General features: G+C 71.9%; 102 protein-coding genes and 2 pseudogenes (2 of these 104 running past the window's edge). 31 read left to right on the top strand and 73 right to left on the bottom strand.

All coding sequences use genetic code 11. From position 1 onward, the window contains the following. Positions 1–585, top strand: partial view of a helix-turn-helix domain-containing protein gene (locus ACZ3ZD_RS04965; RefSeq protein WP_467393615.1) — the 3' portion only. 159 nt of this gene lie to the left of the window's left edge; 585 of the gene's 744 nt are visible here — the last part of the coding sequence; its start codon lies beyond the left edge, outside the window; the stop codon is at positions 583–585. 165 nt (positions 586–750) lie between these two features. Here the strand turns inward: ACZ3ZD_RS04965 and ACZ3ZD_RS04960 are convergent, their stop codons facing one another. From ACZ3ZD_RS04960 to ACZ3ZD_RS04950, 3 genes are all read right to left on the bottom strand, one after another. Further along, positions 751–2,718 carry a S53 family peptidase gene (locus ACZ3ZD_RS04960; protein WP_467393613.1) on the bottom strand — a complete coding sequence of 656 codons (1,968 nt, stop codon included), beginning with the start codon at positions 2,716–2,718 and terminating at the stop codon, positions 751–753. A 210-nt stretch (positions 2,719–2,928) separates the two neighbouring features. Then, entirely contained in the window at positions 2,929–3,561 is a 633-nt protein-coding gene (locus ACZ3ZD_RS04955; protein ID WP_467393611.1) for a DUF305 domain-containing protein, read from the bottom strand. Continuing rightward, positions 3,558–4,241 (bottom strand): DUF3105 domain-containing protein, encoded by a 684-nt coding sequence (locus ACZ3ZD_RS04950; RefSeq protein WP_467393609.1) that lies wholly within the window; start codon positions 4,239–4,241, stop codon positions 3,558–3,560. Before ACZ3ZD_RS04950 ends, ACZ3ZD_RS04955 begins: the two co-directional genes overlap by 4 nt. Before the next feature lie 420 nt (positions 4,242–4,661). On the opposite strand from ACZ3ZD_RS04950, the gene glnA (ACZ3ZD_RS04945) reads away from it, so the two are divergent. Continuing rightward, positions 4,662–6,023, top strand: coding sequence for a type I glutamate--ammonia ligase (gene glnA, locus ACZ3ZD_RS04945; RefSeq protein ID WP_467393607.1), 1,362 nt, complete (start codon positions 4,662–4,664; stop codon positions 6,021–6,023). An 881-nt stretch (positions 6,024–6,904) separates the two neighbouring features. On the opposite strand, the gene ACZ3ZD_RS04940 is transcribed toward glnA (ACZ3ZD_RS04945), so the two are convergent. The 19 genes and pseudogenes from ACZ3ZD_RS04940 to ACZ3ZD_RS04850 all read right to left on the bottom strand — a co-directional run bounded on the left by ACZ3ZD_RS04940 (position 6,905) and on the right by ACZ3ZD_RS04850 (position 20,480). Continuing rightward, positions 6,905–7,291: a hypothetical protein gene (locus ACZ3ZD_RS04940; protein WP_467393605.1), complete on the bottom strand. Its 387-nt coding sequence runs from the start codon at positions 7,289–7,291 to the stop codon at positions 6,905–6,907. A gap of 512 nt (positions 7,292–7,803) precedes the next feature. Next, positions 7,804–9,072, bottom strand: coding sequence for a tyrosine-type recombinase/integrase (locus ACZ3ZD_RS04935; RefSeq protein WP_467393603.1), 1,269 nt, complete (start codon positions 9,070–9,072; stop codon positions 7,804–7,806). An 81-nt stretch (positions 9,073–9,153) separates the two neighbouring features. Beyond that, positions 9,154–9,426 (bottom strand): helix-turn-helix domain-containing protein, encoded by a 273-nt coding sequence (locus tag ACZ3ZD_RS04930; protein ID WP_467393601.1) that lies wholly within the window; start codon positions 9,424–9,426, stop codon positions 9,154–9,156. Between the two features lie 26 nt (positions 9,427–9,452). Beyond that, positions 9,453–10,943 (bottom strand): DNA primase family protein, encoded by a 1,491-nt coding sequence (locus tag ACZ3ZD_RS04925; protein ID WP_467393599.1) that lies wholly within the window; start codon positions 10,941–10,943, stop codon positions 9,453–9,455. A gap of 65 nt (positions 10,944–11,008) precedes the next feature. After that, on the bottom strand, positions 11,009–11,917 hold the full coding sequence (locus ACZ3ZD_RS04920) for a bifunctional DNA primase/polymerase (RefSeq protein WP_467393597.1): 909 nt from the start codon (positions 11,915–11,917) through the stop codon (positions 11,009–11,011). An 89-nt stretch (positions 11,918–12,006) separates the two neighbouring features. Continuing rightward, on the bottom strand, positions 12,007–12,297 hold the full coding sequence (locus ACZ3ZD_RS04915; protein ID WP_467394538.1) for a hypothetical protein: 291 nt from the start codon (positions 12,295–12,297) through the stop codon (positions 12,007–12,009). A gap of 11 nt (positions 12,298–12,308) precedes the next feature. After that, entirely contained in the window at positions 12,309–12,467 is a 159-nt protein-coding gene (locus ACZ3ZD_RS04910) for a hypothetical protein (protein WP_467393595.1), read from the bottom strand. A 17-nt stretch (positions 12,468–12,484) separates the two neighbouring features. Continuing rightward, positions 12,485–12,949, bottom strand: coding sequence for a hypothetical protein (locus tag ACZ3ZD_RS04905; protein WP_467393593.1), 465 nt, complete (start codon positions 12,947–12,949; stop codon positions 12,485–12,487). 229 nt (positions 12,950–13,178) lie between these two features. Then, the gene (locus ACZ3ZD_RS04900; RefSeq protein ID WP_467393591.1) at positions 13,179–13,433 is read right to left on the bottom strand and encodes a hypothetical protein; all 255 of its coding nucleotides are present in this window, start codon (positions 13,431–13,433) and stop codon (positions 13,179–13,181) included. Positions 13,434–13,573: 140 nt separating this feature from the next. Next, positions 13,574–15,799: pseudogene (locus ACZ3ZD_RS04895) on the bottom strand (cell division protein FtsK). Between the two features lie 139 nt (positions 15,800–15,938). Next, positions 15,939–16,271: a hypothetical protein gene (locus ACZ3ZD_RS04890; protein WP_467393589.1), complete on the bottom strand. Its 333-nt coding sequence runs from the start codon at positions 16,269–16,271 to the stop codon at positions 15,939–15,941. Next, positions 16,268–17,206 carry a hypothetical protein gene (locus ACZ3ZD_RS04885; RefSeq protein WP_467393587.1) on the bottom strand — a complete coding sequence of 313 codons (939 nt, stop codon included), beginning with the start codon at positions 17,204–17,206 and terminating at the stop codon, positions 16,268–16,270. The genes ACZ3ZD_RS04890 and ACZ3ZD_RS04885 overlap by 4 nt, the downstream gene beginning before the upstream one ends. Continuing rightward, a complete protein-coding gene (locus ACZ3ZD_RS04880; protein ID WP_467393585.1) occupies positions 17,203–17,853 on the bottom strand; it encodes a GGDEF domain-containing protein in 651 nt (216 codons plus the stop codon). The genes ACZ3ZD_RS04885 and ACZ3ZD_RS04880 overlap by 4 nt, the downstream gene beginning before the upstream one ends. Next, complete coding sequence (locus tag ACZ3ZD_RS04875) at positions 17,850–18,863, bottom strand: DUF2637 domain-containing protein (protein WP_467393583.1); 1,014 nt, start codon at positions 18,861–18,863, stop codon at positions 17,850–17,852. Before ACZ3ZD_RS04875 ends, ACZ3ZD_RS04880 begins: the two co-directional genes overlap by 4 nt. Then, the gene (locus ACZ3ZD_RS04870; protein WP_467393581.1) at positions 18,860–19,168 is read right to left on the bottom strand and encodes a hypothetical protein; all 309 of its coding nucleotides are present in this window, start codon (positions 19,166–19,168) and stop codon (positions 18,860–18,862) included. Before ACZ3ZD_RS04870 ends, ACZ3ZD_RS04875 begins: the two co-directional genes overlap by 4 nt. Beyond that, on the bottom strand, positions 19,165–19,623 hold the full coding sequence (locus ACZ3ZD_RS04865) for a Pycsar system effector family protein (RefSeq protein ID WP_467393579.1): 459 nt from the start codon (positions 19,621–19,623) through the stop codon (positions 19,165–19,167). The genes ACZ3ZD_RS04870 and ACZ3ZD_RS04865 overlap by 4 nt, the downstream gene beginning before the upstream one ends. Beyond that, a complete protein-coding gene (locus ACZ3ZD_RS04860; protein WP_467393577.1) occupies positions 19,620–19,889 on the bottom strand; it encodes a DUF6284 family protein in 270 nt (89 codons plus the stop codon). The genes ACZ3ZD_RS04865 and ACZ3ZD_RS04860 overlap by 4 nt, the downstream gene beginning before the upstream one ends. A gap of 112 nt (positions 19,890–20,001) precedes the next feature. Beyond that, positions 20,002–20,175, bottom strand: a complete 174-nt coding sequence (locus ACZ3ZD_RS04855) for a hypothetical protein (protein ID WP_467393575.1) — start codon at positions 20,173–20,175, stop codon at positions 20,002–20,004. A 128-nt stretch (positions 20,176–20,303) separates the two neighbouring features. After that, the gene (locus ACZ3ZD_RS04850) at positions 20,304–20,480 is read right to left on the bottom strand and encodes a hypothetical protein (RefSeq protein ID WP_467393573.1); all 177 of its coding nucleotides are present in this window, start codon (positions 20,478–20,480) and stop codon (positions 20,304–20,306) included. Positions 20,481–20,914: 434 nt separating this feature from the next. On the opposite strand from ACZ3ZD_RS04850, the gene ACZ3ZD_RS04845 reads away from it, so the two are divergent. Beyond that, complete coding sequence (locus tag ACZ3ZD_RS04845) at positions 20,915–21,310, top strand: GntR family transcriptional regulator (protein WP_467393571.1); 396 nt, start codon at positions 20,915–20,917, stop codon at positions 21,308–21,310. A 215-nt stretch (positions 21,311–21,525) separates the two neighbouring features. Here ACZ3ZD_RS04845 and ACZ3ZD_RS04840 read toward each other — a convergent pair whose 3' ends face one another. From ACZ3ZD_RS04840 to ACZ3ZD_RS04830, 3 genes are all read right to left on the bottom strand, one after another. Next, positions 21,526–22,026, bottom strand: coding sequence for a flavoprotein (locus ACZ3ZD_RS04840; protein ID WP_467393569.1), 501 nt, complete (start codon positions 22,024–22,026; stop codon positions 21,526–21,528). Between the two features lie 228 nt (positions 22,027–22,254). Continuing rightward, positions 22,255–23,316: a helix-turn-helix domain-containing protein gene (locus tag ACZ3ZD_RS04835; protein WP_467393567.1), complete on the bottom strand. Its 1,062-nt coding sequence runs from the start codon at positions 23,314–23,316 to the stop codon at positions 22,255–22,257. A 222-nt stretch (positions 23,317–23,538) separates the two neighbouring features. Then, the gene (locus tag ACZ3ZD_RS04830; protein WP_467393565.1) at positions 23,539–24,975 is read right to left on the bottom strand and encodes a hypothetical protein; all 1,437 of its coding nucleotides are present in this window, start codon (positions 24,973–24,975) and stop codon (positions 23,539–23,541) included. A gap of 927 nt (positions 24,976–25,902) precedes the next feature. On the opposite strand from ACZ3ZD_RS04830, the pseudogene ACZ3ZD_RS04825 reads away from it, so the two are divergent. Further along, a pseudogene (locus tag ACZ3ZD_RS04825) lies at positions 25,903–25,989 on the top strand (glutamine synthetase); the annotation flags it as partial. Between the two features lie 97 nt (positions 25,990–26,086). Here ACZ3ZD_RS04825 and ACZ3ZD_RS04820 read toward each other — a convergent pair. The 4 genes from ACZ3ZD_RS04820 to ACZ3ZD_RS04805 all read right to left on the bottom strand — a co-directional run bounded on the left by ACZ3ZD_RS04820 (position 26,087) and on the right by ACZ3ZD_RS04805 (position 31,868). After that, complete coding sequence (locus ACZ3ZD_RS04820) at positions 26,087–28,444, bottom strand: Orn/Lys/Arg family decarboxylase (RefSeq protein ID WP_467393563.1); 2,358 nt, start codon at positions 28,442–28,444, stop codon at positions 26,087–26,089. Between the two features lie 157 nt (positions 28,445–28,601). Then, positions 28,602–29,621 (bottom strand): TolB-like translocation protein, encoded by a 1,020-nt coding sequence (locus ACZ3ZD_RS04815; protein WP_467393561.1) that lies wholly within the window; start codon positions 29,619–29,621, stop codon positions 28,602–28,604. Next, a complete protein-coding gene (locus ACZ3ZD_RS04810; protein ID WP_467393559.1) occupies positions 29,618–30,970 on the bottom strand; it encodes an MFS transporter in 1,353 nt (450 codons plus the stop codon). The genes ACZ3ZD_RS04815 and ACZ3ZD_RS04810 overlap by 4 nt, the downstream gene beginning before the upstream one ends. 1 nt (position 30,971) lies before the next feature. Further along, positions 30,972–31,868: an alkaline phosphatase family protein gene (locus ACZ3ZD_RS04805; RefSeq protein WP_467393557.1), complete on the bottom strand. Its 897-nt coding sequence runs from the start codon at positions 31,866–31,868 to the stop codon at positions 30,972–30,974. Between the two features lie 127 nt (positions 31,869–31,995). Here ACZ3ZD_RS04805 and ACZ3ZD_RS04800 point away from each other — a divergent pair, with 127 nt between their 5' ends. Both ACZ3ZD_RS04800 and ACZ3ZD_RS04795 read left to right on the top strand, forming a co-directional pair. Next, a complete protein-coding gene (locus ACZ3ZD_RS04800; protein WP_467393555.1) occupies positions 31,996–32,823 on the top strand; it encodes a DUF72 domain-containing protein in 828 nt (275 codons plus the stop codon). An 873-nt stretch (positions 32,824–33,696) separates the two neighbouring features. Continuing rightward, a complete protein-coding gene (locus ACZ3ZD_RS04795; protein WP_467393553.1) occupies positions 33,697–36,696 on the top strand; it encodes a bifunctional [glutamine synthetase] adenylyltransferase/[glutamine synthetase]-adenylyl-L-tyrosine phosphorylase in 3,000 nt (999 codons plus the stop codon). Here ACZ3ZD_RS04795 and ACZ3ZD_RS04790 read toward each other — a convergent pair. Together ACZ3ZD_RS04790 and ACZ3ZD_RS04785 are read right to left on the bottom strand one after the other, a co-directional pair. Further along, positions 36,678–37,538: a phosphatase PAP2 family protein gene (locus tag ACZ3ZD_RS04790; protein ID WP_467393551.1), complete on the bottom strand. Its 861-nt coding sequence runs from the start codon at positions 37,536–37,538 to the stop codon at positions 36,678–36,680. The genes ACZ3ZD_RS04795 and ACZ3ZD_RS04790 overlap by 19 nt on opposite strands. A gap of 95 nt (positions 37,539–37,633) precedes the next feature. Further along, a complete protein-coding gene (locus ACZ3ZD_RS04785; protein WP_467393549.1) occupies positions 37,634–38,668 on the bottom strand; it encodes a LacI family DNA-binding transcriptional regulator in 1,035 nt (344 codons plus the stop codon). A gap of 345 nt (positions 38,669–39,013) precedes the next feature. On the opposite strand from ACZ3ZD_RS04785, the gene ACZ3ZD_RS04780 reads away from it, so the two are divergent. The 7 genes from ACZ3ZD_RS04780 to ACZ3ZD_RS04750 all read left to right on the top strand — a co-directional run bounded on the left by ACZ3ZD_RS04780 (position 39,014) and on the right by ACZ3ZD_RS04750 (position 51,589). Then, positions 39,014–40,288, top strand: coding sequence for an extracellular solute-binding protein (locus ACZ3ZD_RS04780; protein WP_467393547.1), 1,275 nt, complete (start codon positions 39,014–39,016; stop codon positions 40,286–40,288). A gap of 104 nt (positions 40,289–40,392) precedes the next feature. Next, the gene (locus ACZ3ZD_RS04775) at positions 40,393–41,397 is read left to right on the top strand and encodes a carbohydrate ABC transporter permease (protein WP_467393545.1); all 1,005 of its coding nucleotides are present in this window, start codon (positions 40,393–40,395) and stop codon (positions 41,395–41,397) included. 19 nt (positions 41,398–41,416) lie between these two features. Next, complete coding sequence (locus ACZ3ZD_RS04770; RefSeq protein ID WP_467393543.1) at positions 41,417–42,322, top strand: sugar ABC transporter permease; 906 nt, start codon at positions 41,417–41,419, stop codon at positions 42,320–42,322. A 134-nt stretch (positions 42,323–42,456) separates the two neighbouring features. Further along, entirely contained in the window at positions 42,457–44,151 is a 1,695-nt protein-coding gene (locus ACZ3ZD_RS04765; RefSeq protein WP_467393541.1) for a glycoside hydrolase family 13 protein, read from the top strand. Positions 44,152–44,325: 174 nt separating this feature from the next. Continuing rightward, positions 44,326–45,702, top strand: a complete 1,377-nt coding sequence (locus tag ACZ3ZD_RS04760) for an alpha-amylase (protein WP_467393539.1) — start codon at positions 44,326–44,328, stop codon at positions 45,700–45,702. A 94-nt stretch (positions 45,703–45,796) separates the two neighbouring features. After that, the gene (gene pulA, locus ACZ3ZD_RS04755) at positions 45,797–51,199 is read left to right on the top strand and encodes a pullulanase-type alpha-1,6-glucosidase (protein WP_467393537.1); all 5,403 of its coding nucleotides are present in this window, start codon (positions 45,797–45,799) and stop codon (positions 51,197–51,199) included. Positions 51,200–51,226: 27 nt separating this feature from the next. After that, entirely contained in the window at positions 51,227–51,589 is a 363-nt protein-coding gene (locus ACZ3ZD_RS04750) for a 5-carboxymethyl-2-hydroxymuconate Delta-isomerase (protein ID WP_467393535.1), read from the top strand. A gap of 7 nt (positions 51,590–51,596) precedes the next feature. Here the strand turns inward: ACZ3ZD_RS04750 and ACZ3ZD_RS04745 are convergent, their stop codons facing one another. From ACZ3ZD_RS04745 to ACZ3ZD_RS04725, 5 genes are all read right to left on the bottom strand, one after another. After that, on the bottom strand, positions 51,597–52,286 hold the full coding sequence (locus ACZ3ZD_RS04745; protein WP_467393533.1) for a TetR/AcrR family transcriptional regulator: 690 nt from the start codon (positions 52,284–52,286) through the stop codon (positions 51,597–51,599). 36 nt (positions 52,287–52,322) lie between these two features. Further along, positions 52,323–53,372: a PDR/VanB family oxidoreductase gene (locus ACZ3ZD_RS04740; RefSeq protein ID WP_467393531.1), complete on the bottom strand. Its 1,050-nt coding sequence runs from the start codon at positions 53,370–53,372 to the stop codon at positions 52,323–52,325. Further along, complete coding sequence (locus ACZ3ZD_RS04735; RefSeq protein WP_467393530.1) at positions 53,369–54,247, bottom strand: metal-dependent hydrolase; 879 nt, start codon at positions 54,245–54,247, stop codon at positions 53,369–53,371. Before ACZ3ZD_RS04735 ends, ACZ3ZD_RS04740 begins: the two co-directional genes overlap by 4 nt. 115 nt (positions 54,248–54,362) lie before the next feature. Further along, positions 54,363–56,276: a hypothetical protein gene (locus ACZ3ZD_RS04730; RefSeq protein ID WP_467393528.1), complete on the bottom strand. Its 1,914-nt coding sequence runs from the start codon at positions 56,274–56,276 to the stop codon at positions 54,363–54,365. 49 nt (positions 56,277–56,325) lie between these two features. Further along, positions 56,326–56,826: a tetratricopeptide repeat protein gene (locus ACZ3ZD_RS04725; protein WP_467393526.1), complete on the bottom strand. Its 501-nt coding sequence runs from the start codon at positions 56,824–56,826 to the stop codon at positions 56,326–56,328. Between the two features lie 115 nt (positions 56,827–56,941). Between ACZ3ZD_RS04725 and ACZ3ZD_RS04720 the strand changes: the two genes are divergently transcribed. Continuing rightward, complete coding sequence (locus ACZ3ZD_RS04720; RefSeq protein ID WP_467393524.1) at positions 56,942–57,334, top strand: hypothetical protein; 393 nt, start codon at positions 56,942–56,944, stop codon at positions 57,332–57,334. A 113-nt stretch (positions 57,335–57,447) separates the two neighbouring features. Here ACZ3ZD_RS04720 and ACZ3ZD_RS04715 read toward each other — a convergent pair whose 3' ends face one another. The 6 genes from ACZ3ZD_RS04715 to ACZ3ZD_RS04690 form a co-directional block, all read right to left on the bottom strand. Further along, complete coding sequence (locus tag ACZ3ZD_RS04715) at positions 57,448–58,995, bottom strand: DUF1996 domain-containing protein (RefSeq protein ID WP_467393522.1); 1,548 nt, start codon at positions 58,993–58,995, stop codon at positions 57,448–57,450. A gap of 136 nt (positions 58,996–59,131) precedes the next feature. Next, the gene (locus ACZ3ZD_RS04710) at positions 59,132–60,154 is read right to left on the bottom strand and encodes an NAD-dependent epimerase/dehydratase family protein (protein ID WP_467393520.1); all 1,023 of its coding nucleotides are present in this window, start codon (positions 60,152–60,154) and stop codon (positions 59,132–59,134) included. Positions 60,155–60,215: 61 nt separating this feature from the next. Then, positions 60,216–60,794: a winged helix-turn-helix domain-containing protein gene (locus ACZ3ZD_RS04705; RefSeq protein ID WP_467393518.1), complete on the bottom strand. Its 579-nt coding sequence runs from the start codon at positions 60,792–60,794 to the stop codon at positions 60,216–60,218. Positions 60,795–61,309: 515 nt separating this feature from the next. Beyond that, complete coding sequence (gene glnII, locus ACZ3ZD_RS04700; RefSeq protein WP_467393516.1) at positions 61,310–62,350, bottom strand: glutamine synthetase; 1,041 nt, start codon at positions 62,348–62,350, stop codon at positions 61,310–61,312. 295 nt (positions 62,351–62,645) lie between these two features. Further along, the gene (locus ACZ3ZD_RS04695; protein ID WP_467393514.1) at positions 62,646–63,353 is read right to left on the bottom strand and encodes a hypothetical protein; all 708 of its coding nucleotides are present in this window, start codon (positions 63,351–63,353) and stop codon (positions 62,646–62,648) included. A 119-nt stretch (positions 63,354–63,472) separates the two neighbouring features. After that, entirely contained in the window at positions 63,473–63,841 is a 369-nt protein-coding gene (locus ACZ3ZD_RS04690) for an arsenate reductase family protein (RefSeq protein WP_467393512.1), read from the bottom strand. A 219-nt stretch (positions 63,842–64,060) separates the two neighbouring features. Between ACZ3ZD_RS04690 and ACZ3ZD_RS04685 the strand changes: the two genes are divergently transcribed. Next, the gene (locus ACZ3ZD_RS04685) at positions 64,061–64,375 is read left to right on the top strand and encodes a hypothetical protein (protein WP_467393510.1); all 315 of its coding nucleotides are present in this window, start codon (positions 64,061–64,063) and stop codon (positions 64,373–64,375) included. A gap of 268 nt (positions 64,376–64,643) precedes the next feature. Here ACZ3ZD_RS04685 and ACZ3ZD_RS04680 read toward each other — a convergent pair whose 3' ends face one another. Both ACZ3ZD_RS04680 and ACZ3ZD_RS04675 read right to left on the bottom strand, forming a co-directional pair. Further along, positions 64,644–65,825 carry a winged helix DNA-binding domain-containing protein gene (locus ACZ3ZD_RS04680; protein ID WP_467393509.1) on the bottom strand — a complete coding sequence of 394 codons (1,182 nt, stop codon included), beginning with the start codon at positions 65,823–65,825 and terminating at the stop codon, positions 64,644–64,646. Positions 65,826–65,858: 33 nt separating this feature from the next. Then, the gene (locus tag ACZ3ZD_RS04675; RefSeq protein ID WP_467393507.1) at positions 65,859–66,446 is read right to left on the bottom strand and encodes a TetR/AcrR family transcriptional regulator; all 588 of its coding nucleotides are present in this window, start codon (positions 66,444–66,446) and stop codon (positions 65,859–65,861) included. Between the two features lie 70 nt (positions 66,447–66,516). On the opposite strand from ACZ3ZD_RS04675, the gene ACZ3ZD_RS04670 reads away from it, so the two are divergent. Beyond that, on the top strand, positions 66,517–67,410 hold the full coding sequence (locus ACZ3ZD_RS04670; protein WP_467393505.1) for an NADP-dependent oxidoreductase: 894 nt from the start codon (positions 66,517–66,519) through the stop codon (positions 67,408–67,410). A 53-nt stretch (positions 67,411–67,463) separates the two neighbouring features. Here ACZ3ZD_RS04670 and pspAB read toward each other — a convergent pair whose 3' ends face one another. From pspAB to glnA (ACZ3ZD_RS04650), 4 genes are all read right to left on the bottom strand, one after another. Further along, positions 67,464–68,048 carry a PspA-associated protein PspAB gene (gene pspAB / locus ACZ3ZD_RS04665; RefSeq protein WP_467393503.1) on the bottom strand — a complete coding sequence of 195 codons (585 nt, stop codon included), beginning with the start codon at positions 68,046–68,048 and terminating at the stop codon, positions 67,464–67,466. 2 nt (positions 68,049–68,050) lie between these two features. After that, positions 68,051–68,971, bottom strand: coding sequence for a zinc metalloprotease HtpX (htpX, locus tag ACZ3ZD_RS04660; RefSeq protein ID WP_467393502.1), 921 nt, complete (start codon positions 68,969–68,971; stop codon positions 68,051–68,053). Positions 68,972–69,100: 129 nt separating this feature from the next. Further along, positions 69,101–69,355, bottom strand: coding sequence for an SCO2583/SCO2584 N-terminal domain-containing protein (locus ACZ3ZD_RS04655; RefSeq protein WP_467393500.1), 255 nt, complete (start codon positions 69,353–69,355; stop codon positions 69,101–69,103). A 202-nt stretch (positions 69,356–69,557) separates the two neighbouring features. Continuing rightward, positions 69,558–70,967 (bottom strand): type I glutamate--ammonia ligase, encoded by a 1,410-nt coding sequence (gene glnA, locus ACZ3ZD_RS04650; protein WP_467393498.1) that lies wholly within the window; start codon positions 70,965–70,967, stop codon positions 69,558–69,560. Positions 70,968–71,177: 210 nt separating this feature from the next. Between glnA (ACZ3ZD_RS04650) and ACZ3ZD_RS04645 the strand changes: the two genes are divergently transcribed. Further along, entirely contained in the window at positions 71,178–71,645 is a 468-nt protein-coding gene (locus ACZ3ZD_RS04645) for an RDD family protein (RefSeq protein WP_467393496.1), read from the top strand. Positions 71,646–71,732: 87 nt separating this feature from the next. Here ACZ3ZD_RS04645 and ACZ3ZD_RS04640 read toward each other — a convergent pair whose 3' ends face one another. Beyond that, the gene (locus ACZ3ZD_RS04640) at positions 71,733–73,391 is read right to left on the bottom strand and encodes an FAD-dependent oxidoreductase (RefSeq protein WP_467393494.1); all 1,659 of its coding nucleotides are present in this window, start codon (positions 73,389–73,391) and stop codon (positions 71,733–71,735) included. Between the two features lie 199 nt (positions 73,392–73,590). Here ACZ3ZD_RS04640 and ACZ3ZD_RS04635 point away from each other — a divergent pair, with 199 nt between their 5' ends. The 7 genes from ACZ3ZD_RS04635 to ACZ3ZD_RS04605 are packed head-to-tail and all read left to right on the top strand — an operon-like array spanning position 73,591 to position 78,753. After that, on the top strand, positions 73,591–74,673 hold the full coding sequence (locus ACZ3ZD_RS04635; RefSeq protein ID WP_467393491.1) for a SchA/CurD-like domain-containing protein: 1,083 nt from the start codon (positions 73,591–73,593) through the stop codon (positions 74,671–74,673). Between the two features lie 58 nt (positions 74,674–74,731). Next, positions 74,732–75,139 carry a cupin domain-containing protein gene (locus ACZ3ZD_RS04630; protein WP_467394536.1) on the top strand — a complete coding sequence of 136 codons (408 nt, stop codon included), beginning with the start codon at positions 74,732–74,734 and terminating at the stop codon, positions 75,137–75,139. Then, positions 75,136–76,395, top strand: a complete 1,260-nt coding sequence (locus ACZ3ZD_RS04625) for a beta-ketoacyl-[acyl-carrier-protein] synthase family protein (RefSeq protein ID WP_467393489.1) — start codon at positions 75,136–75,138, stop codon at positions 76,393–76,395. The genes ACZ3ZD_RS04630 and ACZ3ZD_RS04625 overlap by 4 nt, the downstream gene beginning before the upstream one ends. Before the next feature lie 7 nt (positions 76,396–76,402). Then, the gene (locus ACZ3ZD_RS04620) at positions 76,403–77,647 is read left to right on the top strand and encodes a beta-ketoacyl synthase N-terminal-like domain-containing protein (RefSeq protein ID WP_467393487.1); all 1,245 of its coding nucleotides are present in this window, start codon (positions 76,403–76,405) and stop codon (positions 77,645–77,647) included. A gap of 19 nt (positions 77,648–77,666) precedes the next feature. Then, positions 77,667–77,921 carry an acyl carrier protein gene (locus tag ACZ3ZD_RS04615; protein WP_467393485.1) on the top strand — a complete coding sequence of 85 codons (255 nt, stop codon included), beginning with the start codon at positions 77,667–77,669 and terminating at the stop codon, positions 77,919–77,921. A 1-nt stretch (position 77,922) separates the two neighbouring features. Next, positions 77,923–78,402, top strand: a complete 480-nt coding sequence (locus tag ACZ3ZD_RS04610; RefSeq protein ID WP_467393483.1) for an SRPBCC family protein — start codon at positions 77,923–77,925, stop codon at positions 78,400–78,402. Positions 78,403–78,423: 21 nt separating this feature from the next. Continuing rightward, positions 78,424–78,753 (top strand): TcmI family type II polyketide cyclase, encoded by a 330-nt coding sequence (locus ACZ3ZD_RS04605; protein WP_467393481.1) that lies wholly within the window; start codon positions 78,424–78,426, stop codon positions 78,751–78,753. A 48-nt stretch (positions 78,754–78,801) separates the two neighbouring features. Here ACZ3ZD_RS04605 and ACZ3ZD_RS04600 read toward each other — a convergent pair whose 3' ends face one another. The 6 genes from ACZ3ZD_RS04600 to lipB form a co-directional block, all read right to left on the bottom strand. Further along, positions 78,802–79,866: a methyltransferase gene (locus ACZ3ZD_RS04600; protein WP_467393479.1), complete on the bottom strand. Its 1,065-nt coding sequence runs from the start codon at positions 79,864–79,866 to the stop codon at positions 78,802–78,804. Positions 79,867–79,909: 43 nt separating this feature from the next. Then, positions 79,910–81,001, bottom strand: a complete 1,092-nt coding sequence (locus ACZ3ZD_RS04595; protein ID WP_467393477.1) for a right-handed parallel beta-helix repeat-containing protein — start codon at positions 80,999–81,001, stop codon at positions 79,910–79,912. A gap of 79 nt (positions 81,002–81,080) precedes the next feature. After that, positions 81,081–81,782, bottom strand: a complete 702-nt coding sequence (locus ACZ3ZD_RS04590; RefSeq protein WP_467393475.1) for a DUF4191 domain-containing protein — start codon at positions 81,780–81,782, stop codon at positions 81,081–81,083. Positions 81,783–81,841: 59 nt separating this feature from the next. Continuing rightward, complete coding sequence (locus ACZ3ZD_RS04585) at positions 81,842–82,042, bottom strand: SCO2195 family GlnR-regulated protein (protein ID WP_467393473.1); 201 nt, start codon at positions 82,040–82,042, stop codon at positions 81,842–81,844. Between the two features lie 230 nt (positions 82,043–82,272). Next, a complete protein-coding gene (gene lipA / locus ACZ3ZD_RS04580) occupies positions 82,273–83,262 on the bottom strand; it encodes a lipoyl synthase (RefSeq protein ID WP_467393471.1) in 990 nt (329 codons plus the stop codon). A gap of 114 nt (positions 83,263–83,376) precedes the next feature. After that, positions 83,377–84,174, bottom strand: a complete 798-nt coding sequence (gene lipB, locus ACZ3ZD_RS04575; protein WP_467393469.1) for a lipoyl(octanoyl) transferase LipB — start codon at positions 84,172–84,174, stop codon at positions 83,377–83,379. Between the two features lie 239 nt (positions 84,175–84,413). On the opposite strand from lipB, the gene ACZ3ZD_RS04570 reads away from it, so the two are divergent. Then, on the top strand, positions 84,414–85,871 hold the full coding sequence (locus ACZ3ZD_RS04570) for a regulator (protein WP_467393467.1): 1,458 nt from the start codon (positions 84,414–84,416) through the stop codon (positions 85,869–85,871). A 38-nt stretch (positions 85,872–85,909) separates the two neighbouring features. Here the strand turns inward: ACZ3ZD_RS04570 and ACZ3ZD_RS04565 are convergent, their stop codons facing one another. Both ACZ3ZD_RS04565 and ACZ3ZD_RS04560 read right to left on the bottom strand, forming a co-directional pair. Continuing rightward, the gene (locus tag ACZ3ZD_RS04565; RefSeq protein WP_467393465.1) at positions 85,910–87,274 is read right to left on the bottom strand and encodes an NAD(P)/FAD-dependent oxidoreductase; all 1,365 of its coding nucleotides are present in this window, start codon (positions 87,272–87,274) and stop codon (positions 85,910–85,912) included. A gap of 180 nt (positions 87,275–87,454) precedes the next feature. After that, positions 87,455–88,351 carry a TIGR01777 family oxidoreductase gene (locus ACZ3ZD_RS04560; protein ID WP_467393463.1) on the bottom strand — a complete coding sequence of 299 codons (897 nt, stop codon included), beginning with the start codon at positions 88,349–88,351 and terminating at the stop codon, positions 87,455–87,457. Positions 88,352–88,424: 73 nt separating this feature from the next. Between ACZ3ZD_RS04560 and ACZ3ZD_RS04555 the strand changes: the two genes are divergently transcribed. Continuing rightward, complete coding sequence (locus ACZ3ZD_RS04555; protein ID WP_467393461.1) at positions 88,425–88,913, top strand: GNAT family N-acetyltransferase; 489 nt, start codon at positions 88,425–88,427, stop codon at positions 88,911–88,913. Between the two features lie 37 nt (positions 88,914–88,950). Here ACZ3ZD_RS04555 and ACZ3ZD_RS04550 read toward each other — a convergent pair whose 3' ends face one another. Then, complete coding sequence (locus tag ACZ3ZD_RS04550; protein WP_467393459.1) at positions 88,951–90,135, bottom strand: MarP family serine protease; 1,185 nt, start codon at positions 90,133–90,135, stop codon at positions 88,951–88,953. Between the two features lie 259 nt (positions 90,136–90,394). Between ACZ3ZD_RS04550 and ACZ3ZD_RS04545 the strand changes: the two genes are divergently transcribed. Beyond that, the gene (locus ACZ3ZD_RS04545; protein WP_467393457.1) at positions 90,395–90,589 is read left to right on the top strand and encodes a hypothetical protein; all 195 of its coding nucleotides are present in this window, start codon (positions 90,395–90,397) and stop codon (positions 90,587–90,589) included. Here the strand turns inward: ACZ3ZD_RS04545 and ACZ3ZD_RS04540 are convergent. The 8 genes from ACZ3ZD_RS04540 to ACZ3ZD_RS04505 form a co-directional block, all read right to left on the bottom strand. Then, positions 90,579–91,097 carry a DUF4240 domain-containing protein gene (locus ACZ3ZD_RS04540; RefSeq protein WP_467394534.1) on the bottom strand — a complete coding sequence of 173 codons (519 nt, stop codon included), beginning with the start codon at positions 91,095–91,097 and terminating at the stop codon, positions 90,579–90,581. The genes ACZ3ZD_RS04545 and ACZ3ZD_RS04540 overlap by 11 nt on opposite strands. A 70-nt stretch (positions 91,098–91,167) precedes the next feature. Continuing rightward, positions 91,168–92,154, bottom strand: a complete 987-nt coding sequence (locus tag ACZ3ZD_RS04535) for a helix-turn-helix transcriptional regulator (protein WP_467393455.1) — start codon at positions 92,152–92,154, stop codon at positions 91,168–91,170. 61 nt (positions 92,155–92,215) lie between these two features. After that, a complete protein-coding gene (aceE, locus tag ACZ3ZD_RS04530) occupies positions 92,216–94,918 on the bottom strand; it encodes a pyruvate dehydrogenase (acetyl-transferring), homodimeric type (protein WP_467393453.1) in 2,703 nt (900 codons plus the stop codon). Between the two features lie 280 nt (positions 94,919–95,198). Further along, positions 95,199–95,822, bottom strand: a complete 624-nt coding sequence (locus ACZ3ZD_RS04525; protein WP_467393451.1) for a GntR family transcriptional regulator — start codon at positions 95,820–95,822, stop codon at positions 95,199–95,201. A gap of 202 nt (positions 95,823–96,024) precedes the next feature. Beyond that, positions 96,025–97,860 carry a 2-oxoglutarate dehydrogenase, E2 component, dihydrolipoamide succinyltransferase gene (sucB, locus tag ACZ3ZD_RS04520; protein WP_467393449.1) on the bottom strand — a complete coding sequence of 612 codons (1,836 nt, stop codon included), beginning with the start codon at positions 97,858–97,860 and terminating at the stop codon, positions 96,025–96,027. 61 nt (positions 97,861–97,921) lie between these two features. Then, complete coding sequence (gene lpdA, locus ACZ3ZD_RS04515; protein WP_467393447.1) at positions 97,922–99,310, bottom strand: dihydrolipoyl dehydrogenase; 1,389 nt, start codon at positions 99,308–99,310, stop codon at positions 97,922–97,924. A 270-nt stretch (positions 99,311–99,580) separates the two neighbouring features. After that, complete coding sequence (locus ACZ3ZD_RS04510; RefSeq protein ID WP_467393445.1) at positions 99,581–101,128, bottom strand: leucyl aminopeptidase; 1,548 nt, start codon at positions 101,126–101,128, stop codon at positions 99,581–99,583. A gap of 205 nt (positions 101,129–101,333) precedes the next feature. Next, positions 101,334–102,095, bottom strand: coding sequence for an adenosylcobinamide-GDP ribazoletransferase (locus ACZ3ZD_RS04505; protein ID WP_467393443.1), 762 nt, complete (start codon positions 102,093–102,095; stop codon positions 101,334–101,336). Positions 102,096–102,155: 60 nt separating this feature from the next. Here ACZ3ZD_RS04505 and ACZ3ZD_RS04500 point away from each other — a divergent pair, with 60 nt between their 5' ends. Next, complete coding sequence (locus tag ACZ3ZD_RS04500) at positions 102,156–102,920, top strand: hypothetical protein (RefSeq protein WP_467393441.1); 765 nt, start codon at positions 102,156–102,158, stop codon at positions 102,918–102,920. Positions 102,921–103,127: 207 nt separating this feature from the next. Here the strand turns inward: ACZ3ZD_RS04500 and ACZ3ZD_RS04495 are convergent, their stop codons facing one another. From ACZ3ZD_RS04495 to cobT, 3 genes are all read right to left on the bottom strand, one after another. Then, complete coding sequence (locus ACZ3ZD_RS04495; protein WP_467393439.1) at positions 103,128–103,844, bottom strand: hypothetical protein; 717 nt, start codon at positions 103,842–103,844, stop codon at positions 103,128–103,130. Positions 103,845–103,914: 70 nt separating this feature from the next. Continuing rightward, the gene (locus ACZ3ZD_RS04490; protein WP_467393437.1) at positions 103,915–105,705 is read right to left on the bottom strand and encodes a phosphatidylglycerol lysyltransferase domain-containing protein; all 1,791 of its coding nucleotides are present in this window, start codon (positions 105,703–105,705) and stop codon (positions 103,915–103,917) included. A gap of 18 nt (positions 105,706–105,723) precedes the next feature. Further along, positions 105,724–106,812, bottom strand: a complete 1,089-nt coding sequence (gene cobT, locus ACZ3ZD_RS04485) for a nicotinate-nucleotide--dimethylbenzimidazole phosphoribosyltransferase (RefSeq protein WP_467393435.1) — start codon at positions 106,810–106,812, stop codon at positions 105,724–105,726. A 133-nt stretch (positions 106,813–106,945) separates the two neighbouring features. On the opposite strand from cobT, the gene ACZ3ZD_RS04480 reads away from it, so the two are divergent. Continuing rightward, positions 106,946–107,932 carry a class I SAM-dependent methyltransferase gene (locus ACZ3ZD_RS04480; protein WP_467393433.1) on the top strand — a complete coding sequence of 329 codons (987 nt, stop codon included), beginning with the start codon at positions 106,946–106,948 and terminating at the stop codon, positions 107,930–107,932. Here ACZ3ZD_RS04480 and ACZ3ZD_RS04475 read toward each other — a convergent pair. Further along, positions 107,922–109,124: a bifunctional adenosylcobinamide kinase/adenosylcobinamide-phosphate guanylyltransferase gene (locus ACZ3ZD_RS04475; RefSeq protein ID WP_467393431.1), complete on the bottom strand. Its 1,203-nt coding sequence runs from the start codon at positions 109,122–109,124 to the stop codon at positions 107,922–107,924. The genes ACZ3ZD_RS04480 and ACZ3ZD_RS04475 overlap by 11 nt on opposite strands. Positions 109,125–109,203: 79 nt before the next feature. Between ACZ3ZD_RS04475 and ACZ3ZD_RS04470 the strand changes: the two genes are divergently transcribed. Further along, entirely contained in the window at positions 109,204–109,413 is a 210-nt protein-coding gene (locus ACZ3ZD_RS04470; RefSeq protein WP_467393429.1) for a hypothetical protein, read from the top strand. Between the two features lie 48 nt (positions 109,414–109,461). Here ACZ3ZD_RS04470 and ACZ3ZD_RS04465 read toward each other — a convergent pair whose 3' ends face one another. The 3 genes from ACZ3ZD_RS04465 to ACZ3ZD_RS04455 form a co-directional block, all read right to left on the bottom strand. Continuing rightward, positions 109,462–110,553 (bottom strand): S1C family serine protease, encoded by a 1,092-nt coding sequence (locus tag ACZ3ZD_RS04465; protein ID WP_467393427.1) that lies wholly within the window; start codon positions 110,551–110,553, stop codon positions 109,462–109,464. Between the two features lie 56 nt (positions 110,554–110,609). Beyond that, positions 110,610–111,311, bottom strand: a complete 702-nt coding sequence (locus ACZ3ZD_RS04460; RefSeq protein ID WP_467394532.1) for a methyltransferase domain-containing protein — start codon at positions 111,309–111,311, stop codon at positions 110,610–110,612. Between the two features lie 83 nt (positions 111,312–111,394). Then, complete coding sequence (locus tag ACZ3ZD_RS04455; protein ID WP_467393425.1) at positions 111,395–111,991, bottom strand: DUF3043 domain-containing protein; 597 nt, start codon at positions 111,989–111,991, stop codon at positions 111,395–111,397. A 256-nt stretch (positions 111,992–112,247) separates the two neighbouring features. On the opposite strand from ACZ3ZD_RS04455, the gene ACZ3ZD_RS04450 reads away from it, so the two are divergent. Beyond that, positions 112,248–112,655 carry the 5' portion of a PspA/IM30 family protein gene (locus ACZ3ZD_RS04450; protein ID WP_467393423.1) on the top strand. It continues 372 nt past the right edge of the window, so 408 of the gene's 780 nt are visible here — the first part of the coding sequence; its start codon is at positions 112,248–112,250; its stop codon lies beyond the right edge, outside the window.

The raw sequence follows: 112,655 nt of genomic DNA, 5'->3' as shown, positions 1-112,655 counted from the left end.
GACCTCGCCCACCGCGCCACCGAACGCCGCGCCCACCGGCGCCGCCAGGCCGCTCCCCGCGGGACCGAGGCGCCACCGCAGGGCTACGGGCGCGATCCGCAGGCCGTACGCGCGTACGAGGAGACGCTCACCACGGTCTTCATGCAGTCGGGCACGCCCCAGATGATGGCGCGGGTGATGGCCTGCCTGACCGTCAGCGACGCGGGCAGCCTCACCGCGGCCGAACTCGTCCAGCGCCTCCAGGTCAGCCCGGCGTCCGTCTCCAAGGCCATCGCGTACCTGGAGGGCCAGGACCTGGTCCGCCGGGAACGCGACGAACGCCGCCGTGAGCGCTATGTCGTGGACGACGAGGTCATGTACCAGGCGATGATGGCCAGCGCCCGGTCCACCGCCCAGGTCGCCGAGACCGCGCGCCAGGGCGTCGGCATCCTCGGCCCCGGCTCCCCGGCCGGCGCCCGCCTCGAGAACACCGCCCGCTTCCTGGACTTCGTCGCCGAGAGCCTCGCCCGCGCGGCGGAACAGGCGCGCGAGATCCTCCACACCAGACCCGGGACCCCCGCGGACGGTTCCGCCGCGTCCCGGTGACGCGCGGCGGGCGCGAACGGCGCGAGGGGCCGGCGCCGGGACGTCGCCGGCGTGGGCACGCCGGCCGGGGCCGCCGCCGCCCGGCGAGACGTCCGTGCCCGGAAAACGCGACGGGGCGTGGAACGCCGGACACGGCGTTCCACGCCCCTCGGGCGCTGCGTACGGTCAGTGGCGGCGGAACGAGTCCACGTAGCCGCCGGCGGGCGAGCCGACGCCCGTGACGTCGTCGTAGCCCTTCACCGCGGACAGCGAGCTGTCCTTGCCGAGGCTGCGGACCGAGGTCGCGAGGCCGCCGGAGGCGTCGAGGCCGTTGACGAAGTCGATACGGGCGACCGCCAGGCCGGAGCCCGTCGGGTCGTCCGTGACGTCGTGGAAGACGCCCTTCTTGCCGTACTTGGCGTAGATCGACGGGTTGGCGAAGCCGATCGCCTTGCCGCCGCCCGCCTCCTGGGCCAGCGCCTGGACGGCCGCGATGACCGGGGCGGCCAGCGAGGTGCCGCCGATGCGGTACTCGCTGTACCGCTCGGTGCCGTCCGGGAACGTCTGGGTCTGGCCGACCAGGAAGCCGGTGTTCGGGTCGGCGATGGCCGCGATGTCCGGGACGACGCGGTTGCCGGCGGCGTTGTTCGCCGTGGCCAGCGCCTTCGGGACGACGCCCTTCTGGTAGTACGGCTGCGGCACGGTCCTGCTGGTGCCGCCGCCCGCGCCCGAGGTGAACGTACCCGGGAAGCCCGTCCAGCTCTTGCCGTCGGCCGACAGCGTGGCCTTCTCGGTGCCCCAGCCGGTCTCCCACTGGTACGTGTCGCCCTTGCCGACGGCCAGCGAGGTGCCACCGACCGCGGTCACCCAGGCGGAGTTGGCCGGGGTGTCGACCTGCTTCACGCCCGGCTGCGTCGGCGTGGTGGTGTGGGCCACCTCGTCGCCGTTGTCACCGGAGGAGAAGTAGAAGCCGATGCCCTGGACCGCGCCCAGCTGGAAGACCTGGTCGTAGGCGGCCGCGAGGTCCGGCGTCTGGTTGGCCTCGATGTCGCCCCAGGAGTTGGAGACGATGTCGGCCAGGTGGTTGTCGACGATCTTGCCGAGCGTGTCCAGCAGGTCGTCGTCGTAGCAGGAGGCGGCGCCCACGTAGGTGACGTCGGCGGCCGGCGCGACCGCGTGCACGGCCTCGACGTCCAGGGTCTCCTCGCCGTACCAGCCGGCCGCCCCGCACTCGGTGGCCGCGGTGTGCGTGTAGTTCTTCGGCAGCACCTGGTGCAGCTGGCCGGTCTTCCAGGCGGCGTCACCGTGCTTCAGCGCGTACGTGCCCGCGTCGTAGGCGATCGTCGGCGAGGCGTACGCGTCGGTGATCGCGATGCGGACGTTCTTGCCGGTGTACGCGCCGGCGCCGTACGCGGCGCGCAGCTGCTTGCCGGTGTAGCCCCTGACCGCGTACGGGATCTTGTGGCCGTAGGCGTCCGGCAGCGTCGTCGCGGTGTTCGAGCCGAAGTACGAGGAGAACGGCCCGGAGTTCTTGAACACGGCTTCCGGCGGCGGCAGCTGGTCGTCGTGGTTCGCCTTGTGCGGGGCGTTGTCCAGGCCGGTGACGGTCAGGACGGCGTCCGCGAGGGAGGCCGGGACGGAGGCCGTGCGCGCCGGGGCGCGGTAGGTCTTCGCGCCCTTGGCGAAGTCGTGCAGCTGGGTGCCGAACGCCTTCTCGGCGGCGGCCACGTCACCGGAGACGGCGACGTAGTGCGGGGTGACCGCGGTGACGGTCAGTCCGGCCGACTTCAGCCAGGACGTGACGGCGGCCACCTGGGCCTTGGTCGCCCCGAAGCGGGCCTGTGCCTTCCGGCCGCTGAGGTACTTGCCGTACAGCGGCGAGCCGGGGTCGGACACCGCCTTGGCGTAGGCGGCCAGGCCGGCCCGGTCCCGTCCCGCGAGGTAGACGCGGGCCTTGAGCTGGGCGCCGTCCGGAGTGGCGCCCTTGTCCACCTTGGGCGTGGCCCACAGCGGCTTGGTGCCCTTCAGGACGTCACGAGCGGGGCCGCCCGCGGCGTGCGCCGCGGGTATGCCCAGCGCCAGCGCGCCGACGATCATGGGCAGTGTCGCTGCCATGCTCACGCCGGCGCGCACGGTGGCGCGGTTGGATCTCATAGAACCCCCTGCGATGCGGTTCGCATGCATGTCGTGGTCGGATCGTCGCGTTTCCGCGCGCCGGCCCGCGGCGGTGTCGGCCGGCGAGTGGATCACACGATGGGGGCCACTCTTTCGATGAACCGTTCATGTCAGGGGAAGGTAAAAGTCAAGAGAAGCTCAAGTAACCGTTGTCTGCGGCGATGTGCGGCATTCATCCCTACGGCGGTGTTACGAACGGGCTTGCGCCCCCCGCTCCTTGAGCATCCCCGCCATCAACTCGATCTCCGACTGCTGGGAGTCGACCATGCCCTGCGCGAGCCGCTTCTCCACGCCGACGGTGCACTTGGCGACACAGCCCTCCGCCATGTGGATACCGCCCTGGTGATGGGCCGTCATCAGCTGGAGGTACAGGATCTCGGCCTGCTTGCCGCTGAGCGTGGACAGCTTCCTCAGCTCGGTGTTGGTGGCCATGCCCGGCATCAGCGCGCCGTCCTTGCCGGAGGCCATGTCCCCCATGCCCATCCAGGTCATCGGCGGATCGGCCGACACCTTCGGCAACCCCCACAGGTCGAGCCAGCCCAGCAGCATCCCGCGCTGGTTGGCCTGCGTCTGCGCGATGTCGTACGCGAGCCGCCGCACCTCCTCGTTCCTCGTCCGGTCCCGCACGATGTACGACATCTCGACGGCCTGCTGGTGGTGGACGGCCATGTCCCGGGCGAACCCGGCGTCGGCGGACCGCGCGGTCGGCGTCCTGGTGTCCGTCCCGCCGGTGTCCTCGGCGACGGAGTACGTGACCGCGCCGGCCGCGACCAGCACCGCCGCCGCGGTCCCCGCCACCCAGCCGAAGTGCTGCCCCCTCACTTCATGACCCCGCCGGTGCACGAGGCGCCCGGCTCGGGCGTCTGCTGTCCCTGCACATAGGTGGCGAAGAACTTGTCGACTTCCGGGTCCTTGGCGCTCTTCACCGTCACCTGGTGGCCCCACGCCGACAGGATCAGCGGGGCGTCCTGGTTCTCGTACGGGCTCATCAGCGAGTACGGCGTCCTGCGCACCTTGGCCGCGAGCGCGTCGACATCGGCCTTGGCCGCCTTGCCGGTGTACGTCACCCAGACCGCGCCGTGCTCCAGCGCGTGCACGGCGTTCTCGTCCGCGACCGGCTTGGTGTACACGTCGCCGTTGCAGTCCAGCCAGACCGGGTTGTGGTTGCCGCCGACCGGCGGGTGCATCGGGTACGACACCTTGGTCGTCACGTGGGTCCGGGACAGCTTGCCCGACCAGGTCCTCACACCGTCCTTGCCGGTGGTGAAGTGCCCGGCGTCGCCGGCGCCCTTGGAGTCGCCGCTCGGCTTGGTCGCGTCCGTGCCGGAGTCTCCCTGCGCGTGCACCAGGACCACACCGCCGACGACGAGACCGGCGACGACCACCACGCCGGCCGAGATGGCCAGCGCCCGGTTGCGGCGCTCCCGGACACGCTCCGCGCGCCGCATCTCCTCGATGCGCGCCTTGCGCGCCGCGGTGCTGCTGTTCTTCCCGGAACCCATGAGGCCTGTCCTTCTCGAGAAGGGGACGATGACGGTGGGGCCCGCTGATCGTAATGCGCCGGAGCCGCACTTCCGTAGGGGCGGGGCGCGGGAACCGGTGCGTTTGGAGGCCGGGACGCGCAGTACCTACGCTCGCGGTATGCGGCCGCTGCGCTCCACCGGCCCGGCCCTGCGCGCCGCCGGGTCGCCGCCGACGCGGACCGGGGCGGTCCGGCCATTACGGATATCGGTCCGAGCAGGCAAGATGGGCGAGAGCGCGGTACACCCGCCGTACGAGAGGCGTTCAGCACGACGACGCTCGGGCGATCAAGGTCCGCAACGCGCCGGAAACGGTGTTGTGGTGGGATGCTCAGGTGCCCGACCGCCTCCCGGTGATACCGGGGACAGGCGGCCTGACCAGCAAGGATGGGGAAGCGGAAGATGGACAAGCAGCAGGAGTTCGTGCTCCGGACCTTGGAGGAGCGCGACATCCGGTTCGTACGCCTGTGGTTCACGGACGTGCTGGGCTTCCTCAAGTCCGTCGCCGTGGCCCCCGCGGAGCTGGAGCAGGCCTTCGACGAGGGCATCGGCTTCGACGGCTCCGCGATCGAGGGCTTCGCCCGGGTCTACGAGTCCGACATGATCGCCAAGCCCGACCCGTCCACCTTCCAGGTGCTGCCCTGGCGCGCGGAGACCCCCGGCACGGCCCGCATGTTCTGCGACATCCTCATGCCGGACGGCTCCCCGTCCTTCGCCGACCCGCGCTACGTCCTCAAGCGCGCCCTCGCCCGCACCTCCGACCTGGGCTTCACCTTCTACACCCACCCGGAGATCGAGTTCTTCCTGCTGAAGGACCGCCCGCTGGACGGCTCCCGGCCGACGCCCGCGGACAACTCGGGCTACTTCGACCACACGCCCACCAACGTCGGCATGGACTTCCGCCGCCAGGCGATCACCATGCTGGAGTCGATGGGCATCTCGGTGGAGTTCTCCCACCACGAGGGCGCGCCGGGCCAGCAGGAGATCGACCTGCGGTACGCCGACGCCCTCTCGACGGCCGACAACATCATGACGTTCCGCCTGGTCATGAAGCAGGTGGCGCTGGAGCAGGGCGTCCAGGCGACGTTCATGCCGAAGCCGTTCTCCGAGCACCCCGGCTCCGGCATGCACACCCACCTGTCCCTCTTCGAGGGCGACCGCAACGCGTTCTACGAGTCCGGCGCGGAGTACCAGCTCTCCAAGGTCGGCCGCTCCTTCATCGCCGGCCTGCTGCGGCACGCGGCGGAGATCTCCGCGGTCACCAACCAGTGGGTGAACTCCTACAAGCGCATCTGGGGCGGCTCCGAGCGCACGGCGGGCGCCGGCGGCGAGGCCCCCTCCTACATCTGCTGGGGCCACAACAACCGCAGCGCCCTGGTCCGCGTCCCGATGTACAAGCCCGGCAAGACCGGCTCCGCGCGCGTGGAGGTCCGCTCCCTCGACTCCGGCGCCAACCCCTACCTGGCCTACGCCCTCCTCCTCGCCGCCGGCCTGAAGGGCATCGAGGAGGGCTACGAGCTCCCGCCGGGCGCCGAGGACGACGTCTGGGCCCTGTCCAACGCCGAACGCCGCGCCATGGGCATCGAACCCCTCCCGCAGAACCTCGGCGAGGCCCTGACCCTCATGGAGGGCAGCGACCTGGTCGCCGAGACTCTCGGCGAACACGTCTTCGACTTCTTCCTGCGCAACAAGCGCCAGGAGTGGGAGGAGTACCGCTCCGAGGTGACGGCGTTCGAGCTGCGGAAGAACCTGCCGGTGCTGTAGGGGCAGGTCGGGGCGGCCTTCCGTCCGAAACGATCCCGTGGGGCCGGCGGTCGAGGACCGCTGGCCCCACGGCATCTCGGTGCCCCTGGGCCGTCTCTGGGCCGTCAACGCCGTGAGTACCAGTCTCAGGAGCGAACGCGCATCCCTTGCCGCTGGCGCGGAGGGATGCCGTGTAAGGCGGCCGCGGCTACGACCGCGACTAGCTCTGCGACCGGAGCAGCGTCCCCAGTCTCAATCGCCGAGAGCCCCGGCACGGCGCAGGGATGGGCGCCTACTGGTGGATGATCGACCGGAGTTTTGCGTAGCTTCGCGGCTTCCGGAACCTCCGGCTCGGCGGGAGAGGCAGGCCGACATTCAAGGAGCGTTGCTCAACCCGCCGCTGTCGGCTCACTCACCAACGACTCGAATGGGCCAACGTTAGCCGCGGAGATATTGGTCACGAAGCGCTGCTCGCAGTAGCGACCTCTCCATGTGTCATTGTCGGCGCAGGGCTCCACGTCGCGATTCTCGAACATCTCTGGCACGCGGAACTCCCTTCTTGCCGGAACCAAACACATTGTCGACGAATGCTGCAGTGCGGAATTGATAGATCATCCGTTGGGGGAATTCGGTCAACTACGCGAGATGCAAGTGTGCACTGATTCTCACGAAAATGCAAACAGCGCTCTTTCGCGCAAGGTGCCGCTACCCTTAGAATCGCGGCTGGAGGAACTTCTCCGGTCAGAGCGAGAATATCTTCACTTACCGGCTCCCGCTCATTCAGGTACTGCACCGATGCGGTGTCGCCGTCATACAAGACGACGCCAATAATAGTGCCATCTGGCGAGGCTGGCGGTGCGCTCGGACACTGGTGTTCGCGTGCCAACTTGAACTCCCTTAGCTTAGTGTTCTCCGGGGCCGGGGTGTCTTGCCGTCAGACCTTTGATGAGGCCCCCAGCTACGCATCCCCCAACAGCGCCAACTAGAGCTCCCGAAAGTCCGCCGATCACTGCGCCGGCGGCAAGGCCGGCGCCACCGCCCTCCAAGCACCCGTCTCCTGCGCGTTCCCAGCTGTACTGGTCCCACATATCCGGATGAATTTCCTCCGCCGATGCGGCGTCCATCTTGGCCGCGGACAGGATGGTTTCAAGGATCGTGTGCGCCAACTGGCTGGTAGTCCGGGCGAGCGCTCCATTGATTTGCTCGATGACTTCCGCAATGGGAGGGGGATTTTCGGCTCGCCCTTTGGAAATCAACTCCCAGATGGTGTCCGCCTCTTCGGTCGTCACGAGACCAAATTGCAGCATTGTTCGTAGACCGTGAGCTGCGGGGTCCGCGTCGGTCATTCCGGAGGCGTTCGTGAACCTCTGGAAGATGTCGGCTGTCTCGTGAAATTCTCTCGAAATGCCGAGGGGTGCAACCGAGATCACATTCGGAGCCACAGGGCCAACGGGAGGAGGGCCTGAACTGCCAGTGGGCTTGTAGACCAGTCCAACGGTGAATCCTGGCCCTCCGTACGGAGTCGCGGGTAGTCGAGAGAGGGCGGACTGGACAGTTGTGATGAGGTCTCCTAGTTCAATCGAATTCTGGTTCATCGAAAATCCCACCGGTCCTGGAGGTGCGGCCATACGGATGCGCTTGACCCGAGGCCCTTACATTGCCTGCCGTCAATGAGACTGGGCACTCTCGCTCAGCGCCACCGATGCTGGTCCGAACGGACACTGACCCCCCCATGGTGTTAGCCGCTGTGAGCCAAATGCTCCTACGTCGCCCCGACGCCCGGGTTACCAGCTCGCACCGTTTAGCCCCGGGGACTCATGTAGGGGGCGTTCAATGACTGTCCGGCGCTCTGGTACAAACCGTTCACGGCCTTCCGGGCCCGTGCGTCGCTACTCGGCATGAGGTGTGTGTAGACCCGAAGCGTGAACCCCGGATCGTTGTGTCCGAGGTAGTGACTCAGGGCTTTGACGTTCTCGCCGGCGTCCAGCAGGACCGAGGCGTAGAAGTGCCTCAGGGCATGCATGCCGTGCTCGCGGGCAGCCTGGTAACGTTCGCCCGGCTTCGGCGGAGGGATCACCCCAGCCGCGACAAGAGCGGGCTTCCATGCGCGGTCGTTGAAGTCGGTTCGCCGAACCGCGCCCGCGCCATCGAGCCGGGTGAACAGCAGACGCTTCGTGATGGGTGGACCGTCCACCCGGAGCCAGGGCAGGGTGATCTCTACCGGGGGGAACGCCTCCATATGCTGCTTGAGGACGTGCGCCACGCGGTCCGGCAAGGGGACGTCGCGGACCTTGTTCCGCTTCGGTGGGGCGAATACGAGACCCTCCTTCGTCACCTTCACCTGGTTCGCGATGTGCAGCCATCCGGAGTCGAAGGCGATCTCATCGACGGGAAGCCCGAAGATCTCCCCTTGCCGGAGTCCGCATCCGCCTCCGAGGTCGACCGTCGCGCGGAAGCGCTCCGGCAGCGCTGCCCGTACGGCGAAGACGCGCTCTGCGCTCCATGGCACGACGCGACCAGTCCCCGCAGCAGGCGGACGCACTGATTGCGCGTGGCAGGGGTTCTTCGACAGGTGGCCGTCGTCGACAGCCGCATTGAGGACCGTCGATACGTTGTTGTAGATCACGCGCCGGTACGACGACGCAGAGACGGCCCGTTCCAGTTCGCTGAGCCAGTCTCGGATGTGTTCGGGCTTGAACGAGCCGAGCGGTCGAGGTCCCAGGTAGGGGATCGCGTGGCCGCGAATGGCGGACTCCACGGACTCTCGCGTGGTCATTTCCGTGGTCTGCGTGCTCAGCCACTTCTCGGCGTACTGCCGGAAGGTCACCTTGCTGGCGGAGGGATCCACGTACTGCCCCCGAGACATGTCCGCCTCGATGTGGGCAAGCCACTGGTCTGCCAGTCGCTTCTGTCCGTCGGGGAATGACTTGCTCTTCTCGGTTCCGTCTGGGCCGATGTAGCGGGCTCGGTAGCGCAGGCCCGTGCCGTGGCGCTCGGTTCGTATGCGGCGGGGCTTGCCGTTGGCGTCGGTTTCGGTCTTGTACCAGCGGTCTTGGATGTGGCCAGCCATGCGGCGGCGGTTCCTCTCTCGACATGCAGCAGGGAGAGCCGTTGGCGACGGCTCTCCCTGCTGTCTCTGGCGGGTGTTCAGCTACGCGGCGTTTCGGTCGGCGTCCTTGCGCTGGGTGACGTAGGCGCGCACGTCGGCGGGGTCGTACCGGAGGTGCTTGCCGATGCGGAAGCCGGGCGGGCCGGTCCGCTTCTTGCGCCACTGGTAGACGGTCTCGATGGGCACCTCAAACATCTCGGCGATGTCCTCGGGGGTGAGGTACCGGTCCGGGAGGCCCCTGCGGAGGGCGGCGCGGGGGTCGTCTTGGACGGAGGCGGGGGCGCTCACTGTGTCCTCCACGAGTTGGAAATACATTGCTGTGAGTCGCGACTCATCGGCACTCAGCGGCTCTCAGAGGGGTCTTGAGACGCGGTGAGTCGCGACTCAGGCAAATGTGGTTCGGACACGTTCAGCGTGATCCCGGTGTAGGTGACCACCTGCCGGCCGTACTCGTCGCGCGGGCGGGAGCGGCTGAGCTGGGGGACGACGGAGAGCAGGTTGCGGCCAAACACCTGCTTGGTGCCAGGGCGGACGCCGTTGTCCTCGGCCCACTCCCGCCAGATCGTCCACAGCGCGTCCACGGGCACGCTGCACGTGGGTCCGGTGGTGCAGCGTTCACGGACGAACGCGGACGTGGGTGAGGCGGTGTCCTGCATAGTCGTGACCGCTTCACGGCTGGATGCCGGTTCGGTGATCCGACCCGTCTGCTGAAGGCGGGCGAGACCGTCCAGGGCCCAATTGAGGATGCCGGGCATCTCTGCCACGAGCCGGTCAAAGAGGGTGGGATCTTCCTTGCCCAACCACGACACCCGCATGTTGAGCAGCACGAACCGCTTGGCGATGACCCCGGAGGAGTCGCCGAAGTGCGGCAGCTCGTTCGACAGGATCACCAGCCGCGTGGGCAGCTTGCCCGTCCACACCTCGCGGTACTTGCGGTCGATGTCGATCGTGTCCTCACCGGAGATGGTCAACAGCCGTTCCACGACCTGACTGTTGTCGTTGCCGGACAACCGGGCGTCGGAGATGACCGCGAGCGGCTTGCCGATCAGCGTGGACAGACCGAAGTTCGTGCCGAGTCCGGCCAGCGTCGGTCCGGCAAGGTTCTCCTTGCCGACCAGCTCTTTCAGTACGCGGGCGATGGTGCCCTTGCCGGAACGGGACGGGCCGACCATGAGCAGGATCTTCTGTTGGTCAGTCCGGCCGGACAGGACGTAGCCGAACCACTGCTGAAGCGCGGTGATGGCGTCGGGGTCCTCCGGCCAGATCTGCGACAGGAAACGGTGCCACGTCGGGGCGGTCGCGGCGGGGTCATAGGGGAAGGGCACGGAGACGAGGTTGAAGAACCCGGGAGTATGCGGCAGCAGCGCGCGGTCTCGGATGCGCAGCAGCCCGTTCTCACACGCCACGATCGGGCCGTCCTCGTGCCCGCCCTCGCCGTCGAGCCACACGGGTGCGTCCACGTCGGTGGGCAACAGGGTGATGGCTCCGAGCGCGTCGAACAGGTTGCTGATCTTCTGTTTCGTGGGAGCCCAGGCGCGTTCCTCGGTCTCGCCGTCCTTGGCCGGGGCCTGGTAGACGACGTGTTCCAGGCGCTCGTACATGGCCTTGCGCACCTGGGCTTCGTCCAGCTCGCGCCAGCAGGTACCCGTCCAGCGCATCCACGAGCCGCGCCAGCGCCGGTACACGAGCTGTCCGCCCTCGTTCTGCCAGTCCGGCAGCAGCCGGCGCGCAACGGCGAGCGGGTTGGAGGGTGCGGGCAGTTCCTCGGCCCGCGGGTCAGAGCGAAGGGCAATGGGGACGCCCTTGCGGGCGGCGCCTTTCGGCTCGCCCACGGCCGCGCGCGGTGCGGCCTGTACGGCGTCCTGCGGGCCGTTGGCAGGGGCGTCGGGCCTGTGCATCATGCTGCGGCTCCCTGGCCGGTGTCGAGGCCGTTGGCGACGGCGCGGCGGGCGTAGTCCTCCGGCACGCCCACGGTGACGGCAGCGGCCACGATCTCTTCCCCGAGCGCTTCCAGCCCGCACGGTCCGGGGCAGGCAATGTGCTGCACGGCCAGGAACCGTGCCACGCCGAACGCCTGCGACCCGGCGCCCGATTCGGTCCGGGCGTGTACGAGGCTCAGGCCGCGTTCGAGGCCGGTGCGCACGAACCGTTCGGTGTGGCTGCACCCGGTGGCCGCGTGGCGGCTCCAAGGGGCGCGGGGGATGGAAGAGACCACCTTCACCGGGGCGGGGGTGGTGTCTTCCTTCACGAGCAGGGCGCGCACGGTCGACGGCAGTTTGACCATGCGGCCGGTGCCGTGGCCGAGCCAACGGACGTACTGCATTTGCGACTTGATGTCGACGCCGGGGCGCACGGCGTTGGCGGAGCGCACCACGCCCCGGTAGATCCAGTGCTGTCCGCGCGTGGTCGGCACGATCCGGGTGGCGGGCAGCGTCTCGCGGGCCCAGTCGACGGCGGCGGGGGTGTCGAGGTCGACGACGGTCAGCCCGGCGCCGCCGGGGTGGTAGCCGACGGCGACGGCCTCACGCCAGGCGGCGGCCCATGCGGGGGAGGCGAGGACGCGGGTGTCGAGGGTGGCGGCGGCCCACGCGTGGCAGGGCGCCGGGCACTGGCAACCGCCCGCGCTCTTCATGTTCGGCCGGCCGCCGCATGCGCCGCCCGCACAGCGGGGGCAGTTACCGAACGGCACCTTCCCGGCGCGAAGCGGCAGCGGCGGCACGCCGTGCGCGGCGAGTTCCAGCGCGGTGCGCATCAGCTCAGCCGTGGCGGGCCGGTGGTCTCGCCGATGGTCGGTGAGTTGGGTCATGCTGGGTGTCTCCAGTCCTGTTGCAGGGTGCTGGGGGACAAGGGCGGCCCCGGGTCTTTGGCGAGATGTGGGGGCCGCCCTTGGCGTAGCTAGAAGGGCGGTTCGTCGCTGTAGCCGTTGGAGGCCCACGGGGCACGGCCGGGGTGGCGCCGACGCAGCCACCGAGGCCTGCGCGGCAGGGGCAGCAGCAGCCAGCGATGGTGCTCGTTCCAGCAGCCGCAGGGCTCCCAGTCGCTCCCGGCGTACTCGCCCTCGGAGTCTCCGTAGGGGTACTCGGAACCGCCGTCGCCCTTGCAGTCGCCGCAGTCGGGGCGGAGCGTGTCGGTCAGGATCAGGGCCCGGCGGGGCCAGTGGGCGACCTGGAGACGGAGCCGGGGCAGGATGCGGCCGTTCACGCGGCGCCCTCCTCGGTCTCGGCGGCCATCTCGTCGACCTGCATGAGCAGGTTGCCGAGCTGGCGGCGGGTGATGTCGCGGCTGTAGGTCGTCGGCAACCCGTCGTTATCCCAGGCCAGTTCGACGGTGACGATCTCGTTCGGGTCGATGTCCACGTTCGGTGCTCCCTTGGTCAGCCGTTGAAGGTGCTGCGCTTGATCACGGCCTTGCGGATGTTCACCGTGCTCCCGTTGAGTCCGCCGCTGATGGCGCGGGCGGGCATGCGCCAGGCGAGCACGGCGAGGGCGATCCACATTGCGGCGCCGGAGGTGAACCCGGCGGCGGCGTTGATGACTTCGCCGATGCCGTAGCCGACGCCCGCTGCGAGGGCGCCGCCCCCGAGACCGGCCCCGAGGAAGCGCTGTGCGATCGGGTCCACGAGGGGCAGCGGGGTGAGGTCGCGCGGCTGCGGCATGGGCATCGGGGGCGGGGCGAGGTGCTTGGGCATGGGGACCATGCGGCCGTAGGCGTCGGGCACCCAGACCACGGGGCCGCGTTCGACGGCGGTCGGGGCGGGCGCGTACAGGTCCAGCGATGCCGGGTCGTACGCGGCGGCGGTCGTCGCGTCTGTCCGCAGGGCGGGGACGTGTTCGTTCACGGGTGGGTCTCCTCTCACTTGCCGAGGGCGGAGAGGGCGTCGGCGGACGCCTGCACGAGGTTGTGGATGGGCTCGTAGGCGCCGGTCCCGGCGACGAAGAACCCGAACAGGAACAGCACCAGGGCGGCGCCGCCCCCGGCGGACTAGGTTTTGACGGCGAGGGCGGACGCGGCGCCGAACAGCAGCACGGCGGAGATGTTCAGGACCATCGGGGTTCCTCCGGAGAAGGTCAGTCGGCGGTGCCCGCGCGGTAGATGCGGGCCCAGCGGTTGTAGAGCCAGCGGCCGACGCGTATGCGCTTGCCGGTCGCGTGACAGCGGCGGCAGTCCTTGCCGCGCTTCAACCGGCCTTTGCGGTCGTGCTTGAGCGCGTGGCCCATGCCCCGGCACTTGCGGCAGTTGCCGAACGGCGAGGCGGCACAAACGGCGACGTAACACAGAGTGACGTCGAGGGTCAGGGTGATAGCGAGCAGGGCAAGGCTCATGAGGGGCCCTCCGGGGCGGTTTTCGGGGGTTTCCGCAGGTGGGCCGCTATCCGCTAGCGACCTGATCAGAGCGGGTTTGGGGCGCTAGCGGGGCCGCTAACGTTAGCGGGGTGTGCCGCTAGCGCTAGCGGCCCGGATGCTCAGCCCGCGTCCCGCTTTCCGTCACGCTCCGCAATCGCAGCGGTGATGTGGGAGCGGTCGATACCGCGCCGGTTGACGACCTTGCCCTTGATCCGGCGGCCCACCTGGATGGTGGAGATGCCGTGCGGCTTGAGGGCGGCGGCGAGGGCGTCGGGGTCCCATCCGCCGTAGATGTCCTCGCGCAGTTCGGCGAGCCGGGCGACGACGGTCTCGGACCACACCTTGGGCTCATCGGCCGGGACCACGGCGAGGATGTCGGCGAGCAGGTCGTAGGCCGGGCCGGTCACGGTCTCGGGGGCCTCCCCGAGCGCGTGGCCGGACAGCAGTCCGGCCTTCTCCCGTGCCTTGCGGGCGCGGGCCGCGATGGCTTCGGCGCCGGGGGCGTCCACGAACACGCCGGAGACGATCCGGGCATCTGAGCCTTCACCCACGAAGTAGTGGATGCCCTTGTCACCCCAGGCGAACATGGTCGCCCGCACCCCGCGCTTGTAGGAGGACGTACCGAGCACCATGTCGTTCTCGGTCTGGCCCATGACCTTCAGGCACCAGCGGGCCGCCGCGTTCGCAGAGATCCCGGTGGGCAGCGACTTGGCGTCCGGGCGCTGGGTGGCCAGCAGCAGCACAATGCCGGTGGCCGGCCCGCGCTTGACCAGGTCGGTCGCGATCTCTTCCAGCTCCTTGCCGTGCTCGGGGTGCTCGAACAGCACCTGGCACTCATCCACCCCGATCACGACCGGGTGCAGTCCCAGCGAGCGCTTGTCGGCAAGGGCGCTGGTCACCTTCGACTCGGGGCAGACGTCCCGGGGCAGGGACCGGATCACCTTGGTGCGGCGCCGCAGTTCCTCGCGCAGGGCGCGGAAGTCGGCGAGGACGTAGGCGATTTCCTCGTCGTCGTCGCCCGCCGCGTGGCGGTGGGAGACGGCGTTGCCGACCGGGTCGAGGTCGCCGGTGCCCTTCATGTCGTAGGTGTGCGGCTCCGCCCGCGGGTCGAGGGCGGCGATGAGCAGCAGCAGCCTGAGCAGGAAAGTCTTGCCCATGCGCGGGATGGCGCCGATGACTCCGGCGATGTACATCAGGGTGATGTCGACCCAGCGTCCGCGCTGGTCGGTGCCGTAGGCGACGGGCTTGAACAGGTCGACCGTGCCGGACTTGGCCAGCGGCCACACCGGCTTCTTCGCCTTGGTCAGGTCCTGGTCGCCGACCCACAGCACGAGGTGCCCGGTGTGCTCCTCGGCCACCGCTTCAGGCCACACGCACCCGAGCGGGCGGCGCAGGCCGGAGGCGAGCCGGTCGCGGCGCTCGATGACGTCGGTCACCGTGACGCCGTAGGGGAGGTGCCCTCCGCACGCCAACCCGGGCCGTCGCGGGTGATCGGCGCGGTGAACTCGAACCCGTCCCGCCCCTTGGCCTGCGCCTGGTTGATGGCCGGGATGCCGAGCGCCCCGAGTGCCCGCAGCACGATGTCACTGGTGAGCTTGGTCGCCTTGGGCAGTTCCACCGCGCGGTGGATGACCGGGGCATCGGCGCGGCGGCCGGCGAACCCGAGCGCCATCACGACCGTGCTCACCGACACCGCCTGAAGCCAGTCGGGGGCGAGCACGTACATGGCGAGCGCTGCACCGAGCCCGACGAACATGGCCAGCACGGCCACGAGGGTGCGCAGTCGTACGCGGCCGTCGCGCTGCCGGGACAGCTTCAGGTACTCGGCGGCGTCCTCGCGGCGCACGGCGGCGAGTCGGACCCGGTTCGCCCTCGCGGTCGGCCACCCACCGCATGGTGCCGCCGACGAACCGGGCGGCGCCGGTCGGGGCTTGCAGGGTGAGGCGGGCGGCGTAGACCGGGGCCCGCAGCGCGTGATACCCGGCGGCGTGCGCGTAGTGGCGGGCCACCCACCCGGCGGCGGTCTTGAGTTCGGCGAGCGAGCGCAGCCACTCAGGAACGACCGCACGGCGGTGGGCCCCGGCGAGCCGACCGAGGTAGCCCGGACCGGTCGCCCTGGGGGTCGGCTGGTCGACCATCACGGGCGTGGTCGGGTCGGCCGACTCCGTGCCCGACCGACCGGGCTCTGAGTCGGGCGACCGGTCGGCGTCGAGTCGGGCGGTCGGGTCGGCCGACTCGATGCGGGCCGACCGTGCCTTGTCGAGGTCGACCACCTCGGCGCCGGAGTCGGCGGCCATCTCGGCTTCAAGTCGGTGGAACAGTTCGTTGTCGTCGGGGTGGTTCACTGAGATTCCTTCCACTTTCGGGTGTGAGGGAGAGCGGGCCCGGCCGTCGCTGTAGGAGGTGGGAGGCCGGGCCCGTGTAGCGATGCTGAGCGCCGTACGCGTCAGGAGAGGACCGGAATCCGGTCCCAACGCGCGTGCGCTACAGGTTGAACAGGCCGCACTGATCCGTAGAGGCCGCGGGCAGCCGCTTACGGGCGAGCCGAGCCGCGGCGGTGTGGCAGTTGGGGCACCACGCGCGCAGCTCGCTCGCCGGGAGTCGGGCGGCGGCGACGTCGGTGGCGAGCGGGTCGACCGGCGTGGCCATCAGCCGCACCCGGCGCCCGTGCTTGCTGGTGTAGTGGTCGTGCTCGTGCTGGCACCGCCCCTGCCCTTTGACGTGGGGGTTGCCGCACTCGCCGGTGCACTGGCAGCGGTAGTCGGCCGTCTGCATGACGGTGCGGAACAGGGCGGCGCCGACGATGGGTGTGCTCATGCCGTCGCCTCCTCTCCCGAGCGGCAGGACCAGGGGGAGCAGCCGAGCGCGGCGCCGTCTTCGGCTTCCGCGTCGGCAGCTGCGGCGAACAGGTCGCCTTGCCGGTCCGCCCACTCGGTGCGGCTGACGCGGTCGATGGGCGCCTGATCCAGCGGCAGCAGACTGCGATGCAGGTACGGCGCGGCCTTGATGCCCCGCAACTGCATTTCCCGTAGGCGGTGGTCGAAGTCGACCGCGTCCGCCCATTCCTCGGGGTAGTGATCGCGCAGCTCGCGCCACTGCCGGTTGCCGTGGTACGGGCACCCGATGCACGCGCTCTTGGGTGTCGTCCCCCAGCCGTGGGAGCGCAGGTAGCGCAGGCAATCGCTACGCGTCCAGCCCTCTCGCCCGTCGGCGGCGCCGTCCATGTCGAGCAGCGGGTGCACGTTGCGCAGGTAGCGCACGCCCGCGTCCTTGGCTCGCTCGAACTCATCCCGGCTGATGCCGATGGACTGTTCAACGAACACCCCGGCCGGGACCGGCTTCGGGTGCGGGTAGCCGAGCAGCTCCCGCACCTTGGCCTTGATCGGCTTGACCTTGTATTCCTCGGTGCACTGCCGTCGCACCATCGCCGCGCGCTGTCCGGACTTGTCGAGGACGAAGACCGGCATGCGCACGAACGAGCCGGGGTTGAGCGAGTCGGTGCGCAGGTTCCCGCTCACCCGATCGGCGTTGCCGTCCTTCACACGGACGCGGTAGAGGGGGATGCCGGCGGGCTGGGCAACCTCGTGCTCCAAGCGGTCAAGGTGGGCATAGACGCGGTCCGGTTCCCATCCGGTGTCGGAGAAGATCGCGGCATCCCACTTCGGCAACCGGCCCTCCGCGGCCAGCAGCAGCAGCGTGGTGGACTGCACCCCGGCACCCAGCGAGAGCACCCGAAGCCGCGGCGCCGTCATGCCGCCACCCCCACCATCGGGGCGTCCGTGCGGGTGCCGGTTCGGCCCGCACGCCGTCCGGTGACGGTGGCGAACAGCCAGCCGAGCCCCGCGCGGTGAGTCCCGGCACGGGCCTGCTTGGCCGCGTACATCGCCTCGTCCGCCCTTCGCAGCAGGCCGGACAGGTCATCGGCGGGGAAGTCCGCGGCGCGCACCCAGCCCAGCGAGACGGTGGTGCGGACGGCCGGGTCCTGGCCGTCGACCGGACGGGCGAGCACGCCGTGCAGCACGGCGAGCAGATCCCCGGCGGTGCCGTGTTCGTCGATGAGCACGGCGGCGAACTCATCGCCCCCGAGCCGCCCGGCGACCCCGGCACGGCCTACGTGGTGGGCGAGCCTGTCGGCGGTCGCCCTCAACAGGGCGTCCCCGGCCGCGTGCCCGTAGGTGTCGTTGATGTGCTTGAACTTGTCGACGTCGGCCAGCACCACGACCGCGCGGGGGTCCTTGAGCAGGGCCGTGGCGCGGCGGGTGAAGCCGTCGCGGGTGCGCAACCCGGTGAGCGGGTCACGCCGGGCGGTGTTCAGGCAGCCTCGCAGCCACCACACGTGAACCGCCCATCCGGCGGCGAGCGGCAGCGCGGACAGCAGGACCGTGGCCAGGGTGCTCACGCGGCCACCCCCTCGGCGCCGTCGCCGGAGGCGTCATCGTCGGGAGCGTCCACGGGGTGAAGGGCGCGCCCGTCGGCCCGCTCGGCGAGCAGGGCGTCACGCACCTGCCGGGCGGGACCGGAGCCGCAGTGCAGTTCCTTGCGCAGCGCCTCGGCGTTGATCTGGCTGTCCTTCCAGTCGGCCGTGGTCGTGCGCGCTGCGGCGAGCAGTTTGGCCGTCGTGCGCTGTGCCGTCTTGGTTTTGCCCGTGGTTGGCCGCTTGCGCGGCGGCTTCGGCGCCTCGTGCGTCGGCTTCTCGGGGGTCTGCGGCGGCTCCGGGGCGGCGGGCACGTCAGCGCCGGCGGGGGCGAGTTCGCCCATGCGCAGCATCACGCGCTCACGCCGCGGGGTCCTCCAGCGCCACGCCACCGGGCCGAACCGCTCGTGCAGGTCCGCACGGGTCAACAGTCGCTCACGCTCGCAGGCGAGTGCGTCGGTGTAGGAGGTGACCTCCCACAGCGTCATGCGGCGCCACAGCGCGAACGTGGACAGCGGCGCCAGCAGCCAGCGCGACCATCGGATCTTGTCCATGCGCCGCCCGGTGATGGCACCGATGCGCACGGCGTAGACGTGCGCGCCGATCTCGGAGAACACCACCCACAGCAGCGGCATCGTTCCGTGCGCCACCTTCGCGGACAGGACGTGCCCGGCCGCGACGTTTAGCCAGCACGTGACCAACGTCAGCACCCAGGGCACGAACCGCACCCACGCCAAGGCCATGTCCAGCCGGATCAACAGCAGGTTGGCCAGGGTGAACACCGGGATGGCGATGTCGATCGCGATGGGCAGGATGTGCGGGTTGCTGAAGCCCCACCTCGCTGCGGCCAGGGACACCGCGTCGAAGGAGGAATACAGGCCCAGGGCGCCGACCGCAGCGGCGGCGAGCGCGCCGACCGCAGCAAGCCAGACCTCGGGGAACGTCAGCTTTGGCACCGTCGGACGCTCGGCGGTGGGCGTGGTCTCGGTGGTCATTCCGTCACCCCCTGGCGGGGGTTCTCGGCGTGGCTGCGCTGGCTCGGGCGCGTTCGCGGGCCGTCGACCCACGGGAACGGTGGGATGGTGTCGGCGGCAGTGAAGACGCGGATGGCGGCGCCTGCCGGGGCGTCGGGCAGGGGGTAGACCCTGCCGCGTTCCAGCGAGGCCAGGAGGCGGGCGGCGTGGTGCTCGCAGCCGTCGGCCCCGGCGTTGTGAGCGTCCAGCACGATCACGACGGCCGGACCGTCACACGGCGCCGGGTCCTCGGGGTGAGCGGCGGGGCAACGCGCGGTGTCCGTCATGCCGCACCCCCGGCGGTGAGCAGGAGCGCAAGGATGAGCAAGGCGCCGCCGGCCATCGTCAGATCAACGGCGCGGCGCAGGAGCCGGAACTTGGCGACTGCCAGGCGGGACAGGCCCGCGATGTCAGCGGCGAGGTCACGCGCCACCGCATCACTGATCTGCTCGGGGGCAAGGGTGGCCCACAGCGGGAAGCCGAAGCGCTCCCTGTGACTGCCCAGGTTGGGGCGGACCGACCGCAGCAGCAGACCGGCCGCCGAGACCAGCAGCACCATGCCGAGGCTGCCGGCCGCGAGGGCGGACCGGGTGAGCGGGACGCCGTGGCCCACGGTCCAGGCCCCGGCGAGGACCGCGCCGAGGAACGCCAGCAGCAGACCGGTCTTGGTGTCGGTCCGCGCGATCTCCGCCTTCACTTCGGCGTGTGCCGCGGTGAGGCTCTGTCCGGTCGTGGTGCTCATGCGGCACCGCCCGGCAGGCGCGTGGTGACGGTGCGGTTCACCAGCGCGACCCGCGCGGCCAGCGCTCGGCGGCGGGCACGGCGGATGCGGCGGGCGTCCAGCTCGGTCGGGACGCGGTCCAGCGTGACGATCTGCGCGTCGAGGAGGTCGACGTCCGCCAGGATCACGGGCATCTCCTGCTCGATCGCGTCCAGTTCCGCGTCGGTGGGCTCGATCCAGTCGGCGAACGCGGTAACAGCGTCCTGAACAGTGACGATGGGGTTCATGGGTCGTGATCTCCCTGGAAGGTGGAACGGCCCGACAGCGGCTCCTGGGTGGCACCCCGGGAGCCGCGCGCCGTTGTGGGTGAAGCCGCGTCAGGTACGCGGCGAAGATGATCTAGCGGTCGTTGACCTCGGTGATCTTCACGTTCCGGCCGTAGCCGTCGCGGTGGCGCACGAGCTTGAAGCAGGAGCCGCCGACGTCCGTGATCCGGTGCGGCTCACCCTCGTAGTCGACGTCCGTGCCGATCTGGTTGGCGTTGGGGTGCTTGGGGTTGGTGATCCGGCGCATGCTTTTCCCTCTCGGGTCGCTGGAAGGTTGGATGACCGACCGTCTGCCAATGCGCGGCTGACGAGTATCCGGCTCCCCTCAGCGCTGCTCGTACGAGACGAGCAGCGGAGGCAACCGGCCGCTGCGGGTTAGCGGTCCCGGCGCTCAAGCTCGCGAGCGATGTCGTTCTGCGTGGTGATCGCGCTGAGCGAGTTGTGGCCGCCGGCGCGCTCACGGGTGATCGGGTCGTACTCGCGCTGCAACTCGTCGCTCTTGCGGTTCTTCATGTCGGAGGCGGCAGAGGAAGTGCTCGAACGGAAACGCATGTCGATCTCCCTTAGGGATGTGAGTGGCCCGCTGGTCAGCGGGAGTGCCCCGGCCTGCGTTCGAGGCGTAGGCCCGAGATCGGCCGGACCGGGGCTGTAGCGGCTAGGCCGCTGAAGGTTCTGCGGAAGTCGAATCACTCAGTGCCGGTAACAGCCCGAGAGCCGTAACCGGGCAGGTCACCCGGCCTGACATGGACGGTCAGGGTGGTGACCCGCACCCATCGACCACCTGTGTTCGGGTGGCTGGGTCGGCACTCTGTTGAGTTTTTGGCAGTGCTGAATCCGGGCCTTGCATCCGGGCACTGACACAGCCGGTGAAGCCCTTCCGGGTTTCGTGGTCCGGCGAGTTCAGATTGACCTAGGTCAATCTGTCTGTCAAGGGGGTGCGGCGTAGGGCCGTCGAGATTGACCTAGGTCCGGCTACTCTCGGAGGTATGGATCAGAGCCCCGAAGTGCCCAAGCCCACGCCGACGGCCAAGGAGATTGCGGCGCAGTTCCGCGAGAAGATCACGGGCACCGATCGTGAGTACGCTGCGGGGGACCGGCTTCCAGCAGCTCGCGCACTCGCCAAGGAGCTTGGAGTGCAGCTCATGACTGTTCAGAGCGCGTACGGCCAACTTCGCGACGAGGGGTTGATCCTTACTCAGCAGGGGCGCGGGACGTTCGTCCGTGACCCTGAGGCCCCCCTCGGCACCGAGCCGGGCAGCAGCCCCGCTTTCGCCGCCCTGGCCGCAGAGCTCAGCACGATTCATGACGCACTCCGGTTGCTCGGGGAGCGGCTTGACCGGCTTGAGCGGCTCGTGGGCAGCGAGACTCCACCCTCGTCGTGAGTGCGTCTGCCCGCTTCAGCAGATGTTCGACCCTGAGGCGCACGTCCCTCAAACTCGCTTTGATCAAAGCGAGTTCAGCAGGAGTCATGCATTCCAGCTCGCTGCTTCGCTCATTGATCCCTGGCATGCCAATGAGCATGTAGCCGTGAACGGCAGAGGACCCGGACAGAGTGTCCGGATCCTCTTTCCTTGCAGTTCAGATCGTTGACGGGTTGTCATCGGGTTACTTCGTCCACGGCGTCTAGCACTGCCCCCCACGGGAGTTCACGCCCCTCCGGCGCTTCGCGCGGCTCATGCAGCGGCCACACCTCCGGGCCGTAGACGATGCGCACGCCCCCCGCCCGGAGAGTGTCGATGTGGTTCTGCCACGCCGGGTGGCGGGTGTGCGCCGCGTTCACCCGAGGGAAGACGACGACGGGCAACCCGAGGGTACCGATCGCCTCGCCCACCTGGGTCAGTGCCTGGTTGTCCATCAGGCCCGTGGCGAGCTTGGCCACCATGTTGGCCGACGCGGGGGCTACCACGTAGCAGTCAACCGGTGGGTGCGGTCGTGCCTCGCCAGGAAGGCTAGGTTCATCGCGCACGGGTAGGCCGGTCAGCTTCTCCAACTGCTCGACCTCGCCGCTCATCCGTAGCCACTGGCCAGCGGTCGGCGTCAGAGTGACAGCCACCCGCCAGCCGCGCCCCATCGCGGGCTCAACCAGGCCGGTGCGCAACGCCTCTACGCCTCCGGCCGCCGACCCGACGACTCCGAGCACCCCACGCTTGCCTGAACTCACTGCACCGCCCTGCACCGTTGAGCCATCACGAACACGTCGGACGATCGCGAGCCGCCGGTGACCGGTGATTGCTTGATCAGATCCCGCAGCGTCTCGCGAACCCTCGGATTGTTGCGTACGAGCTGCGGCGACGTGCGTTCGGCCGTGCGGAGTTCTGTGAACGCCTCATCGCCCTGACCGTTGAGCGAGATAGCGCGTGCGAAGTCGGTGCGACACGCTGCGTTCCTGAGGCATGTGGTCGACGTTGATCCGGCCGTGTTTCACCACGTACGACACGTTGTCGAGGTCCAGTTCAACCGACAGGCGGTGAAGCACGACGTTCGTGGGCCCGAAACCTGTCTGCCAGTAGTTCTCATCCGAGCCGAGATCATCCGCGAGTTCCTCGGCTCGGTCCAATAGGCCGGTTGCGGTGGGCCGGTCCTGGTGGCGGGCCGCCGCGACGGCGGCCCGCAGGTGGATCATTCCGAGCAGACTCAACGCTGCGGGGTCGTTGTCGGTCACTTGAGACGAGAGCCATGCGGCGGCCGTGTTACCCAACTCCAACGCGTCGTCGTACCGGCCGTTGGCCAGGAGGGCGTGCGTGCCGGACCGCGCGGCGGACGCCAGCACGAGCGGGTCGTCGGACTCGTCCGCGGCACGCATCGCACGCTCCGCAGCGAGCCATGAAATATCGGACTCCCCGATCTTGGCGAGGGTCGTAGCTGCGAGGTGATGGGTGCGGGCCGACACGGCCCAGCAGTCGCTACGGTCCTCGCCGCGCCGTGCGGCCCGCTCCTCCAGCTCCTGCGCAGTCTGGAGGAGTGCAGGAAGCGCGGCGATGACGCTGCCGAGTCGCCCACCCTGGTAGTCGTTCCAGGCTTGCTCCACGCGCACAGCCACAGGCGCCGGCGTGGGGAGCTGCACCTCAGCTTCGGGGCCGAACAGCAGTCGAGACAGGCGGCGCGGGCTCATGAGCGCGTCGCGGACGGCCGGAACGTCGTCCTGCTGCCTTTCGTCCTCCATGAGCACCATCTGACCAAGCAGGTCCCCGCGGGGCACGCGCAGGATGCGCGAGAGCTCCGCGAGCATGTCGATCCGGGGAGGCTTCCGGCGTCCCGTTTCGATCTTCGCCAACCAGTCGGTGCTGCGCCCGACCAGACCGGCGAGCACCTCTTGCGTGTAGCCGCGACGCTTCCGGTAGAACGCGATGCGCTCACCGATGCTGAGGTGATCTCCAAGACCACGCATTACGTGCTGCCTCCTGCTGGTTGGGGGCCATGTATCACGGTATCGGGGTGCTAGAGCACGGAGGGCCGATCAACTGTGCATCATCACCAGGATCAGGGCTGTTCAACCGCGAGACCCGGACAGTCTGTCCGGGTCTCGTTCGTGGTGCGGTGCCGTGAGTGGTTCTGGAATGCTGGCCCTGACTGCACCCGATGACTCCCCAGCTGCCATCAATCTTGGCGGCTACGCCCGGTCATGAGGGGTCGCCAGGCACTCTGGCGAGAAGTTCGCGACGATGTAATCCCAAGCAGCTTTGGCCTCATCGAGAGTAAAGACAGGTTCACCGTCTAGGTACACGTGAACGAAGATACCAAAGGACCACAAGCTCTTCTCGCGAGCGGAGACCATGATTCGGTCTATCCCGTCAACATGGCACAAGCCGAAAGTGTGCCCTATCTCATGGATTGGGACATACTTCCAGATCTCATCGGGAAAATCGTCCGCGAAAGACGCTCCGGAAGCTTTCTCCCCTGTTAGGCCGCACGCTGAGTTGTGGAGTGGGCTGCTGAGACCGTGTAGCGTGTCGGTGTAACGGAAGATACCTACAATCACGGGGCGGCATAGGTCTGCCGTAGCTCCAATTTCGTTTACGGTCTTGTCGGTGCGCCCGATCACCCTGATGAGAAATTCGCTGAGTGACGTGCTCGCGTTCGGGATATCTCCGCCAGCGAGAATAATGTCCGATGGTGATGTCACAGGAACGTTCACTCGATCAAAGCTCAACATGATGCCCAGATCGCGTCCCTTTGCTTCAGCGGTGTCTATTTTGGTGTCCAATACGCCATCACGCATTGGAAGTATCAGGAACGGGGGTCCTTCGTGTCCACGAGAGCTCAGGTAGGTGTTCAGCTCTTCTTCAGATATAGGGTTGTCAATCTCGCCGCCCCCGCCTCCAACCACGCCCCCCTTCTTCAGAGTCTTATAGCGCTTACGGTGCCAGAATCCTTGAGGGAAGGAGAATCCGCACAGTTCGCGAAGGTCAATTGAGCCAGCCTCATGCAATGCCACCAGGTTAGGGATGCTGCCATTGCGTGGTGAGGGTGTCTCGGAGTCGAGGATGGTGCGGTAGGCAGTAGCGCGCAGCCGCAGTCCAAAAGCTCCATGATCTAGGCGGATGGCTGCCTTTATCCTGTCGCCTGTCGCCTGGTCGTACTTCGAGTCCAGCAAATCGCGAATGTGACTCTTGAGTGAACTGGTTCGAATCGCGTCAACGATTGCGGCGGCGAGCGTTCCTCCGAACGCTATTCGGATGAGGCGAATTGCAGTAACGGCCACACCAATTAGGATGCCGAGAATGCCGTCCCATATGCGTCGCCCGTCAAGCGTAACAATGCCGACGATGATGTCCCATGCTCCTCGTAGGATGGCTGCCGCGGCCGAGATCACTACCTCGATGACCTCGCAGACTGTGTTGGTGATAAAGTGACCGGCTATTACCACGCCCCACCCAACGACCTTAACCACGGTCACGACTAGCCAGCAGAACCATCCCCTCGGGTCATACCATGGGTAGTTCTTGCACTTCTTCTCAGTCTGTGACACCCATGAATCAATCGGGCCATAGACGTCGTCTATCCACTCGCTGATGTCGTGGCATACTCTCCGCTGCATGGTGATCACCACCGAGACTTTATGCGGCTGCTCTTACCAGATCTTTGCGCAACGTTTGGAGAGGCGCCGCTGGTGCGCAATGCCCGCAGGGCCCTGCGGAGCATGATGTAACTCCAGGCAAGCCCGAAAAGTTTTCCGAGTAGACCTGCAGTTATCGCTAGCGTTATCGAGATGGTGATTGACGTAAAGGACCACCCGTTCCTTGTTTGGTTAATCAACGTCAGCGCTAGCGTCACGAGAAAGGCGAGCATTCCGGCGCCGCATCCACAGTCGTTAAATAGGTGTCGGATTCTCTGAGCTTCACTCTTCCTCTCCTTAGTGGTCAGCTGCGGCAGGGAAATAACCACCTCCCTGACGGCTGGGCGGTTTAACCACGAGGCAAGGGCAAAGGTGCGCTCTATGTCGTCCTGATTGCCTAGCTCCAGAATCATGCAGACCTCGCTGATGCGCGAGTGAGACGAGGATTATTCGGGAAGTCGCCCACGTCGGTGCGCCGCGAAGAGTGGCTTCCCTGCTCTCGGTCAAAAGGCAGACTCGGTATTTCAAACGTATCTCGGGGTTCCGCCGGTTGCAAGTCGTGCTATTTCATGAAGAAGTCGAAAAATCACTACTTCAACACTTTCGGGCTTGTGACGTTGCATGCTGAACTTGCGCTGATGAGATGAACGGCATGGCCCTAAAAGAAGGACTAGGTAGCCCGTGATACACCCTGCTGAGTGAGTCTGGACGTGCCATCGCGAGCCGCTTTGGATTCTGGGATGCCGCTGGCTCTCGCCCATTGGTGGTAACCAGCATGTCGTGGTGTGTAGACGGGGCCGTCTGTGGGCCGTCGAAGGGCGGCCCACAGCACCCGACAACGACCAATGAGGACCGTTCGGCCATGGGCCAGCGCTGCACCAACGCCGATCGCATGAGGTCGCTCCGGGCCAACGTCACTTCCTGCGCAACAAGAAGCAGGAGTGGGAGGAGTACCGCTCGGAGGTCACGGCCTTCGAGCTGCGGAAGAACCTGCCGGTGCTGTAGGCACGGCCCCGACACCACACCCCCGTGTGGCCGGCCACCCGAACGGCCGGCCACACGGGGGCGCCCGGGTGCACAGCGCGCGCACACCTCGCCCGGATCATTCCGGGCGCAGCACCTCGATCTCGTAGTCCCCGCTGTCCTCGTCGATCGTCACGCCGTGGGTCTCGCTGCGGAAACCCGGGAAACGGCGGTCGAAGGTCTCCAGGGCGGTGAGGTAGCGCAGGAGAGGGCCGTCGGGGGTGCCGGTGGATTCTCCCGGCATGAGGACCGGGATGCCGGGCGGAGTGACCGTGACCATCGCGGCCGCCACCCGGTGGGCCGCGTCGGCGACGCGGACGCGTTCCGTGCCGCCCCGCACCAGCCGCTGGTAGCAGTGCTGGGGCGGGAACACCGGCTCCGGGAGCTGCTGGAACGCGGTTTCGAGCAGCTCCACCAGGCGGGCCGAGCGCAGCTCCTCGTGCATCTGCCGGCACAGCTCGCGCAGGGTGAGACCGCCGTAGCGCCTCGGGTGCGCGGCGACCGCCCCGGGCAGCACCCGGTCGAGCGGGGCGTCGGAGTCGTACAGGGCCTTGAAGTCCATCAACGCGTCCAGCAGCGTGCCCCACTTGCCCTTGGTGATGCCCATGGAGAAGAGGATCAGCGTGGTGTAGCTGTCGGTCTTCTCGACCACGATGTTCCGGGTGGCCAGGTACGCGGTCAGGACACGCGCCGGGATGCCCTCCTCGGCCATCTCCCCGGTCGCGGTGATCCCCGGGCAGGTCAGCGTGACCTTGACCGGGTCCAGCATGCAGTGGCCCTCGGTCAGGCCGGGGAAGCCGTGCCAGGCCGCGCCCGGCTCCAGCAGCCAGCAGGACTGCTCCGTGCGCAGCAGCTCGGGCGGGGCCTCCGCGAAGGGCAGCCGGTCGCCCGTCGCCGGGTCGGTGACCTCCTCCGGCTGCCACACGCCGAAGAACCACGGCGGCCGGTCCCCGGCGCTCGCCACCCGCCGCCCCAGCCGCACCATCTCCTGACGGAAGCGGATCGCCTCCGTCACCGCCTCGTCCAGCAGCCACTCGCCCTGCGGCCCGTCCATCATGGCCGTCGCCACGTCCAGCGAGGCGATCATCGGGTAGAGCGGCGAGGTGGTGCCGTGCATCATCAGCGCCTCGTTGAAGCGGTCGTGCTCCACGGGCGCCCGGGGCGCCGGCCGTACGTGCACCATCGCCGACTGGGACAGCGCGGCCAGCAGTTTGTGCGTGGACTGGGTCGCGAAGACCGTCGGCCGGTCCGGGCCGGGGAAGGCGGACGCGTCCACCGACATGCCGTACCGCCCCCGGTACAGCGGGTGGAACCGGGCGTACGCGAACCACGCCTCGTCGAAGTGCACCCGGGGCGTGCTGGCCGCGAGCGCCTTCGCGGCCGGTACGGCGGCGTAGCACAGGCCGTCGTAGGTGGAGTTGGTGAACACCGCGTACTGGGGGTCACGCGAGACGGCGCCCTCGGCGAGCGGGTGCGCGGCGATCCGGGCCGCGATCGAGTCCCCGGCCAGCTCGGCCGGCGGGAGCGGACCGGCGAGACCGTAGCCGTTGCGGGTGGGCACCAGGTACACGGGCCGGGCGCCGGAGACGACCAGACCGTGCAGCACCGACTTGTGGCAGTTGCGGTCCACCAGGGCGAGCTCGTCCCGGGTGACGCTGAAGTGGCCCACCAGCCGGTTGCAGGTGGAGTCGCCGTGCAGCACGAAGTAGCTGAGGTCGGCGCCGAACACGCGGGCCGCGTTGCGCTCGGCCTCCCCGATCGGGCCGGTGTGCTCGAACAGCGAGCCCAGCTCCTCCACCGAGATCGACAGGTCGGAGCGGAGCAGCCGCTCGCCGAAGTAGTCGTGGAAGGCGCGCCCCGCGGGCGACTTGAGGAAGGCGACGCCCCCGGAGTGGGCGGGGGTGTGCCAGGAGTACTCGTGGGCGTCGTGGAAGCGGCGCAGCGCCCGGAAGAACGGCGGCAGCACGTCCTCCCGGTAGGCGCGGGCGGCGCTGGTGATCCGGCCCGCGATGAACCCGGGGGTGTCCTCCAGCGGCCACACGTACCCGACGACCGTCTCCGACACCCACAGCGGCAGCTCCCGCACCCCCTCGTCGGCCATGACGAGGAACACCGGCAGGTCCCGGTACCGCCGGCCGATCCGGCGCAGTACGGCCGCCCCGCCCGTCGCCCCGTCGACGGCGGCGCCCGGCGTGGCGAGCGCGGCGCCGGGCCCGTCACCGGCGGCCCGCCCACCGGGCAGGTCCCAGGCGACGAGGGCCGCGGCCAGGGCCGCCTCGGTCCGCAGCACCGCGTCCGCGTCGTCGGCGGTGACGGCCCAGCGCACCTCGAAGCCGTCCGCCTCCACCGCCTCCCGGATCTTGCGCAGCTGCTCGGCCCCGGCGCCCTCGGCGCGCGGATGCTCCGGTACCGCGACCAGGATCCTGCTGTCGGCCATCCCGTGCCCTCGCTCTCTCCCGGCGGCCACCCGGCCACCACCGCGCACAGTCTCCGCGGCGCCGGGCCCCGGCACCGGCGGCCCACCGGGGAAACCACCGTGATGACGGAAACCGGGGCGGCCGGGTTGACCGGCCTCGCGCCACGGCCGGGACGCCTCAGGGCAGGTACGCCGGTGACACCGCCGCCGGGCTGATGCGGTGGGGCCGGCCCGAGCCGTCCGCCGGGACCTGGTACAGGTCGGCGCCGTAGTCGCCGGGCAGCGCGTACACGATCGTGTGCGTGTCCTTCCAGAGCGCCTGGTCGTCCACGCTGCGCGGCTCGGCGAGCGGCGTCTCCCGCAGGGTCCGCAGGTCGAGGACGTACAGCCGCCAGGGCGCGTCCTTCGGCAGCCCGGCGACCCGCTTCTTGTACGCGACCCGGGTGCCGTCCGGCGACAGCGACGGGCACTCCACGTTCGGGTGCACCGTGGTGAGCGTACGGCGGCGCAGATCGCCGCGGACCAGGTACGTCCGCCCCCTGCTCGCCATCGTCGCGTAGAACGTGCGGTCGTCGGCCGCGAACGTCACGCCCCAGACGTTGACGTCCGCCGCCCGGTACGCACGCCCGTTCGTCAGGATCCGGAACGCCTCCACGGACGGGATCAGCTTCCCGCTGCGGGTGTCCACGATCGCCGCGCGCGTGGAGAAGTCGGTACCGGCGTACGAGTCGCCGCCCACGAACGCCGTCCAGGCCGCGAAGTGCCCGGTGGGGGAGACCCGGGCACGGGAGGGGATGCCCGGCACGTCGTAGCGGTGCACGGTCCGCAGCCGGGCGTCCAGGACCAGCGCGCGGTAGGTGTCCGAGACGGGCCCGTGCACGGCCTGGAGGCACACGCCGGTGCCCGAAGCGGCGTGGAAGCGGAGGCACTTGAGGCCGGCGGCGGTGCGCGGGCCGCCCGGGTCGTCGGCCGGGACGGCCGTCAGCTCGTCGCGGTGCGGCCCCCAGGCCATGTTGCGGAACACCAGCCGCCCGGCCCCGCGCAGCGTCACCGTCCCCGGGGTGACGCGCGGCCCGCCGGCCTGCGTGTGGTCGCGGCGGTCCGCCCGCGCGGAGGCGTGCAGCACGGAGGCGAGGGCGACGGCCGCGAGCACGGCGACGGCCGCGGCCAGGATCAGGACACGGTTGCGTACGGTCATGCGGGCACCGCCCTGCCCGGGCGCAGGGTGAGGGAGAACGCGGCGCACCCGGCCAGCGCCACCGCCGCCCCGGCCAGCGCCGCCCGGTCGCCCCACACCGTCCAGGCCGCGCCGAACAGCAGCGAGCAGGCGAACCGGGTCAGCGCCTGCCCGGTCTGTACGACGGCCAGCCCGGAGGAGCGCAACCCCTCCGGCACGCTCTCGGAGGCGGCGGCCATCAGCACCCCGTCGGTGGCCGCGTAGAAGCCGCCGTGCAGGGTCAGCACGAGGACGGGCAGCACCGCGCCGTGCCAGGACGTCAGCAGCAGCCCGTAGGCCAGGAGCAGGGCGCCGTGGCCGGCCAGGAACACCGCCCAGCGGCCCACCCGGTCCGCGAGCCGGCCGAGCGGCACCGCCAGCAGCAGGAACGCGGCGGCCGTACCCAGTGGCAGCAGCGCGAACCAGCGGTCGGGGACGCCGAGGCGGCGCTGGAGCAGCAGGTAGACGAAGGAGTCGCTGACCGTGGCGAGGCCCAGCAGCAGCGCGCAGCCGGTGATCCGGCGCAGGTCGCGGCGGCGCAGCAGGGCGAACGCCGCCCGCAGCGTCGGCCGCTCCGCCGGGGCCGTCGCCCGCGCTGTCGGCCGCCCCGCCGGGGCCGTCGCCCGCGAGGCCGGCCGCCCCGCCGGGGCCGTCGCCCGCGAGGCCGGCCGTCCCGCCAGGGCCGTCTCGCGCCGGCCGCCCGGCACGAACAGGACCAGCACCAGGACGCCCAGCACGGCGACGCAGAAGCTGACGGTGAACACCGCGTCGTACCCGTCCACGGTGGCCCTCAGGATCCAGAACGCCACCAGCGGGCCGAGCAGGGCCCCGGCGGTGTCCATCGCCCGGTGCACCCCGAAGGCCCGCCCGCGCGCCTCGGGCGTGCTGGACAGCGAGATCAGCGCGTCGCGCGGCGCCGTCCGCAGCCCCTTGCCCGTCCGGTCGGCGGCGAGCACCATCCCGATCGGCGTCAGGGAGTGCGCCACCAGCAGCAGCGGCTTGCACAGCGCCGAGACGCCGTAGCCGAGCCCGGCGACCCACTTGTGCCGCCCGCCGCCCCGGTCGGCGAAGTGCCCGCCGACCAGGCGGACCAGCGCCGAGAACCCGTTGTAGATGCCGTCCAGCAGTCCGAAGCCCAGCGGTGACAGGCCCAGCCCGGTCACCAGGTACAGCGGCAGTACCGCCGTCACCATCTCCGAGGAGACGTCGGTGACCAGGCTCACCGTCCCCAGCGCGAGCACGGTGGGGGAGAGGGCCGCAAGGCGCCGCCCGGCGGAAGGCCGGACGGCACCCTGAGCGGACGTACGGGCACGGCTGTCCGCTACGTACACGTCAGGACGCCCAGATGCCGGTGATGTCCTTGGCGGAGGCCGCGTTGCCCGCGTGCGTGCCCAGACCCTGGGTGTCCTCCAGGGTGCGCAGCAGGTCGTAGTGGTTGTACGTGGTGGCGGAGCTGGACCCGGCGGTCACCGGCTGCCCGTACAGCACGGTCGGGATCCGGTTCCCGCTCAGCCGGTCGTCCTCGTCGAAGGTGACGACGAGCAGGCTGTTGTGCGTCCTGGCCCAACTCGCGTAGGCGCCCAGGTTGTTCTTCAGCCAGGTGTCACCGGTGGACACCGAGCAGTCGTGCATGTCGCTGCACAGGTTCGGCACGACGAACGACAGCTGGGGCAGGGTCGTGTAGTCGGACGGGAACTGGGCGAAGGTCTTCGCCGTCGAGGTCGGCACGTTGCTGAAACCGAACCACGGGTTGTGCTTGCGGGCGTAGTTGCCGCTGCTGCACGTCGTGGAACCCTGGCTCGGCAGCGTCTCGTTGTAGCTGGCCCAGGTGCGGCCGGCGGCGATCAGCTCGGAGGCGAGGTTGCGCGCCGACGAGAAGCCCGGGGTGTAGCAGCTGTCGTCGGTGATCCCCTGCGTCGAACCGGAGAACAGCGCGAAGTAGTTGGGCTGGCTGGGGTGGGTCTCGGCGTACGACTGGGTCAGGTTGGCGCCGCCCGCCTTCAGCGAGTTGATGTACGGCGCGCTGGAGGATCCGATGACCTGGCCGTAGGCATGGTTCTCGAAGACCACGACGACCACGTGGTCCGGGCTGGGCACGGTGCCCGCGGCATGGGCGGACTCGCCGCCGAGCCCGGTCCACAGCCCGACGGCGGCCGCGGCGAGGGCGGCGGCGGACGCCACGGCGGTACGGGCACGGCGATACGCCGAACGTGCAGAACTGCCGGACACATCAACCTCCGGGGAATGGGGGACGGCTGGCGGTGCGGACAGAGCATGCACACGCCAATATTCCCGCGGCCCACGCAGGCCAACCTCACGGGTGAAGACCCGATGAACGCCGGGTACTTGGGCTCCCATGGCGAAGATCCTCATCGGCACCTGCGGCTGGACCGACCCGGAGCTGCTCAAGAGCGGCTGGTACCCACCCGGCCACCGCGACGCGGAGAAACGCCTGCGGCACTACACGACCCGCTTCCCGCTGGTCGAGGTCGACTCCCCCTACTACGCCCTGCCGAGCCCGCGCACCACCGCCCAGTGGGCGGAGCGTACGCCCCCCGGCTTCCGCTTCGACGTCAAGGCGTTCTCCCTCCTCACCGGCCACCCCACCCGCCCCGCCGCCCTCCCGCCGGACCTGCGCGGGCATCCCCGGGACGCCTGCCTGCACACCGAGGTCTGGGCCCGCTACGCCGAAGCGATCGCCCCCCTCCACCGCTCCGCCCGCCTGGGCACGCTCCTCTTCCAGTACCCGCCCTCCCTCGGCCCCGGCCCGAAGGCCGAGGCGTTCGTCCGCACCGCCCGCGAACGCGCCCGCGACTGGCCGTTCGCCGTCGAGTTCCGCGACCCCGCCTGGTGGCACCCCGACCATGCGGACCGTACGACCGCCTTCCTCCGGGACCTGCGCGCCAGTGCCGTGGCCACGGACACCTACGAGGGCATGCGGCCCGCCCCCGTGACCGACCCGCACCTCACCGTGATCCGCTTCCACGGCCGCAGCCCCCTGTGGGGCAGGGGCACGAAGGAGGAGCGCTTCCGCCACGCCTACACCGCGCGGGAACTCACCGCGTGGCTGCCCCGTATCCGGCACGCGGCGGAGCAGGCCCGGGAACTACACATCCTCTTCAACAACTGCTGCGGCGACGCGGCCCCGAAGGCGGCCCAGACCCTCCACGAACTCCTGACCTGACCCGGACCGCGCAGGGCGGAACCCACCCCCGCGTACGGCCCCCGGCGGCTCGCGTGCAGGTCTCCGGGCGTCGGCGGCCTTGGCGTCAGCCCCCGCCCGCGCGTACCTCCCGGGCACCGGCCCCCTACCCGCGCATACGGCCCCGGCCACCGGCTCCCACCCGCCCAGGGCCCCGGGCTCAGGCCCTCAGCCCGCGGCCCGGGGCACCGCCCGCCCGTGTATACGGCTCCCGGCCACCGGCGCCCGCCCGCCGGGTACCGCCCGTGCGTACGGTTCCCGGGTGACGGTCACGCGCCCGTGCGTACGGCCCGGAACGCCGGCCGCCCGCCCGCACGTGCGGCCCCGGGCACCGGCCGCCCGCTCGCACCTACCTTCCGGCCACCGGCTCCCGCCCCGCGCGTACGGCCCGCGGGTACCGCCCGCGCGGACGGCCGGGGTTTCGGTCACGCGCCGCCCGTACGGCCCGGGCACCGCCCGCCGGTGCGCCCGGCTTCCGGTGGGCCGCCCGCGCGTACGGCCCCGGGCGCCGGCGGCCCGTCCGCGCGTCGTCCCCCCGCCCCCGAGTACCTCCCACCCACCGGCTCCCGCCCCGCGCGTACGGCCCGCGGGTACCGCCCGCGCGTACGGCCCGGAACGCCGGCCGCCCGCCCGCACGGGCGGCCCGCCCGCGTGTAAGGCCCCGGGCCCCCGCCCGCACGTACGGCCGGGGTGTCGGTCACGCGCCCGCCCGTACGGCCCGGGGCACCGCACCGGCCGTCCCCGACCCGCAAATCCCCGGGCACCGGCCCCGCCCCCCGCCCGCAGACGAGGCCGCCCCCGCGGCCTCCGGTTAGGCTCTGGCCAAGTCGACGTACCCATGGGGAGGTCACGGACATGACGCCGGGGCGCAGGAGCAGTACCTTCACCCGTCTGCTGCGGCACGGCTTCACCGACCCCTCCGCCGCCGAGCGCCTCCTCGACGGCCCCGAACTGGCGCCCGTCCGCGACGACCCGGTCCTCCTGGAGGCCCTCGGCGCCACCGCCGACCCCGACCTGGCCCTGGACGGCCTGGTCCGCCTCCTGGAGGCCCAGCCGGGGCCCACCGCCCACCGCGAACTGCTGGACACCCTCATCGCGGCCAAACCCCTCCGCGACCGCCTGCTCGGCATCCTCGGCGCCTCCGCCGCCCTGGCCGACCACCTGGCCCGCCACCCCGGCGACTGGCACGCCCTGGTCACCTACGAGCCGCACGACCTGCACCCCGGCGTCGCGGAGTTCGAACGCGGCCTGGCCGAGGCCACCGACCCGGTCTCCCTGCGCGTCGCCTACCGCCGCTGCCTGCTGTCCATCGCCGCCCGCGACGTCTGCGGCACCACGGACGTCGCCGAGACCGCCGCGGAACTCGCCGACCTGGCCACCGCCACCCTGCGCACCGCCCTGTCGCTGGCCGAACGCGCCGCGCCCGAGGACGCCGCCGGCTGCCGTCTCGCGGTGATCGCCATGGGCAAGTGCGGCGGCCACGAGCTGAACTACGTCTCCGACGTGGACGTCATCTTCGTGGCGGAGCCGGCCGACGGCGTGCCCGAGCACCAGGCCCTGCGGTCCGCCACCAAACTCGCCTCCCACCTGATGCGGATCTGCTCCGAGACGACCGTCGAGGGCTCGATCTGGCCGGTGGACGCCAACCTCCGCCCCGAGGGCCGCAACGGCCCCCTCGTGCGCACCCTCAGCAGCCACCTCGCCTACTACCAACGCTGGGCGAAGACCTGGGAGTTCCAGGCACTCCTCAAGGCCCGCCCGGTGGCCGGGGACCCCGCGCTCGGCGAGGCGTACGTCGACGCCCTCGGCCCCCTCGTCTGGAAGGCGGCCGAGCGGGAGAACTTCGTGGCGGACGTGCAGAAGATGCGCCGCCGCGTGGTCGAGAACATCCCCGCCGCCGAGATCGACCGGGAACTCAAGCTGGGCCCCGGCGGCCTGCGCGACGTCGAGTTCGCCGTGCAGCTCCTGCAGCTGGTGCACGGCCGCAGCGACCCGGCCCTGCGCAGCGGCACCACCCTGGACGCCCTCCAGGCCCTCGCCGCCGGCGGCTACGTCGGCCGAGCGGACGCCGCCCGCCTGGACGAGGCGTACCGCTTCCTGCGCTCCATGGAGCACCGCATCCAGCTGTACCGGCTGCGCCGCACCCACCTCGTCCCCGAGGCCGAGGCCGACCAGCGCCGCCTCGGCCGCTCCCTGGGCCTGCGCGCCGACCCGGCGGCCGAGCTGAACCGGGAGTGGAGGCGGCACACCGGCGTCGTACGCCGGCTGCACGAGAAGCTCTTCTACCGCCCGCTGCTCGACGCCGTCGCCCAACTCGCCCCAGGCGAGGCCCGGCTGCGCCCCGAGGCGGCCCGCGAACGACTGGAGGCGCTCGGCTACGCCGACCCGGCCGCCGCCCTGCGCCACCTGGAGGCCCTGGCCTCCGGCGTGAGCCGCAAGGCCGCCATCCAGCGCACCCTGCTGCCGGTGCTGCTCGGCTGGTTCGCCGACTCCGCCGACCCGGACGCCGGCCTGCTGAACTTCCGCAAGGTCTCCGACGCGCTCGGCAAGACCCCCTGGTACCTGCGGCTGCTGCGCGACGAGGGCGCGGCGGCCGAGAACCTGGCCCGCGTCCTGTCGGCCGGCCGCCTCGCCCCCGACCTGCTGATGCGCGCCCCCGAGGCGGTCGCCCTCCTCGGCGACGGCGACGGCGGCGGCCTCGCACCGCGGCAGCGCGCCGCCCTGGAACAGGAGATCCTGGCCGCCGTGGGCCGCGCCGAGAACGCCGCGCAGGGCGTCACCGCGGCTCGCGGCGTCCGCCGCCGCGAGCTGTTCCGCACCGCCGCCGCCGACATCATCGGCTCCTACGGCACCGAGACCAGCCCCGCCGAGGCCGACCAGGGCGCCCTGGTGGACCGGGTCGGCGCGGCCGTCTCCGACCTCACCAAGGCCACCCTCGCCGGCACCCTGCGCGCGGTCGTCCGGGACGGCTGGGGCGACACCCTGCCCACCCGGTTCGCGATCATCGGGATGGGCCGCTTCGGCGGGCACGAGCTGGGCTACGGCTCCGACGCGGACGTCCTGTTCGTGCACGAACCCCGGGACGGCGTCGACGAGCACGAGGCGGCCGCCGCCGCGAACAAGGTCGTCGCCGAGATGCGCCGCCTGCTCCAGCTGCCCAGCGCCGACCCGCCGCTGCTCATCGACGCCGACCTGCGCCCCGAGGGCAAGTCGGGCCCGCTGGTGCGCACCCTGAAGTCGTACGAGGCGTACTACCGCCGCTGGTCCCTGGTCTGGGAGTCACAGGCGCTGCTGCGCGCCGAGCCGGTCGCCGGCGACGAGGACCTGGGCCGGCGGTTCGTGCAGCTGGTCGACCCGCTGCGCTACCCGGCCAAGGGCCTCGGCGAGGACGCGGTGCGGGAGATCCGCCGGCTCAAGGCACGCATGGAGTCCGAGCGGCTGCCCCGCGGCGCCGACCCCAAGCTGCACACCAAGCTCGGCCCGGGCGGCCTGTCCGACGTCGAGTGGACCGTGCAGCTGCTCCAGCTCCGGCACGGCCACCACGTGCCCGGGCTGCGCACCACCCGCACCCGGCAGGCCCTGGCCGCCGCCCGGGAGGCCGGGCTGCTGTCCGTGGAGGACACCGAGATCCTGGACGAGGCGTGGGTGCTGGCCACCCGGGTGCGCAACGCGGTGATGCTGGTCCGCGGCCGGGCCGGGGACACCTTCCCGACCGAGCCGCGCGAGCTGGCCGCCGTCGGCCGCTACCTGGGCCACGGCGCCGGGCACGCCGGGGACATGCTGGACGCCTACCGCCGTACCACCCGGCGGGCCCGCACGGTGGTGGAGGAGCTGTTCTACGACGACAGGGCCTGAGCCGGCGCGGGCGGCCGGGCCGGCACCAGCCGGGGCAGCGCGTGCGGCAGGCTGCCGTACCACAGCCGGGCCACCGCGACGCCGAAGCCCAGGCAGAGCGCCCCGCCCACCGCGTCCAGCCAGAAGTGGTTGGCCGTGGCGACGATGACCAGCAGGGTGAGCGCCGGGTACAGCAGCCCCAGCACCCGCGCCCACGGCACCGAGGCCAGCGCGAAGACCGTCAGCCCGCACCACAGCGACCAGCCGATGTGCATCGACGGCATCGCCGCGTACTGGTTCGACATGTGCTTGAGGTCGCCGGAGGCCATCGAGCCCCAGGTGTGGTGCACCGCCACGGTGTCCACGAACCGCCCGCCGCCCATCAGCCGGGGCGGCGCGAGCGGGAACAGGTAGTAACCGAGCAGGGCCACACCCGTGGTCGCGAACAGCACCGTCCGGGCGGCCGCGTACCGGCCGGGATGCCACCGGTACAGCCACACCAGCACACCGAGCGTGACGACGAAGTGCAGGGTGGCGTAGTAGTAGTTCATCCCCACGATGAGCCAAGACACCGAGTCGACGGCGTGGTTGACCGACTGCTCGACGGCGATGCCGAGGGTGTGCTCGGTGCGCCAGAGCCAGTCCGCGTTGCGCAGCGCCTCGCCCCGCTGCTCCGGCACGGCGTTGCGGATCAGCGAGTACGTCCAGTAACTCACCGCGATCAGAAGGATCTCGAACCACAGCCGGGGCCGCCGCGGGCGGCGCAGCCGCTCCAGCGGACCGGGACGGTCCTCGCCCGTGACGGCCCGCGGAACGGCCGCCTGCTCGCGCCCTTCCGGTCCGGTCACGGTCGAGTCACTCATAGGCACAGAGTCTGCCAGACGCGGCTTCCCCGGCCGATCATGCCAAGGCCGCGTCCGCGGCGCACCTTCTACGGCTTCTCCACCGCCCGCGGCTCCTACGACGCGCGCAGGGCGTGGGGGGCCGAGGCGGTGGAACCGCGCACCACCAGTTCCGGCATGAACACGAACTCGCTGTGCGGTGCCGGGGTCCCGCCGATCTCCTCCAGCAGGGTGCGCACCGCGGCCTGCCCCATCGCCGGGACCGGCTTGCGGACGGTGGTCAGCGGCGGATCGGTGAAGGCGATCAGCGGGGAGTCGTCGAAGCCGACCACGGACACGTCCCGGGGGACCTCCAGGCCCCGCTGCCGGGCCGCCCGTATCGCCCCCAGCGCCATCATGTCGCTGGCACAGACCACGGCCGTGCAGTCCCGCTCGATCAGCGCCGTCGCCGCCGCCTGGCCGCCCTCCAGCGTGTACAGCGAATGCTGCACCAGCTCCGTCTCGACGGTCTGCGCGGGCAGGCCCAGCTGGTCGTGGACCGCGCGGACGAAGCCCTCGATCTTGCGCTGCACCGGAACGAACCGCTTCGGCCCCAGCGCCAGCCCGATCCGGGTGTGCCCCAGCGACACCAGGTGGGTCACCGCGAGGGCCATCGCCGCCCGGTCGTCGGGGGAGATGAACGGCGCCTGCACCTTCGGCGAGAAGCCGTCCACCAGCACGAACGGCACACCCTGGGCGCGCAGCCGCTCGTAGCGCTGCATGTCGGCGGTGGTGTCCGCGTGCAGTCCGGAGACGTAGATGATCCCGGCGACCCCGCGGTCCACCAGCATCTCGGTCAGCTCGTCCTCCGTGGACCCGCCCGGGGTCTGCGTGGCGAGCACCGGCGTGTAGCCCTGGCGGGTCAGCGCCTGGCCGATGACCTGGGCCAGGGCCGGGAATATCGGGTTCTCCAGCTCCGGTGTGATCAGCCCGACCAGGCCCTCGCTGCGCTGCCGCAGCCGCACCGGGCGCTCGTAGCCGAGCACGTCCAGCGCGGCGAGCACGGACTGGCGGGTGGTGGCGGCGACGCCCGGTTTGCCGTTGAGGACCCGGCTGACGGTCGCTTCGCTCACCCCCGCCTGCGCAGCGATGTCGGCAAGCCGTGTGGTCACGGCACCGGACTGTACCGGTCGTATCTGCCCTTGCACACCGGCCGGACGCCGGGCGCGGGCGGGCGCACGGCCTGCCGTGGGTTGCTGCGTCATCGCGCTCCCTCGGAATTCATGGTGGCAAGAGCTTGCAAGTCTTGCACAAGTGCCGCCCCCACCGCTCAGCTCCTGCATTGCCGGGTTGCGTCCCGGTCGACGGGCGGTCACGACGGGGTAACCATCGTGTCCCCTTGCACTTTTTTTCTGCAAGGTCTTTCGCAACGCTTACATCGCTGTTACGTTCCCACTCGCCCGCTGGCCGCAAAGGCGCAGTCGGCATCACACGGGCTACACCCTCAAGGAGAACTCATGCGGCGTGGCATAGCGGCCTCCGCGCTGGTGGCGTCCCTCGCCCTGACGGCGACGGCGTGCGGCGGGAGCGACAGCGACAGCGGAAAGTCGGACGGCCCGGTCACCCTCACCTGGTGGGACACCTCCAACGCCACCAACGAGGCGCCGACGTACAAGACCCTGGTCCAGCAGTTCGAGGCCGCCAACAAGAACATCAAGGTCAAGTACGTCAACGTCCCCTTCGACCAGGCGCAGAACAAGTTCGACACCGCGGCCGGCGCCACCGGCGCCCCCGACGTGCTGCGCTCCGAGGTCGGCTGGACCCCGGCCTTCGCCAAGAAGGGCTACTTCCTGCCGCTGGACGGCACCGAGGCCCTCGCCGAGCAGGGCAGGTTCGAGCCGAACCTGATCAAGCAGGCCCAGTACGAGGGCAAGACCTACGGCGTGCCGTTCGTCACCGACACCCTCGCGCTGGTGTACAACAAGGCCCTGTTCAAGAAGGCCGGCATCACCGAGGCCCCCAGGACCTGGGACGAGCTGAAGGCCGACGCCGCCAGGATCGAGGACAAGACCGGGGTCGACGGCTACTGGGGCTCCACCCAGGCCTACTACGCCCAGACCTTCCTCTACGGCGAGGGCACCGACACCGTCGACGTCGCCGCCAAGAAGATCACCGTGGACTCGGCCGCCGCCAAGAAGGCCTACGGCACCTGGCTGAGCCTGTTCTCCGGCAAGGGCCTGCACAAGGCCGACGTCACCGCCGACGCCTACGCCCACATCCAGGACGCGTTCGTCAACGGCAAGGTCGCCGCGATCATCCAGGGCCCCTGGGAGATCACGAACTTCTACAAGGGCAGCGCCTTCAAGGACAGGTCCAACCTCGGCATCGCCACCGTCCCGGCCGGCTCCGGCGGCAAGGCGGGCGCCCCGACCGGCGGCCACAACCTCTCGGTCTACGCCGGCTCCGACAAGGCCCACCAGCAGGCGGCCCTGAAGTTCGTGAAGTTCATGACCTCGGCGCAGGCCCAGGAGACCATCGCGCTGAAGAACTCCACGCTGCCCACCCGCTCCGACGCCTACACCGACAAGGTCAAGGCCGACCCCGGCATCGCCGGCTACGAGGGTGTCCTGTCCGCCGCGCGGCCCCGCCCGGCGCTGCCCGAGTACAGCTCCCTGTGGGGTCCGCTCGACACCGAGCTGCCCAAGGTCGCCAGCGGCAAGGAGTCGCTGGACAAGGGCCTGGGCAACGCCGAGCTGGCCATCTCCAAGCTGGTCGACGGCTTCAGCAAGTGAGTCCGCGTGGCCGTCGGATCCTCCCGGTGCGAACGGGGGGGAAGGATCCGGCGGCCACCGCCCTGTGCCCGGCCCACCCCTTGAACGTATGAAGGTGTCGAACCATGACAGTCGCCATCGACCGCGCGACCGGCAGGCGCCGCGGTGACCGCGCGCCCCGTCCCGGGCGGGGACAGCGCGTCCGCAACGGCCTCCAGAAGTACTGGTACGCCTACGCGATGATCGCCCCGGTGGTCGTCGTGCTCGGCGCCCTCGTGGGCTACCCGCTGGTACGGGGCTTCTACCTCACCCTCACCGACGCCAACAGCCTCAACTCGGCGCGCACGATCGGCGTCAACCACATCGACGCCACCTACAAGTTCATCGGCCTGGACAACTACCGGGACATCCTGTTCGGCCCGACGGCCTACGACCGGTTCTGGTCGCACTTCCTGTGGACCGTGTTCTGGACGGCCGCCTGCGTGGCCCTGCACTACACCATCGGCCTCGGCCTCGCGCTCATGCTCGACCAGAAGCTGCGCGGCCGCACCGTCTACCGGCTGCTGCTCGTGCTGCCCTGGGCCGTGCCGACCTTCGTCACCGTCTTCTCCTGGCGGATCATGCTCGCCGACTCCGGCGCGCTCAACCAGCTCCTCGGCGCCCTGCACCTGCCCCAGCCGCAGTGGCTGGAGGACACCTTCTGGCAGCGCTTCTCCGCGATCATGGTGAACACCTGGTGCGGTGTGCCGTTCATGATGCTGTCCCTGCTCGGCGGCCTGCAGTCCATCGACTCCTCGCTGTACGAGGCCGCGGAGATGGACGGCGCCACCGCCTGGCAGCGGTTCCGGCACGTCACCCTGCCCGGGCTGCGCTCGGTCAGCTCCACCGTCGTGCTGCTCGGCATCATCTGGACCTTCAACCAGTTCGTCATCATCTTCCTGCTGTTCGGCAAGAACTCCGCCCCGGACGCCCAGATCCTCGTCACCTGGGCCTACGCCCTCGGCTTCGGCCAGCAGCCGCGCGACTTCGCCCAGTCCGCCGCGTACGGCGTGCTGCTGCTGTCGATCCTGACCGTCTTCACCTCCTTCTACTTCCGCTGGCTGAAGCGCAATGACCAGCTCGCCGTCTGACGCCGCAGGAGCCGCCGCCATGAGCACCACGACCCTGGACAAGACCGAGACCGCCCCGGTCCCCGCGCCCGAGCCCCGGCGCCGGGTGCGCCGGCGCGGCGAGCGGGGCCCGGCCGGCGCCGCCCTGCTGCACGGCGGCCTCGTCGTGGCGAGCCTGATCGCCCTGGCCCCGGTGGCCTGGCTGTTCTACCTGTCCCTCGGCCCGGACAAGGAGGACTACCTGCACCCGGGCGGGATCGCGGGCAAGGCGACCTTCTCGAACTACGCCTTCGTGCTGGAGCACACCGGGTTCCTCGACTGGTTCAGGTCGACGATGATCGTGGCCCTCGGCACCACCGTCGTCGGTGTCCTGGTCGCCGCCACCACCGGCTACGCGGTCTCCCGGATGCGCTTCCCCGGCTACAAGCAGCTGATGTGGGTCCTGCTGCTCACCCAGGCCTTCCCGATCGCCGTCCTGATCGTGCCGATGTACGAGATCTTCAGCGAACTCGGCCTCATCGACACCTACTGGGCGCTGATCCTCGTCAACTGCACCACCGCCGTGCCGTACAGCGCCTGGCTGCTCAAGGGGTACTTCGACACCATCCCCTTCGAGATCGACGAGGCCGGACGGGTGGACGGGCTCAGCCCCTTCGGCACCTTCTTCCGGCTCATCCTGCCGCTGGCCCGCCCGGGCCTGGCCGTGGCCGCGTTCTACAACTTCATCACCGCCGTCGGCGAGGTCGCCTTCGCGACCACCTTCCTGCTGGACGACTCCAAGTACACCTTCGCCGTCGGCCTGCAGACCTTCGTCAGCGAGCACGACGCCCAGTGGAACTACATGGCCGCCACCGCGGTGCTGATCGCGATACCCGTGACCGTGTTCTTCTACCTCGTGCAGAAGAACCTCGTCACCGGCCTCACCGCCGGCGGCACCAAGGGCTGAGGCCCGCACCGGACCGGCGGGCCGCAGTGACCCCCGCCCCGCCGTCACCGCGGCCCGCCCCGCGGTCCCGCCCGGCCGGCCGCCGCCGTACCCACCGCCCGACCACCACGCCCCCGTTACGTACCAAGGACGCCATGAGCCAGCAGCACTCCGCCGCACCGGCCCGCCACCCTGCCGTCGCCACCGTCGCCACCGTCGCCGACCGCCCCGACTGGTGGCGGGACGCGGTCATCTACCAGGTCTATCCGCGCAGCTTCGCCGACAGCAACGGCGACGGCATGGGCGACCTGGAGGGCGTACGCTCCCGTCTGCCCTATCTGCGTGACCTCGGCGTCGACGCCGTGTGGCTCAGCCCCTTCTACGCCTCCCCGCAGGCCGACGCCGGCTACGACGTCGCCGACTACCGCGCCGTGGACCCGATGTTCGGCTCCCTGCTGGACGCCGACGCGCTGATCCGCGACGCCCACGCGCACGGCCTGCGCGTCATCGTGGACCTCGTCCCCAACCACTCCTCCGACCAGCACGAGTGGTTCAGGCGCGCCCTCGCCGAGGGCCCCGGCTCCCCGCTGCGCGAGCGCTACCACTTCCGCCCCGGCAAGGGCAGGAGCGGCGAGCTGCCGCCCAACGACTGGGAGTCCATCTTCGGCGGCCCGGCCTGGACCCGGGTGACCGAGCCCGACGGCACGCCCGGCGACTGGTACCTGCACCTCTTCGCGCCCGAGCAGCCCGACTTCAACTGGGACCATCCGGCCGTCGGCGACGAGTTCCGCTCCATCCTGCGCTTCTGGCTGGACATGGGCGTGGACGGCTTCCGCATCGACGTCGCCCACGGCCTGGTGAAGGCCGACGGCCTGCCCGACCTCGGCTCCCACGACCAGCTCAAGCTGCTGGGCAACGATGTCATGCCGTTCTTCGACCAGGACGGCGTGCACGAGATCTACCGCCAGTGGCGCCTGATCCTCGACGAGTACTCCGGCGCGCGCATCTTCGTGGCCGAGGCGTGGACCCCGACCGTCGAGCGCACCGCGAACTACGTCCGCCCCGACGAACTCCACCAGGCCTTCAACTTCCAGTACCTGGCGACCGAGTGGGACGCGGCCGAGCTGCGCGGGGTGATCGACCGCACCCTGGAGGCCATGCGCCCGGTCGGTGCCCCCGCCACCTGGGTGCTGTCCAACCACGACGTCACCCGGCACGCCACCCGGTTCGCCAACCCGCCCGGCCTCGGCACCCAGATCCGCACCGCGGGCAACCGCGCCCTGGGCCTGCGCCGCGCCCGGGCGGCCACCCTGCTGATGCTGGCGCTGCCCGGTTCGGCGTACGTCTACCAGGGCGAGGAACTCGGCCTGCCGGACGTCGTGGACCTGCCCGACGAGGTGCGCCAGGACCCGGCGTACTTCCGGGGCGCCGGCCAGGACGGCTTCCGCGACGGCTGCCGGGTGCCGATCCCGTGGACCCGGGAGGGCTCGTCGTACGGCTTCGGCAGCGGCGGCAGCTGGCTCCCGCAGCCGGCGGGCTGGGCGGAGCTGAGCGTCGAGGCGCAGACGGGCGCGCCCGGCTCGACGCTGGAGCTGTACCGGGCCGCGCTGCGGGCCCGTCGCGCGCACCCGGACCTGGGCGCCGGCGACGCGGTGCAGTGGCTGCGGGCGCCCGAGGGCGTGCTGGCCTTCCGGCGCGGCGACTTCGTGTGCGTGGCGAACACCACGGGCGAGTCGGTGACGACCCCGGCGTACGGCCGGGTGCTGCTCGCCAGCGGGGAGGTCGCCGAGACCGGCGGCGAGGCGAAGGTGCCCGCCGACACCACCGTGTGGTGGTCGACGGCGGACTGAGCCCGGTCCGGCGAGCCCGGCTGACGCCCCGTCTGAAAGTTCTTGCATGAACTTCCTTACGGCCCGCTGCCTTTCGGGCAGCGGGCCTTTAACATCTGCGTCACCGCAAGTTTGCTGAAAGATTTCAGCAAGCGCCTGCAGCGGTCCTTGCCTTCAACGTCGAAGGAACCCCACATGGCTCGCAGAACCCTCCCCCTGGCGGTCGCCCTCACGGCCGCCGCCCTGGCCGGCATGGTCCCCACCACCGCCGAGGCCTCCCCGCCCGGCACCAAGGACGTCACCGCCGTCCTCTTCGAGTGGAACTACGCCTCGGTGGCCAGGGAGTGCACCGCCACCCTCGGCCCCGCCGGATACGGCTACGTCCAGGTCTCCCCGCCCGCCGAGCACATACAGGGCCCGCAGTGGTGGACGTCGTACCAGCCGGTGTCGTACAAGATCGCGGGCCGCCTCGGCGACCGCACGGCGTTCCGGAACATGGTGAACACCTGCCACGCGGCCGGTGTGAAGGTCGTCGTCGACACGGTCGTCAACCACATGTCGGCGGGCAGCGGCACCGGCACCGGCGGCTCCTCGTACACGAAGTACGACTACCCGGGCCTGTACTCCGCCGCCGACTTCGACGACTGCACCTCCCCGGTGACGAACTACTCCGACCGCTGGAACGTGCAGCACTGCGAACTCGTCGGCCTCGCCGACCTGGACACCGGCGAGGAGTACGTCCGCAAGACGATCGCCGGCTACCTGAACGACCTGCTCTCCCTCGGCGTCGACGGCTTCCGCATCGACGCGGCCAAGCACATCCCCGCCGACGACCTCGCCAACATCAAGAGCCGGCTGACCAACCCCTCCGCCTACTGGAAGCAGGAGGTCATCTACGGCGCCGGCGAGGCCGTCCAGCCCTCCGAGTACACCGGCAACGGAGACGTCCAGGAGTTCCGCTACGCCTACGACCTCAAGCGCGTCTTCACCAGCGAGAAGCTCGCCTACCTCACCAACTACGGCGAGGGCTGGGGCTACCTGAACAGCTCGGTCGCCGGCGTCTTCGTGGACAACCACGACACCGAGCGCAACGGCAGCACCCTGAACTACAAGAGCGGCGCCGCCTACACGCTGGCCAACGTCTTCATGCTCGCCTGGCCCTACGGCGCCCCCGACATCAACTCCGGCTACGAGTGGTCGGACCCCGACGCCGGCCCGCCCAACGGCGGTCAGGTGAACGCCTGCTGGCAGGACGGCTGGAAGTGCCAGCACGCCTGGCCGGAGATCATCCGCATGGTCGCCTTCCGCAACGCGACCCGGGGCCAGTCCGTCACCAACTGGTGGGACGACGGAAACAACGCGATCGCGTTCGGCCGGGGCGGCAAGGGCTATGTGGCGATCAACCACGAGTCCTCGTCGCTGACCCGCACCTACCAGACGTCCCTGCCCGCCGGGACGTACTGCAACGTCCAGAACAACACCACGGTGGCCGTGAACTCCAGCGGACAGTTCACCGCCACCCTCGGCTCGAACACGGCCCTGGCGCTCTACGCCGGCAAGTCGAGCTGCTGACCGCCTTCCTGACGGAGCGTGAAACCTCTTTCGGGAGGTTTCACGCGCCTTGCTGCAAGTCCCCAGCCGCGATCCCCCCAAGGAGTCACGACCCGTGATACCGAGATGGCCGGCGCCGCGCACGCGCCGTACGCATCGCAAGAGAAGGGCCGCCGCCCTCACCGGCCTGGCCCTCGCCGCCGCCCTGGTCCAGGTGCCGGCGGCCCGGGCCGCCGCCCCGCCCCCGCCCCCGTCGGACGCGAAGCTCGCCGCCGTACCCGCCCGGCACGACGACACCCGCGAGCAGTTCTACTTCGTCATGCCGGACCGGTTCGCCAACGGGGACACCTCCAACGACCGGGGCGGACTCACCGGCTCCCGGCTCAGCACCGGCTACGACCCCACCGACAAGGGCTTCTACCAGGGCGGCGACCTCAAGGGCCTCACCGGCAGGCTCGACTACATCAAGGGGCTCGGCACCACCGCCATCTGGCTGGCCCCGATCTTCAGGAACCGCCCGGTGCAGGGCACCGGCTCCAACGCCTCCGCCGGCTACCACGGGTACTGGATCACCGACTTCACCCAGGTCGACCCGCACTTCGGCACCAACCAGGACCTGAAGAACCTCATCTCCAAGGCGCACGCCAAGGGCATGAAGGTCTTCTTCGACGTCATCACCAACCACACCGCCGACGTCGTGGACCACCAGGAGAAGTCCCACGACTACCTGTCCAAGGGCGCCTTCCCCTACCTGACCGAGGACGGCAGGCCCTTCGACGACGCCGACTACGCCGACGGCAGGCGCCCCTTCCCGGCCGTCGGCACCGGCTCCTTCCCGTACACCCCGAAGACCACCGGCACGCGCAAGGTCCCGGCCTGGCTCAACGACCCGACGATGTACCACAACCGGGGCGACTCGACGTACACCGGCGAGTCCACCACCTACGGCGACTTCTCCGGCCTGGACGACCTGTGGACCGAACACCCCGAGGTCGTGCACGGCATGGAGAAGATCTATGAGCGGTGGGTGAGGGACTTCGCCGTCGACGGCTTCCGGATCGACACCGTCAAGCACGTCGACATGGAGTTCTGGACCCAGTGGGCCACCGCACTGGACCGGTACGCGGCCGGGCGCGGCCGGAAGAACTTCTTCATGTTCGGCGAGGTCTACTCCGCCGACACCTCCGTCACCTCCCCGTACGTCACCCGGGGCCGGCTCGACGCCACCCTCGACTTCCCCTTCCAGGACGCGGCCCGCGCCTACGCCTCCCAGGGCGGCAGCGCGCGGAAGCTGGCGGACGTCTTCGGCGACGACTACCGGTACACGACCGACAAGGCCAACGCCTACGAGCAGGTCACCTTCCTCGGCAACCACGACATGGGCCGCATCGGCTACTTCCTGAAGCAGGACAACCCGAAGGCGACCGACGCCGAGATCCTCCGCAAGGACCGGCTCGCCAACGAGCTGATGTTCCTCAACCGGGGCAACCCGGTCGTCTACTACGGCGACGAACAGGGCTTCACCGGCGCCGGCGGCGACAAGGACGCCCGCCAGACCATGTTCGCCTCCAAGGTCGCCGACTACCTGGACGACGACGAGATCGGCACCGACCGCACCCACGCCAGCGCCGCCTACGACACCAGGGCCCCGCTGTACCGGCAGATCGCCGCCCTCGCGAAGCTCCGCAAGGCCCACCCGGCCCTGACCGACGGCGTCCAGACCGAGCGCTACGCGGCCGACGGGCCCGGCGTCTACGCCGTCACCCGCACCGACGCCCGCAGCGGCCAGGAGTACATCGTCGCCTTCAACAACGCCGGCGACGAGCGGACGGCGACCTTCGCCACCGGGTCGGCGGACAGGACGTACCGGGGCGTCTACGGGACCACCGCCACGGTGACCTCCGACGCCGACAGGAAGGTCACCGTCACCGTCCCGGCCGGCTCCGCCGTCGTCTACCAGGCCGCCGGCGCCCTCGACGCGCCCGCCACCGCCCCGGGGATCACACTGACCGCGCCGGCCGCCGGAGCCACCGGAACCGCCCTGGTCAAGGCCGACGTCGACGGCGGACAGCTCAACCGGGTCGTCTTCGCCGCCCAGGTGGGCGACGGCACGTGGCAGACCCTCGGCTCCGCCGACCACGCCCCCTACCAGGTCACCCAGCCCCTGGCGAAGGACGTGCCCGCCGGCACCGCCCTGCGCTACAAGGCCGTCGTCGTCGACTCCGCCGGACACACCGCGAGCGCCACCGCGAGCAGCACCACCGGCACCCCGCCCGCGCCCGAGGTCCCCACGGCCTCCTCCCGGGACTACGCGATCGTCCACTACAAGCGCGCCGACGGCGACTACGCCGACTGGGGGCTGTACGCCTGGGGCGACCTCGCCGACGGCGAGGCCACGACCTGGCCGGCCGGCCACCCCTTCACCGGCCGCGACGCCTACGGCGCCTTCGCCTACGTCAAGCTCAGGCCCGGCGCCTCGAACGTGAGCTTCCTGGTCGTCGACAAGGACGGCACCAAGGACGTCACCGCCGACCGGTCGATCGACGTCACCCGCACGGGTGAGGTGTGGATCGAGCAGGGCAAGGCCGACGTCCGGACCACCCGGCCCGACTACCCGGCGCAGGACAGGACCAAGGCGGTCCTCCACTACCACCGCGCCGACGGCGACTACGACGGCTGGGGCCTGCACGTCTGGACGGGTGCCGCGAACCCCACCGACTGGTCGAACCCGCTGAAGCCGGTGAAGACTGACGCCTATGGCGCGGTCTTCGAGGTGCCGCTCACCGAGGGTGCCACCAGTCTCGGCTACATCATCCACAAGGGCGACGAGAAGGACCTGCCCACCGACCAGTCCCTCGACCTCACGTCGAACGGGCACGAGGTGTGGCTGTTGAGCGGCCAGGAGAAGTACTTGCTGCCGCAGCCGACGGGCAGCGCGGCCGCCCTCGACCTGAGCACCTCCAAGGCGGTCTGGATCGACCGGGACACCGTCGCCTGGAACGGCGTCGACGGCGCCGCCTCCACCCAGATCCTGTCCTCCCGCGACGGCTCGATCACCGTCAAGGACGGCTCGCTGACCAGCGACGACGAGCGCTGGCTGCGGCTGTCCAGGACCACCCTGACCGACGCCCAGAAGGCCAGGTTCCCGCACCTGAAGGACTACACCGCCTGGTCCGTCGACCCGCGCGACCGGAACCGGGTGCGTACGGCCCTCAAGGGCCAGCTGGTCGCCTCGCAGCGCTCCGCCGACGGGGCCGTGCTGGCCGCGACCGGCGTACAGATCGCCGGCGTCCTCGACGACCTCTACCCCGGCGCGACGAAGGCGACGCTCGGCCCCACCTTCCACGACGGCCGGCCCACCCTCGCCGTCTGGGCGCCCACGGCCCAGAGCGTCGCCCTGGAGCTGGACGGCTCGACCGTGCCCATGCGCCGCGACGACACCACCGGCGTCTGGTCCGTCACCGGCCCCCCGTCCTGGAAGGGCAAGCCCTACCGGTACGTGGTGAAGGTGTGGGCGCCCAGCGTCCGCAAGCTGGTCACCAACAAGGTCACCGACCCGTACTCGGTCGCGCTCACCGCGAACTCCGAGCGCAGCCTGGTCGTGGACCTGGACGACCGGTCCCTGGCACCGGCCGGCTGGTCCACGCTGCGCAAGCCCAGGGCCGTACCGCTGAGGGACGCGCAGATCCAGGAACTGCACATCCGGGACTTCTCCGTCGCGGACCGTACCGCGAAGCACCCCGGCACCTACCTGGCCTTCGCCGACCGCGGCAGCGACGGCTCCCGGCACCTGCGCGCGCTGGCCCGGGCCGGGACGTCGTACGTCCACCTGCTGCCCGCCTTCGACATCGCCACCATCCCCGAGAGGAAGGCCGACCAGGCGACCCCGGACTGCGATCTGGCCTTCTACCCGGCCGACTCCGACAAGCAGCAGGAGTGCGTGGCGAAGACCGCCGCCAAGGACGCCTACAACTGGGGCTACGACCCGTACCACTACACGGTCCCGGAGGGCTCGTACGCCACCGACCCGGACGGCACGGCCCGCACGCTCCAGTTCCGCACGATGGTGAAGGCGCTCAACCAGGACGGCCTGCGGGTCGTCATGGACGTCGTCTACAACCACACGGCGGCCGCCGGCCAGGCCGCCACCTCCGTCCTCGACCGGATCGTGCCCGGCTACTACCAGCGCCTCCTCGCCGACGGCTCGGTGGCCGACAGCACCTGCTGCGCCAACACCGCGCCGGAGAACGCGATGATGGGCAAGCTGGTCGTGGACTCGATCGTCACCTGGGCGAAGCAGTACAAGGTCGACGGGTTCCGCTTCGACCTCATGGGCCACCACCCGAAGGCCAACATCCTGGCCGTCCGCAAGGCCCTCGACGCGCTCACCCCGCGCAGGGACGGCGTCGACGGCAAGAAGATCATCCTGTACGGCGAGGGCTGGAACTTCGGGGAGGTCGCGAACGACGCCCGGTTCGTGCAGGCCACGCAGGCGAACATGGCCGGCACCGGCATCGCCACCTTCTCCGACCGCGCCCGGGACGCGGTGCGCGGCGGCGGTCCCTTCGACTCCGACCCCGGTGTCCAGGGCTTCGCGTCCGGCCTCTACACCGACCCCAACTCCTCCACCGCCAACGGCACGAAGGACGAGCAGAAGGCCCGCCTCCTGCACTACCAGGACCTGATCAAGGTCGGGCTGACCGGCAACCTCGCCCGGTACCGCTTCACCGACACCGACGGCAGGCAGGTCACCGGCGCCGGGGTCGACTACGGCGGCGCGCCCGCCGGTTACGCTGACGCCCCCGGCGACGCCCTCGCCTACGTGGACGCGCACGACAACGAGTCGCTGTTCGACGCCCTGGCCTACAAACTGCCCAAGGACACCTCCGCGTCCGACCGGTCCCGGATGCAGGTCCTCGCGATGGCCACCGCGGTCCTCTCGCAGGGCCCGGCCCTCTCCCAGGCCGGCACCGACCTGCTGCGCTCGAAGTCCCTGGACCGCAACTCCTTCGACAGCGGGGACTGGTTCAACGCCATCCACTGGAACTGCGCCGACGGCAACGGCTTCGGCCGGGGGCTGCCGCCGGCGGCCGGCAACGCCGCCAAGTGGGACTGGGCCAGGCCGCTGCTCACCAGCGTGAGGGTCGGCTGCCCGCAGATCACCGGGACCTCGGCCGCCTACCAGGACCTGCTGAGGATCCGCGGGACGGAGAAGGCGTTCTCGCTCGGCACGGCGGCGCGGGTGCAGGACGAGCTGTCCTTCCCGCTGTCCGGCAAGGACGAGACACCGGGCGTGATCACCATGCGCCTCGGTGACCTGGTCGTCGTCTTCAACGCCACCCCGCAGCGGCAGGAGCAGCGGATCGACGCCCTCGCCGGCACCGCCTACCGGCTGCACCCGGTGCAGGCCTCCGGCGCCGACCCGGTGGTGAAGACCTCCGCCTACGCGGCCGGCTCGGGCACGTTCAGCGTGCCCGCCCGGACCGTCGCGGTGTTCACCCGGGCGGAACTAGGGTGAGGCCGTTGCCGTAGAACGGGAGTGCGCATGCCGCAGATCACCATCGACTACTCCGACCTGCTGGAGGACGCCTTCGACCGGGAGGGCTTCGCACGGGGCCTGCACGACGCGGTCGTGGAGATCGCGGGGGCGAAGCCGGAGAACTGCAAGACGCAGTTCCGGCCGAGCGCGTACACGGTGTTCGGCCACGAGGATCCCGGGGCGCGCGGGCACGCCGTCGTGCACGTGGCGATCGGGCTCCTCGCCGGCCGCCCCGACGAGACGAGGGCGAAGCTGACGGAGACGGTCCTGGACCTGCTCCGGGCGCACGTGGCGGACACGGAGGTCACCGTGCACGCCTCCGCCGAGGTCCGCGACCTCGACGGCTCGTACCGGAAGTCCGACCAGTAGGCCGGGCTCAGGAGCCGAGGGCGATGAGCCGGCCGACCAGGTCCGCGAAGGGGCCGTCGGCCGGCTCGTCCTTCACCATCGTGCGCAGCAACTCGGCCATGTCCGCGTCGTAGGCCGCGCTGACGGCGGCCAGCGCGGCGAAGTCGTGCACGAGCTGGACCTCCAGTTCGGCACGCGGCACGCGCCGGCCGTCCAGCCAGATCAGCGCCGTGGACTCGGCGAGCGAGATCCAGGAGCGGATCACCAGCTCCAGGCGCGGGGACGCCTCCCGCACGCCCAGGTGCGCGAGGATCTGGTCGTACGCGGCCTGCCGCACGGAGTCGACGAGCGCGTTCGTGGCCGAGGAGCCGACGGCCGGGCCGCCGCGCATCAGCGCCGAGAAACCGGGGCCGTGGTCGTCCACGAAGTCGAAGTAGCGGCTCATCACCCGCAGCAGCCGGGCGCCGAGCGGGCCCTCGTGCGGCTCGGCGAAACGGCCCGCGAGATCCTCCGAGGCGCGCTGCAACGCGGCCTCGTACAGGCTGAGTTTGCCGGGGAAGTAGTGGTAGACGAGCGGGCGGGAGATGCCCGCCGCCGTCGCGATCTCGTCGATGGAGACCTCGTCGGGCGAACGCCGGCTGAACAGGTCGAGGGCGACACCGATCAGCTGCTGACGCCGCTCCTCGACGCCCATCCTGCGGCGAACCCCGGTACTCATGCGAACACTTTACCGATCGGTTCCGGCCGCCCGCGGTCACATGTCGAGCACCAGGCGGTCGCCCCGCGCCCGGGACACGCAGATCAGCATCGAGTCCGACCGCTCCGCGTCCGTCAGCAGCTCGTCCCGGTGATCGATCTCCCCTTCCAGCACCCGCTGCCGACAGGTCCCGCAGAAGCCCTGCTCGCAGGAGTAGACGGTGTCCGGCAGCTCCCGGCGCACGGCGGCCAGCACCGTCGAGCCGGCCGGCACCGTCACCACCCGCCCGCTGCGCCGCAGTTCCAGCTCGAACGCGGTGCCGTCGGCCGCGCCGCGGGGCGTGAACCGCTCCAGGTGCAGGGCGGCGCCCTCGGGCAGCGCCTCCTCCACCGCCGCCATCAGGCCCTCGGGACCGCAGCAGTACACCGCCGCGCCCGGGGGCGCCTGCGCGAACAGCGCGGCCAGGTCCGGCCGGCCGTCCTCGTCCTCGGCGACGACCGTCAGCCGGTTCCCGGCCAGTTCCCGCACCTGCTCCAGGTACGGCATCGACGCCCGGGTCCGCCCGCCGTACAGCAGCCGCCAGTCGGTGCCGGCCGGCAGGGACCGCAGCATGGGCAGGATCGGGGTGATGCCGATGCCGCCGGCGACGAAGACGTACGAGGGCGCCTCGGTCAGCGGGAAGCGGTTCCGGGGGCCGCGCACCTCCAGCTCCATGCCCTCCGCGAGCCGCTCGTGCACCTCGCGGGAGCCGCCCCGGCCGTCCGGCACCAGCCGCGCGGCCACCGTGTAGGCGGAGGTGTCCGCCGGGTCCCCGCACAGGGAGTACTGCCGTACGAGCCCCGACGGCAGCACCAGGTCCAGGTGCGCCCCCGGCTCCCAGCGCGGCAGGCCCGCACCCTCCAGGCGCAGTTGTACGACCCCCTCGGCGACGGTCTCTCTCGCGGTGAGCAGCAGCCGTGTGGCGCGCGGGCGGGGCCGGCCGGACAGGGGCGGGTCCAGGGCGGGCAGCGGCCACAGCGGGGACAGCCGGACCCGGCGGCGCAGGGCCCGCCGGGTGAGCAGGGCGGCGCCCGCGACGAGCGCGAGGTGACGCGGCTTCGGTGTCACGCGGCCCTCTTCTCCGCCGCCGTGGCCGCGGGCGAGGCGGCCAGGTAGGCGACGGCCTGCTCGGTGTCGCCCTCCTGCGAGGGGTGGTAGTCGCGGCGCAGATAGCGGGGGACGGACCGGAGCATGTCCCCGGCCGACGGCAGCAGGCCCCGCCGGCCGCGGACGTACAGGTCCCTGAGCGTGGCCCTGCCGTCGACGAGGGTCGGGTCGTTCGCCATGAAGAAGCGCGTCCCGCGCTGCCACAGGAACACCAGCGCCGTGAGGGCGGTGGCCCAGGTCCGCACCCGCCTGCGGTAGCCACCGTCGAGGTGCGTGAACAGCTCGAAGGCGACCGAGCGGTGCTCGACCTCCTCCGCGCCGTGCCAGCGCAGCAGGTCCAGCATGGTCGGGTCGGCGCCGTGCCGGTCGAGTTCCCCGGCGTTGAGCACCCAGTTCCCGAGGAACGCGGTGTAGTGCTCGATGGCCGCGATGAGGGCCACCCGCTCCATCAGCCACCACCTGCGCGGCCTGCCCGGCGGCAGGGTCCGGTCGCCGAGCAGCTTCTCGAAGAACCAGTCGACCTGCGCGGTGTACGGCGTCGGGTCGAGCCCCAGCTCCCGCAGGTGGGGCAGCACCTCGTCGTGGGCCCGGGAGTGCATCGCCTCCTGGCCGATGAACCCGATGACGTCCGCGCGCAGCCGCTCGTCGCGTATGTACGGCAGCACCTGCCGGTACACGTGCACGAACCAGCGTTCACCGGCAGGCAGCAGCAGGTGCAGCACGTTGATGGTGTGCGTGGTGACGGGGTCACCCGGCACCCAGTGCAGCGGTGTGCCCTCCCAGGAGAAGGACACGGCGCGCGCCTTGAGCGGCACCCAGGGCTGCGTATGGGACATGGCGTCAATGTACTGGCGGGTAGGGCGCCTGAGAACCCCTGGGCGACAGCTTGTTGACGCGGGTGTCAGCTAGGCCCTCTCCTTCGGGTCTTGCCGGCGTCGCGAAAGAAAGGACCTAGTGCAGTCCGCCGATCTCCCGCCCGTCCGCCAGCTTCCCCGTCAGGTCCACCCGCGCCCCCCGCCGGGCCCTCACCGCCAGCAACGGCCCCTGCGCGGACGCGGTGACCCCGCCCGACGCCCCGATCGACACCGTGTCCCTGCCGCCCGCCGCCAGCAGGTACCAGGAGCCCGCCGCCGACTTCCACAGCACGCCGGCCAGCACCTGCGGATCACGCGGCCCGCAGGCCGGCACGTCCGTACCCTTGGCGACGACCGTCCCGGCCGCCCCGCCCGGCGGACGGAACAGCGCCAGCGCGGCCGTGCCGTCACCGCGCCAGGTCTCCGCCCGGGTGCACACCCAGTCACCGGACCCGCTGCCGTCGGGCAGCGGCTGCTCGGCGTACGCCCACGCGTTGACGCTGCGGACGCCCGCCGCGCGCTCGGCGGCCAGGGAACAGGCGAACGGCGCCCACGTCCGCAGCCCCCGCGCACCGGACACCTCCCCGGCCGCGCCGGGCCGGCCGGCCGTGAGATGCGCCGGGACCAGCTCGCCGAGGTCGGTGACGAGCTGCGTGCCGGAGGCGTCGGCCAGCTGGAGCACGCCCCAGGAGTCGCAGGCGCCGGGCCGCAGGGCGGGGCTGGCCAGCGGCGCGGTGACACCGTCGGCGAGCGTGAGCGGCGTCGCCGCCGCGTCCGGCTTCGTCAGGTCCCGCTGGGCCGCCTTCGTCACCCAGGGGGCGATCAGATAGCGGACGTTGCCGTCGGAGCGGCCCAGCACCAGCGCGCTCGCCCCGGCACCCGTCGCGCCGTCGACCCGGGCGAAGTCCAGGACCGCGCCGTGCGTGCCGTCCGTCGGCTCGGCGTACCGGGCGATGCGCAGGCCGTCGTAGAGGATCACCACCCGGGCGGCGTCGATCTCGCCCGCGTACAGCAGCTGCGGCGGGCCGGCCGGGCCGCCGGTCTGGGTGCCGGGCGTCGCCGAGACCCGGACCGTCTCCCCGGGGCGGGCCCACACCGCGAGGGCGCGGCGCAGCAGGGCCTTGTCCCCGGTGAGCGGGCCGCGCGCGGGCCACACGGAGAAGTCGGTGCGGGCCGAGGTGCGCCAGACGTCGGGGGAGACCCGGCTCAGCCGGCCGGGGTCGAGGGCGGCCTCGGCGGCCGGGTTCCCGGCGTAGACCGGCGCGGCGGCGCCGTCGGGGCCCCAGCCGCCGCCCGGCAGGGCGACCAGCGCGCCGCACACCGCGAGCGCCGCGGTGGCGGCCAGGACGGCCCTGGTGTGCTGGCGGCGGCGCACCAGATCGGTCGGCCGGGCCTGCAGCGAGCACGGGTCGAACTCGGGGGAGGACAGCAGCCCCGGCTGGGCGGGCACGCTGTTCGCCGAGGCCAGGGCGCCGCCCGGGTCGGCCACCCCGGCGGCTTCGAGGAGATCGCGGACGTCCGGGTCGGGCAGCTTCTCGACGGCGCGCAGGACATACGCGGCCCGGGCCGGGCCGGACAGGGCCGACAGCCGCTGGTCCAGGGCGAGTTCGTCGGCGCCGCCGGAGCGCGGGAACAGCCTGAGGCCCCACACCTGGGGCAGCAGCGCCGGCCGCCGGCCGAGCCGGGACAGGCCGTTGCGGGGGCGGGCTGCCTCCAGTGCCGTCCGCAGCACCCGCTCGCGCAGATAGGCGTACCCGGGGTCGTCCTCCCGGCCCGAGGCCTGCGGCGGGACGACGGACGGCTGCCTGCGGCCCCGGGGCAGCGCGCGCTGGGCGAGGGCGTGTGCGGTCAGCACGCGGCGGCTGCGGCCGAGGCCCGGCGGCAGCACGAGGTAGGCGAGCCGGACCAGCCGGGGGTAGTGCTCGACGAGCGCGGCCTCGGCCTGCTCGACGTCGACCGGGCCGGTGCCGCCGGCGGAGAGGGGACGCGGGGATACATCCTGTGACTGCACGTCCGGGAGAACGAGCGGGCCGGCGGTTGGTCACCGCCGGACGAGTGATTCACCCCCGCGGTTCGACCAGGGCGCGCGCGTAGTTCGCCATCGACCGCTGGTAGCGCGGCAGATGGGGGGCGAGCGCGCCGAGCACGAGGGACAGGCCCTCGCGGTCCCGGCCGAGGCTGGACAGGCACAGGGCGAGACAGGCCCGTACCGCGTCGTCCAACTCGTCCGAGGGCCCGTCCAGTTCCGGCGTGAGGAGCTTGACGCCCTCCTCGGCCTGACCGGTGTTCCGCAGCGAACTCGCCAGCTGGATCTTCGCTCGGCGGCCCTTGTAGCCGTCGAGTCCGCGGGCCAGCGCCTCCCGGTACAGCGGCACCGCCTTGTCGGAGTGCCCGGTGGAGTCGTAGGCGCAGGCCCGCTCGAAGGGGCCCAGCGGGCTGTCGTCCGGCAGTTCGGCCACGAGCGCGTCGATCGACGCGCGGAACTCGTGCGCGCGCTCTTCCGGCCAGTCGTCCAACGCGGCCCAGGCGGCGGCCACCCGGTCTTCCCAGTTCTGGTTCACCGGAACACCTTCGCACACGCGTGCGCACCCGGTCGCGGGATTTGAGCGCACCGCGCCCGGGAGCCGTATCCCAGGGGGCTGGGGCATGCTCGGCACACCAGGACCGGAGGAACAGATGAGGTTGACAGGACTGCTGCTCGGCGCCGTGGCCGTGCTGACGCTGGCGGGCTGCGGCGCGAACGAGCGGACGGAGTCGGTGCCACCTACCGCGACCGGCAGCCTGGAGCGCCTGGCCGCCGAGGTGAAGTGCAAGCCGAACATGCAGACCGACGCCGACGAGATCCGCCAGGCCATCTGCCGCAACGGCGACGGCAGGTTCATCCTCGCCACCTTCGCCACCGACCGCGGCCAGCGCGAGTGGATCAACGACGCGAAGGACTACGGCGGCCACTATCTGGTCGGCCGCAAGTGGGTCGCCGTCGGCGACGACGGGGTGGTCAACGCGCTGCGCGGCACGCTCGGCGGCGACCTGGAGGTGGGCACCGACCACCACGCGCACAGCGGCTGACGCGGTGCCGGGGCACGACGAGGGCCGGTGACGGGAGGGGGGCTCCGTCACCGGCCTTCTGTCCTGTTGCCGTCCTGCTCGTGTCCCGCGTGTGCCCTGTGTCCGTTACCGGATCAGGCGCAGTTCTGACCGCGGTTGAGGCAGTTGGCGATCTGGTTGGCCAGACCGTTCTTCGTGACGCTGATGAAGTCGTCGTGGTCCGTGGCCGCCTTGTGCAGCTGCTCCGGGAAACCGTCCACGGCGTAGGCGTTCTTGACCTGGCCGTTCTGGACGGTCGGCGGGTTGATGTTGTAGACGAGCCGCATGGTCAGCTGCGGGATCGCCTTGAACCCGTTGGGGCAGACACCGCTCGCCGGGTCGGCGAACGCCACGTGGGTGCGGTGGTTGGCGCTGTCGATGTTCTTGCCGTCCCAGCAGCTCTGGAAGGCGAACGTGCGCACCACCTTGCTGCCCTGCGGGCAGATCGGGTACTGCTGCGTCAGCTGCACCTTGTTCTCGAAGCCGGTGCAGCTCCAGTGCGCGTTGGCGTTCGCCAGACCGTTGGTGGTGGTCTTGGCGTCACCGGTGATGATGCGCAGGAACTGCGGCATCGCGACGACCTTGCTCGCCGGGCTGCCGACGTACTTGATCTCGGCCTGGACCGGGGTCAGGATCTTGCCGACGTTGCCTTCCTTGCCGCCGCCGTCCCGGTTCTGGTCGAAGTCCTGCGTGCCGTCCTGGATGCGGACCACCGGCCAGTAGTACGACGACAGGTCGCTGCGGTTCTGGCAGCTGGTGCCGCCCTGCAGGAACGTGTTGTTGCTGGAGAACGCGTTGACCTTCTGGTTGCCGACGTAGTCGTGCAGGTGGTGCGCGCCGTTGGTCACGCCGGGCGCCACGATCACGTTGTCGGTGTTGTGGTTCTTGTTCGCGTTCACACCGCAGCGCGTGGTGAATGTACCGGTCGAGGCGTTGCCGGTCCTGCGGGGCTTGCCCTGGACGTTCGGCGCCACCTTGGTGATGTCGACGAAGTCCGCCGCGACCGGGCCGTTGCCGGCCTGCCCGCCGATGTTGCCCTGCTGGCCCTGCTGACCGTTCTGACCCTGCTGACCCTGCTGGCCGTTCTGGCCGCCGTTCTGCTGCTGGCCGCCGTTCTGCTGCTGGCCGCCGTTCTGCCCCTGCTGGCCGCCGGCGTTGGTCTGGTTGGCGGTCTGCGTCGTGCAGGCGGCGAGCTGGCTGAGCGTGTTGTCGAAGGAACCGCCCACCCGCTGGATGTCGATGCGGATCCGGTCGATCACCGCCGCCCGCTTGTCCCTGAGGGGGCCGACGATCGCGTTCTGTACGAAGCTCGCGTCCCTCATCTGGGCGTTCCGGGTGGAGGCCAGCCGGTTGTAGGCCTCGGTGATCTGCTTGTCGAGGTTCGCCAGCTCCGCCGCCACGCCCTGACGGGCCGCGTTCGGCACGTTCGTCAGCTTCTGGCCGACGTCCGGGCAGGAGATGGTCGCGACCTGCGCCGTCGCGGCCTTGGTCTGGTTGCCTCCCCACGACTGGTTGTCCGACTCGTGCGCCGAGGCGTAGAAGTTCGCCCAGAGCAGCCCGCCCCCACCGAGCGCTAGGGCCGCCGATGCGGCAATGGCCTTGGTGGCCAGCGGCGTACGGCGTTTTCGTGTGTTGCGTCCCATGGAACTCCTCTGACTTCCTTGCGGGGCAGCATCGAGGCGCCCGACAGGAGTGAAGCGGCGCCCTTCCATACGGACGCCGCCCCAGAGGTGTTCACCGGTCTCACAAATTCCTTTCAGAATCAGCAGAGTTGGCAGGTCACCGACCTGCGCCGTCCAGGCCCCCGGTCCGGGCCAGCAGCTTCGCCTCCACCGCGGGGTCCAGGCCCACGGGGGGCCGGTCCGGGCGCCGGGGCGGCGTGCCGCCGGTCTCCGTCAGCCGGCGCCAGGTGTCCGCGACGGTCTCGGCGGCCGGCCGGCACACCAGTCCGGTGGCCACCGCCCGGGACACGTCCGCGCGGTGCACCGCGTCGTACATCTCGCCGCCCGGCGGCACCCACACCGGCAGCTCGGTCCACGGCTCGATCCCGGCGTCCAGGATCACCCGCGGGTCGGTCCAGCGCAGCTCCGCGTCCGCACCGGTGGCCTCCAGGCAGGCCTGGAGCAGCTCGCCCATGGTGGTGTGGCCGGGCGGGCCCGCCAGGTCGTACGGCCCGCTCAACTCCCGTTCCAGCGCGCCGAGCAGCCAGTCGGCGAGGTCGCGCGCGTCGACGTACTGGAGGGGCAGGTCCCGGGGGCCGGGCGCCAGGACCGGGCCGCCGCGGGCGATCCGGGTCAGCCACCAGGGCAGCCGGCCCACGTTCTCGTCCGGGCCGAGGATCAGACCGGCCCGGACCAGCAGCGAGTCCGCCGCGCCGAAGGCCCCGACGGCGGCCAGTTCGCCGCCGCGCTTGTCCGCCGCGTAGTCCGTCGGCCCGGCGTCGGGGGCGCCCTCGACCAGCTCGGCGTCCTCGGTGCCCGTGTGCGGCCAGGGCCACGCGTACACCGACCGGCTGGAGACGTACGCGTACCGGCCGGCCCGGCCCCGCAGCAGCCGGGCCGCCTCGTGCACGGCACGGGGGGCGCCCGACCAGGTGTCGACCACGGCGTCCCAGGTGCCGTCGTCCGCCGCGAGCGCGTCGAGGGCGTCGGGCGCGGTGCGGTCGCCGCGCAACGACCGCACCCCGGCCGGGGGCCGGTGCCGTCCCCGGTTGAGGACGGTCACCTCCCAGCCGCGCCCCAGCGCGGCCGCCACCACGGCCCGCCCCACGAACTCCGTACCGCCCAGCACCAGAAGTCTCATGCCGGGAATCGTGCCCGGTCCGGGGGCGTGGGGACGCGTGGCTCTGCCGAGGGCAGAACGGTCAGTGGCCGGTCGGCGGGGTGTACTTGTAGCCGACCCGGCGCACCGTCTGGATCGACTGGCGGTGCTGGGCGCCCAGCTTGCGGCGCAGCCGGGCGATGTGCACGTCCACGGTGCGGCCGTCGCCGACGTGGCCGTAGCCCCACACCGTGGTGACCAGCTGGTCGCGGGTGTGCACCCGGTGCGGGTGCGCCACCAGGTGGGCGAGCAGCTCGAACTCCAGGTAGGTGAGGTCGAGTTCGCGGCCGTCGACGCTGGCGGTGCGCTGCACGGGATCGATCCGCACCAGCGGTTCGGGGCCGTCGGAAGCCGTCACGGCCGCCACCTGGTCGGGTACCGCGACCGGCGCGAACGGGGGCCGCTGGTCGGCCGGGACCAGCACCAGGTAGCCGATCATCGGCGGCTGGCCGGGCAGGGTCGGCAGGGTGTGCTGCGGCGCGGGCAGCCAGGTGGCGCCGGGCGGCAGGAAGTCCGCCACGTCGACCACCTCGTCCCGGTCGACGGCGCGCAGCCGGTGCCGGGCGCCGTTCGGGGCGGGGGTGGGCAGGGTGGCGGTGGAGAGGGAACGAGAAGTCGCCATGACAGGTCAGCTCTTTCGCGCGAGGAGTTCGTCGGGAGGAGCGGTGGCCGCGATTCGTGGTCGGGCGCACCGGAGGACGTACGTCGTTTCGCGCTGGCCGAAGGCCGGGGGTGTACGGCTTTAGAGGGCCCGCGCGTTCGTCGCGCGGCGACACACACGGTCGAAGTCGTGGTGCTGACGGGAAGGCCAGAACGGCTCTAGGTCTTCGCGACCCGTCGCGGTGATCTGCTGGAAGCCGGCCATGGGCCCATTGAAGCAGAGGCGCGCGCCGGGCAGGACCCTCCTCTCACTGCTTGGACGCTTCCTTGGTGTGAAATTGACATGGCATCCCCCCGGTCCCGTGGCGTTCCGCCCTGGTCAGGGGCATGACGGCGGTCGACCGCGTCCTGGGATGCCGTCTCACACCTCGGGACGGCGGCGGTCCGGCGCGGCGGGGCCCGGCGCGCACGGGGGCGTGACATGCGCGAGGGGCGCCCGCTGTGACAGCGGGCGCCCCTCGGCGTGGCAGGAGCGGATCAGACCTGGCCGGCCTTCTCCAGGGCGGCGCAGCAGGTGTCCACCAGCAGGCGGGTCACGACGTACGGGTCGACGTTGGCGTTCGGGCGGCGGTCCTCGAGGTAGCCCTTGCCGTCCTTCTCGACCTGCCACGGGATGCGGACCGAGGCGCCGCGGTCGGAGACGCCGTAGGAGTACTCGTCCCAGGGGGCGGTCTCGTGCAGGCCCGTCAGACGCTCGTCGATGCCGGCGCCGTAGTTCTTGACGTGGTCCAGCGGCTTGGAACCCTCGCCGAGCGACTCGCACGCGGTGATGATCGCGGCATAGCCCTCGGGTCCCTCACGCATCGCCTTGGTGGAGAAGTTGGTGTGCGCGCCCGCGCCGTTCCAGTCGCCCTTGACCGGCTTCGGGTCCAGGGTCGCGGAGACGCCGAAGTCCTCGGCGGTGCGGTACAGCAGCCAGCGGGCCACCCACAGCTGGTCCGAGACCTCCAGCGGGGCGAGCGGGCCGACCTGGAACTCCCACTGGCCGGGCATGACCTCGGCGTTGATGCCGGAGATCCCGAGACCGGCCTTCAGGCAGTTCTCCAGGTGGGCCTCGACGACGTCGCGGCCGAAGATCTCGTCGGCGCCGACACCGCAGTAGTAGCCGCCCTGCGGGGCCGGGAAGCCGCCCTCGGGGAAGCCCAGCGGGCGGGAGCCGTCGAAGAAGGTGTACTCCTGCTCGATGCCGAAGACCGGCTCCTGCGCGGCGAACCGCTCGGCGACCTCGGCCAGCGCGGCGCGCGTGTTCGACGGGTGCGGCTGCATGTCGGTGTCGAGCACCTCGCACAGCACCAGGATGTCGTCGCCGCCGCGGATCGGGTCCGGGCAGCTGAAGACCGGCTTGAGCACGCAGTCCGAGGAGTGGCCCTCGGCCTGGTTGGTGGACGACCCGTCGAAGCCCCAGACCGGCAGCGCGTCGAGACCGGCCGGAGCACCCGTGATGATCTTCGTCTTGGAACGCAGCTTGGCCGTCGGCGCGGTGCCGTCGATCCAGATGTACTCAGCCTTGAAGGTCACGGGGCCACATCCTTCGGGGTGGGTCGGGCGCACTCGCGGGTGCTGCGGCGCTGCGGCACCAGGGCGCCGCTCGATCTGCCGCGCAGCCTGTCAACAGGCCGTTTCCCGGCCATTGCCCGGAGGTGAACCCCGTGTTACCCGGTCTTTTCGGGGCCGGGCCCGGGCCCACCCGGTGACGCCGCTTCGCGCGGGAGCGGGGGCGGGGTGCGCCGCCTGTTCCTCCTGGACCCGGCCCGGTGCCGCGCCGGGTCCAAGGCGGCGTACCCCGCTGCGCGCTCCTGTCAGACCCCGGGCCTCACCCCACCTTCTCGATCACGGCGCGGCGGATGAGGAACTTGCCCGGTTCCCGGACCTGTTCGAAGGCCGCGTTGTTGAGCAGGACGCAACTGCCGGAGACGGACGTCACCTTCACCGTGGTGGACTTGTTGTTGTCCAGGTTGGTGACCTTCAGCGTGGTGCCCGCCGGGAACTGGTTGCTGGACGCGGCCGGGGCGCCGCCCTCGCCGGAGAGGGTCACCGTGGAGCCCTTGCACACCTGCTGGCCGGAGGCCGCGGCGGCGCCGGCGCCGTTGTCTCCCGAGGCGGCCGACTGCGAGGGCTGCGCGGTCTGCTGTCCGGTGCCGGCCTGCTGGCCGGCACCCTGCTGGGCGGTGCCGCCCTGCGCCGCCTGGGAGTCCTGAGCCGACTCCCCAACGGTGCAGCCGGCCGCCTTCTGCTGGACCTTGATCTGTGCGACGACCGCCTCGCGGTTGGCGATCCGGGCCGCCGACTGCGCGTCCGGTTTCGCCTTCTGGTCCGCGATGAACTTCTCGTTGTTGCCGAGGGCCGTGGCCAGGCCCTGGCAGACGGTGGAGTCCCCGGCGGACAGCGTCCTGGCGTGCTGCGGGCTCTGCGCGGCGTTCGAGGTGGACGCCATCGCGAAGGCCCCGCCGCCCGCCACCGCCGCGGCGCTGACGAGCAGCGCGATCTTCTTCTTCGTACCGAGAGTTCTCCTGCGCGACATCCGCGCCTCCTGAAGAGGTAGGGGAGCGTACGCCGCTATGTACGAGCTACCGAACGAGGTTGCTCAGCGGTCGCGGGGGTCGCCCGAGTAACCTGCGTCACAACGGAGTTGAGTCCTCCTCAGCTCTTGTTGTGGGCGAGGGCCTCCCGTACGGCCTCCTCGGTGCGCGCCACCAGCGCCGTTCCGTCGTCCGCGGTGATGATCGGGCGCTGGATGAGCTTCGGGTGCTCGGCGAGCGCGGTGATCCAGCGGTCCCGCCCGCTCTCGTCCCGCGGCCAGTCCTTGAGCCCCAGCTCCTTGGCGTCCGCCTCCTGGGTGCGGGTGATGTCCCACGGCTCCAGGTTCAGCCGCTCCAGTACGGCCCTGATCTCGTCCTCGGTGGGCACGTCCTCCAGGTAGCGGCGGACGGTGTAGTCGGCCTGCTCGGCGTCGAGCAGGCTGAGCGCGCTCCGGCACTTGGAACAGGCCGGGTTGATCCAGATCTCCATGCGGGACACGGTAACTCGGCGGCGGCTTTGTTCGATTTCCCGACACCACGGCAGCCTCGTCGCTCTCACCCGTGACAGTAGGTCAATTCCCGTCATGACCTGCCCTTTTTCATGCTGTCCTGGACACCCGATTGTCAGTGGCCGCCGGTAGACTGGAGGCAGTGTTCGAGGAAGTCGCCGGAGCCCCGGCGACCGCCTGACCGCGACAGGAGGATGCCTGTGCCCGCTGCCGCCCTGAAGCCCAAGCCGTTGCCGACCCAGTCCACCGTCCAGCGCGCCGTGCTGTTCGACTCGCCCTACGAGCCCGTGGCGAAGCGACCGCTGCCCGCGGGGCGCCCGCGCGAGTGGTACGTCACGCACAACCGGCGCCTGAAGGCCATGCGCCTCGCCATAGCCCTGCTCGACTCCGGCGTCCTGCTGCCGGACCAGGCCCGCGACGAGACGATCCGCGGCACGGCCGAGCGGATCGGCATGCGCCCCCCGTCGGACACCACGTGCCACATGGTGCGAGCGTTGATGCGCTACTCCCGCTGAACCACAGGCGACCCCGGGCGCCCCGCTTCGACGCGGGGCGCCCGGGCGGCCATGCCGCCGGTTCCCGCGTCAGCGGGGTCCGGAAGCGTGGGGTGACCCGTGTCGCGCCGAGCCGGTTCCGCAGCCGCCCGGCGTCCGCCGTGACCGGGTCCGCGGCTTCTCCTGGACGCCCGTCTCGGGGGTCCAGCATCCGGTCTCGCCGCCTGGCGCTCTGAGTCACCGGCGGCGGGTGCGTCGTGCCGCCGTCCGGTGCGGAGCAGTCCGGCTGTCACGTCGTCAACTCCCGTTCCAGCGGGGTGCGGAAGCGTGGGGTGACCCGTGTGGTGCCGAGGCGGTCGCGTAGCCGTCCGGCCTCCGCCGTGACGGCGTCCGCGGCCTCCCGGCGGACGCCCGCCTCGGGGATGCGCCACACGATCTCGCCGTCCGCGCGCTGCGCCCAGCCGCCCACCACCCGGCCGTTCCACCACACCGTCGGGCCGACGTTGCCGCTGCGGTCGAACAGCAGGGGGCGCAGTGCCGGGTCCAGGTACCAGTCGCGCCGCTGCCAGCCCATGGCCGTCGGGTCGAGGGCGGGCAGCAGCGCCGCCCAGGGCTCCTCCGGGGCCGTCACCTCGGCCGCGTCGCCGTCGGCGACGTACCCCGTGCCCTCGTCCAGCACGACCTCCTCCGCACCGATCGCGGCCAGCGCACGGCGGACCTCGGTGACCCGCCACCCGGTCCACCACTTCAGGTCCGCCTCGGTCGCCGGCCCGCACGCCCGCAGCCAGCGGCGCAGCAACTCGGCCTGGGCCTCGGCCACGTCCAGCTCGGGATGGGCCGGCGCGAGCGCCCAGCGGAACCGGCCGGACGTCCAGGAGCCGAGCGGCCGGCCCCGGACCACCTTGCCCTCCACTCCCAGCACCCGCAGCAGACGGGTCGAGACCGTGTGGACGCCCTCGTACCCCTTCCCGGCCGCGTAGACGAACTGCTCGCGCAGGCGCGGCTCGTCCGCCGCCAGCTCCGTCGCCGTCGCCTGGCCGCGCCGGGCCAGCGCGGCGAGCGTGGCCTCCTCGACCTCCGCCAGCCAGGCCGCGTCCGGGGCGCCGGCGGCCGCCATGTCCCGCAGCAGGCTCGCGCGTTCGCGGGCGGCCACCGCCAGGCCCGTCGAGGCGTGGACGACGGCCGTCAGCCCGGCCGGGAACACGAACACCGTGTGCCGCATGCCGTGCATCCGCACCAGCGTGCGGTCCTCGTACAGCGCCCGCTCCGTCTCCGCGACCGCCTTCGCGGGGTCGGTCAGCCGGGCGGCCACCGCCAGGTGCACCGTCGCCGGGTCGGTGCCGTGCAGGGCCACCAGGGAGGCGGCGACCTCCTCGGGGCCCGCCGCCCGCGCCGCCCCGGCGAGGCGGTGCCGCAGCCCCAGCCGGGCCCGCCGCTCCTCCTCACCGATGTACCGCCGCCCCTGCGCCATACCGACCTCCCCTGTTCCGCCTCGAAGAACAGCTCACACACGTCGAGAAGGGCAGGCGACCTCCCAGGCCGCCTCGATCATCCGGAAGACCTCGTCCACCGCGGCCGCCGGATCGGCCGCCTCACGCGCCAGCGCATACGCGTCGATCACGAACCGCGCGATCGTCCGGCTCGCGAGGGCGGTCGGGGACAGCGCGGGATCGGCGGCGATGGCCGCCGCCAGCGTCTCCGCGTGGCGCAGCCTCATCGACTCCTCGTACCTCCGCAGGGCGGGGGAGCCGTCGATCATGCGCCGGACCGGGGCGGCGCCGTCCCCCGTGCAGTGGTCCACCAGGGCCTGGATCTCGCGGCGCAGCGCCGGGACGAGCGGCTCGTCCGGTGCCCGGCCGGCGACCGCCCGGGCGAGGCGCTGCTCGAAGTCCTCGTCCTGCTCGAACACCAGCGCCTCTTTGGCGGCGAAGTGGGAGAACAGCGTGGTGACGGCCACGTCCGCCTCGGCGGCCACGTCCCGGATGCCCACCGCGTCGTACCCGCGTTCCAGGAAGAGCCGCAGGGCGGCGTCGGCGATCTTCTGGCGGGTCGCGGCCTTCTTGCGTTCACGGCGTCCGGTCGGCACGGTCATGCCCTGACGCTAGCAGATAGGAATCCGGAACCGTTCCGAAAAGCTAACCGTTAGTGCTACGGTCCACCGCATGAGAAAAGTGAGCTTCGCCGAGTTCGGCGGTCCGGACGTCCTGCGCCTCGTGGACGCCGAGGAGCCCCACGCGGGCCCCGGCCAGGTACGCATCGCCGTACGGGCGGCGGGCGTGAACCCCGTCGACTGGAGGATCCGTGAAGGACAGGCACTGAAGGCCCATCCGATCGCGCTGCCCTCCGGTGTCGGTCTGGACGCCTCCGGAGTGGTGGACGAGGTCGGCGAGGGCGTCGACGGCGTCGAGGTCGGCGACCACGTGTTCGGCGAGGGCGCGAGCACCTACGCCGAGTTCGCCGTGCTGTCGGCCTGGGCCCGTATGCCCGAGGGGCTGACCTTCGAGGAAGCGGCCGGGTACCCCTCCGTGGTGGAGACCGCGCTGCGCGTCCTGCGCGAGGTCGGTGTGCGGCGCGGGCAGACGCTGCTGGTCAGCGGGGCGTCCGGGGGAGTCGGATCGGCGGTGCTGCAGATCGCCCGCGACCGGGGCATCACGGTGATCGGTACGGCCGGGGCCGCGAACCAGGACTACCTGCGCGGCCTGGGCGCCCTCGCCACGACGTACGGCGAGGGCTGGGTCGAGCGGGTGCGGCGGCTCGGCCGGGTCGACGCGGCCCTCGACCTGGCCGGCTCGGGGGTGATCCGCGAACTCGTCGAGCTGACCGGTGATCCGCGGAAGGTGATCTCCATCGCCGATCTCGACGCCCCGGAGCTGGGGGTCCGGTTCTCCGGCGTGGCCGGGAGCGTGCCGGACGCGCTCGGCGAGGCCGTCGACCTGATCTCGCGGGGCAGGCTCCACATCCCGGTCGAGAAGACCTACCCGCTCGCCGAGGCCGCCGCGGCGCACATCGACAGCCAGGCCGGTCACACCCGTGGACGCCGGGTGGTGGTCGTCTAGGCCCTCTCTTCCGGATCTTGCCGGCGTCGCGGGGCCTGGCCGCTACCCGCCCGCTACGTCAGGCCGGGTACGTCCCACAGGGGGAACCAGCGCGACTTGTCGGGCTCGATGCGCAGGTCGTCACCGAGCAGGCCGGCCACCTGCAGCTCCAGCGCGTTGTCGCGCCGGTGCTGCTCGGGGCGGGTGCACAGCGGATAGAACGTGCCCCGCTTGTACAGGTACACCAGCGCCAGCCGCCGGCCCGACCCGTCCGTGAAGCCGGCCAGGGAACACAGCAGTTGCGGGCCGAAGCCGTTCACCTCCAGGGAGGTGTTCACCGCGTGCAGGTCGTTGACCAGCTCGGGCAGCTGGCCGGGGGAGCGCTGGGAGACCAGCCAGGAGTAGCCGTAGCCGTCCCGGCGCAGCTCCACCGGTGGGCCGGTGCGGTCGGTGTCGGCGTCCAGCAGGGCCTGCACCTCCCGGTGCATCTGCTCGAAGGCCGCCCCCTCGACCGTGGCGAAGCACACCGCCCCGCCCCCGGTCGGCGTGAAACCGGCCGCCGCCTCCAGCGTCACGGCCGCCGACGGCAGCGCGAACAGCTGGTCCAGATCGGGCGCGACCGGCTTCGAACGGCCCAGCAGGATGTCCAGCAGCCCCACGGTCAGCCCGCCTTCCCCGGGGTGGCGGCCTCGCCCAGCTCCGCCGAGATCCGGCCCAGCTGCTCCAGCCGCTGCTCCAGGCTCGGGTGGGTGGAGAAGAACCGCTCGATGCCGGGCTCCCGGCCGGTCGCCGGGGTGAAGTAGAACGCGTTGAACGCCTGGGCCGTCCGCAGGTCCTTGGTCGGGATCCGCGCGATCTCCCCGGAGACCTTGGTGAGCGCCGCGGCCAGCGCCGAGGGCCGGCCGGTCAGCAGCGCCGCCGCACGGTCGGCCGCCAGCTCCCGGTACCGCGACAGCGCCCGGATCAGCAGGAAGCTGAGCGCGTACACAGCCGCGGAGACACCCAGCACGGCGGCGAACACGGCGGCGGTGTTCTGGTCCCGGCGGCCGCCGCCGAAGACCTGCGAGTAGAACGCGAACCGTACGACCAGACCCGCGACCACCCCGAGGAACGACGCGATGGTGATCACGGCGACGTCCTTGTGCCGCACGTGCGACAGCTCGTGCGCCAGCACGCCCTCCAGCTCCGCGGGCTCCAGCCGGCGCAGCAGCCCCGTCGTCACGCAGACCACCGCGTGCGAGGCGCTGCGCCCGGTCGCGAACGCGTTCGGCATGTCCATCGCGGACACGGCGACCACCGGTTTGGGCAGGTCGGCCATCGCGCACAGCCGGTCGACCACGGCATGCAGCTCGGGGTACTCCTCCCGCTCCACGGGCCGCCCGCGCATCGCGAACATCGCGATGCGGTCCGAGAACCAGAACTGCGCCACGAACATCGCCCCGATCAGGACGGCGACCATGACCCAGGACTTCAGCAGCACGATCAGCGCGGCGACGAACCCCACGTACAGCAGCCCGAGCGGGAACATCGTGAGCCCCATACGCACGGTCAGCCGTCGATCGCTCCGGAACCGGCTCCGCATCTTGCATCACCCCGCAGTCAGCCACTCGTCCCGCTGTCCAGTGTGCACCCGTGGTCCCCCATGAGCTGGTCCCGAACGACCCCAGGAGCAGCAAAATGTCCCCCTGTGTCACCGGCGCGGTGCCGTGGGTCAGTACGGCGAGTGCAGCTGGGCGTACCCGAGGAGGACGATGACCACCGCCACGCAGCCGAGGACCACGGCGGTCGAGACCCAGGACGAGCGGCGGGGGGCCGGGTCGGGGTCGGCGCGGAAGGGGGCCGGGTCCGGGGGGTTCTCCTTCCACCGGGCGGCCAGCATGCGGGCCCGCGCGGAGGGCTCCTTGTGCTCGGCCGAGTTCGCCCACCTGTGATCGAACTCGTGCTCCCAGTCGTCCTGTTCCGGCATCCCCGTTCAACCTCTCTCGTCCGGTCTCGCCCGTCACGGCCCGGAGGGATGATCCCCCGACAATAGGAAGTCTGAGAAGAGGAAAAGGTTGCCCGGCCGCCCGGGCCGGCCGGCCCGGGCGGCCGGAAAGCCACGACGCACGCCGAGGCCCCGCCGTTCCCGGGGGAGCGGCGGGGCCTCGGTCAGCGCTTCGGCGCGTCTGTCACACGTCGAAGTACAGCTCGAACTCGTGCGGGTGCGGGCGCAGCTGGAGCGGGGCGATCTCGTTGGTGCGCTTGAAGTCGATCCACGTCTCGATCAGGTCGGACGTGAACACGTCGCCCTGGAGGAGGAACTCGTGGTCGGCCTCCAGCGCGTCGAGGACGGCGCCGAGGGAGGTCGGGACCTGGGCGACGTTCGCGTGCTCCTCGGGAGCCAGCTCGTACAGGTCCTTGTCGATCGGCTCGGCCGGCTCGATCTTGTTCTTGACGCCGTCCAGGCCCGCGAGGAGCAGGGCCGAGAAGGCCAGGTACGGGTTGCCGGAGGAGTCGGGCGCACGGAACTCGACGCGCTTGGCCTTCGGGTTGGAGCCCGTGATCGGGATACGCATCGCGGCCGAGCGGTTGCGCTGCGAGTACACCAGGTTGATCGGCGCCTCGAAGCCCGGCACCAGGCGGTGGTAGGAGTTCACCGTCGGGTTGGTGAAGGCCAGCAGCGCCGGGGCGTGCTTGAGGATGCCGCCGATGTAGTAGCGGGCGGTGTCCGACAGGCCCGCGTACCCGGCCTCGTCGTAGAACAGCGGGTCGCCGTTGCTCCACAGCGACTGGTGCACGTGCATGCCCGAGCCGTTGTCACCGAAGATCGGCTTCGGCATGAAGGTCGCGGTCTTGCCGTTGCGCCAGGCCACGTTCTTCACGATGTACTTGAAGAGCTGCAGGTCGTCGGCGGCGGCGAGCAGGGTGTTGAACCTGTAGTTGATCTCCGCCTGGCCGGCGGTGCCGACCTCGTGGTGCTGGCGCTCGACCTTCAGGCCGGACCGCTCCAGCTCCAGGGAGATCTCGGCGCGCAGGTCGGCGAAGTGGTCGACCGGGGCGACCGGGAAGTAGCCGCCCTTGTAACGGACCTTGTACCCGCGGTTGTTCTCCAGGGCGCCGGTGTTCCAGGCGCCCGCCTCGGAGTCGATGTGGTAGAAGGACTCGTTCGCCGAGGTGGCGAAGCGCACGCTGTCGAAGACGTAGAACTCGGCCTCGGGGCCGAAGTACGCGGTGTCGGCGATGCCCGTCGACGCCAGGTACGCCTCGGCCTTCTTCGCCACGTTCCGCGGGTCGCGGGAGTACTGCTCGCCCGTGATCGGGTCGTGGATGAAGAAGTTGATGTTGAGGGTCTTGTCCCGGCGGAACGGGTCCACCCGCGCGGTGGACAGGTCGGCGCGCAGCGCCATGTCGGACTCGTGGATGGCCTGGAAACCACGGATCGACGATCCGTCGAAGGCCAGCTCCTCGTCCGGGTCGAACGCCTCAACGGGCACCGTGAAGTGCTGCATGACGCCCGGCAGGTCGCAGAAGCGGACGTCGACGAACTTGACGTCCTCGTCCGCGATGAACTTCTTGGCCTCGTCGGCGTTCTGGAACATCCAGCTCCTCCTACTCCCGACCGTCGACGCCGGGGTGGTAGATCGTTCGTGCGGCCAGTGCGGTGGCACACGCTGGTCTCGACCCTAGGGACGGGTGATTTCTCGGGCGTGACCCGTTTGTTTCGCAGAAGTTAACCAGCCACCTGTCCACGGTAGCCCCGACACACCCCTGCGCGTAGTGCCCGAAACCGGGCGCAGTACCGTGGACGGGTGGACAACAGGCAGGCAATGGGATCGTGGCTGTCCGGGCCGCGCGCGGCCATGGAAGAGGCGGGCGCCGACTTCGGGTACCGGGGCGAGCAGCTCGGTCTCCCCGAGGAGGGGCCGAACTCGATCGCACGGCCCGGCAGGCGGCTCGGCGCCCTGGCCGTGGACTGGGCGATGTGCGTCCTGATCGCATACGGCCTGATCACCCACGGCTACGGCCCGGCCACGAGCAACTGGGCGCTCGGCGTCTTCTTCGTCCTGAGCGCCCTGACCGTCGGCACGGTCGGCTTCACCCCGGGCAAGCGCCTCTTCGGCATCCGGGTCGTGGCCCTGGAAACCGGCACGGTCAGCCCCGGGCGCGCGCTGGTGCGCACGGTCCTGCTCTGCCTGGCGATCCCCGCCCTGGTCTGGGACCGCGACGGCCGCGGCCTGCACGACCGGCTCGCCAGGACGGTCGAGGTGCGCATCTGACCGGGGCCCGATCCCCCCGCCCCGCAGTGACCGGGTGAGCCCGGTGGCCGACGGCCACCGGGCTCACCCGTGCGCCCGTCTCCGCGCTCAGCCCCGGCGCAGCACCGCCGCCAGCACCCCCCGCAGCTCCGCCTCCGGATCGGCCGGCGCGCCGGCCGTACGCCAGGCCACGAACCCGTCCGGCCGGACCAGCACCGCCCCGTCGGCCGTCGTACCGTGCGCCGCGGCCCAGTCGTCGCCTCCGCCGGGCCCCTCGCCGTCGTACGTCAGGTCGGCGTCGGCGCCCGCGCCGATCCGGTACGCCTCCAGCCGTACCCTGTCCGTGCCGGCGACGTGCCGGGCGGCCGCGTGCCAGGCGGCGCCCGCCGCCGACCCGGCGTCGCAGAGCAGCACCATGGACCGCTCGTACAGGTCGACCGTGGAGAGCCGGGCGCCCGCGCGGCGCAGCCACAGGTGCGGTGCCCGGCTGCCGGGGTCCCCGGTCAGCCGCACCGCGTCGGGTACGACCGGATGGGCGGGGTCGGCGTCCAGGACGGCCCCCTCCAGGTAGCGGTAGCACAGCACCACCGGGAGGATGCCGCTGCGCGGGCCGCCGCCGACGCCGGGCGTGGGCGCGAAGCCGGGGTGGCTGTGCTCCACCGAGCGGGCCGAGGCGCGGGCGCTGGTGGCCAGGGCCACGGGCCGGCGCTCGGTGTCGTAGGTCTCCAGCAGATCCGGTCCGGCCCAGCCGCCGAGGACGGCGGACAGCTTCCAGGCCAGGTTGTGGGCGTCCTGGATGCCGGTGTTGGAGCCGAAGGCGCCGGTCGGGGACATCTCGTGCGCGGAGTCGCCGGCGAGCAGGACCCGGCCGGCCGTGTACCGCTCGGCGACGCGCTCCGCGGCGCGCCAGGACGCCTTGCCGGTGATCTCGACGTCGAGGTCGGGGACGCCGACGGCCAGCCGGATGTGCCGCTGGAGCCGCTCCTCGGTGAACTCCTCCAGGGTCTCGCCGTGCTCCGGGTGCCAGGGGGCGTGGAAGACCCAGTGCTCCTTGTTGTCGACGGGCAGCAGGGCGCCGTCGGCGTCGGGGTTCGTGAGGTAGCAGCAGATGAAGTGCCGGTCGCGGACCGTCTCGGCGAGCAGCTTGGACCGGAAGGTGACGCTCACGTTGGCGAACAGGTCGCCCGGCCCGCTCTGCCCGATGCCGAGCCGGTTCCGGACGGGGCTGCGCGGCCCGTCGCACGCGACCAGGTAGTCGGCCCGGACGGTGTACAGCGCGTCGCTGTCCCGGTCCCGGACGAACGCCGTCACTCCTTCGGGGTCCTGTTCGAAGGCTTCCAGCTCGTGGAAGTAGCGCAGGTCGCCGCCGAGGGCGCGGGCGCCCTTCAGCAGCACCGGCTCCAGGTCGTTCTGGCTGCACAGGCACCAGGTCGTGGGGCTGAACCTCGCCAGTCCGCCGCCCGGGTCGATCTCCCTGAACAGCCACTCTCCGGCGTCGCCGGCAAGCGTCGGGGTCTGGAGGATGCCGTGGTTGGCCGCGAGGAGCGAGGCCGCCGCCTTGATGTCCGGCTCGATGCCGGCCACCCGGAACAGCTCCATCGTGCGCAGGTTGTTGCCTCGGCCACGCGGGTGGATCGAGGTGCCGGAGTGCCGCTCGACGAGCATGTGCGGTACGCCGAGACGGCCCAGGAACAGGGAGAGGGACAGGCCCACCAGAGAGCCGCCCACGACGAGGACGGGCACCTGGTGATCGGCTTTCTGCTGCATCGAGTCTCCAGAGGCAGGGTCGGGGTGTGAGGCGCGTCGCAGTTTCTGTGCCCGCTGGGACGGGTTTCGCGTGCTCAATCACCCACGTGGTTCACGCGAGTCGCGCGCACCGCGGGAAGCGGCACAGGATCAAGAAGCGCTGACGTCGCGTCATCGGCGGCCGGCGTTCGCCTCTGCCCCCGTGAAGGAGATGCGCAGCATGACCACCTTGTCGGAAAAGATCTCGGACCAGTCGACGCGCGAGGTGTCGAAGAGGGTCTCCCAGTCCGTGTTCGACGGCTCCCGTCTCCGGGTCGTCCTGCTCGTGGACGTCAACGACGGCGCCCAGCAGCAGTTCCTGGAGGCCTACGAGCAACTGTGCAACCAGGTGGCGCAGGTGCCCGGCCACGTCAGCGACCAGCTGTGCCAGTCGATCGAGAATCCCTCCCAATGGCTCATCACCAGCGAGTGGGAGAGCGCCCCGCCGTTCCTCACCTGGGTGAACAGCGAGGAGCACGTGCGGATGGTGGAACCGCTGCACAGCTGCGTCCGCGACACCCGGTCGCTGCGGTTCCACATCGTCCGCGAGACCGGCGGCGAGCCGGCCTCGGCCGCGTCCCGGCGCCGGCTGCAGGCCTCGCCGCGGATCGGCGACGGCGTGATCCGGCACGCGCTGACCTTCACGGTCAGGCCGGGCAGCGAGCGCGAGGTCAAGAGGATCCTGTCCGACTACGCCTCGCCCCAGGCGCGGGTCGACGAGACGACCCGGTTGTGCCGCACCTCCCTGTTCATGCACGGCAACCGGGTCGTGCGGGCCATCGAGGTGCGCGGCGACCTGCTCGCGGCACTGCGCCACGTCGCCCGGCAGCCCGAGGTGCGGGCCGTCGAGGAGGCCATCAACCCCTATCTGGAGCAGGAGCGGGACCTGAACGACCAGGAGTCCGCGCGGGTGTTCTTCACCCGGGCGGCGCTGCCCGCCGTGCACCACGTCACCGTGGACGAACTCGTCGAGGGCGAGCGGCAGGCGCTGTACTACCCGGCCCGGCCGGACCGCGGGATGCAGCTGGCGGAGCTGCTCGCCCAGCAGGACGAGGCGGCCGCGGAGGACCCGGACAGCCCGGTCCTGCGCAGCACGATCTTCCAGCGCGACGACGTCGTCGTCCGGCTGGTCGACGTACGCCCCGGCCTCGGCGCCCGGTCCCTGCTGCCGGAGCCCGGACGGCAGGCCGCGCTCGGCAGCCTGCTGGACGGCGAGCCCGTCGGCATGGACCTCGTCACCGACCGCCACTCACCCGACGCCTGACCCCGCCGGCCCAGCACACCAACGGAGGAACGCCGTGATCAAACCCCTTCCGAAGATCGTGGACCTCAGCGAGGTCGAGCCCAACACCCGGCGCGGCGGTGATCTGCGCGCCATGCTCACCCCGGCGACGGTGGGCTCCACCAGCGGTTTCATGGGCGTGGCCATCGTGCAGCCCGGTGACCGCATCGGTGAGCACTACCACCCCTACTCCGAGGAGTTCGTCTACGTCCTCTGCGGTCAGCTGGAGGTGGACCTGGACGGCGAGCCGCACCCGCTGCGGCCCGAGCAGGGGCTGATGATCCCCATGAACATGCGCCACCGCTTCCGCAACGTCGGCAACGTGGAGGCGCGGATCGTCTTCCACCTGGGCCCGCTGGCCCCCCGGCCGGCCCTCGGCCACGTCGACACCGAGGGGGCGGAAACCGTCGCCGCCGCGCCGGCCGACCGGGCGCAGGTCCGCTCATGACCCGGCGCGTGGCGGTCACCGGCATAGGCGTCGTGGCCCCGGGCGGGATCGGCGTACCGGCGTTCTGGGACCTGCTCGCCGAAGGCCGTACCGCGACGCGGGGCATCACGTTCTTCGACCCGACCGGGCTCAGGTCCCGGATCGCCGCCGAGTGCGACTTCGATCCCGCCGCACACGGCCTGGACCCCGAGGAGGTCCAGCGGGCGGACCGGTACATACAGTTCGCCCTGGTCGCCGGCGAGGAGGCGGTCCGGGACTCCGGTCTCGACCTCGCCCGGGAGGACCCCTGGCGGGTCGGTGTCTCCCTGGGCACCGCCGTCGGCGGCACCACCCGGCTGGAGCACGACTACGTCCTGGTCAGCCATCGCGGGCAGCGCTGGGACGTCGACCACGGCGAGGCCGAGCCGCAGCTGCACCGGGCGTTCTCGCCGAGCACCGTGGCCTCCGCGGTGGCGGAACGTTTCGGCGCACAGGGTCCGGTGCAGACCGTCTCCACCGGCTGCACCTCCGGTCTGGACGCCGTCGGCTACGCCTTCCACACCGTCCAGGAAGGCCGGGCCGACATATGCATCGCGGGGGCGTCGGACTCCCCGATCTCCCCGATCACCATGGCCTGCTTCGACGCGATCAAGGCCACGTCCCCGAACAACGACGACCCCGCGCACGCCTCCCGCCCCTTCGACAACAACCGTGACGGCTTCGTCATGGGCGAGGGCGGCGCGGTGCTCGTCCTGGAGGAACTGGAGCACGCCCGGGCCCGCGGTGCCCACGTGTACTGCGAGTTCGGCGGCTACGCCACCTTCGGCAACGCCTACCACATGACCGGCCTGACCAAGGAGGGCCTGGAGATGGCGCGGGCCATAGACACCGCCCTCGACCAGGCACGGCTCGACCCCACGGCGATCGACTACGTCAACGCGCACGGCTCCGGCACCCGGCAGAACGACCGCCACGAGACGGCGGCCGTGAAGCGGGCGCTCGGCCACCACGCCTACGACACCCCGATGAGCTCCATCAAGTCCATGGTGGGGCACTCCCTCGGGGCGATCGGCGCCATCGAGCTGGTCGCCTGTGTGCTGGCCCTCGTCAAGCAGGTCGTACCGCCGACCGCGAACTACGAGATCCCCGACCCCGAGTGCGACCTGGACTACGTCCCGCGAGTCGCCCGCGAACGGAAGCTGACCAGCGTGCTGTCCGTGGGCAGCGGGTTCGGCGGCTTCCAGTCCGCGGTGATCCTGACCCGGCCGAGGGAGTGAGGACACGATGAGCGAACCGCAGGACCGGCACGCGGCCATCACCGGCATCGGTGTGGTCGCGCCCAACGGGACCACCACCGACACCTTCTGGAAGTCCACCCAGGAGGGCCTGAACGTCCTCGACCGGGTCACCCGCGAGGGCTGCGAGCACCTTCCCCTCAAGGTGGCCGGTGAGGTCCGCGCCTTCGACCCGGCGGCGACGATCGAGGAGCGCTTCCTCGTCCAGACCGACCGGTTCACGCACTACGCCATGGCCGCGGCCGACTTCGCGCTGGACGACGCCCGGCTCGGACCGGGCAGCGTGCCCGACGCGCCCTACTCCATCGGCGTGGTCACCGCGGCCGGGTCCGGCGGCGGCGAGTTCGGCCAGCGCGAACTGCAGCAGCTGTGGGGCAAGGGCAGCCGGTTCGTCGGGCCGTACCAGTCCATCGCCTGGTTCTACGCCGCGAGCACCGGCCAGGTCTCCATCCGCCGGGGCTTCAAGGGGCCCTGCTCGGTCGTCGCCTCCGACGAGGCCGGCGGCCTGGACGCCCTCGCCCACGCGGCACGGGCGGTGCGGCGCGGCACCGACGTGATCGTGGCCGGCTCCACCGAGGCGCCCCTCGCGCCGTACTCGATGGTCTGCCAGCTCGGCTACGACGAACTGAGCCGCGAGCCGGACCCGTCCCGGGCCTACCGCCCGTTCACGGACGGGGCCTGCGGGTTCGTCCCGGCCGAGGGCGGCGCGATGCTCGTGGTGGAGGCGTCGGGCACCGCCCGCGCCCGCGGCGCCCGGATCCGGGCCGTCGTGGCGGGCCACGGCGCGACCTTCACCGGCGCCTCCCGCTGGGAGGCGTCCCGGGAGGGCCTCGCGCAGGCCGCCCGGCAGGCCCTGCGGGAGGCCGGCTGCGCTCCCGAGGAGGTCGACGTCGTCTTCGCCGACGCCCTCGGGGTCCCGGCCGCCGACCGCGCCGAGGCGCTGGCCATCGCCGACGTCCTCGGCGCCCACGGCACCCGGGTGCCGGTCACCGCGCCGAAGACCGGGATCGGCCGGGGGTACTGCGCGGCCCCCGTGCTGGACACCGCGGCGGCCGTGCTCGCGATGGAGCACGGCCTGATCCCGCCGACGCCGAACGTCTTCGACGTCTGCCACGACCTCGACCTCGTGACGGGCCGCGCCCGTGCCGCCGACGTGTCGACGGCGCTGGTCCTCAGCCGCGGACTCATGGGGTCGAACTCGGCGCTGGTGCTGCGACGCGGCACCGCGCAGTGAGGAAGCAAAGGAGGAGAACATGCCCCAGATCACCGTGGAAGAACTCGCCGCGCTGATGAAGAAGGCCGCCGGGGTCACCGTCAGCCCGGACCAGCTCAAGGAGCAGCCCGACATGGGTTTCGACGTCCTCGGCGTCGACTCGCTCGGCCTGCTCGGCATCGTCGGCGAGCTGGAGAACACGCACGGCACGCCGATGCCGGTCGACGCGGAACGCTGCAAGACGCCGCAGCAGTTCCTCAACCTCGTCAACAGCACCCTGATGGCAGGAGCCTGAGATGGCAGGACACACCCAGAACGAGATCACCATCGCCGCCCCGCTGGACCTGGTCTGGGACATGACCAACGACCTGGAACGCTGGCCGCAGCTGTTCAGCGAGTACGCGTCGGTGGAGGTCCTCAAGCGGGAGGGCGAGAAGACGACCTTCCGGCTCACCATGCACCCGGACGACAACGGCACCGTCTGGAGCTGGGTCTCCGAGCGCGAGCCGGACCGCGCCACCCGCACCGTCAGGGCGCGCCGGGTGGAGACCGGGCCCTTCGCCCACATGAACATCCACTGGCGGTACGAGGAGGTCCCCGCCGGCACCCGGATGGTCTGGACCCAGGACTTCGCGATGAAGCCGGACGCGCCCGTCGACGACGACTGGATGACCGACAACATCAACAAGAACTCCAAGGTCCAGCTGGAGCTGATCCGGGAGAAGATCGAGAAGGCGGCCGCCGGTGAGCGGCCCGCCCCGGCCCTGGCCGACTGAACCGGACGACAGGAGACGACCGTGCACCAGGCCCTGATCGTCGCCCGGATGGCCCCGGGCTCCGCCCCCGACATCGCCAAGGTGTTCGCGGAGTCCGACCGGGGAGAGCTGCCGCACCTCGTCGGTGTCCGCCGGCGCAGCCTCTTCCAGTTCGGCGATGTGTACATGCACCTCATCGAGTCCGACCGCGAACCCGGACCGGCCATCGCCAAGATCACCTCGCACCCCGAGTTCAAGGAGGTCAGCGAGCGGCTCACGGCGTACGTCAGCGCGTACGACCCGGAGACCTGGCGGTCCCCGAAGGACGCCATGGCACAGCGCTTCTACCTGTGGGAGCGCGACGCCGGCTGAGCGTTCGGCCGCTGGTTCCCCGCGCCCCTCGGGGGCGCGGGGAGCGGGTCATGCGGGCACGATGCAGTCGAACGCGTGCAGGAACGGGTTGACCGGGCTGATCTCACCGACGGCCAGGCCCGCCGCCTCGAGCCGGCCGACCATGGAGTCGGTGGTGTGCTTGGCCCCGCCGACGTTGAGCAGCAGCAGCAGGTCCATGGCGGTGCTGAAGCGCATCGAGGGGGTGTCGTCCACCAGGTTCTCGATGACGATGACGCGGGTGCCGGGGCCGCCCGCCTCGACGACGTTGCGCAGCAGCCGGGCCGTGCTCTCGTCGTCCCACTCCAGGATGTTCTTGATGATGTAGACGTCGGCCTCGACCGGGACCGCGTCCCGGACGTCGCCCGGCACGATCCGCACGCGGTCGGCGAGGTCACCGCCCTCGCGCAGCCGCGGCAGGGCGTTCTCGACCACCCGGGGCAGGTCGAGCAGGCTGCCCTGCATCGCCGGGTACTTGTCCAGCAGGCAGGCCACGACATGCCCCTGGCCGCCGCCGATGTCCGCGACCGAGCGGCTGCCGGACAGGTCCAGCAGGGCCGCCACCTCCCGCGCCGACTGCTCGCTGGAACGGGTCATCGCGCGGTTGAAGACGTCCGCGGACTCGGGGGCGTCCTCGTTGAGGTAGGCGAAGAACTCCTTGCCGTACAGGTCCTCCACGACGTTCCGGCCGGTGCGCACCGCCTGGTCCAGACGCGGCCAGGCGTCCCAGGTCCACGGCTCGGTGCACCACTGCGCGATGGCCCGCAGGCTGTTCGGGTCGTCCTCGCGCAGCAGCCGGGACATCTCGGTGTGGGCGAACGTCCCGTCGGGACGCTCGGCGAAGACGCCGTAGCAGGACAGGGCGCGCAGCAGCCGGCGCAGCGGCCCCGGCTCGGCGTGCAGCGCCGACGCCAGGGTCTCCACGGTCATGGGGGCGTCGCCGAGCGCGTCGGCGACCCCCAGCCGGGCGGCGGCGCGGACGGCGGCGGCGCAGGCCGCCCCGAACACGAGCTCGCGCAGCCGCATCGACGGCGGAGGGGAGGGGGGTGCCCCCGGCTCCGGGGGAGCCGCGGGCGCGCGGGATGGTGCGGTCATGTGCCGCCTTCCTTCCTTGCGTGGGTCGGGTACGGCCGTCCGGTCAGCACAGGCCCGCGGGCTTGGAGGCCCGGCAGGAGTTGCCGGTGAAGGCGTTGCCGCGCTTGGCGGTCTCCTGGTTGACGAGGTCGGCCGGGGAGTTGCCGGCCAGCCGGTTGTCGGTGATCCGGTTGTTCACGCTGTGGGCGCCGACGAAGCTCTTGAACAGCACGATGCCGCCCGACAGCGGGGACTTGCCCTGGTGGCCGGTGACCTGGTTCCGCGTGACGAGGGCCTTCTCCGTGCCGGTCAGCACGATGCCGGAGCCCTGCAGATAGGGCAGCCTGGCGGTCTTCGGGCAGTACTTGTTGTTCTGCGCGACCAGGTTCTCGCTGACGGTGAGGGCGCCGGCCCGCGGCTTGTTCTCGTCGCCGACGACGAAGACGCCCGCGCAGTTGCCGGTGACCTGGTTGTGTGTGACGGAGAGGTTGCGCAGGCGGCGGACGGTGATCCCGATCCGGTTGTCCTGCAGCACGTTCTGGTCGACCACCGCGCCCTTGGTGTCCGTGGCCCCCTGCTCCGCCTTGACGTTGTTGGCGAGGAACAGTCCCGCGTCCCCGTTGCCGACGGCGATGTCGTCACGGAACAGCCCGCGGGTGGAGTGCTCCTGGGCGATGCCCCACTGGCCGTTGTGCTCGGCGATCACCCGCTGCACGGTCAGCCGGTCGGTGCCCATGGCGAACAGGCCGCTTCTGGCGAAACCGGTCAGCTTCAGATCGGAGACGGTGACGTCCTTGACGGGCTTCTTCTTGCCGCCGACCACACAGATGCCGTTGCCGTCCGAAAGGCAGGTGACGGCGGCCTTCCCGGCGCCGTGCGGGGCGGCCTTGGTCTTCTTCGCGGGGGGCTGGATCACGGTGCCGGCACCCGTGCCGCGCAGGGTCAGGCCCGCGGTCTTGACCGTGACGCTCTCACGGTAGGTGCCGGCGAGCACGAGCACGGTGTCGCCGGCCTTGGCGGAGTTGACCGCCTTCTGGATCGACTCACCCGGATGCACCACGAGGATCCGGTGGGCGGCCGACGCCGGGGTGGCGCCGACGAACGCTCCGACAAGGGTCGTGGCGCACGCCAGGTACGCAATGTGTCGTTTTGTCACATGCCGAAGGCTAGAAGCGGACGACCCGATTACCGGCCCGATGCTCCGTTCGGCGGCGTGTCAGGGGCGGCGGCCCCCGCTAACGGCCCCGGGGGCCGCCCTTCGGCAGCTTGACGCCCTTGGGCATGGGGCCCTTCGGCAGTGGCATGTTGCTCATCAGGTCCCCGAGGGCCCGCAGTCGGTCGTTGGTGGCCGTGACCTGGGGGCCGGTGAGGACGCGCGGCAGCTTCAGCATGGTGGTGCGCAGCTTCTTCAGCTCGACCTGGCCCTCGCCGTTGCCGACGATCAGGTCGTGCACCGGTACGTCCGCGACGATGCGGTTCATCTTCTTCTTCTCGGCGGCCAGCAGGCTCTTCACCCGGTTCGGGTTGCCCTCGGCGACCAGCACGATGCCGGCCTTGCCGACGGCCCGGTGCACCACGTCCTGGCTGCGGTTCATCGCCACCGCGGGAGTCGTCGTCCAGCCCCGGCCGATGTTGTCCAGCACGGCCGCTGCGGCGCCCGGCTGGCCCTCCATCTGGCCGAAGGCGGCCCGCTCCGCGCGGCGGCCGAACACGATCGCCGTCGCCAGCAGGGCGATCAGCAGACCGAAGACGCCCAGATAGACCGGGTGGCCGATCAGGAAGCCGATCGCGAGGAAGACACCGAGGGTGCCGATGCCGACGGCCGCGAGTACAAGGCCGATCGTCTTGTCGGCCTTGCGGGTCATCTTGTACGTGAGGGCGATCTGCTTCAGTCGCCCTGCGTTCGCGGCGTCCGCCGCGGTTTCCTTCCTCGCCATGCCACGAAGTCTACGTGGCCCCCGGGACCGCGGACGACGGCAGTGCCCGGCGGGAGTGATCAGGAGCGGCCGGAGGCGGCCTGGTCGAGGAACTGCTGGGCCTCGACCCGGTCCCTGGCCCGGCGGCGGTCCTCCAGGACGGAGGTCCAGGCGTTGCGGCGGGCGGTGCGCTGGCCGCCGCTCATCAGCAGGGACTCGACGGCCCGGAGGGCGTCGGTGAAGGTCGGGATGGCGGTGGCGCGTACGGGTGCGGCCTGCATGATCGAGGTCCCCCCTCGGAGCGGTGGAGATACGGGGCGTGATACCAGGGTCACTGATTGGTGTTACCAGGGCGTGTCCGACCGGTCAAACGCCCATGAAGGTCTGATACGCGGTGCGGAAACGCCGACGCGGCCCCGGGGCCCGTCCTCATCAGCGAGGACGGTCGGGACCGCGTCGTCCCGGCCATTACCGACCGGTAGGTGCTTGTGCGCGACTTCACACGCTCGGCTCACACCGCCTGGCCGGCGACGAACGCCCCGCCCCGCTGCGGAGCAGCTGCATGACGCTGTTCGACGGCCATCCGGTACAGCCGCCCGGCGCGGTACGACGAGCGCACCAGCGGGCCGGACATCACCCCGGAGAAGCCGATCTGCTCGGCCTCCTCCTTCAGCTCCACGAACTCCTGCGGCTTCACCCAGCGCTCCACCGGGTGGTGCCGGACGGAGGGGCGCAGGTACTGGGTGATGGTCACCAGCTCGCAGCCCGCGTCGTGCAGCTGCCGCAGCGCCTCGCTGACCTCCTCGCGGGTCTCGCCCATGCCGAGGATCAGGTTCGACTTGGTGACCAGGCCGAAGTCGCGGGCCTCGGTGATGACCTGCAGGGAGCGCTCGTAGCGGAAGCCGGGGCGGATCCGCTTGAAGATCCGCGGGACCGTCTCGACGTTGTGCGCGAAGACCTCGGGGCGCGCGGAGAAGACCTCCGCCAGCTGGTCCGGGATCGCGTTGAAGTCGGGGGCGAGCAGCTCCACCTTGGTCCGGCCGCCCTCGCGGTCCGCGGTCTGCGCGTGGATCTGGCGCACGGTCTCGGCGTACAGCCAGGCACCGCCGTCGGCCAGGTCGTCGCGGGCGACACCGGTGATGGTGGCGTAGTTCAGGTCCATGGTGACCACGGACTCGCCGACGCGGCGCGGCTCGTCGCGGTCGAGCGCCTCGGGCTTGCCCGTGTCGATCTGGCAGAAGTCACAGCGCCGGGTGCACTGGTCGCCGCCGATGAGGAAGGTCGCCTCGCGGTCCTCCCAGCACTCGTAGATGTTCGGGCAGCCGGCTTCCTGGCAGACCGTGTGCAGGCCCTCGCTCTTCACGAGGTTCTGCATCTTCGTGTACTCGGGGCCCATTTTCGCCCGGGTCTTGATCCACTCGGGCTTGCGCTCGATGGGCGTCTGGCTGTTGCGGACCTCCAGGCGCAGCATCTTGCGTCCGTCGGGTGCGACTGCGGACACGTCCGGCTCCCTGTGACTTCGATTCTTCGGCGTACACCAGGGTACGCCCGTGCTCTGTGCGCCCTGCCGCCGGAGCCAACCCCGCTGTCGCAGGGCGCATTCCCGGACGGACGGTCAGGCGGACGCCTTCTCGATCACCCGCGGCTTCAGCTCCGCGTTCTCCAGGACGTCCCTCAGGTGCCGCTCCACCACCGGCAGCACCTCCTCGACCGTGACCTCCCGGCCCAGCTCGGCCGCGAGCGAGGTGACCCCCGCGTCCCGGATGCCGCACGGGATGATCCGGTCGAACCAGACGTTGTCCGGGTTCACGTTGAAGGAGAAACCGTGCATCGTGACGCCCTTGGCGACGCGGATGCCGATCGCGGCGATCTTGCGGTCCTCGCGCCGCTGGCCCGCGTTGGACGGGGCGTACTCGGGGCCGTCGAGCCGCGGGTCGAACTCCTCGTCGTTCAGCCGCGGGTCGAAGTCCAGGGACAGGCCGCCGAGCGCCGGCCGCTGCTCGACCGGGTCGCCGAGCACCCAGACGCCGCTGCGGCCCTCCACCCGCGTGGTCTCCAGGCCGAACTCGGCGCAGCTGCGGATGATCGCCTCCTCCAGCCGCCGTACGTGCGCGACCACGTCCACCGGGCGGGGCAGCTTCTGGATCGGGTAGCCCACCAGCTGGCCCGGGCCGTGCCAGGTGATCTTGCCGCCGCGGTCCACGTCGATGACCGGGGTGCCGTCCAGCGGACGCTCGCTGTCCTCGGTGCGCCGGCCCGCCGTGTACACCGGGGGGTGCTCCAGGAGGAGCACGGTGTCCGGGACCTCGTCGGCGAACCGGGCGGCGTGCACCCGGCGCTGCTCGTCCCAGGCCTCCTGGTAGTCGACGGCATCGGCACCGAATCCCATGCGGACGAACCGCAACCCACTCACGGCAAGCGCCTCCCTCGGCGATGGGTGTGTCAGGCACGTAGCGCGCCCACGCCACTGTACGTCCGACCGGCGTACGTCAGCCCTGCGGGCGTTCCTCACACGATCGGATGAAAGCCCCGCGAAGTATGCGACCTTCTGCTCACTCTCCGCTACATTCGCGCCGTTCGTGAGGCCATAAGGGCTGCTCAAAGGCAATCCGGGCACTTCGCAGGCCCGGAAGGCAGGAGACCGCACCGCAGATGTCGGACCGACCCGCGCAGCGCACCCCCAACCGCCAGCTCGCCGCGCTCATCGCAGAGGCGGGGTTCTCCAACGCGGGTCTGGCTCGTCGCGTCGACCAGCTCGGCCTCGAACACGGGCTGGACCTCAGATACGACAAGACCTCGGTCACCCGCTGGCTGCGCGGACAGCAGCCGCGCGGGACCACCCCCGCCCTCATCGCCGAGGTGTTCACCCGCCGGCTCGGACGCCGGCTCACCGCCCAGGACCTCGGCCTGGACGCCTGCGCGCCGGTCTACGCCGGGCTGGAGTTCGCGGCCACCCCCGAGGAGGCCGTCGACATCGTCAGCGGGCTGTGGCGCAAGGACTCCGGCAGCCACGCCGAGCTGCGCAAGATCGCCTTCACCCCGGCGGGGCTCGTCGTGCCCAGCCGGGACTGGCTGATCGGCAAGGCCGACGACCGGGTGGCCCGCGAACCGGCGCCCCGGGTGCCGCCGCAGGGCCGGCCCGGTGCGGCCAGGCCCCAGCTGCCGGCGCCGCCGCGCTCGCGCGGACAGGCCGAGCGCGCCCCCGGGCACCGGGTCGGCAGCGGTGACATCGCCGCGCTGCACTCGGTCGGCGAGCTGTTCCGCACCCTCGACGACCGGTTCGGCGGCGGCCACGCCCGGCAGGCCCTGGTGCGCTACCTGGAGCACGAGTGCGAGCCGATGCTCCGCGGCAGCTACGACGAGCAGACCGGCCGCCGGCTGTTCGGCGCCGCCGCCGACCTGACCCGGCTCGCCGGCTGGACCTCGTACGACATCGCCGCGCACGGACTCGCCCAGCGCTACTTCGTGCAGGCCCTGCGGCTCGCCCAGGCGGCCGGCGACCGGGCCTACGGCTCGTACGTCCTGGTCACCATGAGCCGGCAGGCCGTCTACCTCGGCCACGGCCGGGAGGCGGTGCAGCTGGCGCGGGTCGCCCAGCAGGGCGTCGGCACCGGCGCGCCGCCGCTCGTCCAGGCGCTGCTGCACGCGTCCGAGGCGCGGGCGCACGGGGTGCTCGGCGAGGTGCGGGCGTGCACCGCGGCGCTGGTGCGGGCCGAGCGCGCCCTGGAGACGGCCCGGCCCGGGGACGACGTGCCGTACTGGGCGGCGTTCTTCGACGAGGCGCAGCTCGCCGACGAGTTCGGGCACTGCCACCGGGACCTGCAGCAGTTCCGGGCGGCCGCGCAGCACGCCGAGCGGTCCCTGCAGCTGAGGGCGCCCACCTACGCCCGCAGCCGCCTGTTCTGCCGGGTCGTCCTCGCCACCGCGCGCCTCGGCCTCGGCGAACTCGACCAGGCGTGCGCGATCGCCGCGGAGGCGGCCGGGCAGGCCGCGGAGATGCGGTCGGCCCGCGCCGTGGAGTACGTGAAGGAGTTCGAGCGCCGGCTGGAGCCGTACCGGGACGCGGCGCCGGTGCGGGTGTACCGGGAGAAGGTGGCGGCGCTCGGGTAGGGGGCTAGCGGGTGCCCGCGCCCCGCCCTGCGGGGCGCCTACGCCGCCCTGGGCAGCGTGGGCGCCGGTTCCGCGCTGTGCATCGAGCCCGCCGCGCCCAGGTCCGTCAGGATCGCCGACGCGGCCCTGTGCGCGGAGTGGAGGGCCCCCTGGACGGTGCTGGTGTCGCGGTGGTCGCCGCAGACGTAGAGGCCCGCCAGGAGGCGTACCGGGCGGCGCAGGTCGTGCGGGGCGCGCATGGCGGGGACCGCCTCCGGGGTGTGGTGCACGGCCAGCGTCTCCCAGCGGCGCGTGGAGGTGCCATAGAGCCGGGAGAGGTGGATGCGGACCGCCGTGTCCACCCCTTCCGGCGGAGGGCCCAGCACCGTGGAGGAGATCAGCACGCGGCCGGCCGGCGCCCGGCTCGGGTCCACGTCGCTGAGCACCGCCGTGTGCGCCACCGGGCCGCCCCGGTCGGCGTCCAGCAGCAGCGAGCCGCCCGTGGCGAAGGACGCCGCCGGGTCGTCCGTGGTGTGGTGGACGACCGTCACCGGGTGGAAGTCCGGCACCCTGAGCCCCGGCAGCAGTTCGGCCGCGGCCCGCGCGTCCGTCGCCAGCAGCACCGCCCGGCAGCGGATCACGCCGTGCTCGGCGGTGGCCACCGAGGTCGTGGACACCGAGGTGACCCGCACCCCGGTGTGCACGGTGCCCGGCGGCAGCGCCCGCGCCAGCAGCTCCGGCATGACCTCCGCGCCGCCCTCCGGCACGCACAGCCGCCCGCTCGCGAAGTGGTGCAGGGCCAGGTCGGCGCACCTGCTGGAGGTGGTCAGCTCCGGGTCGCACAGCAGCGCGGCGAGGAGGGGGCGCAGGAAGCCGTCGATGGTGCGGACCGGCACCCCGCGCTGCGCGAGCGCCCGGGCGGCCGGCATCTCGGGGCGGGCCAGGACGTGTTCGACGGGGGTCGCCGCGATCCGGCCGAGCGCGGCGCCGAGCCGGGCCTGGTCCACCGCGCCGCCCACCGGGGCGCCGGGGGTGGCCGCCGTACTCCTGGGGGCGCTTGCGAGGGCGCGCACCACATGGAGCGCGCCCCGTGCGCCCCGTGCGCTCCCTACGGCCGCCGGCGCGCCCGCGCGCTGGGTGCGGCCGTCGCGGTGCAGCAGGACGCCCGGCGCGAAGCGGCGCAGGACCAGGGCGTCCAGCCCCGGGGTCAGGCGGAGTTCGGGGTAGGACGTGGACAGCAGTTGTCCGATGCGGTCGAGCCGGAAGCCGTCGACCTTCTCCGTCGACATACGGCCCCCCACGCAGGGGGCCGCCTCCAGGACCGCGGTGGTGATTCCTGCACTGGTCAGCCGATGAGCCGCCGAGAGGCCGGCGATCCCGGCTCCCACGATGACGACGTCCACCTGGTACGCGGGCTCAAGCACGAGGCCCCTCCTGTGGTTGCGCGACCGGTGGAGACGTGATGCCCCCAACAGGCGCAAGGGATACCCGAGTTCGGGTCGAGGGTAGGGGCGATACAGGTCAGAAACAGTCGCGCATCAACAGAGCACGGTCGCATGGAGGTCGCATACGGTCACTTTCGTTCGCCGGTGTGGTCAGCCGGCTCACAGGGCCGCACGGATCGCTTCCTCGATGCCCGGAAACGCGAACCGGAACCCCGACTCCAGCAACCGTCCCGGCACCACGCGCTGGCTGCCCAGCACATCCCCGGCCATCTCCCCGAGCACCGTGCGCAGCACCGGGGAAGGCACCGCGAACACCGCCGGCCGGCGCAGCACGCGGCTCATCGCCGCCGTGATCTCCCCGTTCGTCAGCGGCTGCGGAGCGGTCAGGTTGACCGGCCCCGACAGGTCGTCGTGGTCGATCAGGTGCCGGAGCGCGGCGACCTCGTCGTGCAGCGCGATGTACGACCAGTACTGCCGACCGTCGCCCAGCCGCCCTCCGAGCCCCGCCCGGAACAGCGGGAACAGCCGCCCCCACGCCCCGCCCTCCCGGGCCACCACCAGCCCGGTCCGCGCGCACACCGTCCGCACCCCCGCCGCGCGCGCCGGCGCCGCCGCCTCCTCCCACTCCACGCACATCGCGGCCAGGAAGCCGTCGCCCGGCGGCGCGTCCTCGTCCACCACCCGGTCACCCGTGTCGCCGTAGAAGCCGATCGCGCTGCCGTTCACGAACACCCGCGGCGGCCGGGGCAGCGCGGCCACCGCCTCGGCCAGCGCGGCCGTGCCCAGCACCCGGCTGTCCCGGAGCAGCCGCTTGTACTCCGGCGTCCAGCGCCGGTCGCCCACCCCGGCCGCCGCCAGGTTCACCACCGCGTCGCACCCGGCCAGGCCGGCCGTGTCGACGTCACCCCGCCCGGGGTCCCAGCGGACCTCGTCCGCGCCCCGGGGATCCCGGCGCACCAGCCGGACCACCTCGTGCCCGTCCGCGGTCAGGGACCGCACCAGGGCACTGCCGATGAGACCGGACGCGCCGGCCACCGCGATACGTGAACGCTCCATGGCCCCAGCATGACCGTTCGGCGGGTCGGGAACCCACTGGGACGCCCGGACCGCCCGCCGTAGGGTGACCGTCATGCCCGAGCCGCACATACGCACCGCCCGGCCCGCCGACGAAGAGGAACTCGCCGTCCTCGACCGGGCCACCTGGTCCACCCTGTCCGCGGTGGTCCCCCGCCCGCAGCCGCCCTACCCGCCGTTCTTCGACGAGCGGCACCACCCCGAGGACTTCCTCCTCGCCGAGGCCGACGGGCGCCTGCTCGGCTACATCCGCCTCGTCCACCCGACGCCGCTCCCCGCGAACGCGCACGTCCTGACCATCCAGGGGTTCGCCGTCGCCGAGGAGGCACGCGGGCGGGGCGTCGGGCGCCTCCTGATCCGGGCCGCCGTCGCCGAGGCGCGCCGGCGCGGGGCACGGCGCCTCACCCTGCGCGTGCTCGGGCACAACGCCCCCGCCCGGGCGCTGTACGCGTCCGAGGGGTTCACCGTCGAGGGCGTGCTGCCGGGGGAGTTCTTCCTCGACGGCCGGTACGTGGACGACGTGTGCATGGGCCGCGCCCTGTAGGCCGCGGCACCCGCGTCGCGCCCCGCGTCGCCGCGGTCTACGAGTCGACCAGCCGGCCCGTGTCCACCGGCGTCGTCGCCGTGGCCGCGCGCCGGGCGTCGCCCGCCACCTCGGCCGCCGTCAGCGCGTACCCCGTCTCGGCGTCCGAGGTGGACCGGGCGAAGACCACCCCGAACACCCTGCCGTCCGTGGTCAGCAGCGGACCGCCGGAGTTGCCCGGCCGGACCGTGGAGCGGACCGAGTAGATCTCCCGGGTGACCTCGCGGTCGTTGTAGATGTTCTGGCCGGTCGCCCGCACCCGGCTCGCCACCGTCGCCGCCTGCAGGTCCAGCGACCCGTCCTGCGGATAGCCCGCCACCACCGCCGCGTCCCCGCGCGCGGCACCCGGGTCGAACCGCAGCACCGGCGCGCGCAGCCCCGGCACGTACAGCACCGCCACGTCCCGGTCCGGGTCGAACAGCACCACCCGCGCCCGGTACGCCGGCCCGACCCCGCCGACCCGCACGCTCGGGTCGTCGATGCCGGCCACCACGTGCGCGTTGGTCATCACCCGCTGCGCCGCGAACACGAACCCGCTGCCCTCGCGGCCCTCCGCGCCCGCGGCGCCCTCGATCTTCACCGAGCTGAACTTGGCGGCGTTCGCCGCGGCCGGGGTGACACTGTCCCCGGTCGGCCGGGCCACCCGGGCCGTCGACTCGTTCTCGAACGGGTTGAAGACCTGCGGGAAGCCCGCCTCGGCCAGCGCGGACGTGGCCCGCGAGAACCAGGCCGGCGTGGTCTGCGGCATCGTGTCCTGCACCGCGCCCAGCAGCGCCGAGTTCCGTATCGCCGTCGTCAGGGGCTGCGAGGGTGCCGCGCCCAGCACGCTCGCCGCGACCCAGGCCACGATCAGCACCGCGACCGAGTTGGCGGCGGCGCCCCCCAGCCCGTCCGCCACCCGCAGCGGGCCCCGGTCCAGCTCCCCGCGCAGCCGCAGCGCCAGCCGGCCCGCCAGCTCGTGCCCCACGACCGCCGGGACCAGCACCGTCAGCACCGCGAGCACCGTCGCCGTCGACGTGCCCCGCGCCACCAGGCCCGTCACCCAGGGCAGCAGCCACACGCCGACGACCGCGCCGCCCACGAACCCGGCCAGCGAGACGCATCCGGCCACCAGGCCGCGCCGGTAACCGGACACCGCGTAGACGACGATCACCAGCACGAGCACCAGGTCGAGCAGATCCACGGAGCCGCCTTTCTCTCGGACCCCTCAGTACGGACCGGACCGGTCCGCTGATCACCACGCGCACCCGGGACGGCCACCGGGCGGCGGAACCGGTCACATACGCGTGTACCCCCAGGAACGACCCGGACCTGGACGATAGTTCCACCTCGTGGCACGGGAACCGGACATCCACAGGGACGGCACAGCCGGCACGCAGCCCGCTGCGAGCCCCGCGGCCTACCGTCGGACACGGCCGGAAGCCGACCGGAGGTGGGGACAGATGAGCATCAGGAACAGCCGTCGCAGCGAGTCCGCGCGGGAGCGCACCCGCGGCCCCTGGGCGGTGGTGTGCGCGGTCGTGACCGTCGTCCTCGGACCGGCCGCGGTCACCGCGTCCGCCCTCGACCAGGCCAACGCGGCGCCGATGCGCCACGCGGTCGACGCCGACCGCGCCGGGGCGGACGTCACGACCTGAACCGCTCCCACAGGCGCGGGTACCGCGCGGCGAGCACCCGGTCGTCCTCCAGGTCCAGGGGCGTGCCCTGCGGCTCCGCGGGCGCCGGGGCGATGCCCAGGTCGGGCGCGACGGTACCGGTCAGCTGCTCGTACGCCTCGTCCGCCGCGTACCCCAGCTCCTCCCCGTCGCCGTCGATCTCCTCGTCGAACTCGCCCAGCAGCCCGGCCAGCGCGTCCGGGTCGTGCAGGGCGCCCTCGAACACCTCCCGGCCCTGGCCGATCAGCCAGCACCGGAAGAAGTCGAACGCGTCGTCGCTGCACCCGTCCAGCAGCAGCCAGGCCGCGCCCCACAGATCCCAGCGGTAGGCGCGGTTGTAGCGGGCCTCGAAGTGACGGGCGAAGTCCAGGACCAGCTCCGGATCCAGCCGCAGCAGCCGCTCCAGCAGCAGGTCGGCCTGCTCCTCGGGATCCCCCTCGGCGGCCTCCCGGGCGGAGTCGATCAACTCCCAGAACTCGGTCTCGTCCATCACGCACACCAGCATCGGCCCTCGACGGGCACCCCGCACGCGGAGTACGGCGGGGTGCGGGGGCCGCACGTCAGCCCGCGTCCCCGCGGGCGTAACGCGCCGCCAGGCGGGCCGCGTCCGCTGCGCAGCGGTCTCTGAGGGTGGGGGGAGACAGGACCTCCGCCTCCGGGCCGAGGGCGGTCAGCTGGGTGTGGGCCACCTCCTCCGACTCCACGGGCAGGATCACCGTCACCCAGCCCTCGGCGTCCGGTGCGCTCGCGGTGGCCAGCGCGTCCCGTGCGGCGAGGGGGTCGACGGTGTGGGGCAGCCGGCGCACGCCGGTCGGGGAGAGCCGTACGACCGCCTCCGTGCGCAGGATCGAGCGGGCGAACCGCTCGGCCTGCTCGGCCCAGTGCGCCGGCAGGTCGAACTCCGGGGACCTCTCGAAACGGTCGGGGAGGGCGTCGACGGCCTCGAACCGGTCGATCCGGTACGTCCGGAAGGAGCCGCCGCACCGAACCCGCGCGCACAGGTACCAGACGCCCGCCTTCAGCACGAGCCCGTACGGCTCCAGCGTCCGCTCGACCTCGCCGTCCCCGCGCCGGTACCGGGCCCGGACGCAGCGGTCGTCCCACACCGCCTCCGCGACCACGGGCAGCAGCGCGGGCGTCTCGGGCTCCCGGAACCAGGCCGGGGCGTCCACGTGGAAGCGTTGCGCCGCGGTGTCCGGGGCGTCCCGCAGCGAGGGCAGCAGCGCCGCCGACACCTTCAGCCGGGCCGCCGAGGCCACGTCCTCCAGACCCATCTCCCGCAGCGCCCCCGGCACCCCGCTCAGGAACAGCGCCTCGGCCTCGCCGCGGGCCAGCCCGGTCAGCCGCGTCCGGTACCCGCCGACCAGCCGGTACCCGCCGGCCCGCCCCCGGTCGGCGTACACCGGCACCCCCGCCTCCGACAGCGCCTGCGCGTCCCGTGTCACCGTCCGCTCCGACACCTCCAGCTCGCGCGCCAGCTCGGCGGCGGTCATCACGGGCCGGGACTGGAGCAGGAGGACCATCTTGATCAGACGTGCGGCGCGCATGCGCCCATCATGCAAGAGGCCCCCGCCGCGGCGGGGGCCTCCACAGGCGAGCGGTGTGCTCCTACAGCCCGTACTTCTCCCGGGCCTCCTTGACCGCCGTGGCCTTCACCTCGCCGCGCCGGGCGAGCTGGGCCAGGGCCGCGACGACGATCGACGGGGCGTCGACACCGAAGTGGCGGCGGGCGGCCTCACGGGTGTCGGACAGACCGAAGCCGTCGGCGCCCAGCGAGGACCAGTCCTGCTCGACCCACTGCGCGATCTGGTCCGGTACCTGGCGCATGTAGTCGGACACGGCCAGCACCGGACCCTCGGCGCCCTGCAGCGCCTGGCGGACGTACGGCACCCGCTCCTCGCCGCGCAGCAGCGCCGCGTCGGCCTCCATCGCGTCCCGGCGCAGCTCCGACCAGGAGGTCGCGGACCACACGTCGGCGGCCACGCCCCACTCCTCGGCGAGCAGCCGCTGCGCCTCGAGGGTCCAGTGGATCGCCGTACCGGAGCCCAGCAGCTGGATGCGCGGGGCGTTGGCGGCCACGGTCACGCCCGCGGACTCCGCCGTGTTGAAGCGGTACAGGCCCTTGACGATGCCCTCGTCGATGCCGAGCCCCTGCGGCTTCGCCGGCTGCGGCAGCGGCTCGTTGTAGACCGTCAGGTAGTAGAAGACGTTCTGGTCCTCGCCCGGCTTCGCCTCGCCGTACATCCGGCGCAGGCCCTCACGGACGATCACCGCGATCTCGTAGGCGAACGCCGGGTCGTACGACAGCGCGGCCGGGTTGGTCGCGGCGATCACCGGCGAGTGGCCGTCGGCGTGCTGGAGGCCCTCGCCCGTCAGGGTCGTGCGGCCGGCCGTCGCGCCGACGAGGAAGCCGCGGCCGAGCTGGTCGCCGAGCTGCCACATCTGGTCGGCGGTGCGCTGCCAGCCGAACATCGAGTAGAAGATGTAGAACGGGATCATCGCCTCGCCGTGCGTCGCGTACGACGTCGAAGCGGCGATGAAGTCGGCCATCGAACCGGCCTCGGTGATCCCCTCGTTGAGGATCTGGCCGTTCGTGGCCTCCTTGTAGTACATCAGCTGGTCGCGGTCGACCGGCTCGTACGTCTGGCCCTTGGGGGAGTAGATCCCGAGCGACGGGAACAGCGACTCCATGCCGAAGGTGCGCGCCTCGTCCGGGACGATCGGCACCCAGCGCCTGCCCGTCTCCTTGTCCCGGACCAGGTCCTTGACCAGGCGGACGAACGCCATGGTGGTCGCCACGTTCTGCGAGCCGGAGCCCTTGTCGAAGGAGGCGAACGCCTTCTCCGCGGGGGCGGGCAGCGGGGCCAGCGCGTGCGTACGGCGGGCCGGGGCCGGGCCGCCGAGGGCCGCGCGCCGCTCCTGGAGGTAGCGGACCTCGGGGGAGTCGGCGCCCGGGTGGCCGTAGGGCACCACGCCGTCGGTGAAGTCGCTGTCCTTGATCGGCAGCTCCAGCAGGTCCCGCATCGCCTTGAACTCGTCCACCGAGAGCTTCTTCATCTGGTGGTTGGCGTTCTTCGACGCGAAGCCCTCGCCCAGGGTGTGGCCCTTGACCGTCTGGGCCAGGATCACGGTCGGCGCGCCCTTGTGCTCGACGGCCGCCTTGTACGCGGCGTAGACCTTGCGGGCCTCGTGGCCACCGCGGGAGAGGTGGAAGCACTCCAGGATCTTGTCGTCGCCCAGCAGCTTCGCCATCTCGGCGAGCGCCGGGTCCTTGCCGAAGAAGTCCTGGCGGATGTAGGCGGCGTCGCGGGTCTGGTACGTCTGGATCTGCGCGTCCGGTACCTCGCGCAGCCGGCGTACCAGCGCGCCGGTGGTGTCGAGCTGGAACAGCTCGTCCCAGGCGGTGCCCCACAGCGTCTTGATCACGTTCCAGCCGGCGCCGCGGAACTGGGCCTCCAGCTCCTGCACGATCTTGAAGTTGGCGCGGACCGGGCCGTCCAGGCGCTGCAGGTTGCAGTTGATGACGAAGGTGAGGTTGTCCAGCTCCTCACGGGCGGCGAGCGCGAGGGCCGCCGTCGACTCCGGCTCGTCCATCTCGCCGTCGCCGAGGAAGGCCCAGACGTGGGACGCCGAGACGTCCTTGACGCCGCGGTGGGTGAGGTAGCGGTTGAAGCGCGCCTGGTAGATGGCGGAGAGCGGGCCGAGGCCCATCGACACCGTCGGGAACTCCCACAGCCAGGGCAGGCGGCGCGGGTGCGGGTACGACGGCAGGCCGTTGCCCCCGGCCTCCTGGCGGAAGTTGTCCAGGTGGTGCTCGTTCAGCCGGCCGTCGAGGAAGGCGCGGGCGTAGATGCCGGGGGAGGCGTGGCCCTGGATGTACAGCTGGTCGCCGGAGCCGTCGCCCTCCTTGCCCTTGAAGAAGTGGTTGAAGCCGGTCTCGTAGAGCCAGGCGGCGGAGGCGAAGGTGGCGATGTGACCGCCGACGCCGTGCTTCGCGCCGCGGGTCACCATGGCGGCCGCGTTCCAGCGGTTCCAGGCGGTGATCCGGCGCTCCATCTCCTCGTCACCGGGGACGCCCGGCTCGGCGGAGGTGGGGATGGTGTTGACGTAGTCCGTCTCGAGGAGCTTCGGCAGCGCGACGCCGCCCCGCTCGGCGCGCTCCAGCGTGCGGCGCATCAGGTACGCGGCGCGGTGCGGCCCGGCCTCCCTGGCGACGGCGTCCAGGGAGGCCTGCCACTCGGCGGTCTCCTCCGGGTCGCGGTCCGGGAGCTGGTCGAGCGCGCTCGGCTGGATGGCGTGGGGGTCGGTCATGTCGCCGCCTTCCTCAGTCGAAGGGGGTTCCCTCATCGGTAAGGGTTCGGGGTTGCCCTTGGTCTTTGGCAGGACAGGGCAGCGGACCTCGGTGGAAGTCCGTCGGCGACTGTAACTCCCTGATCGATGATCGATCAAAGGGTTGAGGGGGAAAAAGTCTTGATTCCGAGAAAATAGGCACCCGGTGCCTTCACCGATGGCACCGGGTGACGCGAAAACGCCTTGTTTTCGCAGGTGAGGCGGCGTCTGAGCGAGGGTGCGCTCGACTGAACCGACTCCGTCAGGCCCGTGGGGCGCAGCCGAGGACGTGCGCCTTCACCAGCTCGGGGATGCGCGGATCGCGCCGCTTGAACGCCTGCACCAGCTCCTCGTGCTCCTCCGCGTACGACTGCTGGACCGTGCCCAGCCAGCGGATCGACAGCGCCGTGAACACCTCGATGCCCAGGCCCTCCCAGGTGTGCAGCAGCACCGAGTTGCGCGCCGCGCGGACCAGCTCGCGGTGGAAGCCGACCGTGTGCCGCACCTGGGCCGTGCCGTCCGCCGCCCGGTCGGCCTCGTACAGGGCCAGGACGTGCGGCTCCAGGGCCGAGCAGTCCTCCGCGAGGCGCTCGGCCGCCAGCTCCGCCGCGATGGCCTCCAGGCCGGCCCGGACGGGGTAGCTCTCCTCCAGGTCGGCCGCGGTCAGGCTGCGCACGCGTACGCCCTTGTTGGGGGCCGACTCGATCAGGCGCAGGGACTCCAGCTCGCGCAGGGCCTCACGGACCGGCGTCTGGCTGACCTCCAGCTCGGTCGCGATCCGGCGCTCCACGATGCGCTCGCCCGGCTGCCAGCGCCCGCTGACGATCCCCTCCACGATGTGCTCGCGGATCTGCTCGCGCAGCGAGTGGACGACGGGCGCGGTCATGAGGGCTCCTTCGGGAGGGCTGACGTTTAGACAATAAGGCCGGTCCGCTCCGCGGGTAGGGCGCGTGGGGATGCTTTTGCGCAGGTGAGACAAGGCTTACACGCCCGGCGGGCGGACAAACGCGAACACCCCGCCCGGAAGACTCCGGGCGGGGTGTCGTACGGCCTGGCCGGCTGTGCCGGCGGCGGGGTCCGCGGCCTCGTCAGAGGCCCAGCTCGACCTCGAACTCGCCCGCCTCCAGGATCGCCTTGACCGCCGTCAGGTAACGGGCCGCGTCGGCGCCGTCCACCAGGCGGTGGTCGTAGGACAGGGTCAGGTAGGTCATGTCGCGGACGCCGATGACCGTGCCCTCCTCGGTCTCGATGACCGCCGGGCGCTTGACCGTGGCACCGATGCCGAGGATCGCGACCTGGCCCGGCGGCACGATGATCGTGTCGAACAGCGCGCCGCGCGAACCGGTGTTGGAGATGGTGAAGGTCGCGCCGGACAGCTCGTCCGGGGTGATCTTGTTGGCACGGACCTTGCCGGCCAGCTCCGCCGTGGCCTTGGCGATGCCCGCGAGGTTGAGGTCGCCGGCGTTCTTGATGACCGGGGTCATCAGGCCCTTCTCGGAGTCCACCGCGATACCGAGGTTCTCGGTGTCGAAGTAGGTGATGGTCCCCTCGGCCTCGTTGATCTTGGCGTTGATGACCGGGTGGGCCTTCAGCGCCTGCGCGGCGGCCTTGACGAAGAACGGCATCGGGGAGAGCTTGACGCCCTCGCGGGCCGCGAAGGAGTCCTTCGCCCTGGCGCGCAGCTTCATCAGGCGGGTGACGTCGACCTCGACGACCGACGACAGCTGGGCCTGCTCGTGCAGCGCCTTGACCATGTTGTCGCCGATGACCTTGCGGATGCGCGGCATCTTGACGGTCTGGCCGCGCAGCGGGGAGGCCTCCAGGGCGGGGGCCTTCTTCGCGGCGGGCGCGGCGGCAGCGGCGGCCGGAGCCGGGGCGGCGGCGGTCTTCGCGGCCTCGGCGGCGGCGATGACGTCCTGCTTGCGGATACGGCCGCCGACGCCGGTTCCCTTGACGCCGGCCAGGTCGACGCCGTTCTCGGCGGCGAGCTTGCGCACCAGCGGGGTGACGTACGCACCCTCGTCCGTCGCCTGGGTGGCGGTCGGGGAGGTGGGCGCGGTGGCCGGGGTGACCGGGGCCGGGGCCGGGGCCGGGGCGGGCGCCGGAGCGGCGGCCGGGGCAGCGGCGGCGGGCGCCGGGGCCGGAGCCGGAGCGGGCGCCGGAGCGGGGGCAGGCGCCGGAGCCGGAGCTGCGGCGGGAGCCGGGGCCGGGGCAGGCGCCGGGGCCTCGGCGGGGGCCGGGGCGGCGGGAGCCTGCGCGGCGGCCGGGGCGGCACCCGCGGCACCGATGACGGCGAGCTTGGCGCCGACCTCGGCGGTCTCGTCCTCGCCGACCACGATCTCCAGCAGCGTGCCGGAGGCGGGCGCCGGGATCTCGGTGTCGACCTTGTCCGTGGAGACCTCGAGCAGCGGCTCGTCGGCCTCGACGGAGTCGCCGACCGACTTCAGCCAGCGGGTGACGGTGCCCTCGGTGACGGACTCGCCGAGCGCGGGCAGGACCACGTCCGTGCCCTCGGCGCCGGACTCACCGGCGGTGGCCTCGGCGGTCGGCGCCGGCGCGGGGGCGGCCTGCTCGGTGGACGGGGCGGCCTGGGCGGGCTCGGCGGCCGGGGCCGGAGCCTCGGCGGGGGCCTCGGCCGCGGGGGCCTCGGCGGCGGCCGGTGCCGGGGCGGCGGCGGGCGCGCCCGTGCCGTCGTCGATCAGCGCCAGCTCGGCGCCGACCTCGACGGTCTCGTCCTCGGCGACCTTGATGGAGGCCAGCACACCGGCGGCGGGGGAGGGGATCTCGGTGTCGACCTTGTCGGTCGAGACCTCGAGCAGCGGCTCGTCGGCCTCGACGCGTTCGCCCTCGGCCTTCAGCCAGCGGGTGACAGTGCCCTCGGTGACGCTCTCGCCGAGCGCCGGAAGGGTTACGGAAACCGCCATGGTTTCGGTTGCTCCTTACGAATTGCGGAAGTCTGTGTCGTCGCGTCCGTTGACCGAAGGCTCAGTCGTGGGAGTGCAGCGGCTTGCCGGCCAGGGCCAGGTGGGCCTCGCCGAGCGCCTCGTTCTGCGTCGGGTGGGCGTGGATGAGCTGGGCGACCTCGGCCGGCAGCGCCTCCCAGTTGTAGATCAGCTGGGCCTCGCCGACCTGCTCGCCCATGCGGTCGCCGACCATGTGGACGCCGACCACGGCACCGTCCTTGACCTGGACGAGCTTGATCTCGCCCGCGGTCTTCAGGATCTTGCTCCTGCCGTTGCCCGCCAGGTTGTACTTCAGAGCGACGACCTTGTCCGCGCCGTAGATCTCCTTGGCCTTGGCCTCGGTGATGCCGACGGAGGCGACCTCCGGGTGGCAGTACGTCACCCGCGGGACACCGTCGTAGTCGATCGGGACGACCTTCAGACCGGCCAGACGCTCCGCCACCAGGATGCCCTCGGCGAAGCCGACGTGCGCGAGCTGGAGGGTCGGGACGAGGTCGCCGACGGCGGAGATGGTCGGGACGTTGGTGCGCATGTACTCGTCGACGAGGACGTAGCCGCGGTCCATGGCGACCCCGGCCTCCTCGTAGCCCAGGCCCTGCGAGACCGGGCCGCGGCCGACGGCGACGAGGAGGACCTCGGCCTCGAACTCCTTGCCGTCGGCGAGGGTGACCTTCACGCCGTCCTGGGTGTACTCGGCCTTCTGGAAGAAGGTGCCGAGGTTGAACTTGATCCCGCGCTTGCGGAACGCGCGCTCCAGCAGCTTCGAGGAGTTCTCGTCCTCGACCGGGACGAGGTGCTTCAGGCCCTCGATGACCGTGACGTCCGAGCCGAACGACTTCCACGCCGAGGCGAACTCGACACCGATGACACCGCCGCCGAGGATGATCGCGGACTTCGGCACGCGGTCCAGGACGAGGGCGTGGTCGGAGGAGATGATCCGGTTGCCGTCGATCTCCAGGCCCGGCAGCGACTTCGGCACGGAGCCGGTCGCCAGCAGCACGTGGCGGCCCTGGACGCGCTGACCGTTCACGTCCACGGAGGTGGGGGAGGACAGCCGGCCCTCACCCTCGATGTACGTCACCTTCCGGGACGCGATGAGCCCCTGCAGGCCCTTGTACAGGCCCGAGATCACGTCGTCCTTGTACTTCTGGACGGCCGGGACGTCGATGCCCTCGAACGTGGCCTTGACGCCGAACTGCTCGCTCTCGCGGGCCTGGTCGGCGATCTCGCCCGCGTGCAGCAGGGCCTTGGTGGGGATGCAACCCTTGTGCAGGCAGGTGCCGCCGACCTTGTCCTTCTCGATCAGGGCGACGTCCAGGCCCAGCTGCGCCCCGCGCAGGGCCGCGGCGTAACCACCGCTACCACCGCCGAGGATCACTAGGTCGAAAACGGTGCTGGCGTCGTTCGCCACGTCACGTCCTCCATGCATGTGCGCCGTAGACCGGTCGACGATGACCGGCGGGCGGCTGGTGTCCGGCCGCTTGATGCTTCGGCCCTTCGGTGGGGGCCCTGTCCTGCCGGGCTCCATCTTTGCACTTGTCGGACGGGATCGAGACGCCGGGCCCGTGTGTGAGACGTCCCACGTTCGGGCGTCCCGCGGGGGCGCGGGGGACTGCGCGACCAGCCCCCCGCGTCCCGACGGCCGCGACGCGAGGCCGCCGCCGGTGCCGGTGGGAGACCGTCAGCCCAGGTCACCCGCGGCCGTCAGCTCGGCCAGCCGGACCAGCGTGCGGACGGCGGAGCCGGTACCGCCCTTGGGCGTGTAACCGAACGGGCCGCCCTCGTTGAACGCGGGCCCGGCGATGTCCAGGTGCGCCCACGTGATGCCCTCGCCCACGAACTCGCGCAGGAAGAGACCGGCGACCAGCCCGCCGCCCATCCGCTCGCCCATGTTCGCGATGTCGGCGACCTGCGAGTCCATGCCCTTGCGCAGGTGCTCGGGCAGCGGCATCGGCCAGGCCGGCTCGCCGACCTCCTCCGCCGCCTCGTGCACCGTGGAGCGGAACGCGTCGTCGTTGGCCATGACACCGAACGTCCGGCTGCCCAGCGCCAGCATCATCGCGCCGGTCAGCGTCGCCACGTCCACGATCGCGTCCGGGTTCTCCTGCGAGGCCGCCCACAGCGCGTCGGCGAGCACCAGCCGGCCCTCGGCGTCGGTGTTGAGCACCTCGACCGTCTTGCCGCTGTACATGCGCAGCACGTCACCCGGGCGCACCGCCGAACCGGAGGGCATGTTCTCGGCCAGCGCCAGCCAGCCGGTGACGTTGACCTCCAGGCCGAGGCGGGCGGCGGAGACGACCGCGGCGAACACGGCGGCGGCGCCGCTCATGTCGCACTTCATCGTCTCGTTGTGCCCGGCCGGCTTCAGCGAGATGCCGCCCGAGTCGTAGGTGATGCCCTTGCCGACGAAGGCGAGGTGCTTGTCCGCCTTCGGGTGGCTGTACGACAGCTTCACCAGGCGCGGGGTGGCCGCCGAGCCGCCGCCGACGCCGAGGATGCCGCCGTAGCCGCCCTTGGCCAGGGCCTTGTCGTCGAGCACCTGGAACCTGAGGCCGTGCTCCTTGGCCGCGGTCTGCGCGATACCGGCGAAGGCGGCGGGGGTGAGGTCGTTCGGCGGCATGTTGATCAGGTCGCGGGCGCGGTTCAGCTCCTCGCAGACCGCGACCGCGCGGGCGAGCGCGCCCTTGTGGGCGGCGTCGCGCGGCTTGCCGCCGAGCAGCGTGGCCTCGGCCAGCGGCGCCTTGCCGTTCTTGGCCTTGGCGGTCCTGGCCGCCTTGGCGTCCTGGGCGCCGCCCTTGTAGGCGTCGAAGGAGTAGGCGCCGAGCAGGACGCCCTCGCCGATCGCGCCGATCGCGCCGGGGCCGTCCACGGGCAGCGCGAACGCGGCCTTGCGGGACCCGGTGAGCGCGCGGGCGGCCACGCCGGCGGCCTTGCGCAGCGCTTCGGCGTCGTAGCCGGCGTCCTTGTCGTCGGGCTCCGCGCCGAGGCCCACCGCCACCACGAGCGGGGCCTTGAAGCCGGCCGGGGCGGGCAGCTTCGTCAGCTCGCCCTCGGCACCCGAGGCGCCGAGGGTCTCCAGGACGCCGGCCAGCCTGCCGTCGTACGCCTTGTCCACGGCCTCGGCGCCCGGCGCGACGACGGGCCCCTGGGCGCCCTTGGCGACACCGATCACGATCGCGTCGGCCCGCAGGCCGGGCGCCGCGGAGGTGCTGAGAGTCAGAGCAGTCACGGTGGTGAGATCTCGCTTCCGATGTGAAGTTGCAGTGGCCGAAATGGGGTGGGTCGACCGGGCCCGAGCGCCGACCCTGGGTCCAGGCCTGCGGACAGGTGGCAACCGGGGCCTTCACCCTGTCGGCGAACACCCGGGACGAGACTACGCGCGTGCGTGCGTTCGCTCATGCCCTCGGGGGGCCACTGCGGTGCGCTCAGGCGTGCTACCGGCCGAGAGCCAGCACGGTGAGGGACACGGTCGCGGCCGTCTCGGCGAGCGCTCCGAACACGTCACCGGTCACCCCGCCGAACCTGCGCACGCACAGCCGCAGCAGCACCTCGGCCCCGCCGAGGGCCGCCCCCACCGCCACGGCGACCCGCGGGCCTGCCACCGCGGCCAGCGCCACCACCCCCACCGCGACCCCCAGGGCGACGGCCCCCGGCACCACCCCGGCCACCGCCGCCCCCAGCCCCTCCGGGCGGGCGGCCGGCACCCCCGCGCGGGCGGCCAGGGTGAGGGCCAGCCGGGCCGCGACCGCCGAGGCCACGGCCGCCACGGCACCCCGGGCCCACGAGCCGCCGTAGAGCTGCGCCAGCACGGCGACCTGCGCCAGCAGCACCAGGACGAGGGTGAGCACCCCGAACGGCCCGATGTCCGACTGCTTCATGATCCGCAGCGCGTCCTCGGCGGGCTTGCCGCTGCCCAGCCCGTCGGCGGTGTCGGCGAGCCCGTCCAGGTGCAGGCCGCGGGTCAGCACGGCGGGTACGGCGACCGTGGCGACGGCGGCCGGCAGCGGGCCCGCGCCGAGCCACAGCAGCAGCACCCCGAGGCCGGCCGCGCAGCCGCCGACGACCAGCCCGGCCACCGGGGCCGACAGCATGCCCCCGCGGGCGGCCACCCGGTCCCAGCGGTGCACGCGCACGGGCAGCACGGTGAGGGTGCCGAACGCGAACCGGAGACCGTCGAGGGGGGAGGACTTCTGCACCGGCGCAGGGTACCCGGCGGCCGGAGCGCCACCGGCGGGCGCCGGGGCTACAGTGCGCTCATGGGGCACTGGTGGGTGCGCAACATCGTCGAGCCGGGCAAGCTCCCGCTGCTGCTCGCCCTCGCCGCCTTCGTGCTGACCTTCGCCGTCACCCGGGTCATCACCCGGCTGATCCGGGCCGGCAAGGGCCCGTTCGGCAACGTCAGGGCCGGCGGACTGCACATCCACCACGTCGTGCCCGGGGTCGTCCTGACCCTCGTCGGCGGCTTCGGCGCGGTCGCCAGTGACCGGCACGGGGCCGGCGGGGCCGTCGCCGCCGTGGTGTTCGGCATGGGCGCCGGGCTGGTCCTGGACGAGTTCGCGCTGATCCTGCACCTGGACGACGTCTACTGGACCGAGGAGGGCCGCAAGAGCGTCGAGGTCGTCGTGCTCACCGCCGCCCTCGTCGGGCTGCTGCTCGCCGGGTTCTCCCCGTTCGGTGTCAACGACCTGTCCCCGGAGGAGCTCCAGGACCGCGGCGGCGCGCTCGTCACCATCGCCGCGAACTTCCTGTTCTCGCTCGTCGCCCTGGGCAAGGGCAAGGCCCGCACCGCCCTCTTCGGGGTGATCGTGCCGCTGGTCGCGCTCGTCGGCGCGGTCCGGCTGGCCCGCCCCGGCTCCCCGTGGGCCCGCCGCTTCTACGGCCGCCGCCCCCGCGCCCGCGCCCGGGCCGCCCTGCGCGCCTACCGCCACGACCGCCGCTGGTCCCGCCGCAGCCGAGCCCTCCACGACTGGATCGGCGGCAAACCGGACCCCCGCCCGGCCCGCGTGCCCGACCACAGGTGACGCGGGGCACCGCGCCCCCGCCCCGTACCGTTGCGGGCCGGATCGAGGCAGACCCGGCCCGCGCCCGGCTGCCGTCGGCCCGGCCACAGGCGACGACAGGCGGTCACCTCGGGCCTGTCGGGCTCCGCCCCCGCGCCGGGGCCGCCCCGCGCGCCTGCCGGCACGGTCGGGGTCTGCCCGGCCGCCGCGCCCCCGCCCCCGTACCGTTCAGGGCTGGACCGGTGGCAGGTCCGAGCCGCGCCCGGGCCGCCTTCCCCACCACACGGGGCCCCGGGACGGGCTGTGGCGGGTCGCCGTCAGGAGGCACAGGAGGCCCACCGCCATCAGGGCGGCCAGGTGTTCCTTGCCCGCCAGGTTCTCCTTCACCAGGACCTCGACCACCATGGCGAGGGTCACCGCGCCCGCCGTCACATACGCGGCGTACCGCCAGGCCACGAAGACCGCGAGGCCCACGACGGCCGCCGACGGGCCGGTGTCGACCACCTGCGCGTCGGTCCAGGGCAGTCCGAACGGGGCGTGGCCGCCGAAGCCGATGCCCACGCGGGCGTACAGGGTTCCGGCGAGCGTGGCGACGTAGGCGATGGTCAGGGTCCGCCACCAGCCCAGGCACAGCTCGGCGATCCCGAACACCAGCAGGATCTGGGCCAGCGCCCCCCACACCGGCAGGTCGAGCGCGGGCACGAACAGTGACAGGGGGGTGCGCAGCAGGGCCAGCCACAAGGGGTCGGCGGCCCGTACGGCACCCAGGGCCTGCACCGGCTGATACCCCCACGGCTGGTTCTGCACGTACTGCAGGAACGCCGTCAGGCCCACCGCGGCGACCGTCATCGGGACCGCCGCCGGCCCCCGCCGGCGCAGCGGCCCGCGCGCGGCCGCGCACAGCGGCCCCCACTCGGTACGCGCCCAGCGGGCCAGGGCCCTCACGGCACGTCCCTCATCGAACGTTCCCCCGTCCAGCGTTCCTGCCATCGAGCGTTCCCCCGTCGAGCGTGTCTCATCGGTGCGTGTCCAGGTGCCTGCGGTGCAGCCACTCCGGCAGGCCCCACAGGAAGCCCTCCGCGCGGGCCGAGGCGAGGCCGATGCGCAGCAGGTCCGCGCTCTTCTCGAAGAGCAGGAACCGTGGCTCCCAGATGGGCCGGTACTTCGCGTTGGCGCGGTACAGCGACTCGATCTGCCACCAGCGTGAGAAGAAGCTGAGCAGCGACCGCCACAGCCTCAGCACCGGTCCGGCACCGAGACGCGCGCCACGTTCGAAGACCGACCGGAACATCGCGAAGTTCAGTGAGACCTGAGTGATCCCGATCTCGTCGGCCCGCCGCAGCAGTTCGATGACGGCGAACTCCATCAGCCCGTTGTCGGAGTCCCGGTCGCGGCGCATCAGGTCCAGGGACAGCCCGTGCGGCCCCCACGGCACGAACGACAGCAGCGCCCGCAGCCGGCCCTCGGCGTCCGTGCACTCCAGCATCACGCACCGGCCGTCCGCGGGATCCCCGAGCCGGCCCAGCGCCATGCTGAAGCCGCGCTCCGTGGCGCCGTCCCGCCAGTCGTCGGCCCGCCTGACGAGGTACGCCATCTCGGGCGCCGGGATGTCCGCGTGCCGCCGGATGCGCACCCGGTACCCGGCCCGCCTCACCCGGTTGTGCGCCTGCCGGACGGTACGCATCGCCCGGCCCTCCAGGGTGAACTCGGCGACCTCCACGATCGCCTCGTCCCCGAGTTCCAGCGCGTCCAGGCCGTGCCGGGCGTAGACCGTCCCGGCCTCCTCGCCCGCCCCCATCACCGCCGGGATCCAGCCGTGCGCCCGCGCCTGGGCCAGCCACGGCGCGATCGCCCCCGGCCACGCCTCCGGGTCCCCGATCGGGTCCCCGGACGCCAGGCACACCCCGCCGACCACCCGGTAGGCGACGCCCGCCTTCCCCGTCGGCGACCACACGACGCTCTTCTCCCGGCGCAGCGCGAAGTAGCCGAGCGAGTCGCGGTCGCCGTGCCGCTCCAGCAGCTCGCGCAGCCGCCTCTCGTCGTCCTCGGTGAGCGGGTCGACGGCCCGCCGGGACCGGAAGGCGGCGTACAGGACGGCGAGGAGCAGGGCCGTACTGAGCACGTTGACCGCCACGTTGGCCCAGTTCGGCGGGTCGATGCCGGGGAAGTGGGACTCCTCGGCGGCCACGGACACCAGCCGCAGGGCGCCGTAGTGCCAGCGCTCCAGGAACGTGGAGCGGGCCGCGTCCGGCGCCTGGTTGGTGACCGTCACCAGCAGCCCGGCCAGCAGGCTCGCCAGCAGCCCGCCGCCGACGGCCACCGTGGCCGCGAGCCGCGGGTTGGACCGGTCGCCCCTGGCGTAGAACTCCCGCCGGCCGACGAGCAGCGCGCCGACGAAGGCGGCCGTCAGCGCCAGGGAGACCCAGTTCTGCGCATACCGCCGGATCTCCGGGAACGCCATGGCGAACGCGAACAGGGCCAGGAAGAGCCCGCTCACCACCAGGTTGAGGATCCACGCGGCCCGCTTGCGGCGCCGCATGGTGATCGCCAGGAAGGCGGTGAACACCCCGGAGGCGAAGCCGGCCGTCAGCAGGTACGGCGTGAAGAAGTCGTCCTGGTTGTGCCGGCGCACGTCCTGGCCGAGCGAGACCCACAGCGCGCTGAGGAAGTTGATGAAGGCGACGGTCCGCAGGTACCAGACGGCGAACGCGGCGGCCCGCCGGGAAACCCCGGTGGGCCGCCGCGTCAGCTCACCCGTCCGCGTCGCCTCGACGCGCTGCTCCACGGCAATTCGGGCATCTCCCATGGGGCAGGATCATATGGGTCACGGCTGTGGCGAACCGTACTTTTCACTCCCCGGCGGCGCCTCCGGCGCCTCCGGCAGCTCGGCGGCCAGCGCGGCCGCGGCCCGGACCAGCGGCAGCGCCAGCAGCGCGCCGACCCCCTCGCCGACCTTCACACCCTGCTCCAGCAGCGGCTCCAGGGCCATCCGGTCCAGCGCCTTCGCCTGCCCGGGCTCCCCGCTGTCGTGCCCGGCCAGCCACCAGTCCGGCGCCCGGAACGCGACCCGCTGGGCGACCAGCGCGGCCGCGGCGGACACGACCCCGTCGAGGATCACCGGCAGCTTCCGTACCGCGCACTGGAGCAGGAACCCGGTCATCGCCGCGAGGTCCGCGCCGCCCACCGCGGCCAGCAGCTGGAGCTGGTCCCCGAGCACCGGCCGGGCCCGCCGCAGCGCGTCCCGGATCGCCGCGCACTTGCGCATCCACGCCAGGTCGTCGATCGCGACCCCGCCCCGCCCGGTCACCACGGACGCGTCGGTCCCGCACAGCGCGGCGATCAGCACCGCAGCCGGGGTGGTCCCGCCCACGCTGACATCGCCGAGCACCACGAGGTCGGTCCCCGAGTCGGCCTCCTCGTCGGCGACCGCGACACCCGCCAGCAGGGCGGCCTCGGCCTCCTCCGCCGTGAGCGCGTCCTCGATGTCGATACGGCCGCTGCCCCGCCGCACCCGGTGCCGTGTCACGTCCTTCGGGAAGGCGTCCGGCTCGCAGTCCAGCGCCATGTCCACGACCCGTACCGGCACCTCCAGCCGGCGTGCCAGCACGGACACCGCGCCGGCGCCCTCCAGCACCGCCCGGACCAGCTGCTCCGCACCGCCCGCGGGCCGCGCCGACACGCCCAGCTCGGCGACGCCGTGGTCACCGGCGAACAGCACCACCCGGGGCCGTTCGACCGGCCGTACCGGTACGACGCCCCGCGCGGCCGCCAGCCATTCGCCCAGCTCGTCCAGGCGGCCCAGCGCCCCCGGCGGCACGATCCGGCGCTCCCGCCGGGCCTCGGCGTCACGGCGCACGCCCCCGTCCGGGCGCTCGATCAGATCGGTGAAGTCGTCCAGATTAAGGCTGCTCATTCGCCGAACAGTACCGCCAGCGAACGACGCCTTCCGCGCCACATCGCGACCACACCCCCGCGACGTCTTTGCACCTCACACCGGTATCCCATACGTTCCGTTTTGCCGCGGAATGTCGCACAGGGAGCCGCCCATGCCGACCACGTCCCTCACCCCGCAGACCACCACCTCCTGCGACCCCTTCCAGGAGCCGCGCCGCGAGGACTGCCCCTGGTGCGGCTCCCGCCGCCTGCGCACCCGGGTGCGCGCGCCCGACCCGCTGCGCCACCAGCCGGGCACGTTCACTCTCGACCGGTGCCGGGACTGCGGCCACGCCTTCCAGAACCCGCGGCTCACCGCGGACGGGATCGCCTTCTTCCACCGGGAGTTCTACGACCGGCACCTCGACGAGTTCACCGCCCGCGTGCTCTCCCCCAAAGCGGTCCGCCGCCGGCACCGCACCACCGCCTGGCGCCTGTCGGCGCTGCGCGAACCCGAGAGCTGGCTGGACGTCGGCACGGGCTACGGCCGCTTCCCCGAGGCGGCGAAGGAGTTCTTCCCCTACACCAGCTTCGACGGGCTCGACCCCACGGCCCGGGTGGAGCGCGCGTTGCTGGAGGGGCGCGTGGAGGAGGCGCACCAGGGCTATCTGGCGACGCCGGGCATGGCGGCGCGGCTGCGCGCCCGCTACGACGTGGTCACCCTCCTGCACCACCTGGAGCACGCGCCCGACCCGCGCGCCGAACTCCGCGCCGCGCTCACCGTGCTGCGCCCCGGCGGCCACCTGGTGGTCGAAGTCCCCGACCCCCGCTGCCTGTTCGCCACCCTCCTCGGCAGACGGTGGCTGCCCTACGGCCAGCCGCGCCACCTGCACCTGCCGTCCCTGGCCAACCTGCGCGCGGAGCTGGAGGCGCTGGGCTGCACGATCCTGGTCACGGACCGCAGGGACCCGCACGTGCCCTACGACCTCGCGGGCGCCGTCGCCCTCAGCCTGGCCCCCGCACACCCCCTGCTCCAACTCGCCGCGAGCCCCCTCCTGGACGTGGCCGCGGCACTGGACCACGTCCTCGCCCCCCTCCTGCGCCGCACCCGCTTCTCCAACGCCTACCGGATCGTGGCCCGCAAGCGGCTCACCCCCTGAGGGCCAGCGCCTGCCCGGCGACGACCAGCAGCACCTGCTCGCACTCCGCCCCGAACGCCGCGTTCAGGCGCCCCAGTTCGTCCCGGTACCGGCGCCCGGAGGCCGTCGCGGGGACGATCCCCGAGCCGACCTCGTTGGACACCGCCACCACGGTCCGCCGGGTGGCCCGCACCGCGGACGCCAGCTCCCGCACCCGCTCCCGCAACGCCTTCTCACCGCCACCCGCCCACTCCGCGTCGTCCCACGCCCCGACGGAGTCCATGACATCGGTCAGCCACAGCGACAGACAGTCGATCAGCAGCGGCGGCCCGTCCCCGGCCAGCAGCGGCACCAGGTCCGTCGTCTCCGTCGTACGCCACGAACCCGGCCGCCGCTCCCGGTGCGTGGCCACCCGCGCCGCCCACTCGGTGTCCCCGCCGCGCGTGCCGCCCGTCGCCACGTACAGCACGTCCGGGAAGGTCTCCAGCCGCCGCTCCGCCTCCACCGACTTGCCCGAGCGGGCCCCGCCCAGCACCAGCGTCCGCCGCGGCACGTCCGGCACCTCCTCGTACGCCCCGACCACCAGCGTCGTACCGTCCGGGACCGCCCGCGCCCCGGCCGCCGCGAGCCGGCGCCGCAACTCCGCGCCGGGCGGCACGTCGTGGTCCAGGTGCACCGCGAGCACGTCCGTCGTCGGGCCGACCGAGCCCACCGCGCGGAGCCGGGCCAGCGCGTCGGGCCGCCCCACCACGTCCGCGAGGAGCATGTCGTAGGACTGCGCCGTCGCCTCCTCCAGACCGGCCGGTGCCCCGCCCGGCGGCAGGTACAGCAGCCGCTGCCCGTCCGGCCCGGTCACCGCGTACCCGGTGCCGCCCGCGTCCATCGCCACCGCCCGCACCCGATGCCCCGTCAGCAGCGCCAACTCCCGCCCGTCCGGAACCCGGCCGGGCTGCGGCAGCCCGGCCGGCACCTCCACCGCGGGACCGTCGTGCGGATGGGACAGCAGCACCTGCCGTACCCCGCCCAGCGAACGCCCGGCGCGCGCCGCCGCGAAGGCCGCGCCCGGGGTCAGGTCGAGCAGCAGCGCGCCGTCCACCAGCACCGCGGTCGCGGCCCGCGCGTCCGGCCCGAGCGCGGTCGCACAGGCGGCACAGGAACAGTCGGGGCGAGGCAGTCCCGCGGGAGCGCCGGTACCGAGCAGAGTGATGTCCACGGATCGATTTTCACCTCTCTGAGCAGGTCTTGCGCTTCCGGCTAGGCTCTCGGCAGGTGTTGGATCAAAGGAGGCCCACATGACGGCATGGACGTGGCGGTTCGAGAAGGCCGACGGGACGGAGGTCCAGCCGGCGGTGCAGCCCGAGGAGTTCACCACCCAGGGCGACGCCGAGTCCTGGATCGGCGAACACTGGAAGGCGCTGCTGGAGGGCGGGGCCGAGCAGGTGCGGCTGTTCGAGGAGAGCAGCGAGATCTACGGACCGATGAGCCTGCAGGCCGACGCCTGAGCCCACCACGGGGCGAGGCGGTGGGGAGGGGGCCGCGGGCCGCCCTCCTCACTGCTCGCCCAGCGTCACCCCGACCGTCTTCTGGGCGCCGTCGCGCAGGTACGTCACCGACGTCCGCCGGCCCGGCCTGTCGGCCGCCAGCGCCTCCGCGAGCGAGGTGATGGTGGTGACGGGCCGGTCGCCGACCCTGGTGATGATGTCCCCGGGCCGCAGTCCCGCCCGTGCGGCCGCGCCGCCGGACCGGACGGTGACCACCGCCACCCCGACCGGCTGGTAGCGGTCGTCCACGACGGTCCGCGCGGTGATGTCGAGGGCCGCCCGGCCCGAGTCGACGACCTTGCCCTCCTTGACGATCTGGTCGGCGATCGTCCGCACCATCGACGCCGGGATCGCGAACCCGATGCCCGGCGCCGCGCTGCCGCCGAGGCCGGGGTCGGCCGCCGCGAGCGTCGGGATGCCGATCACCCGCCCGTCCAGGTCGACCAGGGCGCCGCCGCTGTTGCCGGGGTTGATGGCGGCCGACGTCTGCACCATGTTCGCGATCGTCGCGCCCGTACCGCCCTCCGTGCTGCCCTCGCTGACGGTCCGTCCGGTCGCCGAGACGATGCCCTGGGTCACGCTGGACGACAGCCCCAGCGGCGACCCCATCGCCAGCACGATCTGGCCGACCGCCACCGTGTCGGAGTCCCCGAACACCGCCGGCCTGAGCCCGTCCGGCACCCGGTCCAGCCGGATCACGGCCAGGTCCTGCTCGGGGTAGGAGTACACCAGGCTCGCGGTGAGCGGCTCCTCGTTGCTGGCCGTGGTCACCTGGAAGGTCTTCTCCGACCCGACGACGTGCGCGTTGGTGACGATGTGTCCGCTGCCGTCGTACACCACCCCGGAGCCCAGGTCGTGGCTGGCCTGGATCTGCACGACCGACGGCAGCACCTCCCTGATGACCCGCTGGTACTGCGCCTGCAGGTCGCTCGCGGCCATCGGCACGGCCGCCCCGGTGCCCGCCGGGGCCGTCGCCGGGGCGTCCCGGCCGGCCGGGACGGCGGGGACGGTGCAGCCGGCGGCGAGGGCCGCGCAGCACGCCAGCGCGGCGGCGCGGACGGCCGTCCGCGGGGCACGCGCACGGGTACGGGAAGCGTCCATGCCCCGAGTCTCACCGCAGGATGATCACGCGTCCCGCGCTGTTGCCCCGAACGGGCTCAGCCGCGTCCCCCGCACAGATGCAGCAGCGCCGCCACCCCGCGGTAGGGGTCCGTGCGCCCGGCCCGCTCCTCCACCGCGAGCAGCGCCTCCAGGTCGTCCGGTACCGCCGCGTCGTCCGCCACCGTGTCCGTGAAGACCCGCACGCCGTACCAGGCGTGCAGCGGGGCGGCGATGCCGGCGAGCGTGGCGGTCAGGGAGGACAGGCGGTCGGCGCGGACGTCCACGCCGAGGCGGTTGCGGTAGGCGGTGGTGTCGAAGGCGGCCAGGGCGCCCGCCCAGTCACCGGTCAGGCCCGGGCGCATGGCGAGCGCGTCGCCGTTGCGGACCAGCAGGGAGAGCAGACCGCCCGGCGCCAGCATCCGGGCCAGGCCCGCCACCAGCGGGTCGGGCTCCTCGACGTACATCAGCACGGCGTGGCACAGCACCACGTCGAAACTGCCCGGCAGGAAGTGCACGCCGGTGTCCCGCCCGTCGCTCTGCACCAGCCGGACCCGCTCCCGGATGCCCTCCGGCTCCCGGGCCACGGCCTCCCGGGCGGCGGCGATCATCGTCGCGTCCTGCTCGACCCCGGTCACCTGGTGGCCCAGCCGGGCCAGCCGCAGCGCCTGCGCGCCCCGGCCCATCCCCACGTCGAGCACCCGCAGCCGCCGCCCGACCGGGAACCGCCCGGCTATCTGCTCGTCCAGCTGCCGCGCCACCAGCTCCTGGCTCACGACATCCCGCAGACCGGCCGGCCGGTTCGGCCGGGCCTCGGCCGCACCCCCGGTCAGAGCGTCAGCGCTCAGGGCCGCTCTCCGCGCTTGACCTGCGGCTTCGGCAGCCGAAGCCGACGCATCTGCAGGGACCGCATCAGCGCGTAGGCGACCGCGCCGCGGGTGTTCCCGTCCGGGAAGCGCTCCCTGAGCCGCTTCCTCAGCCGGAAGCCGCTGAACGCCGCGTCCAGCACGATCAGCACGATCACGACCAGCCACAGCAGCAGCGCGGTGCTTTGGATCGCGGGCACCTGCACCACGCTCAGCACCAGGATGACCACGGCCATCGGCAGGAAGAACTCCGCCACGTTGAAGCGCGAGTCCACCCAGTCCCGGGCGAACCGGCGGACCGGGCCCTTGTCCCGGGCGGGCAGGTACCGCTCGTCACCGCCGGCCAGCGCCTGGCGCTGCCGCTCCAGCGCCCGCCGCCGCTCCTCGCGCTGGCGCTTCGCTGCCTCCTTGCGGTTGGTCGGCGTGTGGGCGACGCTGCGGCGCTGGGACTGGGCCTCACTGCGCTTGGGCGTGGGCCTGCCCTTCGGGGCCTGCGGGTCACGGGGCTGCTTGGAGTCGGTCACCGCCGCCTTGTCGGCGGGGGCCTTCTCTTCCTTGGCACGGCTACGGAACACAAAACCCAAGGGTACGGGCTGCACCGGCATGGACCCCAGCCCGCTGGGGAACGATCCGGCAACACCGGACGTCCTTCTGGGTGGACCACCTACTCCTTGCGCCGGAGCCGTGCGGTCCGCAGTCGTCCTCGGGGATGAGCGCATCACCCCGCGAACGGTGCGGTAATGGAAGCAGGGCCCGTACTGTGGGTCCTGTCGCAGGATCGGTGAGCTGGAGTCCGTCAGAAGGGGGCGCGCGAAGCCCATGAGCGGTGTCATGAAGCGTATGGGGATGATCTTCCGCGCGAAGGCGAACAAGGCCCTTGACCGGGCCGAGGACCCGCGCGAGACCCTCGATTACTCCTACCAGAAGCAGCTGGAGCTGCTCCAGAAGGTGCGGCGCGGCGTCGCCGACGTGGCCACCAGCCGCAAGCGCCTGGAGCTGCAGCTCAACCAGTTGCAGCAGCAGTCGTCCAAGCTGGAGGACCAGGGCCGCAAGGCGCTCGCGCTGGGCCGGGAGGACCTGGCCCGCGAGGCGCTGTCCCGCAAGGCCGCGCTCCAGCAGCAGGTCACGGACCTGGAGACGCAGCACGCCACCCTCCAGGGCGAGGAGGAGAAGCTCACCCTGGCGGCCCAGCGCCTCCAGGCCAAGGTGGACGCCTTCCGCACCAGGAAGGAGACCATC

The sequence above is a fragment of the Streptomyces sp. NPDC023481 genome, assembly GCF_055560195.1.
This window is presented reverse-complemented; position numbering and strand designations above follow the sequence as displayed.

What these genes read in the sequence shown, in the direction of transcription:
- ACZ3ZD_RS04960 (WP_467393613.1), bottom strand. Translation starts at nt 2,718, where the DNA reads ATGAGATCCAACCGCGCCACCGTGCGCGCCGGCGTGAGCATGGCAGCG.
- ACZ3ZD_RS04950 (WP_467393609.1), bottom strand. Translation starts at nt 4,241, where the DNA reads ATGGGTTCCGGGAAGAACAGCAGCACCGCGGCGCGCAAGGCGCGCATC.
- glnA (WP_467393607.1), top strand. Translation starts at nt 4,662, where the DNA reads ATGGACAAGCAGCAGGAGTTCGTGCTCCGGACCTTGGAGGAGCGCGAC.
- ACZ3ZD_RS04935 (WP_467393603.1), bottom strand. Translation starts at nt 9,072, where the DNA reads ATGGCTGGCCACATCCAAGACCGCTGGTACAAGACCGAAACCGACGCC.
- ACZ3ZD_RS04930 (WP_467393601.1), bottom strand. Translation starts at nt 9,426, where the DNA reads ATGTATTTCCAACTCGTGGAGGACACAGTGAGCGCCCCCGCCTCCGTC.
- ACZ3ZD_RS04920 (WP_467393597.1), bottom strand. Translation starts at nt 11,917, where the DNA reads ATGACCCAACTCACCGACCATCGGCGAGACCACCGGCCCGCCACGGCT.
- ACZ3ZD_RS04900 (WP_467393591.1), bottom strand. Translation starts at nt 13,433, where the DNA reads ATGAGCCTTGCCCTGCTCGCTATCACCCTGACCCTCGACGTCACTCTG.
- ACZ3ZD_RS04890 (WP_467393589.1), bottom strand. Translation starts at nt 16,271, where the DNA reads ATGAGCACACCCATCGTCGGCGCCGCCCTGTTCCGCACCGTCATGCAG.
- ACZ3ZD_RS04885 (WP_467393587.1), bottom strand. Translation starts at nt 17,206, where the DNA reads ATGACGGCGCCGCGGCTTCGGGTGCTCTCGCTGGGTGCCGGGGTGCAG.
- ACZ3ZD_RS04875 (WP_467393583.1), bottom strand. Translation starts at nt 18,863, where the DNA reads ATGACCACCGAGACCACGCCCACCGCCGAGCGTCCGACGGTGCCAAAG.
- ACZ3ZD_RS04870 (WP_467393581.1), bottom strand. Translation starts at nt 19,168, where the DNA reads ATGACGGACACCGCGCGTTGCCCCGCCGCTCACCCCGAGGACCCGGCG.
- ACZ3ZD_RS04865 (WP_467393579.1), bottom strand. Translation starts at nt 19,623, where the DNA reads ATGAGCACCACGACCGGACAGAGCCTCACCGCGGCACACGCCGAAGTG.
- ACZ3ZD_RS04860 (WP_467393577.1), bottom strand. Translation starts at nt 19,889, where the DNA reads ATGAACCCCATCGTCACTGTTCAGGACGCTGTTACCGCGTTCGCCGAC.
- ACZ3ZD_RS04855 (WP_467393575.1), bottom strand. Translation starts at nt 20,175, where the DNA reads ATGCGCCGGATCACCAACCCCAAGCACCCCAACGCCAACCAGATCGGC.
- ACZ3ZD_RS04850 (WP_467393573.1), bottom strand. Translation starts at nt 20,480, where the DNA reads ATGCGTTTCCGTTCGAGCACTTCCTCTGCCGCCTCCGACATGAAGAAC.
- ACZ3ZD_RS04845 (WP_467393571.1), top strand. Translation starts at nt 20,915, where the DNA reads ATGGATCAGAGCCCCGAAGTGCCCAAGCCCACGCCGACGGCCAAGGAG.
- ACZ3ZD_RS04835 (WP_467393567.1), bottom strand. Translation starts at nt 23,316, where the DNA reads ATGCGTGGTCTTGGAGATCACCTCAGCATCGGTGAGCGCATCGCGTTC.
- ACZ3ZD_RS04820 (WP_467393563.1), bottom strand. Translation starts at nt 28,444, where the DNA reads ATGGCCGACAGCAGGATCCTGGTCGCGGTACCGGAGCATCCGCGCGCC.
- ACZ3ZD_RS04815 (WP_467393561.1), bottom strand. Translation starts at nt 29,621, where the DNA reads ATGACCGTACGCAACCGTGTCCTGATCCTGGCCGCGGCCGTCGCCGTG.
- ACZ3ZD_RS04800 (WP_467393555.1), top strand. Translation starts at nt 31,996, where the DNA reads ATGGCGAAGATCCTCATCGGCACCTGCGGCTGGACCGACCCGGAGCTG.
- ACZ3ZD_RS04795 (WP_467393553.1), top strand. Translation starts at nt 33,697, where the DNA reads ATGACGCCGGGGCGCAGGAGCAGTACCTTCACCCGTCTGCTGCGGCAC.
- ACZ3ZD_RS04790 (WP_467393551.1), bottom strand. Translation starts at nt 37,538, where the DNA reads ATGAGTGACTCGACCGTGACCGGACCGGAAGGGCGCGAGCAGGCGGCC.
- ACZ3ZD_RS04780 (WP_467393547.1), top strand. Translation starts at nt 39,014, where the DNA reads ATGCGGCGTGGCATAGCGGCCTCCGCGCTGGTGGCGTCCCTCGCCCTG.
- ACZ3ZD_RS04775 (WP_467393545.1), top strand. Translation starts at nt 40,393, where the DNA reads ATGACAGTCGCCATCGACCGCGCGACCGGCAGGCGCCGCGGTGACCGC.
- ACZ3ZD_RS04770 (WP_467393543.1), top strand. Translation starts at nt 41,417, where the DNA reads ATGAGCACCACGACCCTGGACAAGACCGAGACCGCCCCGGTCCCCGCG.
- ACZ3ZD_RS04765 (WP_467393541.1), top strand. Translation starts at nt 42,457, where the DNA reads ATGAGCCAGCAGCACTCCGCCGCACCGGCCCGCCACCCTGCCGTCGCC.
- ACZ3ZD_RS04760 (WP_467393539.1), top strand. Translation starts at nt 44,326, where the DNA reads ATGGCTCGCAGAACCCTCCCCCTGGCGGTCGCCCTCACGGCCGCCGCC.
- ACZ3ZD_RS04750 (WP_467393535.1), top strand. Translation starts at nt 51,227, where the DNA reads ATGCCGCAGATCACCATCGACTACTCCGACCTGCTGGAGGACGCCTTC.
- ACZ3ZD_RS04745 (WP_467393533.1), bottom strand. Translation starts at nt 52,286, where the DNA reads ATGAGTACCGGGGTTCGCCGCAGGATGGGCGTCGAGGAGCGGCGTCAG.
- ACZ3ZD_RS04735 (WP_467393530.1), bottom strand. Translation starts at nt 54,247, where the DNA reads ATGTCCCATACGCAGCCCTGGGTGCCGCTCAAGGCGCGCGCCGTGTCC.
- ACZ3ZD_RS04720 (WP_467393524.1), top strand. Translation starts at nt 56,942, where the DNA reads ATGAGGTTGACAGGACTGCTGCTCGGCGCCGTGGCCGTGCTGACGCTG.
- ACZ3ZD_RS04715 (WP_467393522.1), bottom strand. Translation starts at nt 58,995, where the DNA reads ATGGGACGCAACACACGAAAACGCCGTACGCCGCTGGCCACCAAGGCC.
- ACZ3ZD_RS04710 (WP_467393520.1), bottom strand. Translation starts at nt 60,154, where the DNA reads ATGAGACTTCTGGTGCTGGGCGGTACGGAGTTCGTGGGGCGGGCCGTG.
- ACZ3ZD_RS04705 (WP_467393518.1), bottom strand. Translation starts at nt 60,794, where the DNA reads ATGGCGACTTCTCGTTCCCTCTCCACCGCCACCCTGCCCACCCCCGCC.
- ACZ3ZD_RS04695 (WP_467393514.1), bottom strand. Translation starts at nt 63,353, where the DNA reads ATGTCGCGCAGGAGAACTCTCGGTACGAAGAAGAAGATCGCGCTGCTC.
- ACZ3ZD_RS04690 (WP_467393512.1), bottom strand. Translation starts at nt 63,841, where the DNA reads ATGGAGATCTGGATCAACCCGGCCTGTTCCAAGTGCCGGAGCGCGCTC.
- ACZ3ZD_RS04680 (WP_467393509.1), bottom strand. Translation starts at nt 65,825, where the DNA reads ATGGCGCAGGGGCGGCGGTACATCGGTGAGGAGGAGCGGCGGGCCCGG.
- ACZ3ZD_RS04675 (WP_467393507.1), bottom strand. Translation starts at nt 66,446, where the DNA reads ATGACCGTGCCGACCGGACGCCGTGAACGCAAGAAGGCCGCGACCCGC.
- ACZ3ZD_RS04670 (WP_467393505.1), top strand. Translation starts at nt 66,517, where the DNA reads ATGAGAAAAGTGAGCTTCGCCGAGTTCGGCGGTCCGGACGTCCTGCGC.
- htpX (WP_467393502.1), bottom strand. Translation starts at nt 68,971, where the DNA reads ATGCGGAGCCGGTTCCGGAGCGATCGACGGCTGACCGTGCGTATGGGG.
- ACZ3ZD_RS04655 (WP_467393500.1), bottom strand. Translation starts at nt 69,355, where the DNA reads ATGCCGGAACAGGACGACTGGGAGCACGAGTTCGATCACAGGTGGGCG.
- glnA (WP_467393498.1), bottom strand. Translation starts at nt 70,967, where the DNA reads ATGTTCCAGAACGCCGACGAGGCCAAGAAGTTCATCGCGGACGAGGAC.
- ACZ3ZD_RS04640 (WP_467393494.1), bottom strand. Translation starts at nt 73,391, where the DNA reads ATGCAGCAGAAAGCCGATCACCAGGTGCCCGTCCTCGTCGTGGGCGGC.
- ACZ3ZD_RS04635 (WP_467393491.1), top strand. Translation starts at nt 73,591, where the DNA reads ATGACCACCTTGTCGGAAAAGATCTCGGACCAGTCGACGCGCGAGGTG.
- ACZ3ZD_RS04625 (WP_467393489.1), top strand. Translation starts at nt 75,136, where the DNA reads ATGACCCGGCGCGTGGCGGTCACCGGCATAGGCGTCGTGGCCCCGGGC.
- ACZ3ZD_RS04620 (WP_467393487.1), top strand. Translation starts at nt 76,403, where the DNA reads ATGAGCGAACCGCAGGACCGGCACGCGGCCATCACCGGCATCGGTGTG.
- ACZ3ZD_RS04615 (WP_467393485.1), top strand. Translation starts at nt 77,667, where the DNA reads ATGCCCCAGATCACCGTGGAAGAACTCGCCGCGCTGATGAAGAAGGCC.
- ACZ3ZD_RS04610 (WP_467393483.1), top strand. Translation starts at nt 77,923, where the DNA reads ATGGCAGGACACACCCAGAACGAGATCACCATCGCCGCCCCGCTGGAC.
- ACZ3ZD_RS04600 (WP_467393479.1), bottom strand. Translation starts at nt 79,866, where the DNA reads ATGACCGCACCATCCCGCGCGCCCGCGGCTCCCCCGGAGCCGGGGGCA.
- ACZ3ZD_RS04590 (WP_467393475.1), bottom strand. Translation starts at nt 81,782, where the DNA reads ATGGCGAGGAAGGAAACCGCGGCGGACGCCGCGAACGCAGGGCGACTG.
- ACZ3ZD_RS04585 (WP_467393473.1), bottom strand. Translation starts at nt 82,042, where the DNA reads ATGCAGGCCGCACCCGTACGCGCCACCGCCATCCCGACCTTCACCGAC.
- ACZ3ZD_RS04570 (WP_467393467.1), top strand. Translation starts at nt 84,414, where the DNA reads ATGTCGGACCGACCCGCGCAGCGCACCCCCAACCGCCAGCTCGCCGCG.
- ACZ3ZD_RS04560 (WP_467393463.1), bottom strand. Translation starts at nt 88,351, where the DNA reads ATGGAGCGTTCACGTATCGCGGTGGCCGGCGCGTCCGGTCTCATCGGC.
- ACZ3ZD_RS04555 (WP_467393461.1), top strand. Translation starts at nt 88,425, where the DNA reads ATGCCCGAGCCGCACATACGCACCGCCCGGCCCGCCGACGAAGAGGAA.
- ACZ3ZD_RS04545 (WP_467393457.1), top strand. Translation starts at nt 90,395, where the DNA reads ATGAGCATCAGGAACAGCCGTCGCAGCGAGTCCGCGCGGGAGCGCACC.
- ACZ3ZD_RS04540 (WP_467394534.1), bottom strand. Translation starts at nt 91,097, where the DNA reads ATGGACGAGACCGAGTTCTGGGAGTTGATCGACTCCGCCCGGGAGGCC.
- ACZ3ZD_RS04535 (WP_467393455.1), bottom strand. Translation starts at nt 92,154, where the DNA reads ATGCGCGCCGCACGTCTGATCAAGATGGTCCTCCTGCTCCAGTCCCGG.
- aceE (WP_467393453.1), bottom strand. Translation starts at nt 94,918, where the DNA reads ATGACCGACCCCCACGCCATCCAGCCGAGCGCGCTCGACCAGCTCCCG.
- ACZ3ZD_RS04525 (WP_467393451.1), bottom strand. Translation starts at nt 95,822, where the DNA reads ATGACCGCGCCCGTCGTCCACTCGCTGCGCGAGCAGATCCGCGAGCAC.
- sucB (WP_467393449.1), bottom strand. Translation starts at nt 97,860, where the DNA reads ATGGCGGTTTCCGTAACCCTTCCGGCGCTCGGCGAGAGCGTCACCGAG.
- ACZ3ZD_RS04500 (WP_467393441.1), top strand. Translation starts at nt 102,156, where the DNA reads ATGGGGCACTGGTGGGTGCGCAACATCGTCGAGCCGGGCAAGCTCCCG.
- ACZ3ZD_RS04490 (WP_467393437.1), bottom strand. Translation starts at nt 105,705, where the DNA reads ATGGGAGATGCCCGAATTGCCGTGGAGCAGCGCGTCGAGGCGACGCGG.
- cobT (WP_467393435.1), bottom strand. Translation starts at nt 106,812, where the DNA reads ATGAGCAGCCTTAATCTGGACGACTTCACCGATCTGATCGAGCGCCCG.
- ACZ3ZD_RS04480 (WP_467393433.1), top strand. Translation starts at nt 106,946, where the DNA reads ATGCCGACCACGTCCCTCACCCCGCAGACCACCACCTCCTGCGACCCC.
- ACZ3ZD_RS04470 (WP_467393429.1), top strand. Translation starts at nt 109,204, where the DNA reads ATGACGGCATGGACGTGGCGGTTCGAGAAGGCCGACGGGACGGAGGTC.
- ACZ3ZD_RS04465 (WP_467393427.1), bottom strand. Translation starts at nt 110,553, where the DNA reads ATGGACGCTTCCCGTACCCGTGCGCGTGCCCCGCGGACGGCCGTCCGC.